Raw genomic sequence first — 112,701 nt, forward strand, 5'->3', positions numbered from 1 at the left:
TCACGCAACTGCCCTACGGCAGGATCGTGCAAGGCCAGGGTGTGGCCGAGGTGATCCGTAACCTGGTCGCCGAATGCCGCGCCGTCGCCGCGGCCGATGGCGTTACGCTGGCTGGCGATGTGGATGCCGCCGTGCGCCTGATTGCCGAGACCATGCCGACGCAATACTCCTCCACCGCGCAGGATTTGGCGCGCGGCAAGAATAGCGAGATTGATCATCTGAATGGTTTTATTGTGCGGCGTGGGCAGGTGTTGGGGATTGCTACGCCGGTTAACCTGACGATGTATGCGCTGGTCAAGTTGGTGGAGCAGAAGAAAGAACCTCGTTAGGTTCATGAGTTCATGAGTTCATGACAAGGCCCTTTCCTTTGGGGCTTTGGAATTGCTTTCTAGGTAATCTGGTTTTGCTACGTGCAGATGTACTGGCTTTAGTCTTTTCTTTCTTCGGTCGACGGGGAGCGCCGGGGGCGGCCCGGCAGCCGCTCACTTTCTTTGGCCCGCCAAAGAAAGTAAGCAAAGAAAACGGCCCCTAAGTGCCAGCCCTCCTGCGGAGGGTTCCCGTTGGAGCGCCATGAAAAATGGGCGAGGCAGAGTCGCTTCGCTCGACTGCCTCGCTGATCCATTTTTCATGGCGCTCCAACGGCTGGCCCACAAGGGGAAATGCTTAAATGCCTCGCCTGCGGCATCGAGATGGGGATCGTGGTTCGCTACCTTTTTGGGATTTGCTGGCGTCTTAACGACGCTGGATCCTGACCTTCGTCAGGATGACGGCGATAGCGAGATAGCGAGCCACCGCATCGATGCCGCAGGCGAGGGAAAGCACAGCAATGCCGAAGGCGAGCCGGACACGAAGTCCGCTTCTGATCAGCCGCTGAGGAGGCAGAAAAAATGGATCAGTGGGGCAGTCGGAGCGAAGCGACTCTGCCACACCCATTTTTTCTGCCTCCTCAGCGAGTACCCCGAAGGGGCTGGGCAGTAGCGGTCGCCTTCTTTTGCTTACTTTTCTTGGCGAGACAAGAAAAGTGAGCGGCTGCCGGGCCGCCCCCGGCGCTCCGCTTCGACCGGAGAAAGATAAGCATTAAGCCAGTACATCTGCACGCAGCAAGACCAGACTACCTGCAACACCACAAAGCAAAAAAAGTAACCCCTACTCAACGCAACATAGCCGACATCGCCGACAGGCTGTTCAATACCCGCACCGCATACTCAGCAGTAGGCGCATCAAACTCCACAGTGACATTGTCCATCCGTTCGAGGATCGGCAACTGGCTGAACAGATCGGCCAGCGCCACGCTCTGCGCCTGCAAACGACAGCGCAGCGGACCGGGTAAGACGAGCGACGGCATGGCCGACGGCTGCGCCAACCACTTCGCCACAGCCTCTTTCGCCCGCACTTCCAGCAATGCACACGATTGCGCAGGCGACAGCGTATCGCCGCTATTGGCGCCGTAAGCCTTCTTGGTTTCGGCGAACACCGCATGCGGAAACAACGGCCGGTTCTCTTCGACAAAAGCATCGTCGCCACTGCCAAAGATCACCGGCACGCCATATCCGCCGGCCAAGGCGCCATATAAACCAGCCTCCCCCATTTCCTGCCCGCCTAGCCAGACACGGGCAAAGGCAAAACTGTTGGTGGTGTGCGCCAGGATGCCGCGCCCCTGGGCGCGCGAATGGTAGCCCACCAGCATCACCGCATCGACCTCCTGGTCGACCCCGCCCATCATGCCCAGCACACGCGGCTTGCCCAGCACCATGCGCGCTTGCGGATGCAGCAGGTCGGGCAGCAGGTTGCGGAAACCGCCGTGCGAGTCGTTGGCCTTGACGGCGGTGGCGCCGGCGGCCAGCGCGCCGCGGATGACGGCGTTGGCTTCCTCGGTCATCCAGCGCCGCGCGCGTTCATACTCGCCGTTGCCGGCGCGGGTCTGCTCAGGATGGAAAACGCCGGCGACGCCTTCGATGTCGACCGAGACCAGGATATTGGCGCGCTGGGCAGTGTTCATGGGTAATCCAAAAATCAGTCAGGAAGGCAGCCGCGCCAGCCGCTCGCGCAGGCATTCGCGCACGCGGCCGTCGCGTCCGCGCACGGTCTGCGCGGCGAACAGCGCGTTGACGATGGCCTGCTCGACACTGTCGGCGGCGGCATGGAACAGCGGATCCAGCAGATGGTCCTGCAGCAGCGCCATGTTCAGGCACGCGCTGCCGGCCTCGATCTGCTGGGCGGTGGAAAAGGCCAGCGCGATATCGCCGCTGCCGTGGCCATAGGCCGAACCGGTGCGGGCCAGGCCGGCGCCGGCGCGCACCGCCAGGCGCTTCAACTGGCGCGCATCGAGCGGCGCGTCGGTGGCGATGACCATGATGATGGAACCCTTCTCCGGCGAGGTGTCGGATACCGCATCGGCCGCCAATGCGCGGCCCACGGGCCGGCCATCCAGGATCAGCTCGGGCAGCTTGCCGAAATTGGCCAGCACCAGCGCGCCCACCGTGAACCGGTTGCCGCCGGCGCCGACCTCGACCTGGCGCGAAGCGCTGCCGATGCCGCCCTTCATCTCGAAACAGGACATGCCGCGCCCCGCCCCCACCGCGCCTTGCGGCACCTCTGTGGACAAGGCATCCAACGCCTGCCGGAAATGACTCTCCTGCACCGCAAAGGCATGCATGTCGTTCAGATAGCCGTCAAAGCATTCCATCACCAGCGGATTGACCGTGGGCAGGCTGCGGCCGATTTCCGGATTGGCCTGCAGCGCGTGGCGCACCTGCGCCGTGACGATGGCCCCGACGGCGAAGGTATTGGTCAGCGCTATCGGCGTCTCCAGCGTGCCGAGTTCTTCGACCTGCACCAGCCCGACGCTCTTGCCGAAACCGTTGATCACGGCAGCCGCGGCCGGCAGCTTGTGCGTGAACAGGTTGCCGCCGTGCGGCGACACCACGGTAACGCCGGTCTGCACCGGTCCGTCGTCCAGCGTGCAATGGCCGACCCGCACGCCCTCGACATCGGTGATGCAGTTGCGCGGCCCGGCGGCGAGCCGGCCGATATGCGGCACGGAAATGGCGGAGGCCCCCATCAGCGCTGGTCGATCTTGGGATCGAGCGCGTCGCGCAAGCCGTCGCCCAGCAGGTTGAAGGCCAGCACGGTCAGGAAGATGGCGATGCTGGGGAACAGCGCGATATGCGGCGACGTGATCATGTCGGCGCGCGCCTCGTTGAGCATCAGGCCCCATTCCGGCGTCGGCGACTGCGCGCCCAGGCCGAGGAAGGACAGGCCGGCGGCGGTGATGATGGAGGTGCCGATGCGCATCGTGAAATACACCACGATGGACGAGATCGTACCGGGGAAGATGTGGCGCCACATGATCGTCATATCGGAAGCGCCGATGCTGCGCGTAGCCTCGATATAGGTCAGGTTCTTCAATTGCAGCGCATTGCCGCGCACCAGCCGGGCGAACGCGGGGATGCTGAACACCGACACCGAAATGATGACATTGAGCATGCCGCCGCCGAGGATGGCGACGATGCCGATGGCCAGCAGGATGCCTGGGAACGCGAACAGCACGTCGCAGATGCGCATCGTGATGCGGTCCCACCAGCCTTCGTAATAGCCGGCCAGCAAGCCGAACACGGTACCGATCACCGCGCCGATGGCCACCGACAGGAAACCCGACGCCAGCGAAATGCGGGTGCCGGCGATGATGCGGCTGAAGATGTCGCGGCCCAGCGAGTCGACGCCGAACCAGTGGGTCCAGGTCGGCGGCGAGTTGAGCGCGTCATAGTCGAAGAAATTCTCGGGATCGAACGGCACGATCCACGGCGCCAGGATGGCGATCGCCACCAGGAACAGCACGAAAGCGCCGGCATACATCGCCAGGTGCTGCTTCTTGAACTTGCGCCAGAACTCGCGCCACGGCGTGCGCACCTTCTGGCCGGAGACGGCGGCAGCCACCGCCGACGGGTCGGGAGGCGGCAGCGGCGCGCCGGATTCCGATACAGGCAGATTGGAAAGCGACACGGTCACCTCACTTGAAACGGATGCTGGGGTTGATCACGGCATACAGCACGTCCACCACCAGGTTGATGAAAATGAATTCCAGCGAGAACAGCAGGATCTCGGCCTGGATCACCGGGTAGTCGCGCATTTCGACGGCATCCACCAGCAGGCGTCCCATGCCCGGCCAGTTGAACACCACCTCGACCAGGATCGAGCCGCCCAGCAGGAAACCGAACTGCAGGCCCATCATGGTCACCACCGGAATGAGCGCATTGCGCAGGCAGTGCTTGATCACCACCACCTGCTCGGACAAGCCCTTCGCGCGCGCGGTGCGCACGAAGTCTTCCTGCAGGATCTCGATGAAGGAGGAACGCGTGAAGCGCGCCATCACCGCCGCCACCGCCGCGCCCAGCGTCAGCGAAGGCAGGATGTAGTGGCGCCAGGTGTCGTCGCCCACGGTCGGCAGCCAGCCCAGTTGCACCGAGAAGACCTGCATCAGCAGGATCCCCAGCGAGAAGGCCGGGAAGGAAATGCCGGAAACCGCCAGCGTCATGCCCAGCCGATCGGGCCACTTATTGCGCCACACCGCCGAAGAGATCCCGATGACCAGGCCGAACAGCACCGCCCAGACCATGGCCACCACCGTCAGCCACAACGTGGGCCAGAAGCGTGCGCCGATCTCCTCCGAAACCGGCCGCTTGGTGCGGATCGATTTACCAAAGTCGCCCTTGGCGGCGTTGATGAAGAAATTGATGAATTGCTCAGGCAGCGGCTTGTCCAGCCCGAGATCGGCGCGCACCAGCGCCACCGTCCTCTCGTCGGCCTCGGGGCCGGCCGCCAGCCGCGCCGGGTCGCCCGGCAGCAGGTGGATGAACAGGAAGACCAATACCGCCACCAGCAGCAGCGTTGGAATCAGGCCTAACAGGCGTTTGAGGACATAGGAAAACATGAAGCTCTCGCTGGTGGATCGAAACCTTGGTTATTGCTCGTTACAGGCGGGAGAGGCATGCGCCCCTCCCTGGCCTGAAGTCTTGGCGCAGAATGACAGCCATCCTGCACCGGTTACCGCATTGGCTTACTGAGGCATTACTTGGCGAATTCGATGTTCTCGAATTCGTAAGCCTGGTCAGGCATCACATAAATGCCCTTCAGGTTCTTGGCGCGTGCGTACAACAGCTTTTCAGTGACCAGGAAGGCCCACGGGGCGTCCTTCCAGATTTCCTGTTGGGCCTCCTTGTACAGCGCTTCCTTCTCCTTGCGGTCGGTCACGGTCAAGGCCTTGGCGATGGCGCTGTCGACCTTGTCGCTCTTGTAATAGGCGGTGTTGAACAGGCGCGGCGGGAAGGATTCGGAAGCCAGCAGCGGACGCAGGCCCCAGTCGGCTTCACCGGTCGAGGAAGACCAGCCGACGTAGAACAGGCGGATAGGAGCAGTAGCCGGATCCTGCCAGCTTTCCACGCGCTCCACGCGCTGGCCGGCTTCCAGGGCCTGGATCTTGGTCTTGATGCCGACCTGGGCCAGTTGCTGCTGCAGGAACTGGATCACCTTCACCGCGGTAGTGTGGGTATAGGCGGACCACAGTTCGGTTTCGAAGCCGTTCGGATAACCGGCTTCAGCCAGCAGCGCCTTGGCCTTCTTCACGTCGTACGGCCAGGCGCCGCTCTTGTAGGCATAGTCCACACCTTGCGGCAGCACGCCTTCCATCGGCACGGCGTAACCATTGAACGCCACCTTGGCCAGCGCCTGCTTGTTGATGGCGTAGTTGATCGCCTCGCGCACCTTGGGGTTGTCGAACGGTTTCTGCTTGACGTTCATCGACATATAGCGCTGGATGATCGACGGACCCGCGACCACGTCCAGGTTGCCCTTGCTCTTGAGCAGGTCGGCCTGTTCATAGGGCAGCGGATAGGTGAACTGGGCTTCGCCGGTCTGCATCATGGCGGCGCGCGAATTGTTGTCGACCACCGGCTTCCACAGGATTTCGTCGATCTTGGGATAGCCCTGCTTCCAGTAGCCGTCGAACTTGGCTACCTTCAGGTAGTCGGTCTGCTTCCACTCGACGAACTTGAACGGGCCGGTGCCGACCGGATGGAAGGCGATGTCCTTGTTGCCGTACTGCTTCAGCGCGGCCGGCGAAATCATCACCGCCGAGGGGTGGGCCAGCACGTTGATGAAGGCCGAGAACGGCTCCTTCAGCGTGACCTTGACCGTGTAGTCGTTCAGGATCTCGGTCTTGGCGATGCGGTTGAACAGGTTATAGCGCTTGAGCTTGTTCTCCGGGTTGGTGACGCGGTCGAACACGGCCTTCACCGCATCGGCCTTGAAGGTGGTGCCGTCATGGAACTTCACACCTTGCTTCAGGCGGAAGGTGTACTCCAGGCCATCCTTGCTGACCAGGTAGCCTTCAGCCAGCACCGGGATCAGCTTCATGTCCTTGTCGAAGCCGAACAGGCCCTGGTAGAAGGACTTGGTCACCGACAGCGACAGCGTGTCGTTGGCGTCATACGGGTCCATCGTGGTGAAGGTCGATGCCACCGCGACGGTCGCGGTCTTGGCGGCGAAAGCGTTGGCCGCGCCGAATTGCATGGCTGCACCCAGGGTGCCCATGGCCAACCATTTGGCAGCGGTCATGGCTTTCATTTTTGCGGTTGCGGACATCTGTCTCTCCTGATCAGTGACTGTGTGGTTGATACTGCCTGTTGCGCTACTTGGATGACTTCATTTACTGCAAACACTCAAACACTACTACCGGCAATCAGAAAGCGCCGGCAATACTATGCGTAGCCACGAAGTGGCCGGGCGCGACCTCCTTCAGGGGCGCCACCTTGGGCTCGTCGCCCACCAGCCGGATCGGGCTGGGAATTTCGTCGGTCATCAGCTTCTTGCCCGGCTGACGCAGGGTCGGATCGGCCACCGGCACCGCCGCCATCAGCTTGCGGGTGTAAGGATGCTGCGGGTTCTCGAAGATGGCGCGGCGCGGGCCGATCTCGACGATCTGCCCCAGGTACATCACCGCCACCCGGTGGCTGATGCGCTCCACCACCGCCATGTCGTGCGAGATGAAGATGAACGAAATACCGAGCTCGGCCTGCAGGTCCAGCATCAGGTTGACGATCTGCGCCTGGATCGACACGTCCAGCGCCGACACCGATTCGTCGGCGATCACGATCTTCGGGTTCAGCGCCAGGGCGCGCGCGATGCAGATGCGCTGGCGCTGGCCGCCGGAGAATTCGTGCGGATAGCGCTGGCCGTGTTCCGGCGTCAGGCCCACGCGCGTGAGCAAGGCATCGACGCGCTCCTGCGCGCCCTCCTTCATGCCATGCACCAGCAGCGGCTCCATGATGGAATAGCCGACCGTCATGCGCGGGTCCAGCGAAGCGAACGGGTCCTGGAAGATGAACTGGATGTCGCGCCGCAGGTGGCGCAGTTCCGAGCGCGGCAGCTGCGCCAGGTCGCGCCCGCCGAACTCGACGCGGCCGCCGGCGATGTCCACCAGCCGCAGCAGCGAACGCCCGGTGGTGGACTTGCCGCAGCCGGATTCGCCGACGATGGCCAGCGTCTCGCCCGCGAACAAATCGAAATTGACCTTCTCCACCGCATGCACGCGCTGCTTCACGCGGCCGAAGATGCCGCTCTTGACGTCGAAGCGGGTGGTCAGGTCGCGCACTTTCAGAATCGGTTCGCGCTGCCCGGCGATTTCCCCCTGGCCCTGCAGCTCGGTGGCGATGGCTTCCGGCTTGGCCTCGGCTTCGGCGGCGATGCCGAAGCGGCGCGGCTTGTCGGTGCCGCGCATCGAACCCAGGCGGGGTACGGCGGCCAGCAACGCTTGGGTATAGGGATGGCTGGGCGCGGCGAAGATGCTTTTGACGTCATTCTCTTCGACCTTCTCGCCGCGGCACATCACCACCACGCGGTCGGCCACTTCGGCCACCACGCCCATGTCGTGGGTGATGAAGACCACGCCCATTTGCATTTCCTCCTGCAGCGAGCGGATCAGTTGCAGGATCTGCGCCTGGATGGTCACATCCAGCGCCGTGGTCGGCTCGTCGGCGATCAGCAGCGACGGCTTGCACGACAAGGCCATTGCGATCATCACGCGCTGGCGCATGCCGCCCGACAGCTGGTGCGGATGGCGGCCCAGTACGCGCTTGGCTTCCGGGATGCGCACCATCTCCAGCATGCGCAGCGCCTCGGCCTGCGCCGCCGCACGGCTTTTTCCCTGGTGCAGGCGGATCGATTCGGCGATCTGCTCGCCCACCGTGAACACCGGGTTGAGCGAGGTCATCGGCTCCTGGAAGATCATCGCTATCTCGGCGCCGCGGATGCTGCGCATGGTGGCGTTGTCGGCCTGCGCCAGGTCCAGCGACTGGCCGTTGCGGCGCAGGAACTGCATGCCGCCCCCGACGATCTTGCCGCCGCCGTGTTCGATCAGGCGCATGATGGCCAAGGACGACACCGACTTGCCGGACCCCGATTCGCCGACGATGGCCAGCGTCTCGCCGCGGCCGACATGGAATGACAGGCCGCGCACCGCATCCACCGTCCGTTCGGAAGTGGAAAAGCGCACGCTCAGGTTGCTGACGTCCAGCACGCGTTGTGGCTGTTGCATTTCTCGTTTCTCCTGCTCGCCTGCTTATTGCTCAGCCTGGTAGATCGCCGTTACCGGCGTCTGCTCTCCGCGCCCATAGGCGCGGTACATGCCTTCGGTGTTGAAGGGCAGCGCCAGGTTGCCCTGCGCATCGAGCGCAATCAGCCCCCCGCGCCCGCCCACCAACGGCAGCAACTGGAACACCACCTTCTCGGCCGCCTGCTGCAAGGTATCGCCAGCGTAGGCCATGCGCGCGGCCACATCATAGCTGGCGGCGGTGCGCATGAACGCCTCGCCGGTGCCGGTGGCCGACACCGCCGCGGTCGAATTGGAAGCGTAGCAGCCGGCCCCGATCAGCGGCGAATCGCCGACGCGGCCGGGCTGCTTGTTGGTGATGCCGCCGGTCGAGGTGGCGGCGGCCAGGTTGCCGAACCTGTCCAGCGCCACGGCGCCGACGGTGCCGAACTTGTTGTCGGGGTCGATCGGCGCCTTTTCGCCTTTCACGGCCTCGTCGCCCTTGTGGGCGAAGGCGAAGGAAGCGGCGTCATGGTCCAGCATGGCCCGGCTCTGGCCGCGCACGCGCAACCATTGCTGATGGCGGGCATCGGTATGGAAATAGCCGGGCTCGGCAGTCGCCACCCCGTTCCTGGCGGCGAAGGCTTCCGCCCCCTGGCCGACCAGCAGCACATGCTCGCTCTTTTCCATCACCGCGCGCGCGGCCAGCACCGGATTGCGGATATTGGTGACGCAGGCCACCGCGCCGGCGGCCAGGTCGACGCCGTTCATCACGCTGGCGTCCAGCTCATGCTTGCCCTCGCTGGTGTACACCGCGCCGTGCCCGGCGTTGAACAGCGGGCAGTCTTCCAGCAGGCGCACCGCCTCGGTCACCGCTTCCAGCGCCGAGCCGCCGGCATTGAGCACGGCCTGGCCGGCGCCGACGATGTCGGCCAGCGCCCGGTGGTAGCGCGCTTCTTCTTCAGCGCTCAGGGAATCGCGGGAAATGGTGCCGGCGCCGCCATGGATGGCGATGACAGGAGTATTCATGCTTTCGTCTTTCCTTTGGATCTGGCGGCAGGCTTGCCCACCGGGGTCGTTCCTGCGCGCTGCTGCTGCGGCAGGTAAAGCCACGGCAACACGAATTCGGTCATTTGCGATGCCGCCTGCACCGACCGGCTGGCGCGATGCGCGACCGCGTCGCACAGCGCCTGGATCAGGATCAGCGCGGCCGCGTCGGAGGTCGGCGAGAGCTTGCGGTCGGTCTGCGCGAAGATCGTCACATCGGCCAGCGGCACCAGCGGCGAGCCGGGCACATCGGTGATGGCGAGGATTTTCGCGCCCTTTTCCACCGCGCGCTGGGTCAGCAGGATGGTGTCGGCGGCATAGCGCGGAAACACCATCGGGATCACCAGGTCGCGGCTATCGAGCTTGAAGAACTGGCGGCCGGCCTGCGACGGGCCGCCCGCCAGCGCCACCGACGACACGGTGCGCACATAGGGCTCCAGCGCGTGCGCCATCAGCCCGGTCAGGTAGGCGGAAGCGCCGAAGCCGGTCACGAAGATGCGCTCGGCGGCCAGGATCATGTCCACCGCCTGCTCGCATTGTTCGGGCAGCAGCATGCGGCGGGTGGCCTCGATGTTGTGGATGTCGTTCTCGAACGCGGCGGCCATGATCTCGGCGCTGGTGGCCGGGCGCTGCACTTCGTTGCGCAGCTTTTCGACCGGCGCCAGCGTAGTCTCGAAATCGGACACCAGCGCGGCGCGCAGCGAAGCGTAGCCGTCGAAGCCCAGCGCATGGGCGAAGCGGTTGGCGGTGGCGACCGAGACGCCGGCCGCTTCCGACAGCTCGTCGATGGTCATGGTGGCGGCGCGGAACGGATTGCCCAGCACGTAGTCGGCCGTCTTGCGGTGCGACTTGGACAACTGCGGATACAGCTTGCCCACGGTCTGCGCCACTGCGCCCGCGCCTTGCAGCATGATGTTTTTCGGCTGTTGCGCCACAGTCCGCCTCGGTCCCATGAAAGTGTTTTTTATCGGTGCCTCGCAGACTTCCTGCCTGCAAGAAAAATGTAAATATATTTACATTTCATTTGCGAGTAAAGAAAAAATACTTTCAAAAACAAAATATCGATATATGCACCAGAAATAACAGCAAAAGGCTTCCAGATGCACCGTTATCGCTGCATTTTTTATCGCACCGCACCAAAATGAGAAGCTGCCGGAGCAGGCTGCAATGGATAAAATACGCTCCTTTGCAGGTATGTGGAATAGTGCGATTTTCATACCTGCGCTCCATCTTCCCACCGCCCCTGCATCATGAACATCCGCTTCCTGGAAACCTTCGTCTGGCTGGCCAAGCTACGCAACTTCCGCCTGACCGCCGAACGCCTGCACACCACGCAAGCGGCCGTCTCCAGCCGCATCGCCTCGCTCGAGCAGGACTTCGGCGTGCGCCTGTTCGACCGCAGCGCGCGCGAGGTAGCGCTGACCGCCGACGGCAGCAAGGCGCTGGTGTATGCGGAACGCATGGTCAAGCTCATGCGCGAGATGAAGGACGACATGTCCGACAAGCAGGTCTACGCCGGCGTGATCCGCATCGGCGTGATCGAGTCCATCGTGCATAGCTGGTTCCCCGATTTCCTCGGCCGCCTGCACAAGGCCTTCCCGCGCCTGCAGATCGAGATCGCCAGCGACACCACCATCCACCTGCACGAGCAATTCAGCAAGGGCAACCTCGACCTGGTGCTGCAGGCCGAGCCGGTGATCGGCCCGCAGGTCAGCAATATCGCGCTGTGCGAATTCCCGATGCGCTGGGTCGGCAGCCCCAAGCTCGATATCGGCAGCGAGACGCTGACGCTGTCCGACCTTGCCGCCTTCCCGGTGGTCAGCTTCGCGCGCAACTCCGGCCCGCATGCGGTAATCGAGCGCATGTTCTCCAGCAGCGAGCGCAACAACCTGCACATCAACTGCATCGCCTCGGTGGCCACCATGATCCGGCTGGTCACCGACGGCTTCGGCATCGCGGCGGTGCCGCCGGCCATCATCCAGCGCGAACTCAATGAAGAGATATTGCACCTGCTGCGGGTCGATACCGAATTCCCGGCGCTGGCCATGGTCGCCTGCTTCCGCTCGGACCATGAGAATCCGCTGACCGAAACCGTGGCCCGCATCGCCCAGGAAACCGCCTCCGATTTCGCACTCAATTGGGGACACGAGATCGCACGCCTGCCCTCTTCCCTGGCTGCAGGCTGAATTCCCGCGCCGCAGCACGGCACCAACATGCGGCGTCGCGCGCCCCGCTTTTGCTCATAAGATTTTTCAATCAATCCTGTTCAGATTTTCTTGTTGGACAGCGTCCCTCCCTCATCCCCATACTGAATTAAGACCGGCATCCGCCTGGCGCCATCGCATGCGCCGGGCAATCACAAGAATCCGACCGGCTCAGCACACTGTCCAGACATCCGCGCGCCGCCGCAAACCGGCTCGGCTCATCAACAATTAGGGAGGTAATGCATGTCTTATTCCACATCCGCCGCGCTCGATCCGGTTTCCGGCGCCGACGGCAACGCATCCGAGATGGATGCCACCTATCGCAAGGTCGCCTGGCGGCTGATCCCGTTCCTGGTCTTCCTGTTCGTGCTGGCCTGGATCGACCGCGTCAACGTCGGCTTCGCCAAGCTGCAGATGCTGCAGGACCTGCAATTCTCGGAAGCCGTCTACGGCCTGGGCGCCGGCATCTTCTTCATCGGCTACTTCCTGTTCGAAGTGCCCAGCAACCTGCTGCTGGAAAAGATCGGCGCGCGCAAGACCCTGGCGCGCATCACCATCCTGTGGGGGCTGGCCTCGATGGCGATGGCCTATGTCACCACGCCAACCACCTTCTACATCCTGCGCTTCCTGCTGGGCGTGTTCGAAGCCGGCTTCTTCCCCGGCGTGGTGCTGTACCTGACCTACTGGTTCCCGGCCCGGCGCCGCGCCCGCGTCAACGGCCTGTTCATGACCTCGTTCGCCATCGCCGGCGCCGTCGGCGGCCCGATCGCCGGCCTCATCATGAGCGGCATGGAAGGTGTCGGCCACCTGGCCAACTGGCAGTGGCTGTTCATTCTCGAAGGCATCCCCTCGCTGCTGGCCGGCTTCGCTGTGCTGGCCTGGCTGCCGGAAAAACCGGCCAACGCCAAGTGGCTGTCCGAGGCCGAAAAGAACGCCTTGACGCAAACCCTGGCCGCTGAAAACAGCGCACCCGGCAAGCACCTCTCGTTCAAGGACGCCTGCGCCAACTACCGCGTGTGGATCTGCGCCGCCGTCTACTTCTGCGTGGTCAGCGGCAACGCCACCATCGCGTTCTGGGCGCCGTCGATCATCAAGGAGATCGGCATCAAGGGCAACCTGCAGATCGGCCTGATCTCGGCCATCCCCTTCATCGCCGGCACGCTGGCCATGGTGTGGAACGGCATCCATTCCGACAAGACCGGCGAGCGCCGCATGCATAGCGCCGTCGCCACGCTGATCGCCTGTATCGGCCTGGTCGCCACCGGCATGACGCTGGGCAACGCCGCCATCGCTCTGTGCTCGCTGACGGTTGCCGCCATCGGCATCCTGGCCGCGTTCCCGGTGTTCTGGTCGATCCCGGCCGCATTCCTGGCCGGCACCGCGGCCGCCGGCGGCATCGCGCTGATCAACTCGATCGGCAACCTGGCCGGCTTCGTGGCGCCGTACATGATCGGCGCCCTGAAGACCAGCACCGGCTCCCTGTCTTCCGGCCTGTACTTCGTGGCCGCGCTCGAATTCCTCGCCAGTTTCCTGGTGGTGGTGTTCGTCAAGAAGCAGTAAGCATTTTCCCGCCGGAGCCACCTTTGGTTCCGGCGTTTGATTCACGCAATCGTTATTGTGAAGTGACCGTCATGAAGCTTTCTTTCTCCCTCCCCGACAACGGCGCCGGCACCATCATTGCCGACATCCATACCCTGGTCATCGCCGGCTGGGCCGGCCGCGACATGGCCGCCATCGAACACCACATCGAAGAGCTGGAAGCGCTGGGCATCTCGCGCCCCAGCGCGGTGCCGCTGTTCTACCGCGTCTCGGCCAACCAGCTCACGCAGGAAAAGGACGTGCAGGTGCTGGGCGGCGAATCCTCCGGCGAAGTCGAAACCTTCGTCTTCAACGCCGGCGGCGAGCTGTATGTCTCGATCGCCTCCGACCACACCGACCGCAAGCTGGAAGCGCACAGCGTGGCCTTCTCCAAGCAAGCCTGCGTCAAGCCGGTCGGCGCCGCCGCCTGGAAACTGGCCGATGTGGTCGATTATTGGGATGAGCTGGTGATCCGCTCCTGGATCGAAGAGAACGGCGCCGCCGTGCTGTACCAGGAAGGCCCGCTGTCCTCGCTGCGCACGCCTTCCGACCTGATCGCACGCTTCACCAACGGCCAGGCCATCCTGCCCGAAGGCTGCGGCATGACCTGCGGCACGGTCGGCGCCATCGGCGGCATCCGTCCGGCGGCCTCCTTCACGATGGAACTGTTCGACCCGCGCCGAGGCCGTTCGCTGCGCCACGGCTATGTGGCGCAGTCGCTGGCCGAAGTTGCCTGAGTCGCCTGCGGCAAGCCGCCTGGTACGCTACACTGCACCCTCCATCGACCGCACAACCATGCCGACCATGTATCCCCGCCTATCCCAACTCGCCGCCGACCTCGACAGCGGCCGCACCACCTCCGTTGCACTGACCGAACAGGCGCTGGCGAAAATCGCCGACGCCAGCGGCGAAGGCGCGCGCGTCTTCACCAGCGTCTACGCCGACCAGGCGCGCGCCGCCGCGCAAGCTGCCGACACGCTGCGCGCGGCCGGCCTGCGCCGCTCGCCCATCGACGGCCTGCCGGTCTCGGTCAAGGACTTGTTCGACGTAGCCGGCGAGGCCACGCTGGCCGGCTCGGTGGTGCTGCGCGGCAAACCGGCCGCCGCCGCCAATGCGGTGGTGGTGCAGAACCTGATCAATGCCGGCGCCGTCGTCATCGGCAAGACCAATATGACCGAGTTCGCTTATTCGGGACTCGGCATCAACCCGCACTACGGCACCCCGCAGAACGCCTGGCAGCGCGGCGTGGACGGCGGCCGCATTCCCGGCGGCTCGTCCTCGGGCGCGGCGGTCTCGGTGACCGACGGCATGGCCTGCGCCGCCATCGGCTCGGATACCGGCGGTTCGGTGCGCATCCCCTCCGCCCTCAACGGCCTGACCGGCTTCAAGCCGACCGCCTCGCGGGTCTCGATGAAGGGCGTGCTGCCGTTGTCGCAATACCTGGATTCGATCGGCCCGCTGGCGGCCTCGGTCGAGTGCTGCGCCATCATGGACGCGGTGCTGTCCGGCGCAGATTACTTCGCCCCGATTGCCCATCCGCTGCGTGGCCTGCGCCTGCTGGCGCCGACCAATGTGGTGCTGGACGGCATGGATGAGCAAGTCGGCGCGGCCTACCAGGCGGCGCTGGGCAAACTGTCGGCCGCCGGCGCGGTGATCGTCGAGCAGCCGGTGCCGGCCTTCGGCGAACTGGCCGCGATCAATGCCAAGGGCGGCTTTACCGCCGCCGAAGCCTACGCCTGGCATCGCGGGCTGATCGCCGAAAACAAGGACGGCTACGACCAGCGCGTGGTTTCGCGCATCCTGCGCGGCAAGGACATGGGCGCGGCCGACCTGCTGGACGTGATCCATGCCCGCCAGCGCTGGATCGCCAACACCGAGGCGCAGCTGGACGGCTTCGACGCGCTGGTGATGCCGACCGTGCCGGTGGTGGCGCCCAGGATCGCCGACCTGCAGGCCAGCGACGACGCCTACTACGCCGCCAACGGCCTGATCCTGCGCAACCCGACGCTGATCAATTTCCTCGACGGCTGCGCCATTTCCCTGCCCTGCCAGCAGCCGGGCGATGCGCCGGTAGGCCTGTCGCTGGCCGCGCCCGGCGGCCAGGACCGCCGTTTGCTGTCGATCGCGCGGGCGGTCGAAGGCCTGCTGGCCGCCTGAAACAGCGCTCACCGTCCCCTCGCGCCGCCGCCCCGACAACGGCGGCGCACCTCCCTTCCGCGGCCGCGTTCCGGCCGCCCAGAGCATCATTTCCCACCAGTAATTTTCTGCTTTGCGCAATTTTCATTAGAATGCGCAGTTGGCAGCGCCCGCAGGGCGCATGAATACTGTCATTTTGGCTACACACCGGCCCTGCCGGCCTACCCGACCAGACCCAATCTCACCTGCATGGCAACCAAGAAAACATCCCCGTCCGACTACAGCGAATCATCCATCCGCGTCCTCAAGGGCCTGGAGCCGGTCAAACAGCGTCCGGGCATGTACACGCGCACCGAGAACCCGCTGCACATCATCCAGGAAGTCATCGACAACGCCTCCGACGAGGCGCTGGGCGGCTACGGCAAGAGCATCGCCGTCACCCTGAACGCCGACGGCAGCATCTCCGTGGAAGACGACGGCCGCGGCATCCCGGTCGGCCTGCACCCGGAAGAAAAGGTGCCGACCGTCGAAATCGTGTTCACCCGCCTGCATGCCGGCGGCAAGTTCGACAAGGGTTCGGGTGGCGCCTACGCGTTCTCGGGCGGCTTGCACGGCGTCGGCGTATCGGTTACCAACGCCTTGGCCACGCGCCTGGAAATCACCGTCTGGCGCAAGGATGAGCAAGGCAACGGCGTGCATACGCTGGCCTTCTCCGGCGGCGACGTGATCGAAAAGCTCAAGTCGCGCCCGGCCGGCCGCGACGACAAGAAATCCGGCACCCGCGTCACCGTCTGGCCGGACGCCAAATACTTCGACTCGCCCGTCATCCCGCTGGGCGAACTGCAGCGCCTGCTGCGCTCCAAGGCGGTGCTGCTGCCGGGCGTGAAGGTCACGCTGACCAATGCCAAGAGCGGCGACACCCAGAGCTGGCAATACGACCAGGGCCTGCGCGGCTACCTGATGGAGCAGCTGGCGCAGACCGGCAACGGCGAAACCCTGATCCCGCTGTTCGAAGGCGAACAGTTCGCCGGCAAGGATGCCGAAGGCTTCGCCGAGGGCGAAGGCGCGTCGTGGGTGGTGGCCTGGACCGAGGAAGGCGCGGTGGTGCGCGAGTCCTACGTCAACCTGATCCCCACCTCCAACGGCGGCACCCACGAATCGGGCCTGCGCGAAGGCTTGTTCTCGGCCGTGAAGAGCTTCGCCGAGATGCACTCGCTGCTGCCCAAGGGCGTCAAGCTGCTGGCCGAGGACGTGTTCGCGCGCGTCTCCTTCGTGCTGTCGGCCAAGGTGCTCGACCCGCAATTCCAGGGCCAGATCAAGGAACGCCTGAATTCGCGCGACGCCGTGCGCCTGGTGGCCGGCTTCTCGCGCCCGGCGCTGGAACTGTGGCTGAACCATCACGTCGACTACGGCAAGAAGCTGGCCGAACTGGTCATCAAGCAGGCGCAAAGCCGCCTGCGCTCGGCGCAGAAGGTCGAGAAGAAGAAGTCCTCCGGCGTGGCCGTGCTGCCCGGCAAGCTGACCGATTGCGAATCCTCGGACGTCTCGCGCAACGAACTGTTCCTGGTCGAGGGCGACTCCGCCGGCGGCTCGGCCAAAATGGGCCGCGACAAGGAATTCCAGGCCATCCTGCCGCTGCGCGGTAAGGTCTTGAACGCCTGGGAAACCGAACGCGATCGCCTCTTCGCCAACAATGAAATCCACGACATCGCGGTGGCCATCGGCGTCGACCCGCACGGCATCAACGACACGCCCGACCTGTCCGGCCTGCGCTACGGCAAGATCTGCATCCTGTCGGATGCGGACGTGGACGGCTCGCACATCCAGGTGCTGCTGCTGACGCTGTTCTTCAAGCACTTCCCCAAGCTGATCGAGAACGGCAACATCTGCGTGGCGCGCCCCCCGCTGTACCGCGTGGACGCTCCCGCGCGCGGCAAGAAACCGGTGCAAAAACTCTATGCGCTGGACGACGGCGAACTGGAAGCGATCGAAGACAAGCTGCGCAAGGACGGCCTCAAGGAAGGCGCCTGGAGCATCTCGCGCTTCAAGGGCCTGGGCGAGATGAACGCCGAGCAATTGTGGGAAACCACGATGAACCCGGACACCCGCCGCCTGCTGCCGATCGGCTTCGGCGAACCGGGCGTGCAGTCTTCGGAAGAACGCTTCAACATGCTGATGGGCAAGGGCGAGGCCGCCTCGCGCCGGGCATGGATCGAAGAGCACGGCAACGAGGCTGAGGCCGATATCTGATCCGCACCAGCCGTACACGCAAAAACAGAACAACAATCATGGTATTTACCGTCGTCAACATGTTGACGATGTACCTGGCCAAAGGAAAGTTTTTCTGACGACGACACTGAACGGCTGCGTTCCTGACAACTCTTAAGCATGATGCGACCACGACCAAGTACCATGACCGAACCAGCCAAGCTGCTTGCCCTGGCGCAAGCTTTCCGGGGCGATACCTGACATGCCGCCCCTGGCGCTACGCCGCACGTCCCGCGCGTTGACTGCCGCCTTGTTGGCGGCAGGCTTCGTGCTGCACGCGCCGCCGGCGATGGCCCAGCGCAGCCTCCAGTACACCGATGCGGACGGCGCGGTCCACACCCATACCGAGACCAACACCAATACCGACAGCAAGAACATCGTCTACCGCTACACCGACGCGCAGGGCATGGTCCACTTCTATGCCGAACGGGTGGACAACCGCGACAGCCTGATCGCCAGCAGCGCCGCCACCCTGAATCACCGGGGCGGCAAGGACGCGGCGACCGAACCCGATCCGCCGTTCGTGAAGACCATGATGATGCATCCGGATGCGCGCAAGTACGATGCCCTGCTGGGCAAGGCGGCCGATGAGTTCGGGCTGGATGCCTCGCTGCTCAAGGCGGTGATGACCGCCGAATCGGGCTTCAACGCGCGCGCGGTCTCGACCAAGGGTGCGGTCGGACTGATGCAGGTGCTGCCGGCCACCGCCGCGCGTTACGGCCTGCAGGGCGACCGTCGCAAGACGCTGCGCAAGACGCTGCACCAGAAGCTGACCGATCCGACGATCAACATCCGCCTGGCGGCGCGCTACCTGCGCGACCTGCTGGCGATGTTCCCGCAGCACGCCGAACTGGCTATTGCGTCCTACAATGCCGGCGAAGGGGCGGTGCAGAAATACGGCAACAAGATTCCGCCCTACCCCGAAACCCAGGGCTATGTTCGGCTGGTGTCGCGCTTCTACCAGCTGTATCGCCCCGCCGGCAACGTCGAGGCCGGCGGCGGGGCGCGCTTGAAGGTCACGCTGCCGCCGCATGCGCCGGGCGAAGCCTTGTCCGAAGCGCCGTCGCCGCAGGCCGTAGCCGGCACGGCCACCTCATTGAACGATCGGCAAGACGACGATCGACACGATTAACCAAGTTCGCAACGAAGACACATGACCGAACAAGCCAACCTGTTTGACCAGACCCCGCCTCCGCCGGACGGCGAATCGCTGACGCTGTCGACCTTCGCCGAGCGCGCCTACCTCGACTATGCGATCTCGGTGGTCAAGGGCCGCGCCCTGCCCGACGTGGCCGATGGCCAGAAGCCGGTGCAGCGCCGCATCCTGTACGCGATGAACGAACTGTCGCTTAATTCCGCCGCCAAGCCGCGCAAGTCGGCCGCGGTGGTCGGCGATGTGCTGGGCAAGCTGCACCCGCACGGCGACCAGTCGGTGTACGACGCGCTGGTGCGCATGGCGCAGGACTTCTCGCTGCGCTACCCGCTGATCGACGGCCACGGCAACTTCGGCTCGCGCGACGGCGACGGCGCGGCGGCGATGCGCTACACCGAAGCGCGCCTGACGCCCATCAGCAAGCTGCTGCTCGACGAGATCGACATGGGCACGGTGGAATTCCAGCCCAACTACGACGGTTCCACCCAGGAGCCCAGCCTGCTGCCGGCGCGCCTGCCCTTCCTGCTGCTCAACGGCGCCTCCGGCATCGCGGTCGGCATGGCGACCGAAATCCCCTCGCACAACCTGGGCGAGGTGGCGCGCGCGGCGGTGGCGATGATCCGCAACCCGAAGATCAGCCACGCCGAACTGATGACCCACATCACCGGCCCCGACTTCCCCGGCGGCGGCCAGATCATCACGCCGCAAGCCACCATCGCCGAGATGTACCAGAGCGGCCGCGGCAGCCTCAAGGTGCGCGCGCGCTGGAAGATCGAAGACCTGGCGCGCGGCCAGTGGCAGGCGGTGATCACCGAACTGCCGCCGGGCGTGTCGTCGCAAAAGGTGCTGGAAGAAATTGAGGAACTGACCAACCCCAAGCTCAAGCTGGGCAAGAAGACCCTCACGCCGGAACAGCAATCGCAAAAAGCCGCCATCCTCGGCCTGCTCGACGCGGTGCGCGACGAATCCGGCCGCGAAGCGCCGGTGCGCCTGGTGTTCGAACCGAAGTCCAAGAACCAGGACCAGACCGAGTTCATGAACACGCTGCTGGCGCAGACTTCGCTGGAAACCAGCGCCTCGCTCAACCTGGTGATGATCGGCGGCGACGGCCGCCCGCGCCAGAAGGGCCTGTCCGATATCCTTGGCGAATGGATCAGCTTCCGCTTCGACACCGTCACCCGCCGCACGCAGTTCCGCATGCAGAAGGTGAACGACCGCATCCACATCCTGGAAGGCCGGGAAGCGGTGCTGCTCAACATCGACAAGGTCATCAGGATCATCCGCGAATCGGACGAGCCGAAGCCGGCGCTGATTGAAGCGTTCAAGCTATCGGACCGCCAGGCCGAAGACATCCTGGAAATCCGCCTGCGCCAGTTGGCGCGTCTGGAAGCGATCAAGATCCAGCAGGAACTGGCCGAGCTGCGCGGCGAGAAGACCACGCTGCAAGACCTGCTCGACAACCCGGCCTCGATGAAGAAGCTGGTGATCAAGGAAATCGAAGGCGACGCCAAGCAATACGGCGACACCCGCCGCACCATCATCGAAGAAGCCGAACGCGCCACCTTCGAGCAGAAGGTGGTGGACGAGCCGGTCACCGTCATCATTTCGCAAAAGGGCTGGGTGCGCGCGCGCACCGGCCACGGCCACGATGCCGCGCAATTCACCTTCAAGGCCGGCGACGGCCTGTACGGCGCCTTCGAATGCCGCACGGTGGACAACCTGCTGGCCTTCGGCTCCAACGGCCGGGTCTACACGATCGCCGTCAACGCCCTGCCCAACGCGCGCGGCGACGGCGTACCCGTCACCACGCTGGTCGAACTGGCCAGCGGCAGCAACATCCTGCACTACTACGCCGGCCCGGCCGACACCACGCTGCTGCTGGCATCCGACGCCGGCGCGGGCTTCGTCGCCAAGGCATCCGACATGTTCGGCCGCGTCAAGGGCGGCAAGGCCTTCTTCACGCTGGATGAAGGCGCCCTGCCGCTGGCCCCGCGCCCGGTGGCGGCCGACGCCGGCGCCGTGGCCTGCCTCTCCGGCAACGGCCGCCTGCTGGTGTTCGGCCTGGACGAAATGAAGACGCTCTCCTCCGGCGGACGCGGTGTGAACCTGATGGAACTGGAGAAGAACGAAAAGCTCCTGGGCGCGCAAGCGATCAGCCAGAAGGGTGTGCTGGTCTACGGCACCGGACGCGGCGGCAAGGAGCAGGAAGTGTCGCTGTCGGCCACCGCGCTGGGCATCCATATCGGCAAGCGGGCGCGCAAGGGCAAGGCGCTGGAGTCGAGGATCAAGGCCGCGGGCTTGCGCGCCGAAACCTGATCGAACGCACCTGAGCCCGGTAATGAAAAACGGCCCCTGAGATTGACTCAGGGGCCGTTTTTCTTTGGCGCCAGCTTCAGTTGCGCCGTGCGCTCGACCACATCACCAGCAAGGACGCCACGCAAGCCAAGGTACCTGCCAGGAACGCCGCCGGATAGCCATACAAGCCGATCACCACGCCGACGATGGGGCCGGTCAGCCCCGAAGCGACGTCGATGAACGCCATGAAGCAAGCCACCGCCATGCCGCGCGAATGCGCCGGCACGCGCGCCATGGCCTGCACGCCCATCGAAGGGAACACCAGCGAGAAGCCGATGCCGGTCAGCACCGAACCAGCTAAAGCAGTCATCGGATCATGCGCCTGCCACAACATCAACTGGCCGCACAACTCGATGGCAACGGAAACTGCGCCGACCTTGGCCCCGCCAATGCGATCCGGCAGATGCGCAAAAAACAGCCGCACGCCGATATACCCCGCCGAAAAACCGAGAATGGCGTAACCCGCGCCCTGCCAACCGTAACTGCCATACAGCAGCACCAAGAAGCTGGTGAGGATGGCAAACGGCATCGCACTGAACGCCAGGGCCAAGCCAAAGCGCCAGATCAGCGCCAGCGCGCCCATGAAGGACAAGCCCTGCAGATGCCCGCGCGAAACCGCCAGCGCCGACAGCATGCGGGCTATGGCAAAGCCCAGCAAGGGCAGCACGATCGTCGTCCAGGCAACGCCCGCAAAGCCGAAGCGCTGCTGGATCGCCACGCCCAGCGGCCCGCCTATGCCCAGCGCGGCGAACATGGCGATGCCCTGCCAGGCCATCACCTTGCCGGTCTTGGCGATGCCGACACGGCCGATGCCCCAGGTCATGGTGCCGGTCAGGAACAGGCTTTCGGCCGGCCCCATCAGCAGGCGCCCCAGCGTCAGCACGGCGATGCTGCCCAGGGGATCGGCGATCCAGGTCGACGCCAAGTACAGCAGCCCGGCGCATGATGCCATCGGCAAGCCAAGCGAAACCGACTGCTTCGGCCCATGCCGGTCGCAATAGGAACCGGCGAACTTGCGCGTCAGGATGGTGGCGAAGGACTGGATACCGACGATCCAGCCCACCACGATGGCGCTGTAGCCCAACGTGCCGTTCACATGCAGCGGCAAGGCCGGCAGCGGAATGCCGATGCACAGGAAACCGGAAAACACGATCGCCACCAGCGGCAGCAGATTGCGCGCAGTCGAGCGCTCTTGCAGGTTTTGTGGGATGTTCATGGACATGTTCAACCTCGCTGTACGGAAAAATCGGCGCGTGCGAAAACGGCAACCGCAGCAGGATCGAATACCGGATGTTGCAGAGGGGATGGGGAGAAGCCGTTTGCCATGCGCAAGCGCGCCGGCCGGGAAAGTCGTTTCAAGTTTTTCACCATAGCGTCTGTGGCATCGCAGGCGGACGTAGTCGCGCTTGGCAGCGATGCCGGATGGACGCGTTGGTTGACGTGAACGCTTACGTATTTCCGGGTTGCTTCGTTACCGGTTCAGGCAACGGCTGGAAATATTTGCAGGGATTATACAGAGAATGCCCGGTGACGATACGCCGGGCACAAAAAAGAAAACCCGCTTACGCGGGTTTTCCATTGCTGCAAAACGACAAATCAAATCAGGCAGCGACACGTTCCAAACGCTGGACGTTGTCTTCCGCCGAACCGATCTCGATCTTGCGCGGCTTGAGCGCTTCCGGAATCTCACGCACCAGTTCGATGTTGAGCAAACCGTTTTCCAGGCTGGCGCCGGTCACCTTGATGTGGTTGGCCAGTTGGAAACGCTGTTCGAAATCGCGGGCGGCGATGCCTCGGTGCAGGAAGTTGGCTTGCGGCTCTTCCTTCTGTTTGCGGCCCACGACTTTCAGGGTTTCATTTTCGGTTTCGATCTCGATTTCGCTGCGTGCAAAACCGGCGACGGCCATCGTGATCCGGTATTTGTCTTCGGCCACCAGTTCGATGTTGTACGGCGGATAGCTGGGCTGGTCGGCGCGCTGGGCGTTGTCGAACATCTGGGCCAGGCGGTCGAAGCCGATTGCAGTGCGGTACAGGGGAGAGAAGTCGAAGTTACGCATAAAAATATCCTTTCAAAGTAAGCGATGTTTTCGTCGCAGACCTCGCGTTTGAGCATCTGCTGGTTCCGATCTAGGGATGCGCTTTTAGCTTTTCAAGGGAAAATTTTTTAAAATCCGGCGCCCATTTCCATCGGTATTTTTTATCGCTCCCGGCTCTTGAAAAGGGCGCCCCCGGCACTATTTCAATACGCTTTCATCATGCCGCCGTCCCGATGGCCTTGCCGAAACGCATCGAACTCGTCAGCAAACCCTGGCGGAAATAGAAGCGCTGCGCCCGCGCATTGGCCATGCCGGTATCCAGCACCAGCCGCGCGCAGCCCGCTTCCGCCGCGACCCCGTCCAATGCCTTCAGCAAGCGCTCACCCCAGCGCTTGCCGCGCGCGTATTCGGCGCTCACCAGATCGTCGACGTAGAGGAACTTGCCGTACACCAGGTTTTCCTGAAAACGGTAGCCGGCCAATGCCGTGACCTTGCCGTCGTCCCAGGCCGCCAGGATGCGATAACTTTCATCGGCGGCGCGGCCGGTGCGTTCCATGAATTCCTCTTCGCTGCGCAGGTGCGGGCGCAGCTCGCGCATGACGGGATAGCAGGCGCGCCGCTCCTCGTCGCTGTCCGCATGGCGCAATGCGGGGTCGGTGATGCGCCATTGCCTGGTCGTCAATTCCAGCAGGCGGTTGCTCATGGTTTCCTCTCGATGGGGTCTGTGATCGCGCCATCTTAATTTCCGGATGGCATAATCGGCAGAGCCAAGAAATGACATTTCTACTAAGCCATGAAATCGACTTCGACGCACGACTTCCTGCAGCTCACCCCGGGCGCCGACGAGCCCTATTACCGCCAGATCTATACCCGGCTGCGTTCAGCCATGGCCGACCAGCTGTTGAAGCCGGGCGACCGCATTCCCTCGGCGCGGGCGCTGGCGGCTGAGCTGGGGCTGGCGCGCGGCACCGTCGAAAGCGCCTATTCGCTGCTGGCGGCGGAAGGCTACATCGAGGCGCGCGGCCAGGCCGGCACCGTGGTCGCCACGGGCCTGAAGGCGATACCGGCCGCCGTCGGCGAGGCGCCGCCCCTGCCCGCCTCTTCCGCGCCCGCCGGGTTCGCGCCGTCCGCAACCTCGCCTGTGCTGCGCCCCTTCCAGATGGGCGTGCCGGCGCTGGACGCATTCCCACGCAAAATCTGGGCACGCCTGGCGGCGCGGGCGGTGCGCGCCACCCAAACGGCCGACATGCTGTACCCGCCGCCGGCCGGCCTGGAAACGCTGCGGACCGAGATCGCGCGCTACCTGCAACTGTCGCGCGGCATCGTCTGCTCGCCGGCACAGGTGTTCGTCACCGCCGGCTACCGCGATTCGCTCGATCTCGCCGCGCGCGCCCTGCTCCAGCCCGGCGACAAGGTGTGGGTGGAAGATCCCGGCTACATCCCCGCCGGCGCCTTGCTGCGCGAAGCCGGCATGAAACTGGTGGGCGTGCCGGTCGACCAGGAGGGATTGCAAGTCGGCGTCGGCGTGCAACTGGCATCGCGCGCGCGAGCCGCGGTGGTGACGCCGGCGCACCACAGCCCGCTGTGCGTGACGCTGTCGCTGCAGCGGCGCGTCGAGCTGCTGGACTGGGCTTCGCGCCACCGGGCCTGGATCGTCGAAGACGACTACGACGGCGAATACCGCTACGCCAGCCGGCCGCTTCCAGCCTTGAAGAGCCTGGACCGCGACGACCGCGTGCTGTATGCGGGTACCTTCAGCAAGGTGCTGTTCCCAGCGATACGATTGGCGTATCTGGTGGTGCCGGCCTCGCAGACGGCGCGATTCGAGGAAACCGCCCGCTGCTTCTCCGGCGGCAGCCCGGCGCTGACGCAAGACATCGTCGCCGCCTTCATGGCCGAGGGGCATTTCGCCCGCCACATCCAGCGCATGCGGCGCCTCTACCGGGAGCGGCGCGAACTGGCGGCGGCCGGGTTGGATGCGGTGCTGGGCAAGTACATGCTGGTCGAGGCCCAGCCCGGCGGCATGCACCTGCTGCTGCGCCTGCGCGGCCGCCGCTCCGACCGGACACTGGCCGAACGCATGCGCGCGGACGGCATGTTCGGCCGCGCATTGTCCGAATGCGTGCTGGAAAGCCGCCCTGACCTGCCGCCGATGCTGATGCTCAGTTTCACCAATATCGAGTCGCATCGGCAGGCGCAGCACCTGGCCAGGCGCATCCTCGCGCTGCTCTGACGATCATATTTCATGGCCCATATCGAATAGTCATTCTTGGCACTTCTCGACTGGTCCATGCCGCCGCATCATGGCAGCTCATCGTTACCCTGAGGAAAAGGCCCCGCCATGAGCAAGCGCATCGACATGTACAAGAATGCCACCGAACTCTACAACCACCTGCTGGCCGTCAACAACGGCCTGAAGCATTGCAGCCTGCCGGCCGAACTGGTCGAGCTGGTATTCCTGCGCGTGTCGCTGATCAACGGCTGCGCCTATTGCATCGACAAGCATTCGCGCGACCTGCTCAAGAGCGGAATGGCTATCGACAAGCTGGTGCTGGTGCCGGTCTGGCATGAAGCCGGCCAGTTGTTCTCGCCGCGCGAACAGGCGGCGCTGGCCTGGGCCGAGGTGGTTACCCATATCGGCGAGACCGCCGCGCCGGACGCCGACTACCAGGCCGCCGCCGCCCATTTCAACGAGCAGGAATTCTCCGAGCTGACCATCGCCATCGCGCTGATGAATGCGCTCAACCGCATGGCCATCTCCGGCCGCATGACGCCGCAGGCGGCCATGGCCTGACGCGGCAATGCGATTACGCCGCCTTCAATGCCGCCACCAGCGTACGCAGCACGCCCTGCGTACGCTTTTCCTTGAGCCGCGAATGCAGCACGACCTGGGCCAGCGGCAACGACGGCAACTTGAGCGCGGCTCCCACTTCGACGACGCCCGCCGGCGCGGTGCGGTACAGCAGCGCTGATACCGCCAGCCCCGCGCTGACTGCCGCCCCCACCGCGTGGATGCCGCCGCCGATGAATACCTCCACCCAGGGAATACCGGCTTCGTCCAGCCGGCGCAACGTCATGTCGCGGATGCGGCAGGTAGTCGAGAACGTCGCCAGCCGCAGCGTTTCGCCGGGATGCCAGCGCCACTGCGGCGCGGCGAACCAGCCGATGCGTTCTTCCATCACCAGCTCGCCGCCGCTGTCCTGCGGCTCGCGGCGCACGATGGCGGCGTCCAGTTCGCCGCGCTCGTACTGCTGCATGACTTCGCGCGAGGGCGCGATCCTCACCTCGATCACCACGCCCGGGTCATAGCCGTTGACCTGCGACAGCACCGCGGCGAAGGCGCTGCCGGCCACGTGGTCGCTGATGCCGACCGAAAAGCGTGCGGCGCCCTGCGCCAGCTTGCCCAAGGCGCGTTCATGCGCGCCCAGCAATTCGCGCGCGGCCGGCAGGAATTCCTGGCCATCTGCGGATAGCCGCACCAGGCGTGGCGTGCGTTCCAGTAGCCGGCGCGCCAGGCGCTGCTCCAGTTTCTTCAGTTTCAGGCTGATTGCCGACTGCGTGCTGTCCAGCGCCTCGGCGGCGCGGGTGAAGCTTTGCAGGTCGGCCACCAGGACGAAGGCCTGTACGGCGTCGAGGTCTAGCGGACGTTCCATGAGGACATTTCCTTCGCCAATGATTAAAAATTTAAATCATTGAAATATTCAATCAGTTATTTTTCGAATTATTCGTGCAGCGTAACATGCATTTCATCGGGCCGCAGCTACCCGAAAAGCTTCGATTCCGCCAACTGACAAAGGAGATTGCCATGCCCCTGGTCCGAGTATCCCTGCTGCGCGGCAAGCCGCGCCCCTACCGCGCCGCCATCCTGGAAAACATCTACCAGGCGATGCGCGAAACCTTCAACGTGCCCGAGAACGACCGTTTCATGGTGCTGACCGAGCATGATCCGGAAGAGCTGGTATTCAGCCGCGACTACATGGGCATAGACCGCTCGGACGATTTCGTGCTGATCCAGCTGACCATCAGCAATACCCGCACGCAGGAACAGAAGAACGCCCTGTTCGCGCGCATCGTGGAAAGGCTGGGGAAGGATCCCGGCGTGCGTCCGGAGGATGTGATGATCAGCCTGGTCGAAGGCGACAAGGGCAACTGGTCGTTCGGCCACGGCCTGGCGCAGTATGTGATGTGAGGTATCGGCCGAATGGCCGTCCCGGAAAAGAAAAAGCCCGCATCACGCATGATGCGGGCTTTTGCCATTACAGAATCGCAGGAAGACTCAGTCGACGATAAACAGCTTGGCGCCAATCTCGGTCGACGACCGATGCGGCTCGGCATTGTCAGCCACCTGGTAGCTCATGCCCGGCTTGAGGACGAAAGTACGGCCGTCCTCCAGCTCGGTGTGCAACTCGCCCTCCAAGCACAACAGCACATGCCCCTTCACGCACCAGTGGTCGGCCAGGTAGCCGGGCGTGTACTCCACCATGCGTACCCGGATGTCGCCGAACTTGCAGGTGCGCCAAAACGCCTTGCCGGTAATGCCGGGATGCTCGGTGGCATCGATCCGGCTCCAGTCGGTGATGCCGAACGGCAGGTTCTCGATCTTCATCGGAGCGGTCGCCGGATTACAGCTTGGAGGCGATCAGCTTGCCCAGGCGTTCCACGCCGGCGCGGATCTGCTCCGGCGGCACGGTGACGAAGGACAGGCGCATGGTGTTCTTCTCCGGGGTGTTGGCGAAGAACGGCGCGCCCGGCACGAAGGCGACCTTCTCTTTTTCGACGGCTTCGTTGAGCAGCGCGCCGGTGTCGATGTGCTTGGGCAGCGTGACCCAGACGAACATGCCGCCTTCCGGCTTGCTCCACGAGCAGCCAGCCGGGAAGTACTGTTGCAGCGCGTCCAGCATGGCCTGGCACTGGTCGCCGTAGAGCTTGCGGATGGTCGGCACGTGCTGGTCGAGGAAGCCGTCCTTGATCGCCTCGTACACCACCATCTGGGTCAGTTGCGCGGTGTGCAGGTCGGTGGCTTGCTTGGCCTGCTCCATCTTCAGGACCAGCGGGCGCGGGGCGACCACGTAGCCGAGGCGGATGCCGGGGGTCAGCACCTTGGAGAAGGAACCCATGTAGATCACGCCCGACGGGTTCATCGACAGCATCTTGGGCAACGGCGCGTTGCGGTAGCTCAGGGCGCCGTACGGATCGTCCTCGATCAGCGGCAGGCCCAGGCGGGCACAGGTCTCGACCAGCTTGATGCGGCGCTCGGTCGGCAGCGTGCGGCCGGTGGGGTTCTGGAAGTTGGGCAGCGAGTACAGCATGCGGGCGCCGCCGGCGATGGCTTCGATCGCATCAGGCTGCAGGCCGTTTTCATCCGACGGAACCGATTCGAACTTGGCGCCGTACAGCGCGAACGCCTGCAGCGCGCCCAGGTAGCTGGGGGTCTCGACCAGCACCTTGCTGCCTTCGTCGATCAGCACCTTGCCCAGCAGGTCCAGGCCTTGCTGCGAGCCGGACACCATCAGCACCTGCTCCGGCAGGATCTGGGCGCCGTCGGTGGAGAGCGAGCCGGCGATCCATTCGCGCAGCGGCAGGTAGCCGTCGGTGGGGCCGTATTGTAGGGCGACCTTGCCTTGTTGCGTCAGCACGCGGTCGAACGCGGCCTTCATCTGTTCCACCGGGAAGGTCAGCGGCGACGGCAGGCCGCCGGCGAAGGAGGTGATGTCGGGACGCATCGTCACCTTCAGGATTTCACGGATGGCCGAGCTTTGCATCTTGGTAGCGCGGTCGGAGAACTGCCATTGCAGCGGTGCGGGATTTTCGAGTTTCATGGTGTTTCTACTGTTCTGCGATGAGATGGTGACGGCGGGCCGTCCGGGTGTTCTAGCTGCGGCGGATTGCTCAGGCAATCTCGGCGATCATTTCGATCTCGACGCAGGCGCCCATGGGCAGTTGCGCCACGCCGAAGGCGGAACGGGCGTGCTTGCCTGCTTCGCCGAAGACTTCGCCGATCAGCTCGGAGGCGCCGTTGGTCACCAGGTGGTGTTCGGTGAATGCGCCGGTCGAGTTGACCAGGCTCATCAGTTTGACAATGCGCTTGACGCGGGTGAGGTCGCCGCCGCAAGCCGCCTGCAGGGTGGCGATCAGGTCGATCGCCACTGCGCGCGCCGCCTGCTTCGCATCTTCGGTGCCGATGTCGTTTCCGAGCTGCCCGACCCATACCTTGCCATCCTTCTTGGCCAGGTGGCCGGAGAGGAAGACGGTATTGCCGGTTTGCGCATACATCACGTAAGCCGCCGCCGGGGTTGCCACGGCCGGCAGTTCGATGTTCAGTGCTTTCAGCTTTTCATAAACGGACATACGGTGCTCCTTGTTTTGCGTCGCATCGCGCCGGCCGGTAGGCCGCACGTGCTCTGCTTGTTAAGAAAAAATACAAGACGACGATTATCTCAAATATCCTGGGTTTTAGCCCGACAATTGCGCATCCCGGCGGCTCGCAATGCACATTTCAGCCAGGCAATGCCCGGCCGCCCCTGCGCGGCGCTATCGACGAACCGCCATGCGCCGCCCGACCGCCACCACGGCGATCACGGCCAGCGCGAACAGCATATTGCTCGCATCCAGCGCCTCGCCGGCGATCACGGCGGCGCCCAGCAGGCTCATGAAGGGTTGCAACAATTGCACTTGTCCGACGCGGGCGATGCCGCCCAGGGCCAGGCCCTTGTACCAGAAGAAAAATCCGATGAACATCGAGAACAGCGAGACATAGGCGAACGCCACCCACGAGGCCGGCGAGGCCGTCACGCCGTATTGCCAGCCCAGCCACAGCGAGACCGGCACCATCACCGGCAGCGAAATCACCAGCGCCCAGGCGATCACCTGCTGCCCGCCCATCGTCTGCGACAGGCGGCCGCCTTCGGCATACCCCATGGCCGCAGTCACCACTGCGGCGAACAGCGCGAAGTCGGCCAGGTGGAAACTGCCCCCGCCCTCGCGCAGCGCAAAGGCGATGACGATGCCGGAACCGGCCAGCGCCGCCAGCCAGAAGCCGGCCGAGGGGCGCTCGCCGAAACGCAGCGCGCCGAACAAGGCGGTGGCCAGCGGCAGCAGCCCCACCACCACGGCGCCATGCGCCGCCGGCACGTAGCGCATCGCGATCGAGGAAAACAAGGGAAAGCCCACCACCACGCCCAGCGCAGTGACGATCAGCCCGCGCACCTGCTGCGCATTCGGGCGCGGCGCCTTCATCCACGCCAGCAGCGCCAGCGAGCACAGGCCCGCCACCACCGCGCGCCCGAAGGCGATGAAGGCCGGATTCAGCTCGGCCACGGCGATGCGCGTGAACGGCAGCGTGAGGCTGAAGATGGCCACGCCGACCAGCCCCAGCCACATGCCCCGGGATTCGTTGCGCGATATCTGCGGCGACGGCGTCACTTCGCCGCCCCGATTGGTCTGTGCTTGCATGCGCTACCGCTCCTTGGGTGAATTCGTCCTGTTCAGAACCAGATCGCCAACGCCGAATACAGCGTCAGCAGCACCATCGTCACGGCAAATACCGTGCGCCACAGCGGCTGGTCGAGATAGCGCCGCAGCACCGCGCCGGCGCCGGCCCATATCGAGACGCACGGCAGGTTGATGGCGCAGAAGATGAAGCAGTAAAGCAGGATTGCCAGCCATGCGGGGCGATCATGCAGTATCGGCATGAAGGCGGAAGCGCCGGTAATGGCCATCACCCAGGCTTTCGGATTGGCGAACTGGAACGCCGCCGCGCCCCAGAACGACATCGGCCTGGCGGCCTCGCCCGCGCCGCCGGCCACGCGCATGTCGCGCAACTGCCAGGCGAGGTAAATCAGGTAGGCCGAGCCCAGCACCTTGAGAATGAAGGTCATCCCGGGCACCGCGATCACCAGCGCGCCTATACCGAATGCGCATAAGGCCAGCAAGACGCCGAAGCCGAACGTGATGCCCAGCATATGCGGCACCGAGCGCTGGAAGCCGAACCAGATGCCTGATGAGGTCAGCATGATGTTGTTGGGCCCCGGCGTGATCGAGGAAACGAAAGCGAACGACATCAGCGGCAAAAACATTTCCATGTCAGCGCCCCTCCCCGTTGCCCGGCAGGGCTGATGCCCGATAGCCGGCAGTGCCGCCCAATGCCGCCGCCAGTCCGCGCACGCCGGCGCAGCACAGGCGCAACCAGGCCTGCGCGGTCTGCATCGCCACCGGCTCGATGCGCAGGTTGGAGAAGCGGTCGGCCTCGATCACCGCCAGCGCGCCCGGCAACAGCACCATGCTGTCGCCGGATTCCAGCCAGAAATCGTCGGTGCGGCCTTCCTGCGTCACCCACACGCGACCGTGGCTGACCGCCAGGGTGCAGACCTGCATCACGCGCGCAGTGCGCACCTGGCGACGTTGCAATGACAATTGACAGGGATTGCGATCGGATTGCGAAGTCATGCCACCCTCCTCTGCGCCAGTTGCAGCACCGGCGCACTGGTTTCCAGATCGAATGCGGTTTCGCGCAGCAGCACACGGGCGAATACATCGTGGTCGACATTGCCGCCCGACAGCGTCACGCCGATCTTGCGCCCCTGCAACCGCGCCCGAATCTGCAGCGCGGCCGCCAGCGCACAGGCGCCGGCGCCTTCGGCCACGTTGTGGGTGGCGATGAAGAACATTTTCATCGCATCCATCACTTCGTCGTCGGTGACGGCGATCACCTCGTCGACTTCGGCGCGCAGCACCGCCAGCGAGGCCTCGTCGGGCACGCGGCAGGCGACGCCGTCGGCGATCCTGGTCGACACCGGCGACTCGACCTTGACGCCCTGTTCGAACGACAGCTTGTAGGCCAGCGCGTGCGCCGACACCACGCCGATCACGCGCGTCTTCAGCCCCAGCGCATTGCGCGCGGCCACCGCACCGCACATGCCCGAACCCTGGCCGATCGGCACCAGCACCGCATCCAAGTCCGGCTGCGCGGCCAGCAGTTCCATCCAGTAGGTCGATACGCCCGCCACCAGGTCGCGGTGGAACGAGGGGATCATGTGCAATTGCTGCTCCTGCGCCAGTTGCTGGGCGTGTTCGCGGCTTTCCTGGAACTCGCTGCCGTATTCCACCAGCGAGACGCCCAGGGCGCGCATGGCGGCGTTCTTTTCGCGGCTATTGCCTTGCGGGACGACGATGGTGGCATGCAGGCCGAAACGGCTGGCCGCCAGGCCGACCGACTGGCCGTGGTTGCCGCGCGTGGCGGAAATCACGCCGCGCACTTGCGGCTGCCGGCGCGCCAACTTGTCGAGGTAGACCATGCCGCCGCGTACCTTGAAGGCGCCGGTCGGCGCATGGTTCTCATGCTTGACCCACACCTGCGCGCCCAGCGCCTGGTTCAGCAGCGGCCAGGACAGTTGCGGCGTCGGCGCCATCGCGCCATAGACCACCTTGGCGGCCTGTTCGATGTCGGTACGGCTGGGCAGCAGTTCGGCGGCGGCGTTGGTCATGGCGTGTCTCCTTGGAATGGCTTGAATTGGATGAGGCGATGGCGTTGCTTTCCATCAGCCTTGCATTGGAAGCCATCCTAATCGACAATACCAGTACAGTACCTATACACTTAATCAAATAACCTCGAACATTGTCACGGCAAAATGACCAATACAGTGAAGCGATCCAGGCTGTTGCACCAGCCCTCTCCGGCCGCCAATGCGGTGAGGACCGAGGGCGCGCCCGTCCAGGGCTGGCCCCTGCTCTCGCGCGAAAGCAAGGACTCGCTGGTGGAACAGATCGTGCGCGGCATCCGCTCGCGCATCGACGACAAGCTGCTGCGCACCGGCGCGCGCATGCCCTCGATCCGCCAGTTCGCGGAAATGCACGAGGTGTCGCGCTTTACCGTGGTGGAAGCCTATGACCGCCTGGTGGCCCAGGGCTTCCTGGAGTCGCGCCGCGGATCGGGCTTCTACGTGAAGGAACGCTCGCCGCTGGGCGTGGCCGCCAGCTATGCCGCCGATGCGCCGGTACGCGACGAAGCCGGGGATGCGCTGGACGTGGTCTGGCTGGTGCGCAACATGTTCCGCCAGATGCCGCCGCAGAAGATGCCCGGCGCCGGCCTGCTGCCGCCGGACTGGCTGGACGGCGAACTGATCTCCAACGCGCTGCGCGCCATCAGCCGCGACAACCCGTCGCTGCTGCTGGGCTATGGCACGCCGCAGGGTTTCATGCCGCTGCGCCACCAATTGCAACTGAAGTTGACCGAACTGGAAATCGCCGCCGGCCCCGAGCAGATCGTGCTGACCACCGGCGTGACGCAGGCGCTGGACACCGTCGCCCGCCATTTCCTGCGCCCCGGCGATGTGATCTTCGTCGACGACCCGGCCTGGTTCCTGATGTTCGGCTCCTTCGCCGCGCTCGGCGCCAAGGTGGTCGGCATCCCGCGCCTGGCCGACGGGCCCGACATCGCCAAGCTGTCTGAGCTGGCGGCGCTGCACAAGCCCAAGCTGTACGTGGTCAATTCGGTGTTGCACAACCCCACCTCGACCTCGATGTCGGCCGCCAAGGCGTTCCAGGTCTTGCGCATCGCCGAGGAAAACGACTTCCTCATCGTCGAGGACGACATCTACTGCGACATGCATCCCGGCTCCACGGTGCAGCCGGCCACCCGCATCGCCGCGCTGGACCAGTTGCACCGGGTGATCTACCTGGGCGGGTTTTCGAAGACGCTGTCGGCCAACCTGCGGGTCGGCTTCATCGCCACCTCGGCCGAACTGGCGCGCCACCTGGCCGACCGCAAGATGCTGTCGACCCTGACCACCGGCGAGATCGGCGAACGCGTGGCCTACAAGGTGCTGTCGGAGGGGCATTACCGCAAGCACGTGGAGCGCCTGCGCACGCGGCTGACCAGCGTGCGCGACAAGGTCGTGCGCCAGCTGGAGAAACTGGGCGTGGACGTGGGCGACCCGCCGCCCTGCGGCATGTTCCTGTGGGTGGACACCCATTGCGACACCAACGTGCTGACCGAAAAGGCCATGGAACAAGGCTTCCTGCTGGCGCCGGGCTGCCTGTTCTCGCCCTCCCAGCTGCCCTCCACCCGCATGCGCATCAACATCGCCAGCATGGCCGATCCGGGGATCTGGCGCTTCCTGGAGCACGAACTGGGGCGCTGACTCCATCCACGGCTGTAAAAAACCATGAAAATGCGGTTGAAAACCGCATTTCCCTCCCTATATCTGGCCCCGTTAAGATTCTCCTTCCCTATCCACCACTTGCTTTAATGACAAGGAAATAAGAAACATGGCATCCGCAAAACAGACCATGGGCTTCCAGGCCGAAGTCAAACAGTTGCTTCAATTGATGATCCACTCGCTGTACTCGAACAAGGAAATCTTCCTGCGCGAGCTGATCTCCAACGCTTCCGACGCCGCCGACAAGCTGCGTTTCGAAGCCATCAACAACGCCGCCCTGTTCGAAAACGATCCCGACCTGAAGATCAAGGTCAGCTTCGACAAGGCCGCCCGCACCATCACGATTTCCGACAACGGCATCGGCATGAACCGCGACGAGGCGATCTCGCACCTGGGCACCATCGCTAAATCCGGCACCAAGGAATTCTTCTCCAAACTCTCCGGCGACCAGCAAAAGGACGCGGCCCTGATCGGCCAGTTCGGCGTCGGCTTCTACTCCGGCTTCATCATCGCCGACCGCATCACGGTCGAGACCCGCCGCGCCGGCACGCCGGCTAGCGAAGGCGTGCGCTGGGAATCCGAAGGCGCGGGCGACTTCTCGATCGAAGCCATCGACAAGCCCAACCGCGGCACCGACATCATCCTGCACCTGCGCGAAGGCGAGGACGAGTTCCTCTCTTCCTGGCAGTTGAAGTCCATCATCCGCAAATATTCCGACCATATCTCGCTGCCCATCCTGATGAACAAGGAAGAATGGGACGACGAGAAGAAGGAAACCGTCGTCAAGGACGAACTGGAAACCGTCAACCAGGCCAGCGCCCTGTGGACGCGCAGCAAGTCCGACATCACGCCCGAACAGTACGAGGAGTTCTACAAGCACATCTCGCATGACTTCGGCGCCCCGCTGGCCTATACCCACAACCGCGTGGAAGGCCGCAGCGAATACACCCAGCTGCTGTACATCCCGGCGCGCGCGCCGTTCGACATGTGGGACCGCAACAAGCGCGGCGGCATCAAGCTGTACGTCAAGCGCGTGTTCATCATGGACGACGCCGAGCAACTGATGCCGGTCTACCTGCGCTTCGTCAAGGGCGTGATCGATTCGGCCGACCTGCCGCTGAACGTCTCGCGCGAAATCCTGCAGGAATCGCGCGACGTGCGCGCCATCCGCGAGGGTTCGACCAAGCGCATCCTGAGCCTGCTGGAAGAACTGGCCAACAGCGACGAACAGGCGCAAAAGGACAAGTACGCCGGTTTCTGGACCGAATTCGGCCAGGTGCTCAAGGAAGGCATCGGCGAAGACGCCGCCAACAAGGAACGCATAGCCAAGCTGCTGCGCTTCGCCTCCACCCACGACGACAGCGAGGTCCAGGGCACCTCCTTCGCCGACTACGTCGGCCGCATGAAGGAAGGCCAGGACAAGATCTACTACGTCACCGCCGAGAACTACCGGGCCGCAAAGAACAGCCCGCACCTGGAAATCTTCCGCAAGAAGGGCGTGGAAGTGCTGCTGCTGACCGACCGCGTGGATGAATGGATGCTGTCCTTCCTGCAGGATTTCGACGGCAAGGAGCTGGCCTCGGTGGCCAAGGGCGGCCTCGACCTCGGCAAGCTGGAAAACGAAGCCGAGAAGAAACAGCATGAAGAAACGCAGGCCGACTACAAGGACCTGGTCGAGAAGATGAAGACCGCCCTGGCCGACAAGGCCAAGGACGTGCGCGTGACCTTCCGCCTGACCGATTCGCCGGCTTGCCTGGTAGCCGACGAGAACGAGCTGTCCGGCAACCTGGTGCGCATGCTCAAGGCGGCCGGCCAGAATGCGCCGGAGTCCAAGCCGATCCTGGAAATCAACCCGGACCACCCGCTGGTGCAGCGCCTGAAGTATGAGGAAGCCAAGTTCGGCGACTGGTCGCACATCCTGTTCGACCAGGCCCTGCTGGCCGAAGGCGGCGCGCTGGGCGACCCGGCCGGGTTCGTCAAGCGCCTGAACGATATGCTGTTGGGAATGGCGTCGAAGTAATTCTCCTCTCATTTCGTCCTGCATCGGTAATGAAAACGGCGGCCCTTGAGCCGCCGTTTTCATTTGCCCGGCGCCTTCCCGCCTGTTTCGCTTCTTTATCCCCCCCTGCTCTTCGTGCGCTTGCGCAGGCTCGGATTCCTCCACCCATTCCCGGTGCAAAATTTACTGAAATGCACCTTATTCGTAATTTTTTGTTAAGATAAAATCCCTATGCAATGGGAATAATTGCAATGGAACAACTACGTATCCGTGCTGAATCGTAAGTTGATAAAAATAGCATTTCGCATAAGAAATAAAACAGGGGTGGGGAAATGCGGCGGGAAACGACATTGGCGGCTGCCAGGTTGCAGCTCCAGGTAATACATCATTTCGAAGAGCTGGCCGCACTCGCCAGCGAATGGGATGCGCTTGAGCAAAAGCTCTACCTGCGCACGCCGTTCACTTCATCGGCCTGGAATCTCCTGTGGTGGCGCCATCACCGCGAATCCAAGATGACGATCCAGGACGAGCTGTATTCCTTCGCCCTGCGCAACGACCGCGGCGAACTGGTCGCGGTCGCACCGATGATGGTCAGCCTGCGGCCGGGCATCAAGGCGCTCGGCATCCGGGTGCTGCAGTTCTTCGGCGCCGATCCCAACATCACCGAAATCCGCGGTCCCATCTGCGATCCGGAATACCGCGAACTGGTCGTGGCCACCCTGCAAAACTACCTGCACACCTGCCGACGCAAATGGGACTGGATCGAATGGCAGGGCTTGTCGCTGCCGCAGGCGCTGATCCTGGCAACGCCCTCCGCCGCACAGCCCATGCCGCGCGTGGTCTGCTACCTGACGCTGCCGCCCACCTGGGAAGAACTCAAGACCAGCCTGTCGCGCAACATGAAGGAAGCGATCCGCAAATGCTTCAATTCGCTCAAGCGCGACCGGCACAGCCATGAAATGCATGTGGTCAGCAAACCCGACGAAGTGCATGCCGCCATGCAAACCTTCTTCGACCTGCACACGCTGCGCGCGACAACCGGCAACACGGTGGAACATCCGAACGTGTTCCGGCACGAGAAGAGCCGCCGCTTCCTGACCGAGTTTGCCCACAAAATGGCGCAGCATGACCGCCTGCGCCTGTTCCAGGTGAAGATCCAGGGCAAGGTGGTCGCCACCCGCATCGGCTTTGTCTGCGGCCGCCACCTGTATCTTTACTACTCGGGCTATGACGTCGAATGGGGCAAGTACAGCATCATGACCACGGTCGTGGTGCACGCGGTGCAATGGGCGATCGCGAACGGCTTCGAATACCTCAACCTGTCGACCGGGCGCGACTATTCGAAAATGCGCTGGCAGCCGAACGAATACCTGCTGCACAACGCGATCCAGATTTCCCCCCGGCTGCGCTCCGCGCCCCTGTTCCACGGCTATCACAAGATCCGCTCGGGCGCCTTTTCGCGCTTCATGGCGCGCCGCGGGTAGGCGCTTCGCCCGGCGCCGCCTCATTGCATTGGATGCGGCGTCGGCAACGATCGGCTACACTGTCGGGCCCTGCATCCCGGCATGCGCGCCGACCGCAACGTTTTCGGCGCCGGCAGGCTGATATCCCCCAACCCGGGCCGGCTGCGCCCGGCAACCGCACCATGGAATTCAACTTCATCAACCCGCGCAAGAACGCCCTGGTCTACCTGGTCAAGATCCTCTCGGGTTGCCTGGTCCTGTGGTACGGACTGCGCGCGGCCGGCATCGAAGAACCCTACTGGGCGATGATCTCGCTGATCGTCGTCACCGAACCCGACATGACGGTGGCCAAGGCCAACTTCCGGGCGCGGCTGATCAACACCCTGTCGGGCTGCGTGGTGTCCTGCATCGCCCTGGTCATCTTCGGCCCCACCTTCCTGGCCATGCTGGTGGCGCTGACCGCCGCCGTGGTAGTGGCGATGCTGTTGCAGAACTACCCCAGCAACTGGCGCCTGGGGCCGGCGACGGTGGTCATCCTGCTGTCGGCCGCCTTCTCCGGCAACGGCCTGAACCAGGAACTGCACCTGGCCTTCATGCGCGTGGGAGAAGTCATCGTCGGCAGCGCCATGGCGCTGCTGCAGACCGTACTCTACATCTGGCTGTTCAAACGCCGGCAACCACATGAACAACGACCTCCCGCCCCCTGATCCGGCGATGCTGCAAGGGGCACGGGTGCTGCTGCGCCCCTGGCGGCCCGAAGACCGCGACCCGTTTGCCGCCATCAACGCCGATCCGCTGGCGATGCGGCATTTCCCCGCCCCGCTCTCCCGGCACGACAGCGATGCGCTGGCCGATCGTATCGAAGCGCATTTCGCCCAGTACGGCTTCGGGCCATGGGCGCTGGAAATTCCCGGCGTCAGCGAATTCGCAGGCTGCGTCGGCTTGCTCAATGTCTCGTTCCAGGCCCACTTCACCCCGGCGGTGGAAATCGCCTGGCGCGTGGCGCCGGCGTTATGGGGAAAGGGCTACGCCACCGAAGCGGCCGCCTGCGCAATACGCCATGGCTTCCGCGCCCTGGCGCTGCCGGAAATCGTTTCGTTCACCGTCCCCGCCAACCTCAGGTCGATCGCCGTCATGCAACGGCTGGGCATGCAGTGCGACATCCGCGAAGACTTCCTGCATCCGAACCTGCCCCCGCAACATCCGCTGCGCCTGCATCGCCTGTACCGGCTCCGGCGCGGGCAATGGCTGGAACAGCAAGGCTCTTGACGGCGCGGCCGGCGAAGATGGACGAAAAAAAAAAGCAGGACCGAAGTCCTGCTTTTGGATAAAGCCAAAGCGAGAAAAACTCAGTGCGTCACGCGGGTAGTGCGGCCATTGGACAGCAGGCGCACGCGCTCGCCGACGCGGAACGGCTCGTCCGCATCCTGGGTGATGGCGCGCAGTTCGCCGTTGTCCAGGCGCACGGTGATTTCCAGGCCGGGCTGGTTGGCCAGACGCGCTTCTGCCTGGTTGCCGAGGATGCCGCCGGCCAGGGCGCCGACGATGCCTGCCGCCAGCGCGCCGTTGCCGCCGCCGATGTTGGAACCGGCCGCGATGCCGCCCAGCGCGCCACCTGCCAGGGTGCCGACGCCGGAGGCGCCCTTGTCGATGGTGACGTTGCGGATCGACTCCACCACGCCCATGCGCACCGTTTGTTCGCCCTGCGCCTGGCGGGTGTTATAGACGCTGGCCGAATTCGGCGTGTAGGCGCAACCCGCCACCAGCGCGCCCAGCGCAACGATTAAAAGCAATTTCTTCATACAGATACTCCGACGGAAAATTCGCCCGGTCCCGGGCCGTTTTGGGCTTGCCGATCGCAGGGCGGCATGACCGCGCCATTTCCCCATCCGGCAAGCAACTGTCCACATATTAATACAAACCAGCTACAGACCGGGTTCCAGCCGCTTCGTTCCCGCCGGCATTCCTCTCCCCTCCCGGCAGCCGCGGGACGCGCAAAAATCGATGGAAACGGGTTAATACCGGATATGCCAGCGCCGGTACAACACCCCCAGCACGAACAGCGGGCCGATCAGCAGGAACCGCAGATCCTCGAAAAAGGAAGGCTTCTTGCCCTCGATCCTGTGGCCGATGAACTGCCCGATCCATGCCGCCACGAAGACCACTACCGACAGCGGCAGCACCGCCGCTGCCGGCAAGCGGGCCAGGATCAGCATCATCACTGCCGACATCGCCAGCATGCCTACCGCGAACGGCGGCGACAGGCTAAGGTAATACGCCAGCGCAACCGCCGCGACCACCAGTGCCACGGCCGGCGATACCGTCCAGCACAGCCCCAGCAGCGACAGCACGATGGCAGGCACGCACACGCAATGGATCAGTTCGTTGACCGGGTTCTGGTGGCTCTCGGCATAACGGGACAGCAACTGGTCGATACGGCGCGGGGTAACTGTATTCATACCTGCCTCCGGCGAAATCAATGTGAAAACAAAGGTGGGATCAGCGCCCTCCCGACACGTCGATAAATGTACCGGTAGCGTAGGACGCTTCATCCGACAGCAGCCACAGGATGGCGTTGGCGACCTCTTCGGCGGTGCCGCCGCGCTTCATCGGCACGGCATCCTTCAGACGGTCGACGCGGCCGGCTTCGCCGCCGCTGGCGTGGATATCAGTATAGATCAGCCCCGGGCGCACGGCGTTGACGCGGATGCCCTCGGCCGCCACTTCCTTGGCCAGGCCGACGGTGAAGGCATCGATCGCGCCCTTGGAGGCTGCATAGTCGACATACTCGCCCGGCCCGCCCAGCTTGGCCGCCATCGACGACAGGTTGACGATGGCGCCGCCTTTGCCGCCATGCTTCGTCGACATGCGCTTGACCGCCTCGCGCGCGCACAACAGGCTGCCGGTGATGTTGGCGACCAGCACGCGGTTAATGCGCTCGGCATCCATGTCATCCAGGCGCGACTGGTGGCCCAGGATGCCGGCGTTGTTTACCAGCGCGGTCACCGGCCCCAGCTCCTTGTCGACGGTGGCGAACAGGCGCACGATATCCTCCTCCCTGGCGACATCGCCCGCCACCGTGATGGCGCGGCCGCCGCCCTTGCGGATCTCGTCGGCCACCGCCTCGGCCGCGTCGCGGTTGGACACATAGTTCACGCATACCGCATAACCCTGCCGCGCCGCCAGTTTGGCCGTCGCCGCGCCGATACCGCGGCTGCCGCCGGTTACTACGATGACTTTTCCTGCCATGTCTTCCTCCGTGGATGTCTGCTTCGAATGGGGGTAATTGCGGCTGCGGCAATTACGCTAAGATCGCTATCTTGCCGCATCATTGTGCCTCGCTGCGCAGCCCGCGAGGCACCGTCAAATTATTTTCATCTCGACCGAAATACCATGCCGACCAGGAAGCCCGTACGCCAGACGCCAGCATTCACCGCCGCCGACCCGCTGCTGGCCAGCTTCCCGCCAGTAGTGGCGCGCGATACGCGTACGCTGATTTTAGGAAGTTTGCCGGGAGTAGCTTCGCTGGCGGCCAGCCAGTATTACGGGCATCCGCGCAATGCGTTCTGGAAGTTGGTAGGTGATTCAATTGGGGTTGAACTCGCTGGATTGGACTACCCAACGCGATTATCACGCTTACTCGAACATCACATTGGATTGTGGGACGTCATTGCCACTGCACGGAGGACTGGCAGTCTTGACAGTGAAATTCGAGAGCATACACAGAACGATCTGCTCGACTTGATCGGTTCTTTGCCTGAATTGAATACGATAGCATTCAATGGTGGTGCGGCGGCCAAGATTGGACTTAAGACTTTGGGAATGAGGGCTAACGACCATCGGATTTTACTTCTGCCGTCGAGCAGTCCTGCGCATGCATCACTGTCTTATGCGCAAAAACTGGTCACCTGGAATCAACTAACGGAATCAGGCATATAACTATCATGGACGTACCATCGAAAAACACATCCAGATCACTGCTTAACCACGACATACTGGACGCCCGTCGAAGTCTATTGGCCGCACCTCATATGATTGAGCTGACTAACTACGTGAAACGGTTAAGGGAAAAATTCGGCGCTCCCTGGGAGTTTCCCGATTTTGATCCTTTAGATGGTGGGCGTGACGCGGAACTCTTGTTCTTGATGGAAAAGCCCGGTCCAATGACCTCGACCAAGGGAGAAAAAGGATCAGGCTTGATCTCCAGAGATAACAACGACCCGACTGCAGAAGCTATTTTCGATTTTATGAATCAAGCGCGGATTCCACGAGAACGGACCGCACTTTGGAACACGATTCCGGGTTGGAACGGCAAGATTAAAATCGGCAAAGGAGAACGGCAACAAGGAATCGAGGAACTCCCCCACTTGATCGCCCTGCTACCTAAAGTCAAAGGCGTCGTTCTGGTAGGTCGGCAAGCTCAGCGAGCGCAATCAGTCATTACTGCTTCGAACTTAATGGTCTTTACTTCCTACCATCCCTCCCCCAAGGTCAGATCAATTAACCCACATTTATGGAACGCTATACCCGATCGTTGGGCTTCTGCATTTCGAGCAATCCAAGCTTAAGGCGGTATGCTGAATTCGCGCCCATAGACTAAGTGTCAAATTAAGCAGGACATCAATTCACTCAAAAGACAGCAACAGCGTTGCATACGAATGACGAACCATTGTCACATGATGTATTTGCCTACTAACTCAATAAAACACTTCACATAAAACATGGATGATTCTGACAGCCTCCGGAATGACGTAACGGCCTTTGAACCAGATCCACGTATGCAGCACCAGTCGCTGCCAAACCGTAGTCAGTTAATCAATTCGTTCGTCCTAACCTCCTCCACCCCGCCGTCGGTTCAGATTCACTTTGAAACTGCAAAGAATCTTTATTTGTATGCTTGGTTTGTGTATCGCTTTCACATGGTTGCCGAGCAATATGTGTTTTCCACTCTTGAGCTGGCATTACGTGAACGCCTAATTGAAATAGGACTAGTCAGTAGCGATAGATTGCCTGGCTTAAGTGGAATGCTTAAGCTTGCACGCTCAAAAGACCTGATCAGCAATGAGCGACTTGTCCATCGTAACGATTGGACAATACGAATGGCCCAAAAACGATATAAAAATGAAGAGATGCGTCGGATGATCGAGGACGGGATTTTCCAGCTCGCGATTGACGAGAGCTTGGCAGTGCCAACAGCAGAGGAATCAAGCTTTGACTGGATTAACCACTTTATCCAGCATGTTCCAGTGCAGCGCAATTCACACGCCCATGGCACAACTTCGCTTTACCCAAATGTTTTATGGACATTTGAGATAGTGGCTGAATTGATTAACCAGCTATTTTCGGCACACAAAGAATAACGCCGCTTGATTGTTGATTTTCTTGTCAAGGCCCAACGCAGATCGACAGGCTTACTATTCCCCAACTAGTCTCCCAAAGTGTCCCTGCCCAAGCCACCTCATCTGGTGCCCCGGAGGTGTCAAATTGACCAAAACATCAATGCGTTTTGGAGGATCGTTGGTAATGTAATTGGTGTTGGATTGGTGAATTTAAGCTACGAGGCACGGTTGCCCGCATTACTGGAACATCGTATAGGGCTATATGATGTCATCGCCAACGCTCGTCGCATTGGTAGCTTAGATAGCAGCATCAGAGATCATACGTACAATGACTTAGTAGCACTGCTTGATACTTTGCGAGAACTAGCGACCATTGTTTTCAATGGTGGGACTACTGCAAAGACCGGTATCAAAGCATTGGGGGGCAGCAAGCACCGAAATATCAAATTCTGCGTTTCCCATCTAGTAGTCCAGCACATGCGACTCTTTACTACGTGCAGAAACTCCAACTATGGCAATAACTTGCCAGAAAAAATCGTGCTGAATGTTGCAACATGCCATGTTAGAGTTCAAAAATCTGTTTCTGATAGTAGTGTGAGCAGCAATAAACTCCCTTAAGCAAATCACCGATGTCAACTAACAAGGATCAAAATGGCGATTTTGACTCTCTACAATCATAAAGGTGGGGTTTCTAAGACCACGACTACCTTCAATCTTGCACATTTACTAGTTGCTCGTGGAAAAAAAGTATTACTGGTAGATGCTGATTCTCAGTGCAATTTAACCGAGCTCTGTCTCGGTAGAGTCATAGAAGAATTAGACGTTGTTGCCGAGAAGACGGGAATTATTCAAGAGTTACCTGGAACAAATATTCTTGATGTTCTCAAGCCTCGTATTGAAGGTGAAGTCCCAACTATCAATATTGATGCGATAGAAACAGTAAACTTAATTCCTGGGCTTGATTTGATCCGCGGAAGCGTTGATCTAAACTCCATTGAAGATGATATTGCTGAAGCACATATCAATCGATTTTCTGCGCGTACAAATCTTATGCGCACATATGTCGCTGTTGGCGACATGCTTGTACGCATCGCGGAAGCACGAAAGTACGACTATATTTTTATTGACTTAGGCCCTAGTGCCGGAGCATTAACACGTTCTTTCTTTCTTGCTTGTGACGCATTCTTTGTTCCCGTTGCTCCTGATCGCTTCAACGTTCAGGCAATTCGGACCTTATCCATGATTTTAAATCGATGGATAGAAGAGCACTCTCAGATCCGCGAAACGTACTCGAGCTACTCTCTTCCAGTGCGTCATGGACTGCCAATTTTCTGCGGCGCAATCTCTCAGTTTTTCAAGGTTTATAAAGGCAAACCCAAAGCAGGATTCGAAGTTTGGATGAAACGGATTCCAGAGCAAATAACCACATTTCTCACCCCAATTCTTCAGAAGCATTCGGATGCGCAAAGAAATCTGTTCCCTTTAGGCTCCGATGATCTTATTGCGGCTCAAATTCCTGATTTCGGTACGCTGGCTCCCTTAATGCAAGAAGTAGGGAAAGCAGTCTTCAACATAACGCAAACAGATACAGCTCTTGTAACAGAATCCGGAATTGCTTGGGCTGGAGGAACGTGGTCAGATGCAGAAAAGCGTATGACTATATACCGAGCATGTTTTGATCAGTTGGCGGATCGCATCGCCGTTGCGGGGTGAAAGGGATGACGCTTCAGCTTTCTAGCCATTTTGTTGCTTTCATTGATATTCTTGGCTTCTCGGAAATGGTACGCGCCGACTGTGAATCTGTACAAGAACCACGATTCTTAGAACTTTTACACAATGCGCACTTACGAGCGACAGCAATTTTCGGTCGAGATTTAGATGCAGGACTTATCCAATTTTCTGACTCAATAGTTTTGAGTCGGCCATTTCAGCTAGATGCGCTTCCACTTTTCATTGAATCAATTGCCACTTGGCAGCGTAGCCTTCTTCTCGACGGTCTAATTTGCCGTGGCGGCGTAACTTTTGGAAAACACTTCGTTAAAGATCGTTTCCTTTTCAGTAAAGGGCTAATCGACGCATATCATCTTGAAAGTACTCAAGCTAAATACCCTCGCATAGTTGTTTCTAAGAATTTGCTTGAGCTCGCAGCCCCCATTGTCGATGTTCAAAACTTGCTATTGATTAAAGAGGAAGATGGCATCACATTCATTGACTACTTGGTTATTGATGGTGATGACGAAAAACGAGACACTCTTTCGACTGCTACCCAGACCGTTATTGAATCAGCACCACATGGAAATGCATCCGTACAAGAAAAAATGCGCTGGCTGGCTCGATACGCAGACCATAAGCTTGGTACAAATTTATCAGGACCAAGATTCGCAATACTATGATTCTCACGTTCGAGGCTTCCTTTTCATTTTAAAAGACATCGGAATGGCTATCTCAAACTTTAGTACTGTCATCGAACAGTAAGGCCTTTTCTTACTCCAAGTACCAGCAACTTGGGGCGCTTAATAAAACTAGCAGTGAAAAAGTACCGGACCAAAGCAATATCTTCTATCTGTCCACTACTTCCGAAAGAACACATAATCAAAGAATTCGCCCGAAAAACCGCCATTGAAAATAAGGTACTGCACCGCCTTGCCAAAGAAGACGATGCCGGCAAAAACAATGGCCAGCCTGAGGCAAAAGAGAAGATATTTGAGCATGGCCGCAGTGTATATGAGCCGCCGCCCACCGGATGAAAAAGAAAATGCCGCCCGCTTGCCAGCCGGACGGCATCGCTCCCCCTTCCCAGTCCCTCCATCCCCCCGGAACAGAGGCCCCTTCCAGGCGAATCAGAACGCCGGCACCAGCGATCCCTTGAATTCGCTTTCGATGAATTTGCGCACTTCCTCCGACTGGTAGGCCTGCACCAGCTTCCTGACCCAGGGCTTGTCCTTGTCTTCGGCGCGCGTGGCGATGATGTTGGCATAGCGGCCGCGCGGGTCTTCCACTGCGATGGTGTCTTTCTGCAATGACAGGCCGGCCTTGAAGGCGTAGTCGTTGTTGATCGAGGCCGCGGCCAGGTCGTCCAGCGAACGCGGCAGTTGCGCGGCGTCGAGTTCGACCAGCTTGAGCTTCTTCGGATTGTCCACCACATCCAGCGGGGTGGCGTTGACGCCGTTTTCACCCACGCCCGGCTTGAGCTTGATCAGGCCGGCCTTCTGCAACAGCAGCAGTGCGCGGTTGCCGTTGGAGGGGTCGTTCTGGATGCCGATCGTGGCGCCGTTGGGCAGTTGGTCGACCGATTTGTATTTCTTCGAGTAGATGCCCAGCGGCGCGGTGATCGTCAGCCCGACCGGCACGATCTTGTAGCCGCGCGCCTTGATCTGGCTGTCCAGATAAGGCACATGCTGGAAGGCGTTGGCGTCCAGGTCGCCGGCGGCCAGCGCGGCGTTGGGTTGCAGGTAGTCGCTGAAGACCACGGTCTGGACTTCCAGCCCGGTGCGGGCGGCGACTTTCTTGACGACTTCGAAGGTACTCTCGGCATTGCCGACCGAGATACCGACCTTGATCTTCGTTTTGTCCTGGGCCGATGCCGTGTGCGGCGCCAGCGCCAAGGCCAGTGCGGCTAATGCGCCGGCCAGTTTTGCGATTGCAGCGAATTGCATGATGTCCCCGATAAGAATGAGGACAGCATGGTCACATATGCCGCGCGGGGGAAAAACGAATGAATCCGCATGTGGATATGCAAAACGCGCAGCAAAAACGCGGCGCGGGCGTGCGGCAAGGTATCATGCCGCATCCCGAGGGGCGGCCGCGCCGCCCAAGACCGCGCTTGCAACCGATACCCACCATGCTGATCAGAAGAAAATCCATCGAAGCCCAGGCCAATACCAAGGCCGGCCCCAATCGCCGCCGGCTCGCGGCCGATGCCGCCAAGCCGCGCAAGCCCAAGTTCGCGCCGGTGACGCTGTCGGAACTGGAAGGCGTGCGCTACCTGCACTTCGGCACCGAGTGGGTGCAGGGCGCCATGCGCATCCGCAAGCCGGACTGGATCGAGCTGGAGTACGCCCAGCAGATGATGGCCTGGATGCTGTTCAATCCGGCGCCGCGCCATATCGTGCAACTGGGGCTGGGCACCGGCGCGCTGACCAAGTTCGCCTACCGGGAATTCCCGCAGGCGCAGGTGACGGCGGTGGAACTGAATCCGGCGGTGGTCGCGATCTGCCACAGCATGTTCAAGCTGCCCGAACCCGACGAACGCCTGATGCTGATCGAAAGCGATGCGATGGATTTCATCGTCCACGCCGCCGCGCACGGCATCATCGATGCGCTGCAGGTCGACCTCTACGATGCCACCGCGCGCGGCCCGGTGCTCGACACGCCGGAGTTCTACCAGGCCTGCTACGACAGCCTGGCTCCGGGCGGCGTCATGACGGTCAACCTGTTCGGCGACCATCCCAGCTATGCCAAGAACCTGAAGGCGATGGAATTCGCTTTCGATACGGTGGTATCGCTGCCGGAAGTCCATGACGGCAACGTCGTCGCGCTCGCCTTCAAGGGTCGACGTGAATTCGACTTCCCTTCCCTGTACGAGCGCGCCGCGCAGATCGAGGCGCAAACCAAGCTGCCGGCGAAGTCCTGGGTCAACGGCATCAAGAGCGGGCTTTAAGCCCCTGCCTTCCGCCACGCATCACTGCGTCAGGCGATACGCCTCGTTGGTCGCCGCCAGCCGGCTGGCCAGCACCCGCACCACGTAGTTGTGCAGTTGCATCGCCGCCGACGGGTCTTCCTGTTCCAGCATGCGCAGGCGCGCCATGCTCAGTTTGTAGGCGCGCGTGCGCCGGTCGGTGACGACGTCGGCGGTGCGCTTCTGGCCGCTGTAGAGCGCCATCTCGCCGACGATGGTGGCGTTGGAGAAAGTGCGCAAGCGCATACGGCCGTTGCCGGTGGCCAGCGAAATGCTGACCTGGCCTTCTTCGATGAAGTACAGGCAGTCGCCGATCTCGCCTTTTTTGAACAGCAGCGTGCCGGCTTCCAGTTCCACTTTCTCGGTACGGGCGAACAGCGCCTTCAGCTCGCGCTCGTCGAAGTATTCGCGCAGGCTCACTTCAAGCTCGCTCTTCGAATGGTCTTGGCCGTTGGCGGCCAGCACGCGGTTTTCCACCCACTCCAGCGCGGCGTCGAGGTCGGGAAACTCCTGCGGAGCCTGCTTGCCGATGAAAGCCCGTTCCACCGGCGCACGCAAGCGGCCGCTGATGCCGGTCAGGATCAGGGTGGTCTTGTGCTGCTCGCACACCTGCGCCAGCTTGGCGAAACTTTGCGAGGTCGATGCGTCCAGCCCCTGCACGTTGCGGAAATCGATGATGATGTATTCGCGCGGCTGTACCAGTTGCTGGCGCACGCGGGCAACCATCTGGTTGGCGCTGCCGAAGAACAGGAAGCCTTGCAGGCTGACGCCGAACATGCAGTCGCCAGATTGCTTGAGCAAGGCGCGCGCCTCCATCGTCCGCTCCAGCTTGGAATGCAGGGCGGCGCCGGTGAATTCCATCTTCACGCAGGATACGCGGCTGTAATCCACCACGAACAACACGCACGCCACCACGATGCCCAGCGCCACGCCGGTGACGAAACCGTAGAACGCGATCACCGCCAGGATCGCCAGGATCAGCGAGTAGTCGCCCCATCCCAGCCGGCTGCGCGCCTTCACCAGCCACTCGTTGAGCAAGCCGCCGCCCAGGCCGACCAGCAGCCCGGCCAGCACCGGCTTGGGCAGGTACGCCACCAGCGGCAGGAAGAACAAGGCGCACACCAGGCAGATCAGCGCCGCCAGGATGGCCGCCTTGCGGTCGCGCGAACCGACCTGATGGCTCAGCAAGGAGCGGCTCAGCGAATGGCAGCCGGACACCCCGCCCAGCGCCCCGGCCACGATGTTGGCCACACCGGCGCTGCGCAGCTCATGGTTGAAGTCGACATCCCGGCGCGTGGCCAGGCCGATGCCGGTGGCGTTGAGCAGGATGGTCAGCGTCATCACCGCCGCCAGCGCCAGGAACTCGTTGTAATGCTCCCAGAGCATGCCCCAGTCGACCAGATGCCACGACAACAATGCCGGCGCATTGAATCCGACCGAAGCCAGCGGCGCGAACAGCCAGCCCTGCCCGCGCGCCTGGGCCACGGAAATGCCGGCGCTCCACATGCCGCCGTAGAAGAACAGGCAGGCTGCGCACAGCGCGATCGGCAGTGCGAAAGGATGGGTGAATTTGCGCCGCGGCAGGCCCAGCATCGCCACCGCCACGATCGCGGCGGCGCCGACGGTAATCCAGTGCAGCTTCCCCAGCGCCGCCAGCGCCCCGGCGCCCAAGGCATGTCCGGTCAACATGCTGAATGCCCCGGCCAGCAGCAGGTAGCCGGTCCCGGCCAGAAAGCCGCCCAGCACCGGGAATGGCACGAACTGCACCAGGCTGCCGCGGCGCGCCGTCCCCAGCCCGGCCATCACCAGCCCCACCGTGACCGTGCTCATCGCCACGGCCGCCAGGGCCGTCATCACCGCCGCCTGCGGATTGCCTTGCGCCGACATGGCGGCCCAGATGCCGCTGACCATCAGCGTCAGGATGCCGGTGCAATTGGAATCGGCCCCCGCCACCACGAACGGCACCGAGCTGGAACAAGCCAGCATCAGCATGACCACGCAGGTGGTGACGAACAGCACCGGCAGGCCGGCTTGCAACAGCACCGCATCGCCGCCGCCGAAGATCATCGCGCCGTAACTGATGGAATAGCTCATCGAAATCACTGCCGCGATGAGTGCGGCCGGGAGACTGCCCAGCCAGGAAGAGATGCGTACCGGAGCCCCCGACAATCCGTCCCCATGAGACGGGATGCCTGCCCCTTCCGTATTTGGCGCTTGCATATTTTTTCTTGGAATTGTTACGTAACTTGATTGATGCGAATCAAATGGCGCGGCGCGACGATATTACGAAAAGGTCAACGCCGATGCCGCCTCTCATGAAGCCAAGACAAACAACCTGCAAGGCAACACCCAAAAGGCTTTGCGGCGTGCCGGACTATCCGGCTGGCCGCCCTGCCGCCCCTTTGCCATGCAGTACTCGTGCCACCAGTGATTTACGCCAAATGAATATTTTTTAGCTTTTTTTGAAAAACAGCTTGCGAAGACAAAAAAGCTCTCCTATAATGCGTCCTCTCTTGCAGTACAGCACAACGTACAGCACGGGGCGTTAGCTCAGTTGGTAGAGCAGCGGACTCTTAATCCGTAGGTCCACAGTTCGAATCTGTGACGCCCCACCAGAATACAAAAGGGTTACAAGCGATTTCGTTTGTGACCCTTTTTCACTTTCCGGGCTGCATGCAACTACCATGCAGCCCGATTTGATCCATATCGATCAACGCATCTCCCCTTCGCTCGCCAGAAAACAGGCTCACTTAGAACCGCCATGTCGCCTTGACCGAGGCCGACTGGTTGATGAAGCCGCTGCGCCCTTCCGCGTCATAGCGCAAGGACACGTCGGTGCCTTGCGCGGTCTTGTGCGTATAGCCAATCCCAGCTTTGATGATCCACGGCGAATGGTCGATGCCGGACGCGGTAAAGCTCTGCCCCGGCGCACCGGCATACGCCGCCACCAGATCGCCGCGGTCGTTGATCGCGTCATAGCCGGCGCCGAGATGGGCGCTGAGTTGCGACTGCGCATCCAGCGCATGCACCAGGCGGCTTTCCACACCCAACACCAGCGCTTCGGTGGTCTTGGCCGCCACATTCAGGTTAAGCGCGCCGGCGCCGGTCTCGGTATAGGACTGGCTTTGCAGCCGGGTGTAATCGAGGCGCAATGCCGGAATCAAGGTAGTGGACTCCGTCAGCGGCACGGCCTTCGACAGGCTGGCGCCGGCATGGGCACTCCAGGTGCCGTAATCGGCGCTGGCGGTCCGGTTCAGTCCGCCGAAATTGAGGTCGCGGTTGCTGCGGCTGCTGTTCCAGCCGGTATCGACCTGGAAGCCCAGCGTCAGGTCGCTGACCGGCACGCTGCCATACAGCGCCAGCACGTTGGAATCGATCTTGGCATGGCTGCCGGCGCCGGACAGGTCGGCGTTGCCGATGACGTTCGTATTGCCATACGCATAGGCCAGGCCCAGACGGAGATTGTCCAGGTCGGCTTCGATGCCGGCGGCCAATCCCCAGGTGTTGGCCGAGAAGCCGGAAGCGCCATCCCGGTCATCCTGGCTGGCGCGGGAGCCGAAAGGCATCAGCCAGACTTGCCGGTTGGTCATCGCATCGCCGGAAGACAGGCCGGTCTGGCCGCTCGAGGCGAAACGGCCGGAGAAGAGACGATTGAGAGAAGACAGCGTGCCGGACAAAGCCGCCGAACCGAAGTTCTGCGGCAGCGTCTGGTCGGCTGCGCGGGCGACGCTGGGCAAATCGGATAAGCGCCCAAGGGCGGTGATCACATTGGCCATGTCGCCAGTCGGCGTGCCGTTGACCTGGGTATCGAGGACGCGGGCCGCGCCAATGGCAGGCTTCAGTCCAGCGGCATTGACGGCGCCGGCAACGCTGGCACTGCTGGAGCTACCGGTGCCAGTGGCGCTGCTGGCGCTGACGATGTTCAGGTCGATGGTGTTGCCGTTGAGGACGGGGGTGAAATTGAAGAGCGCGGAATTGTCGGTGACATTGAAGGTCGAGGCGGTCAGCGTACCGGCAGTAACCACGCCGCGCAGCGTTTGGCCGGCGGCCAGCGAATTGAGGCCGGCCACATTCACGACCAGATTGGCCCCCGGATTGAAGGAGGCTGCGCCAGTGACCGCGAGTTTGCCGTAATTCGTATTGCTTGAGGCCCCGATGGTCAGGGTCTGGCCAGCAGTTTGCGTATAGCTGCCCAATGCCAGGGTACCAGCAGTGACGGTCGTGTTGCCGCTCCAGGCATTGCCGCCAGCCAGCGTTAGTGTCCCGCTGCCTTGTTGGACCAAGCTACCGGTACCGGTGATGCTATTGTTCACCGCCACGTTGCCGGAGCGATTAAACACAAGCGTGCCGTTGTTCAAGACATTGCCGCTACCAAGTGTCCCGTTGGTACCGCCATTGCCGACTTGCAAGGTGCCGCCGCTGATAGTGGTAGCGCCGCTGTAGGTGTTGTTGCCGGTCAGGACGGTCGTGCCGTTGCCGTTCTGGTTGAGGCTGCCGGCCCCGGCAATGTTGGCTGAAAGAGTAAATGCGTCAGTCTGGTTGAAATTGATCGTGCCGTCGTTGGCGAGAGCGCTCAGGCCTGAGACCGTGCCGCCGGTGGTGCCGTTGATGGTGGCATTGCCGATGTTGAAGGTGCCGTTACTGCGGATGGTGAAACTCGCGCCGGTTCCGAAACTCAGGGTGCTGCCGCCGCCGAAATTGAATGTGCCTGCACCGCCTGTTCCGCCTGGACCAGCAAGGGCTGAAGTACTAGTTTTCCCATTGTCACCGCCGATGATCAAAGCGCCGTTGGCACCGATGGCGATGGATGAGCCTACGGTGGTAAGCATGCCTGTACCGCCCTTACCACCAATACCGCCAATGCCCCCGCTACCGCCGGTTCCGGTATTGTAAGAATTTCCACCACCACCGCTGCCACCAACCAGCAAGGTTTCAGTAACAGAGAGAGTGGCATTATTAGTCAAAGTAAGTGTGCCATTCCCCCCCGCGCCACCTAAGCCATGACCGGTCGTTGTATCGCCGCCTCCACCGCCACCTGCACCACCTACGAGGAAAGAGCGGCTTACTGCTAACGTTGCGCCATTGACGGTAAGATCGCCGGCTGTCCCTGCGCCACCAGTACTGCTACCACCACCGCCACCACCGCCACCAATACCGACAAATCCATAGCTTGCATTCGTGACTAGCGTACCGCTAGTGGTAGCATTGCTGGTATTGCTGCCATTACCTGCACCTGTGCCGCCTGTACTGGCGGCCCCACCAGCTCCACCTATGTCAGCGCCAGTGAGGCTGACGACAGCACCGCCACCGCCGCCACTGCCGCCAGCAGCACCGCCACCACCGCCGAGAAGACTTCCAGCGCCATATGCGACTCCATTGCTGGCAGTGATACCACTACCACCATTCAAACCGGCATTACCACCGCTAACCGACGCTGCACCACCACCACCACCACCGATAGCGCCACCTCCGCCACTGTTACCATCAGCGCCACCACCACCAATACCGCCTTGACCTCCGTTACCATTGAGGCCTCCGTTACCACCAATGCCACCACCACCACCAGCGCCGCCACCACTGCTGCGACCGCTGTTTCCTCCGGTAACTCCACCGCCACCGCCGCCATATTGATATCCGCTCCCACCGCCACCACCAATACCGCCGCCGCCGCCATTACTGTCGCCATTTCCTCCTATGCCAACCAGCAGGTTATCCGCCCACACCGACTGAGCTAATACCAGACACACAGCCAGTGCGACACTCTTACCTGATGCTTTTCCTTTCGCCTTGGTCAATTCCGAAGCCGCTTGCCAAATACCCAAGCGATAATTGAAGATGGTCCTGTAGCAGCGATTCATGGCGGCACTTTCGATTCTTGTTGTCATGCGTGAAATACACGCAATAAGTCCTTACCATTCTGCAAAACCGCAAGCGGTTTGTCTCTACTGCATATGTAGTATTTAGAGGTACTTCAGGCGAAGAAAATTATTAAAAACAGAATCTTCATTTCGTGTGGCAGTGAAATAGAAAAGATGGCTGGTTTGGCGGGGATAGCATGTCAATTCAAAGGGGATGCTCACCAAGTATTGACAGGGGGAAATTGGCACTTACATTCGCTCATCCGCAATGAGCCCCCCCTACTCAGCGGCCTGGCAAGTCCACAATCGCCAGCGCGGCCTTGAGCGCCAGCGCCACATCCTCCCACTGCCCCGCCTTCTGCTGCCGGAACAGCTTCGCCGTCGGATACCACGGTGAATCGTGCCGGTTCAGGAACCAGCGCCAGTCAGGGGCGAACGGCAAGGCGATCCAGACCGGCAGGCCCAGTGCGCCGGCCAGGTGGGCGGCGGCGGTGTCGACTGTGATCAGCAAATCCATGCAGGACAAGGCGGCGGCGGTGTCGTTGAAGTTCGCGATCCCTTGCCCCAGCCAGTGCCAGCCTTCCTGCGTGCGCAGCCAGGCGGCGTCCGCTTCGCGCAGGTCCGGCTGGATGGCGAAGAAATCAAGATCCGGGCGCGCCTGCGCCAGCGGGGCGAATTGATGCAGCGGGATGGAACGGCGATAGTCGTTGGTATTGCCGGGGTTGCCGGAGCAAACGACGCCTACGCGAATACGCCCCGGCGTACGCGGCGCCAGGGCATCGGCACGCGCCATCCATGCCTGCTTGCGCGCCTCGTCGGCGCGCAGGTAGGAAGCGGCCGACGGGATTTCGCCGTATTGCGTATTACAGACCAATGGCAGGCTCATCATCGGCAATTGGCAATCCACCTCCGGCAAGCGCTCGCCTATGGCAACCATTTCCAGCGGCGCGGGCGACGGCAGGCTGGCCAGCAACGGCAGCAGGTTGGCGGGCACTTCGAGCACGACGTGCGCGCCGGCCTCGGCGATCAGCGGCGCATAGCGGACGAACTGGATGATGTCGCCGTAGCCCTGCTCCGCCCAGAGCAGGATGCGCTTGCCGCGCAGCGGCGTGGCGCCGTTCCACGCGGGAATCGCCTCGTGGCGGTAGGGGTCGGCGCTGCGCCCCTCCCAGCGCCATTCGTAGAGCGGGAAGGCCTCCTGGAAACGGCCCAGCACCAGCAGCGACAGCGCCAGGTTCAGCCTGGCTTCGGCGTCGTCCGGCTTGAGCCTGAGCGCGCGCTGGTAGCTGTCGATGGCTTCGTCGTATTGCCGCAGGCGCGCCAGGCTGGTGCCGCGGCTGACGTGGACATCGACGTAATCGGGATCGAGGATGAGGGCCTGGTCGTAATACTTGAGCGCCGTTTCGAAATCGCCCAGCGCGTGTTCGGCCATGCCGGCGTCGTGCCAGTAGACGGCGCGCTGGCCGTCCAGCCGCAGCGCTTGCCGCATGCTGGCGCGCACGGCGCTCCAGTCCTTGCCGCGTTCATGCAGCATGGCCTTGCGGTGCCAGGTGTCGGGCGCATCGGCTTGCAGTTGCAGCGCCTCTTCCAGCAGCGCGATGGCCGCCGCGTCGTTCTTGCCCGAGGGCGCCAGGGCTTGCAGCGCTGCCGCCGCGGCGACGAAGAGTTCCGGCATCCGGTGGCCCGCTTCTATCAGCGCCCGGTACAGCAGGAAGGCATCTTCGAAACGGCCCTGCCCGTAGAAGGCCCGGCCCAGCTTGTAGCGGACCGACAAGGACTCGGGGACGTTGTCCGGCAGCAAGCGCAGCGCGCGCTGCAGCACCAGCGCCGCCTCCTCGAAACGCGCCTGGGCCAGCGCCACGCTGCCCAGCAGGTGCAGCGCCTGCACATGGTCCGGTTCGACCTCCAGCAGGCCGAACAGCGCCTGTTCGGCAGCGGCGTAGTGTTCTTGCTCGAAGAGCTGGAAGGCTTGTCTCAGGGTTTCGGTCGGGTTCATGGCGGGACGGACGATACGGAGCGCCGTATTGTCTCATCCCCGCGCATGGACGGCATCAGCGCTTCAGCACCAGGACCGGATCGGCACGATAGATGGCCGGATACATCTTTTGCAGGTTGGCGATCTTGGGCAGGTCGTTGTAGGCGATATACGGCTGGTTGGGATGCAGGGTGGCGTAGTCCTGGTGATAGTCCTCGGCCGGGTAGAAGCCCTGCAGCGGCGCCACCTGGGTCACGATGCGCGAGGAGAACACCTTGGCGGCGTCGATCTGGGCAATATAAGCCTCGGCCGCCTGCTTCTGCTGCTCGCCGGCGGTGAAGATGGCCGAACGGTACTGCGTGCCATGGTCAGGCCCCTGGCGGTTCAGTTGGGTCGGGTCGTGCGCCACCGAAAAATAGATCTGCAGGATCTGGCCGAAGGAAATCTTGCGCGGGTCGTAGGTGACCTGCACCGCTTCCGCATGGCCGGTGCTGCCGCTGCTGACCATCTCGTAGGTCGCCGCTTCCCGCTTGCCGCCGGCGTAGCCGGACACCGCCCGCAACACACCCTGGGTATGCTGGAACACACCCTGCACACCCCAGAAGCAGCCTCCGGCCAGCACCACGGTCTCGCTCGGCGCGGTCGAGACGAGCTGCGCCTTGCCGGCCGCGGCAGGCACCGCGACGGCGGGTTCGGCGGCATTGGCGCATATTGTGCCGGCCAGCGCCAGGCACAGCGCGGCAACGGCGGCGGGTTTCAGGATGGACATGGTTTTCTCCGGAACGGAAATCAGGATGGCGTCAAATCAAAGCGGGTTACCGTCAGGGGCGCGTCGCCGGCAACGTCCCCGATGGCGCAGGGGCCTTCTCTTTCTTCGCCTGGCGCCACAGCAGGCGCAGCGCCAGCATCACGCCGACCAGCACCGCGAACAGCAGCGGCTGGGCGATCAGGTTCTTGCCGGCCTTGTCCCACCAGTAATGCAGCACGCCCAGCGGCACAATCAGGTAGATCAAGCGGTGCAGCGCCTGCCAGCGCTTGCCGCCCAGGCGGCGCACCATGCCGTTGGTGCTGGTCGCGGCCAGCGGGATGGTCAGCAGCAGCGCGCTCGCGCCTACCGTGATGAAGGGCCGCTTGACGATGTCCTTCCAGATTTCGCCGAGGTCGAAGAAATGGTCGAACCAGATGAAGGTGGTGAAGTGCAGGCTCAGGTAGAAAAACGCCATCAGCCCCAGCATGCGGCGCATTTTCAACAGCCAGTTCATGCCTGTGATCTTGCGCAGCGGCGTCACCGCCAGGGTGATGCAGAACAGGTAGAGCGTCCAGTCGCCGGTGCTGTGGGTGATAAATTCCAGCGGGTTGGCGCCCAGCCCGCCGGAAAATCCCAACGCCACCAGCCGCGCCAGCGGCACGCAGGCCAGCGCCAGGAACACCCACCACAACACCTTGACGGTACGCGGCGCGAGATTGCGGAGGATGGCGGGAGCGAGTTGCATGAAGGTGTTTCCGTTCAACCTAGATCCGGCAGTTGAATGCGTTCGCCGGTGCCGTGATCGTCGTGCCAGGCAAGGCGCGACGACGCGGCGCACTGCTGTGCGCAAGGAGGAGCAACGCCGCATGGTGCGTCGAGCGCGGTGCCGGCGAATGCATAGCGCTCTCACCAGCAAGGACAACGGTATTGATACGGCCAATGTGTGTGTTCACTCGGCTCTCCAGGAATAGCAAGCGGTCAACTGCCGGATCTAGGTTTAAAAGTACTTGCGCAGGTCCATGCCAGAGTACAGGCCGGCCACGTCGTTGTAGCCGTTGAACATCAGCGTCTTGCGCTTGGGCGCGAAGAAGCCGTCCTCGCCGATGCGGCGCTCGCTGGCCTGCGACCAGCGCGGGTGGTCGACGTTGGGATTGACGTTGGAATAGAAGCCGTACTCCTGCGGCGCGTACAGGTTCCACGCGGTCTTCGGCTCGTCCTTGACGAAGCGGATCTTGACGATGGACTTGGCCGACTTGAAACCGTACTTCCACGGCACGACGATGCGCACCGGCGCGCCGTTCTGGTTGGGCAGCACCTCGCCGTACATGCCGAAGGCCAGCAGCGCCAGCGGATGGTTGGCCTCGTCCATGCGCAAGCCTTCGCGGTAGGGCCAGTTGAGGATGGGGTCGGAGATGCCGGGCATCTGCTTCTTGTCGGCCAGGGTGACGAATTCGACGTACTTGGCGTTGCCGGTCGGCTCGGCCTTCCTGATCAGCGCCGACAGCGAATAGCCGATCCACGGGATCACCATCGACCAGCCCTCGACGCAGCGCAGGCGGTAGACCCGCTCTTCCAGCGGCGCCAGTTTCATCAGCGCGTCCAGGTCCAGCGTGAAGGGTTTCTTGACCTCGCCTTCGATATCCACCGTCCACGGGCTGGTCTTCAGGGTGCCGGCGTGCTTGGCCGGATCGGCCTTGTCGGTGCCGAATTCGTAGAAGTTGTTGTAGGTGGTGGCGTCCTTGTAGGCGGTCTGCTTGTCCATCACCGCATAGGCGTTATTGAGCTTGGCCGGCAGCTTCCTGCCCTGCTGCGCGAAGGCTTCCGGCAACGCGCCCCAGCCGCCGGCCAGCGCCGCGCCGGCCGCCACCTTGGCCATGAAATTGCGGCGCGACAGGTAAATCTCCCTGGGAGTGATTTCCGAGGAGGTTGGTATCTCGATCTGGTCGGGGCGGATCTTGATCAGCATGATGCTCTCGCTAATGTGGGTTGGTTTCGGGCAATGGCCTTGCGGCTCTTTTCTCGTACAGCCATGCTAAGCGCGGCGCGGTGACATCCGGGTGGCAATTCGATGACAATTTTGTCATGAAGAAAACGCCCGCGGTTGCTAGAATTTGCGGCATTTCCCCGTATTCGACAAGTCCTCCAGCATGGCCATCCTCGTAATCGAAGACGATCCCAAAACCGGCGACTACCTCAGGAAGGGCCTGCGCGAGTCCGGCTACGCGGTCGACCTCGCCCGCAACGGCGCCGACGGCCTGCACATGGCGCTGGAACAGGATTACGACCTGGTGGTGCTGGACGTGATGCTGCCCGGCATCGACGGCTGGCAGGTCATGTCCGCGCTGCGCGCCAAGCGCGACCTGCCGGTGCTGTTCCTGACCGCCCGCGACCATGTCGACGACCGCATCCGCGGCCTGCAGCTGGGCGCCGACGATTACCTGGTCAAACCCTTTTCCTTCACCGAACTGGTGCTGCGCATCCGCACCCTGCTGCGGCGCGGCGTGGTGCGCGAAACCGAGGTTGTCGAGATCGCCGACCTGCAGCTGGATCACGTGCGCCACAAGGTCACGCGCCAGGGCGTCAACATCGCGCTGACCAACAAGGAGTTCATGCTGCTGCACCTGCTGGTCAAGCGCCGCGACGAAGCGCTGTCGCGCAGCGTGATCGCCTCGCAGATCTGGGACATGAATTTCGACAGCGACACCAACGTGGTCGACGTCGCCATCAAGCGCCTGCGCGCCAAGATCGACGCTCCGTTCGAGAAGAAACTGATCCACACCGTGCGCAGCGTGGGCTACATGTTCTCGGAAAACCCATGAACGGCGCATCCATCAGCGCACGCGGCTGGACGCTGACGCTGCGCGTATCGGCCCTGTTCGCGCTGATCGCCTGCCTGGTGGTGGCCGGGCTCGGCTGGTACCTGTACGGCTCGGCGCGCGAAGCGCTGGAGCTGCGCGCCGACCAGGCGCTGATCGGCCGCGTCGAGCATTTCCGCAACCTGATGCACGACCTCTACAACGTCGAGCAGATGGAACAGCGCCCCGCCCTGTTCGAAAGCATGATGGGCAACGAGCAGGATGTGCGCATCTTCCGCCGCCGCGGCGAGCCGCCCTTCATCCAGAGCAACCCCGATCATCTGACGCCGCCGGCGATGAAGCCGGCGCCGGTGGGCACGCCGCTGACGACGGCCGACCTGGTGAGCGCCGTGCGCGCCGATGGCGTGCATATCCGCTGGGTCTCGGCGCTGGCCGAGGTCGGGCGCGGACAAGGCCAGACAGACACGGTCGAGATCGCCGCCGCCTACGTCATGGTGCAGGAAGCCGCCATGCTGCGCAGCTACCGCTGGCGCATCGCCGGCGCCGCCGCCGCCGCGGTGCTGCTGACCGCCCTGCTCGGTTTCCTGCTGCTGCACCGCGGCCTGCGCCCGCTGCTGGAGATGAGCCGGCGCGCCGAACAGATCACGCCCGACCATCTGTCGATGCGGCTGGAACAGGACGGCATGCCGCAAGAACTGCGGCGCGTGGCGCTCTCCTTCAATGCCATGCTGGACCGGCTGGAAGCCGGCTACGAACACCTGTCGCAATTCTCCGGCGACCTGGCGCACGAGATCCGCACCCCGATCAACGTACTGATGGGCCAGAGCCAGGTGGCGCTGGGCCAGCGCCGCGCGCCGGAAGAGTACGAGCAGTTGCTGGAATCGAACCTGGAGGAATTGCAGCGCCTCTCCCGCATCGTCGAGAACATCATGTTCCTGGCGCAGGCCGACCATGCCACGCTGGCGGTCGACTGCGCCGCGCTGGACCTGCGGGAGGAACTGGGCAAGATCGCCGACTACTTCGAAGGCATCGCCGACGAACGCGGCATGCGCTTCGAACTGGATGCGCAAGGCGTATGCCATGCCAACCTGGTCATGTGGCGGCGCGCGGTCAGCAACCTGGCGATCAACGCGGTGCGCTACGGCGAGGCGAACAGCACGGTGCGCATCGTCGCGCATGGCGATGACAATCATGGCAGCCGCATTGTCGTCGAAAACCGCAGTACCGAAACCACGCCGCACACGATGGCGCGCATGTTCGACCGCTTCTACCGCGGTGACTGCTCGCGCAGCGCCTATACCGAATCCAACGGGCTGGGGCTGGCGATCGTCAAGGCCATCATGGCGCTGCACCGGGGGACGGCGACAGTGGAATGCCCGCAGCCGGGATGGATACGCTTTACGCTGACGTTCCCCGGCATATCCCGCCCGTAAGCTGTAGCAGCGCCACATCGAACTCTTGCGCAGGGGTGCCTCGCCTGAGTGCACGCCCACCGGCAGTCATTTCCAAATTGCATAACTGTTATCAGAAAAATCATGGCGCAGCGGCCTTGATGCAAAGCAACAAATGTTTTAAATTTCAGTAATTACTGAAAATTCAAAATATCCAAAATAGTCAAAACGGGCCAAATCATGGAAACCAATACCCTCACTCCGCTGATGCAGCGCTTCATCCTGCACTTCGGCGAGATGGGCAGCCGCTGGGGCATCAACCGCACGGTCGGCCAGATCTATGCGCTGCTCTATGTCAGCGGGCGCGCGCTCAACGCCGACGAGATCGCCGACTACCTCGGTTTTTCGCGCTCCAACGTCAGCATGGGCTTGAAGGAATTGCAATCCTGGCGCCTGGTGAAGCTGCTGCACCGCCCCAACGACCGCCGCGAATATTTCGAACCGCCCGGCGATATCTGGGACATCTTCAAGGCGCTGCTGGAAGAACGCCGCCGCCGCGAGATCGAACCTACCCTTTCGATGCTGCGCGACGCGCTGCTGGAACATCCGACCAATGCCAGCGACAAGCAAGCGCAAAAACGCATGCGCGAGATGTATGATCTGATCGAACTGTCCAGCTCCTGGTTCGACGACGTGCAGCGCCTGCAGCCCGAAACCCTGGTCTCGCTGATGAAGATGGGTGCCAAGGTCAAGAAACTGCTGGACGTGCGCGACAAGTTCCGCTTCAGTGGCAAGGACGCGGAAAAAACCGACAAGATCAACGGGGAATAGCCATGCGCCGATCCACCGCTTCCGCGCCTTCCGCTTCCAAACGGCAGCGCCTGCATCTCCCACGTATCCCACGCCTGACCCGGTTGCCGCTGGGCGTGGAAATCACGCTGCTGCTGGTGGTCAAGATCGCGCTGATCGTCCTGCTGGCCAAGACCTTCTTCGCCCATCCCGAAGCCAAGCACATGCGCATGCCCACCGCCAGCGTCGAGGCGCGCATGCTGGCGCCTGCCCAGATTCCCGCATCCCTTCCAGCAATCTCCACTCCCTCCGAGGTAACACATGGTTCCGATCGATGAAGTCGTTTCGCTGTCGCGGCTGCAATTCGCCGTGACGGCGCTGTATCACTTTCTGTTCGTCCCGCTGACGCTGGGCCTGTCCTGGATCCTGGTGATCATGGAGTCGGTCTACGTGATGACCGGCAGCCCCATCTACAAGGACATGACCCGCTTCTGGGGCAAGCTGTTCGGCATCAACTTCGCCATGGGCGTGGCCACCGGCATCACGCTGGAATTCCAGTTCGGCACCAACTGGTCGTACTACTCGCACTACGTAGGCGACATCTTCGGCACGCCGCTGGCGATCGAAGGCCTGGCCGCGTTCTTCCTGGAGTCGACCTTCGTCGGCCTGTTCTTCTTCGGCTGGGACAAGCTCTCGCGCAAGCAGCACTTGCTGGTGACCTTCCTGGTGGCGCTGGGGTCGAGCCTGTCGGCGCTGTGGATCCTGATCGCCAACGGCTGGATGAACAACCCGGTCGGCGCCGAGTTCAACTACGAGACCATGCGCATGGAACTGGTCAGCATGACCGATGTGATCTTCAATCCGGTGGCGCAGGTCAAGTTCGTGCATACGGTCGCGGCCGGCTACGTGACGGCGTCGATGTTCGTGCTGGGCGTGTCGGCCTGGTACCTGCTCAAGGCGCGCGACACCGCGTTCGCGCTGCGCTCCTTCGCGGTGGCGGCCGGTTTCGGCCTGGCCGCGACGCTGTCGGTGATCGTGCTGGGCGACGAGTCCGGCTACACCGCCGGCGAAGTCAACAAGGTCAAGCTGGCCGCCATCGAAGCGGAATGGGATACCCATCCCGCGCCGGCCGGCCTGACCTTGTTCGGCCTGCCCAACGACCGCGAACAGCGCACCGACTACGCGGTGAAGATCCCCTACGTGCTGGGCCTGATCGCCACCCGCTCGGTCGACCAGCCGGTGGCCGGCATCAAGGACCTGAAGAAGGAACACGAGGTGCGCATCCGCAACGGCATGCTGGCCTACGCGGCGCTGACGCGCCTGAAGTCCGGCGACAAGTCGGATGCCGCGCGCGCCGCCTTCGATGCGCACAAGCATGACCTCGGCTACGGCCTGCTGCTGAAGAAGTACACCGCCAACGTGGTCGACGCCACGCCGGAGCAGATCGCCCTGGCCGTGGACGACACCATCCCCAAGGTGGCGCCGCTGTTCTGGTCGTTCCGCGGCATGGTGGCGATCGGCTTCCTGATGCTGTTCATCTTCTCGGCCTCGGCCTGGTTCCTGGCCAAGAAGCAACTGGCGCCGCAGCGCTGGCTGCTGCGGCTGGCCGTATTCTCCATCCCGCTGCCCTGGATCGCCGCCGAACTGGGCTGGATCGTGGCCGAATACGGCCGCCAGCCGTGGACCATCGCCGGCATCCTGCCCACGCACCTGTCGGCCTCCTCGCTGCAACCCAGCAGCCTGTATTTCAGCCTGGCGGGCTTCATCCTGTTCTACACCTTCCTGCTGGTGGTGGAGATGGCGCTGATGATCAAGTACGCGCGGCTGGGACCGAGCAGCCTGCATACCGGCAAGTACTACTGGGAAACCAAGGGCAGCAACGATGACGATGGCGACGCCGTGCTGCCGCCGCCGCTCAACCCCAATGCCAATTCCGGCAGCGCCGCCTGATGCGCCCTCCGATCGAGAAATGAGGAAAACAAGATGATCTTCGATTACGAAACCTTGAAGCTGATCTGGTGGGCCTTCGTCGGCGTGCTGCTGATCGGCTTCGCGCTGACCGACGGCTTCGACTTCGGCGTGGGCATGATGCTGCCCTTCGCCGGCAAGACCGACGCCGAACGGCGCGTGCTGATCAATGCCATCGGCCCCACCTGGGAAGGCAACCAGACCTGGTTCATCACCGCCGGCGGCGCCACCTTCGCCGCCTGGCCACTGGTCTACGCGACCGCCTTCTCGGGCTTCTACATCGCGCTGATGGTGCTGCTGTTCTCGCTGTTCTTCCGCCCGGTCGGCTTCGACTACCGCAGCAAAGTGGCCGATCCGCGCTGGCGCAACGCCTGGGACTGGGGCCTGTTCGCGGGCGGTCTGGTGCCGCCGCTGATCTGCGGCGTGGCCTTCGGCAACCTGCTCTTGGGTGTGCCCTTCCACTACGACGACACCATGCGGGTCGAATACACCGGCAGCTTCTTCGCCCTGCTCAATCCGTTCGGCCTGCTGGCCGGGCTGCTGTCGGTGGCCATGCTGCTGATGCACGGCGCGACCTTCGCCTTCGTCAAGACCGATGCCGCCGTCGGCGAGCGTGCGCGCAAGACCGCCATCGTGGCGGCCATCGCCACCGTGCTGCTGTTCATCGCCGGCGGTTTCTGGGCGGCGCAGTTGCCGGGCTACCGCATCACCGCCATGCCGGACGCCAACAGCGCCTTCACGCCGCTGGCCAAGACCGTGGAAATCGCCGCCGGCGCCTGGTTCGACAACTATGCGCGCTGGCCGCTGGCCAAACTGATCCCGGTGATCGGCATCGCAGGCGCGGTATTGGCCGCTGTCTTCGCGCTGGCGCGCCGCGCCCGCCTGGCCTTCGTCGCCAGCGGCCTGTCGGTGACCGGCATCATCCTCACCGCGGGCATCTCGCTGTTCCCGTTCATCATGCCGTCCTCGCTGGATCCCAAGAGCAGCCTGACCTTGTGGGATGCGGTGTCGAGCCACAAGACGCTGGGCCTGATGTTCTGGATGGTGCTGATCTTCCTGCCGCTGATCGTCATCTACACCGGCTGGGTCTACCGCGTGCTCAGGGGCAAGGTCACGCTCAAGGACATCCACGACAACGAACATACGGCGTACTGAATCGCCGCTTCAAGCAAGGAGAACACTATGTGGTATTTCGCCTGGATTCTCGGCCTCGGCCTGGCGCTGGCCTTCGGCATCATCAACGTGATGTGGCTGGAAGCCAACTACGCCTTCGGCCGCCGCAAGGCCGAGCAAACCCATGAACGCTTCGCCAGCGCCGCCGACAGCGAGCGGCGCAACAAGGAATAAGGCAAGCACAAGGCCGGGGCATTTGCCGCCGGCTTTTTCCATCCCCCTCATCAGGAGGCAAGATGAACTCAGCACGCACATGCAAGGCCGATGAAATCCCACCTGAAGCGCATCACTGGCAACTGCTGCCGGGCGCCGACTTCGCCGACAGCTATCGCATCCCTCTTGCTGCCGCACTGGCGCAGCAACAGGTCGCCGAGATCGCGGCGCGCATGATGTCGGGCCGACCGGCCTGGGTCGCTGCCCTGCTGGACTTGCGCAATCGTCTAGTCGCCCCGTTCGGGCTCAAGGGCGCCAAGATGGCCGTCGGCGAAGTCCAGCCGGACAGCCGGCTGCCGGGGTTTCCCGTACTCGACGACGATTCTTCGCGCCTGCTGCTGGGCCTGGACGACCATCACCTGGATTTCCGCCTGTGCATAGAAAAGTCGCCAGCCGATAGCACCGGCAAGGAACCGCAATGGCTGACCGCGACCACGGTGGTGCGCACCAAGGGCTGGGCCGGCAAAGCCTATCTGGCCGCCATCATGCCCTTCCATCGTTGCATCGTGCGCACGCTGCTGGAGAGGATGCCGGCCTAAGGCAAGGCATGCCGCTCCATGCAAAAAGCCCCGCGAAGAAATTCGCGGGGCTTTTTGTTGCGTGCTGCTTGAACGGCGGGCGCTTAGACCAGGTTCAGCGTCACGTTGATGTTGCCGCGGGTGGCGTTCGAGTACGGGCACACCTGGTGGGCCTTCTCGACCAGATCTTGCGCCACGGCGCGGTCGATGCCCGGCAGCGAGATGTTCAGTTCTGCTTCGATGCCGAAACCGCCCGGGATCTGGCCGATGCCGACCTTGCCGGTGATGCTGGCGTCGGCGGGAACGGCGACCTTGGCCTGGCCGGCGACGAACTTCAGCGCGCCCAGGAAGCAAGCCGAGTAACCGGCTGCGAACAGTTGCTCGGGGTTGGTGCCCGGGCCGCCGGCGCCGCCCAGTTCCTTCGGGGTCGACAACTTGACGTCCAGCACGCCGTCGGACGACTTGGCGGAACCTTCACGGCCGCCGGTTGCGGTGGCGGTAGCGGTGTACAGGGCTTTTTCGATCTTGTTGGAAGACATTTTCTTTCCTTTCGGTTTTCAGGTTAAGGCCAATCATTGGAGATAAGGGGTGGCGAAAGATTCGCCGGGTTACCGCTGCTTCAATTCCAGGTCCTGCGCTTGCTGCTTAAAAAAACGAATAAATTATTTACAATATAATTGTGAACAATTTAATTTACACAACAAAAAACATCGCTGCATCCATGCCGATGCTCACTCTTCCGCATCCAGCAAATTCTTGCGTACATCCTTGAGTTCGCCAACCAGTTTCTTCACCTCATCCAGCGGCGGCAGCATGCAGCTCATCCGGACCGGCACCGCTTTCGCCTTCTCGCGCAGCGCGCGGCCGGCATCGCTCAGGCTGACCACCACGCGGCGCTCGTCGCCGGCGTCGCGGGCCCGGTTCAGCAGGCCCATGGTTTCCATGCGCTTGAGCAGCGGGGTCAGCGTACCCGAATCCAGATACAGTCGGTTGCCCAGTTCGGACACGGTGATCTGGTCTTTCTCCCACAGCACCATCATCACCAGGTATTGCGGATAGGTGATGTCCAGCGCGCCGAGGAGTTTCTTGTACGCCTTGGTCATCGCAAGCGAGGCCGAATACATGGCGAAACAGAGCTGGTTGTCGAGAAGCAGGGCTTCGTCGATCAGCGCGTCCGGCAGCTTCGGTGTTTTTGCGTTGTCCATGTAGCGCATATTAAGCAGTTCAAAATTAAATTGCAAGCAATTTAAATAAATGTTTTTAAGACTGTTGCGAAATTCGCTTTCGCGGACGGCGCGGTATCATTCGCGCTTTCCGGCCTTTCTCCACCCTGCTTTTCCATGCATCAAGACCTTTCCGCTCCCGCCAATCCGCTCAAGACCCTCGACCTGTTCTGCCGGGTCGTCGACAACTACGGCGACATCGGCATCTGCTGGCGCCTGGCGCGCCAGCTGGCGCATGAGCACGGCATCGCGGTGCGCTTGTGGGTGGACGACCTGAAGAGCTTCCGGCGCATCTGGCCCGAGGTCGATACCGAGGCCGACGTGCAGCAACTGGCCGGCGTCACCGTGCAGCACTGGCGCGGCCAGGACGACGCGTTCACGGCAGCCGACATCCCGGACATCGTGATCGAGTTCTTCGGCTGCGAGATTCCGCCGGCCTATGTCGAGGCGATGGCGCAGCGCGCCGTCAAGCCGGTCTGGTTCAACCTGGAAGGCTTGTCGGCCGAGCAATGGGTGGAAGGCTGCCACACCCTGCCCTCGCCGCACCGCTCGCTGAAACTGACCAAGTATTTCTTCTTCCCCGGCTTCAATGAGCGCACCGGCGGCCTGAGTTTCGAGGCCGACCTGGAAGCCCGGCGGCAAGCCTTCCTGCAGCAAGGCCAGGCCGCCGCCTTCCTGTCCGGCCTGGGCGTGACGCCGCCAGAGCAGGAAAGTCTCAAGCTGTCATTGTTCTGCTACGACTACGCCCCGGTTCCCGAACTGTTTGCCGCCTGGCAAGCCGCATCCGCCCCGGTCGCCTGCCTGGTGCCGGACGGCGTGGCGCGGGAGGCGGTCGAAGCTTTTCTCGGCGCCCCCATGCAGCCGGGCGCGGCCGCCACGCGCGGCGCGCTGACCGTGCGCGTCTTGCCGTTCGTACCGCAGACCGACTACGACAAGCTCCTGTGGAGCTGCGACCTCAACTTCGTGCGCGGCGAGGACTCCATCGTGCGCGCGCAATGGGCCGGCAAGCCCTTCATCTGGAACATCTACAAGCAGGACAAGAACCTGCACCACACCAAACTCAATGCTTTCCTGAAGATCTACGACCCGGCCACGCCGGCGCTGGTTGAAGCCAACCACGCCTGGAACGGCGCCAGCCAAGCCGATGTTGACTGGCAGGCAAGCTGGCAGGCGCTGCGGGCGGATTTGCCGGCCCTGACGCAGGGAGCTGAGCAGTGGCTGCACAAGATGTTGGCAAATGGCGACTTCATGGCGAATTTGCTGACGTTCGCCCGCCGGCTGGTGGTGGAAGCCCCTTGAAAATAGGGTAAAATAACGGGCTTAGTTTTTTAACGCTGTTTGGAATTCAATCGTACGTGGGCTTGCGGTGCAGTTTTGCCAGTAGGCTACTGACAGTTTGAAGAAACCTACTTTTCACGATACTCCGCTATGAAATTTGCAAAAGAAATCCGCGTCGGCAACATCATCATGGTCGACGGCAAGCCTATGATCGTCCTGCGTTCCGACGTCAACGGTTCTTCCCGTACCGGCTTCACCTACAAGTGGAAGATGAAGAACCTGCTGACCAACAGCCCGCAGGAAAGCGTGTTCCGCGGCGACGACAAGTTCGACGTCGTGGTGCTGGACAAGAAGCCGGTCACCTACTCGTACTTCGCCGACCCGCTGTTCGTCTTCATGGACGAAGAGTACAACCAGTACGAAATCGAAGGCGAGAACATGGGCGACGCCATCGGCTACCTGAAGGACGGCATGCAGTGCGAAGCCGTGTTCTACGACGGCAAGGCGATCTCGGTTGAAATGCCGACCACCATCGTGCGCAAGGTTGCCTACTCGGAGCCGGCGGTCAAGGGCAACACTTCGGGCAACGTCCTGAAGGAAGCCAAGATCGAAAACGCGATCGAAGCCAACCAGATCGTCGTGATGGTCCCGCTGTTCGTCAGCCAGGACGACGACATCGAAATCGACACCCGTACCAACGAGTACAAGAAGGTTGTCCGCGGTTAATCCTCCGCCGATGCAATAAAAAAACGCTGCCTTGCGCAGCGTTTTTTTTCGTCCATTCAAAACAGGTTATTAATCCTTCGCCTTGACCTGCCGCGCCAGGTCCCGCGCCGCGGCCCGGCCGGCCGCACTGGCCCAGAACTCGCGGTCGGCCGCCTGGATGCGCTGCGCCGAATTCTCCATATGCTGCAAGGCGGCCGCGCGCGCCGCCGCCGGGTCGCCGTCGGCGATGGCCTGGGCGATGGCCGCATGCTCGCTGCGCACCTGCTGGCTGAAGTCGCTGCGGCGCGCCTCATTCATGCGCGCGACCCGGATGGCGGCGTGCAGGAACTGGCTCAGGAACTGCACCAGCGAGGTATAGAGCGGATTGTGGGCGGCGTTGGAGATCGCGGCATGGAAGGCGAAGTCTTCCTGCACGCCATCCCTGCCCTCTTGCGCGGCCCGGTCGATGTCCTTCAATGCCTGCTGGATCGCCAGGCTCTGCGCGCCGGTGCGGCGTTGCGCCGCCAATGCCGCCATCTCGCCTTCCACCCCGCGCCGCAGTTCGATCACCCGCAGCACCGCCCGGATCGAATCGCCCACGTCTTCGCCCGGCATGTCGAGCCTGAACGGCGTGGCCTGGTTGGCGCCCAGCACCACCGTGCCGCTGCCCCGGCGCGAACCGACCAAACCTTCCGACTTCAGGCGCGAGATCGCCTCCCGGATCACCGTGCGGCTGACCGCGAAGCGCGCGGTCAGCTCCATCTCCGACGGCAGCCGCGTATCGGGCGCGAACTCGCCCTCGCGGATCTGCTGCGCCAGCACGCTGGTCACGTGGTCGGCCAGCGTGCCCTTGCCACGTTTGGAAACGGCGGCGGCCCTGGCTGTGGAGGTCTTGGCATCGGGATTCTTCATGGCGCGCAATGATACCGCTTTTGGCCGCATGGCCTCAAAAAGTTGTATGACAACTTTCTGCTATAATCGCTGCCGATGCCCGCCATCCGACGACGGCTCGGCACAGGTTTCCAGACCGGGATATCCCACTACCAGACCAACGAGGAGAACACATGCATATCGTCATCACCGGCGGCGCCGGCTTTTTGGGCAGCCGCCTGGCGCGCCAGCTCCTGCAGCGCGGCACCCTGACCGGCCGCGACGGCAAGCAGCAGGAAATCAAGCGCATCACCCTGCTCGACGTGGTGCCAGCGCAAGGCTTCAACGACCCGCGCATCGAAGCCGTGACCGGCGACATCGCCGACGCCGCCGTGATCGAGCGCGTGATCACCGCCGATACGCAATCGATCTTCCACCTGGCCGCCATCGTCAGCGGCCATGCCGAAGCCGACTTCGAACTGGGCATGAAGATCAACTTCGACGCCACCCGCGTCATCCTGGAACGCGCCCGCCTGCTCGGCAGCAAGCCGCGCGTGGTGTTCACCAGCTCGGTGGCGGTGTTCGGCGGCGAGCTGCCGGCGGTGGTGCCGGACAACACCCTGCTGATGCCGCAAAGCTCCTACGGCGCGCAAAAGGTGATGGGCGAACTGCTGGTCAACGACTACAGCCGCAAGGGCTTCATCGACGGCCGCGCGCTGCGCATGCCGACCATCTCGGTGCGTCCCGGCGCGCCCAACAAGGCCGCCTCCAGCTTCGCCTCGGGCATCATCCGCGAACCGCTCAACGGCCAGCCCTCGGTCTGCCCGGTCGCGCCTGAGACCCGCATGTGGCTGATGTCGCCGCGCCAGGCCATCGCCAACCTGATCCACGGCCATGAGATCAACGGCGCCGACCTGGGCCTGGCCCGCTTCCTGTCGATCGACGGCCTGTGCGTGACCGTCAGGGAAATGGTCGACGCGCTGGAGCAGGTCGCCGGCAAGGAAGTGGTCAAGCTGATCGAATGGAAGGAAGACGAGGCCATCAAGCGCATCGTCAACTCCTGGCCGGGCGCTTTCGAAGCCAAGCGCGCCAAGGCGCTGGGCTTTACCGCCGATGCCAATTTCGCCGACATCGTGCGCGCCCACATCGAGGATGAAGTCAAGAAGTAAGCGCTTCACGCTTTGCTTCTGACGGCAACGGCGCCCCTCGGGGCGCCGTTTTCTTTGGCGGCGCATAATGCAGTCTCCAATAACGACACGCCAAGAGACCCGCATGGACCGATCCACCCTCGCCGCCTATGACGGCAATGCCGCCGGCTTCGCGCAAGACTGGCACGACCAGCCGGCGCCGGAAGACCTGCACGCCATCGTGCGCCAGTACTTCGCCCCCGGCGCCTGCGCCGACATCGGCTGCGGCAGCGGCCGCGAGGTCGGCTGGCTGGATGCCTGCGGCTTTGCCGCGCACGGCTACGACGCCTCGGAAGGCTTGCTGGCCGAAGCCCGCCGGCGCTATCCGCAATCCCTCTTCACGCACGCCGCCCTGCCCGCGCTGGCCGGCATCGCCGACGCCAGCTTCGACAACGTGCTGTGCGAGACGGTGATCATGCACCTGCCTGCCGGGGATATCGCGCCGTCGGTGGCGCGCATGGTCGCCATCCTCAAACCCGGCGGCACGCTCTATCTCAGCTGGCGCGTCACCAAGGACGGCGACCAGCGCGACAAGCATGCGCGGCTGTATGCCTCGTTCGACGCCGGCCTGGTGCGCGGCGCATTGCAGGGTTGCGCGCTGTTGCTGGACGAAGAGGCGGCCAGCGCGTCCTCCGGCAAGGTGATCCATCGCCTGGTCGCCAGGAAGGCGGCCTGACGTCGGCCATTACCGACGAAAAAAAAGCGCGGCCACGGCCGCGCTCAAAATCACTACTCCTCGGAGATCAAACAAACTTCGTGGACATCCCTGCCCTTACTTCGCCTTCCCCAGCAAATTGTAGATGCTGGAAAAATCCAGCTTGCCCGCACCGTTCTTGCTGTGGATGTCGTACAGGTTGCGCGCTGCCGCGCCCAGCGGGATCGAACTGCCGGTGGCCAATGCATTTTCTTCCGCCAGCCCCAGATCCTTCAGCATCAGGTCGACGCCGAATCCGCCGGCATAGTCCTTCGATGCCGGCGCGGTCTCCATCACGCCCGGGCAGGGGTTGTAGACTTCCAGCGTCCAGTTGCGGCCCGAGCTCTTGGACATGATCTCGGACAGCACCTTGGGATCCATGCCATTGGCCACGCCCAGGCGGATCGCCTCGGAAGTGCCGATCATCAGGATGCCCAGCAGCATGTTGTTGCAGACCTTGACGGTCTGGCCGCTGCCGCTGTCGCCTGCGTGGTAGATCGCCTTTCCCATCTTTTGCAAATAAGGCTGGGCCGCGTCGAAGGCCTGCTTGCTGCCGCCGACCATGAAGGTCAGCGTGCCGGCCGTGGCGCCGTTGGTGCCGCCGGAGACCGGCGCATCCAGCATGTCGAAGCCTTTGGCCTTGGCCGCGGCGGCCACCTTGCGCGCTGCTTCCGGTGCGATGGTGGAGCAATCGATCAGCAAGGCGCCGGGCTTGGCGCTGGCCAGCACGCCCTTGTCTCCCAGATACAGCGACTCGACGTGCTTGCTGGCCGGCAGCATGGTGATGACGACGTCGGCCTTGGCCACCGCCGCCATCGAGTCGGCTTCGGTCTTGCCGCCGGCTTCCACCAGCTTGTCGACGCTGGCCTTGACCAGGTCGTGCCCGCTGACCAAGAAGCCGGCCTTGACCAGGTTCTGCGCCATCGGCAAACCCATGTTGCCCAGGCCGATGAATACAACGTTGGCGCTCATGATGCCCTCCTTACTTCAGCGAAATGGTGGTGTTGACCTCGCCGGCCGCGTCTTCCGGCGCATACCAGCGTGCGGTGACGGTCTTGGTCTGGGTCCAGAAGGTCACCGCCTGCTTGCCGTTGGGTCCGAGATCGCCCAGCTTGGAGGCGCGCGAACCGGTGAAGCTGAAGTAGGCCACCGGCACCGGGATCGGCACGTTGATGCCGACCTGGCCGACGTCGATCTCATTCTGGAACTTGCGCGCGGCATAGCCCGAGCTGGTGAAGATCGAGGTGCCGTTGCCGTTGGGGTTGGCGTTGATGAAGGCGATCGCCTCGTCCAGCGTCTCGACTTCGACGATGCACATCGCCGGGCCGAAGATTTCCTGGGTGTAGATGTCCATGCTGGGCTTGACGCCGGTGAACACGGTCGGGCCGACGAAGTTGCCGTTCTCGCTGCCGGCCACCTTGAAGTTGCGGCCGTCCAGCAGCAGCTTGGCGCCCTGCTCGACGCCGCTGCCGATCAGGTGCTCGACGCGCTGCTTGGCCGCCGGCGACACCAGCGGGCCGACATCGGCCTTGCGGTCGCTGCCGGGGCCGACCTTCAGGGCCTTGGAGCGCTCGACGATCTCGGGGATCCATTCGCGGCTCTTGCCCACCAGCACCACCACCGAGTTGGCCATGCAACGCTGGCCGGCGGCGCCGAAGGCGGCACCCAGCAGGTTGTTGATGGCGTGGTCCTTGGGCGCGTCGGGCAGCACGATGCAGTGGTTCTTGGCGCCCATCATGCATTGCGCGCGCTTGCCGGCTTCGCTGGCGCGGCGGTAGACGTGGGTGCCGACATGGGTCGACCCGATGAAGGAGACCGCCTTGATGTCGGGATGGTCGCAGATCATGTTGGCCACGTCGGGGCCGCCATGCACCACGTTCAGCACGCCCGGCGGCAGGCCTGCCTGGTTGGCCAGCTCAACCAGGAACAGCGAGGAAGTCGGGTCTTGCTCTGAGGGCTTGAGCACGAAGGTGTTGCCGCAGGCCACCGCGATCGGGAACATGAAGCAAGGCAGCATCACCGGGAAGTTGAAGGCGGTGATGCCGGCCCCCACGCCCAGCGGCTGGTAGAGGGTGTAGACGTCGACGCCGCCGGCCACGTTCTCGGCCATCTCGCCCAGTTGCAGCGAGGTGATCGAGCAGGCATGCTCCACCACTTCCAGGCCGCGCATGACTTCGCCTTCGGCGTCGGGCAAGGTCTTGCCGTGTTCGCGGGTGATCATTTCGGCCAACGGAGCGATGTTGTCGCGCAGCAGTTGCTGGAATTTCAGCATGATGCGCATGCGCTGCGCCAGCGAGGTATTGCGCCAGGTCTTGAAGGTTTCCTTGGCGTTGGCGACGGCGCGGTCGACCTCTTCCCTGGTGGCGAACGGCACGCGCGCCACCACTTCCTGGGTCGCGGGATTGAGCACGTCGCGCCATTCCTTGGAAGTCGACTGCACCTTCTCGCCGTTGATGTAGAGGGGAACGTTGGGGATATTGGCTTGGCTCATGATGCGTTTTCCATAAGTGAGAAAGAAAGGCCGGAGCGATGCGAGACTGAAGGGAGCGCCGCTCCGGCAAAAAACATTACTGCTTGACCAGCGGGCAAGCCGCGTCCATCGGGCGGAACGCCTGCTGGGCCGGGATCACCGACAGCAGCTTCAGGTAATCCCACGGCGCCTTGGATTCGGCCGGCGACTTCACCTGGTACAGGTACATGTCGTGGATCACGCGGCCATCGGGGCGGATCGAAGCGTTGCGCATGACCACGTCGGAGATCGGGATCTCGCGCATCTTCTGCGACACCACTTTCCAGTCCGATGTCTTGGCGGCGGCGCGCGCCTTCAGGAAATGGTAGACGCTGGAATACACGCCGGCCTGCACCATGGTCGGCTTGTTGTTCTTGAACAGGGCTTCGAAGCGCTTGGAGAAGCCGCGGGTCTGCTCGTCGTAGTCCCAGTAGAAACCGTCGGTATAGACCAGGCCCTGGGCCGCATCCAGGCCCAGCGCGTGGACGTCGGACAGGAACACCAGCAGCGCCACCAGGCGCTGGTCCTTGCCGCCCACCGCGAACGAGCGCGCCTGCTTGATGGCGTTGACAACGTCGGTGCCGCCGTCGGCCAGGCCGATCACCTGCGCCTTGGAAGCCTGCGCCTGCAGCAGGAAGGAAGAGAAATCGGAAGCATTGAGCGGATGGCGCACCGAACCCACCACGGTGCCGCCGTTGGCCTTGACCACGTCGGAGGCATCCTTCTCCAGCGAATGGCCGAAGGCGTAGTCCACTGTCACGAAGTACCAGGACTTGTTGCCCAGCTTGGTCAGCGCAGCCGCTGCGCCGGCCGCCTGCGAATAGGTATCGAACATCCAGTGGAAGCCGTTGGTCGCGCATTCGGCGGTAGTCAGGGCGCCGGTGGCCGGGCCGCTGTACATGGCGATGCCGCCCTTTTCCTTGATCAGCTTTTGCACCGCCAGCGCCACCGAGGAGTTGGTCAGGTCGGCGATGGCCTCGACCTTGTCGCGGTCCAGCCATTCGCGGGCGCGGGTCACGCCCACGTCCGGCTTGTTCTGGTTGTCGGCCGACAGGATGTCGATCTTCATGCCCTTGCATTCGGCCTTGAGGCAGTCTTCCACCGCCATCTTGGCGGCCACCACCGAGCCCTGGCCGCCCATCGCGGAATACGGGCCGGACATGTCGGTCAGGATGCCGATCTTGACGGTGTTGGGATCTTGCGCGGCAGCCGGGGCGGCTGCGCCAAAGAGGGAAACCGCACAGGCAACTGCCGCTGCCATGACGGAACGGCCGAATACGTTCTTACGCATTTTGTCTCCTTGATATTGTCGTTTTTGTCGGTTGCGCCTGGCGTTGCATCGACGCCGGGTCGCACCGCATGATCTCCTGCCGCGGGAAGCACGCTTCCTCTGCAGCAAGTGTATTTTGCATGTGCGTTAATATCGATACAATAACCATAAATTCAAAAGGCTTTTGCATCTATGCAAAACATCCGGCATATCAACAGGAGAGCGCACGTTGGACTGGGACAACCTGAGGATCTTCCTCGAACTCACCCGCAGCCAGGGGCTGGTGGATGCCGCCAAGAAGCTGGGCATCGACCACTCCACCGTATCGCGCCGGATGAAGCGTTTCGAGGAGCAGGTCGGCAGCCAGCTGTTCGACCGTAACAACCACGGCTACAAGCTGACCGCCGACGGCTACCGGCTGGTGGAATACGCCGAGAAGATAGAAAGCACCGTCTACGCCGCCGCCGAGGAGCTGGGCGGACACAACAGCAAGCTCTCCGGCCAGGTGCGGCTGGGCGCCACCGAAGGCTTCGGCACCTTTGTGCTGGCGCCGCACATCGCCCACTTCTGCGCGCGCAACCCGCACATCACGGTGGACATGCTGCCGATGCCGCGCTTCGTCAACCTGTCCAAGCACGAGGCCGACATCAGCGTGTCGATCGAGCGCCCGCTGTCCGGTAATTACGTGGTCACAAAACTGTCGGACTATGTCCTGAAGCTGTACGCCACCCGCGACTACCTGGTCAGCCACGCTCCCATCGACAGCCTGGCCGACCTGGAGCGGCACAACTTCATCGGTTACATTGACGACCTGGTGTTCAGCGAGGAATTGCGCTACAAGGATACGGTCGCCCCCGATGCCTTCCGCGCCTTTCGCAGCACCAGCGTGGTGGCGCAATACACCGCCGCCTGCAGCGGTAATGCATTGGCCATCCTGCCCTGCTTCCTGGCCCAGCAGTCGGAACAGCTGGTGCCGGTGCTGGAGCGGGACATCGCCATCACCCGCACCTTCTGGCTGGTGGCGTCCAGCGAACAGCGACATGTGGCGCGCGTATCGGCCCTGTGGCGCTACCTGCGCGAATGCGTGGAGATGAACCGCGATTACCTGATGGGCAATTCGCGCCAGATGCAGTGGCTGCCCTGACAGTAGTCGGCCTTTTTTCACACCGGCCCTGAAAGCCGGCCCTTAGAACCTGTTTACGATCTCGCCGGGAGTCGGCCAAATGGAATTTCAGGATGGGATGCAAGGCGCAAAACGTAGACGGGCCGGTGGCCCGGCGAGGCTTTGCAACGCGGCAGACCGCCTGAAAGGCCATTTGGACGGCCCCGGTGAGATCGTAAACAGGTTCTTACCCCTCCAAGGAGACGAAGATGGCAGCGAAGAAGATTCTGTTGTTGACCGGCGATTTCGCCGAGGACTACGAAACCATGGTGCCGTTCCAGGCGCTGCAGATGGTCGGCCACACGGTGCACGCGGTCTGCCCCGGCAAGAAAGCCGGCGACAAGGTCAAGACCGCGATCCACGATTTCGAGGGCGACCAGACCTATTCCGAGAAGCCGGGCCACAACTTCGCCCTCAACGCCAGCTTCGACGAGGTCAGCGCGACCGGCTACGATGCCCTGGTGGTGGCCGGCGGCCGCGCCCCGGAATACCTGCGCCTGAACCCGAAGGTGATCGAGCTGGTGCAGGCCTTCGCCAAGGCCGACAAGCCGATCGCCGCGGTCTGCCACGGCCCGCAGGTGCTGGCCGCGGCCGGCGTGCTGGAAGGCAAGAAGGTGTCCGCCTATCCGGCCTGCGCGCCGGAAGTAAAGCTGGCCGGCGGCCAGTACGCAGATATCGCGGTGGACGCTGCGGTGACCGACGGCAAGCTGGTGACCGCGCCCGCCTGGCCGGCGCATCCCACGTGGCTGGCGCAGTTCCTGAAGGTGCTGGGCACCAGGATCGAACCCTGATCCGATTGCCGCAAGCCTGAAAAGCGCATCTGCCCGGATGCGCTTTTTTATTCATGGCGAGAAAAAACCGCGCCGTCCCACAATATTCCCGCCGCCTGCCCGTCTTCCCGGCATGCAGTCGATTTCCAACCACCATGCGATGAGCGACAAAGACAGCGAGATCACCGCCACCGTACTGCGCGAGCGCACGCGGCTGGGCGGCTTCATCCGCCGTCGGGTCGCCGACGCCGGCGAAGCCGAGGACATCCTCCAGGATGTATTCCATGAGTTCGTCCAGGCCTATCGCTTGCCCGAGCCGATCGAGCAGGTCAGCGCATGGCTGTTCCGGGTAGCGCGCAACCGCATCATCGACCGCTTCCGCAAGAAGAAGGAAGAGCCGCTGCCCGATCCCGGCGATGCGGAGGACTTCGAGGCAGCCGAGGGCGCGTGGCAGTTGAACCTGGCGCTGCCGGCCGGCAGCGACGGCCCGGAAGCGGCCTATGTCCGCTCGGTGCTGCTGGAAACGCTGCAGCAGGCGCTCGACGAGTTGCCTGACAATCAACGCGAGGTGTTCGTCGCGCACGAGCTCGACGGCATCAGTTTCAAGGAGATGGCGGCCGCCAGCGGCACCAGCCTCAACACCCTGCTGGCGCGCAAGCGCTATGCGGTCTTGCATCTGCGCGAGCGGCTGCAGGCGATTTACGACGAATTGGAGATGTGATGGACGAGATCAGGCCCCCGCGCCGTTTCAGGATGCATTGGCTGGGCAAGCTGTGCTGCGCGGCGCTGTGCGTTGCCGTATTGGGCGGCGCCGTGATGCTGCTGTGGAACTGGGTGATGCCGCCCATCTTCCCGGGCGCCGCCGAGATCGGTTTCTGGCGCGCGCTGGGCTTGCTGGTGCTGTGCCGCATCCTGTTCGGCGGCTTTCGCGGCCACCGCGGCTGGCATGAAAAGAAACGCCGCATGCGCGCACGCTGGCAGGCCATGACGCCGGAAGAGCGCGAGCGCATGGAATCGCGCTTCTGCATGTTCGGCCGCAGCCGTAACAACGGCGAATGAATACCGGCCTGTTTTTCTCCCCTCCCCTGACAGGAGAAACCCATGCATAGCTTCAAGCCGCGCGCCGCGCACGCGTCGTCGTCGCCGGCGCCAACAGCCCGACCGGGCGCCTGCTGCTGTTGCTGCTGCGCGATTCGGGCGTCCACGCCACCGCGCTGGTGCGCTCGCCGGCTACGCTGGTGGCCGATGAAGTGGTTGCCGACTGGACCGATAATCCGCGCAGCGCCGAAGCCATCGCCGCCGCCGATGCGGTAGTGCTGCTGACCGGGGTGTTCGGCGCCGGCGACTGGAGCGCCTATGAACGCGGCATGGTCGACACGGCGCGGCATATCGCCAGGGCGGTTGGCGTGCGCGACACGCGGGTGGTGTATTTTTCCTCACTGCTGGCCGATGCCGCTTCCGACAACTGGTACCTGAAGGCCAAAGGCATGGCCGAGCAGCTATTGAAGCCGTTGCCAGGCAGCGTGATCTTCCGCCTGGGCCCGGTGGTGCGCGGCAGCCCGCAGCCGCTGCCTTTCGAACAGGCCCTGCTGCAGCCGGCGCCGGATGCGCCGGTGGTGCTGTACGGCGATGAAAAGCGCACCAGCCGCCCGATCAACCTGGGCGACGTCGCCACCATCGCGGAGGCGGCGGCGCTGGGCGCGGGCAAACCCGGCATCTATGAGTTGAGCGGCCCGGAAGAACACAGCCTCGGGCAATTGGCAAAACTGGCCAACGGCGCCGAAGTGGCGATCCGCACCGCGCCCTTGCAGGCGCTGGCTTGCCCCGCCTTGCAGCACACGGTGCGCGACCTGCTGGCGCGCATCGCCGCCCCGCGCGATGCGCAGGCGACGGCCGCCACCGCCGCCGAATTCGGCCTGCGGCTCACGCCGTTGTCGCTGGCCTGGCCGCTGGATGCGGTCGAGGCCTGATCAGTTTTTATTGATCCAGGCTGGAGAACTCTTTTCAAGGAAGGCACGCAAGCCTTCCTTGCCCTCGTCCGAGGCGCGCAGGTCGGCAATCACGCCGGCCGTATATTCCGCCAGTTCCGGCGTGACCTTCAACGGATTGGCCACCTGCGCCAACTGCTTGGCCGCGCGCATGGCTTGCGGGCCGTTGGCCAGCAGGATATCGAGCGTCTGTCCGACCTTGGCATCGAGTTCGGCGGCCGGCACTATTTCATGCACCAGGCCTATGTCGGCCGCGCGGGCGGCGGTGAAGCGCTCGCCCGAGACGAAGTAGCGGCGCGCCTGCGATACCCCCATCTTGGCGACCACATACGGGCTGATGGCCGCCGGCGCCAAACCCAGCTTGACTTCGGACAAGGCGAAGAACGCCGCTTCCGAGGCAACCACGATGTCGCAGCACGACACCAGCCCTACCCCGCCTCCCATTACCGCGCCCTGCACCTTGGCCACCGTAGGGGCCGGGAAGCTGTTGAGGGTTTCCATCAACAACGCCAGGTTGCGCGCATCGCGCAGGTTGTCCTCGCGCGAGGCGTCGGCCATGCGCCGCATCCATGCCAGGTCGGCGCCGGCGGAGAAGGATTTGCCGGTCGAGGCCAGCAGCAGCACGCGGGTGCGAGGATCTTCTTTTGCTTGCTTGATCAGGTTGATCAGGTGGGTGATCAGCTTGTCATCGAAGGCATTATGGACGTCGGGGCGATTCAGCGTGATGGTGGCGATGCCGCGGTTGTCGATATCGAGATTGGCTGCTGCTGTCATTTGCGCTCCTGTCTTTTGTTGCGCCGCTTGTTGGCGGGCTTGGGGTGTTGTGCAGGATAACGCAAAAATTACGGAGGGAATGTTGGGCGGGCGACAGTGAGTGCAGGAGTGTCGAGACAAAAAAATAGCCCGCTATGCGGGCTTATCTTGTCTTGGCGTCCCCACGGGGATTCGAACCCCGGTACTCACCGTGAAAGGGTGATGTCCTAGGCCTCTAGACGATAGGGACATTCCGGTACTGCTGATTTCTACTTCCAAGTTTCGCTTGGAAAATCACCGCAAAACTGCTGCGGGTCGCTGGTGGAGGTAAGCGGGATCGAACCGCTGACCTCTTGCATGCCATGCAAGCGCTCTCCCAGCTGAGCTATACCCCCGGCGAAGTAAAAAGCCCGCGCTCTCGCGGGCTTTCGACAACCTGGCGTCCCCACGGGGATTCGAACCCCGGTACTCACCGTGAAAGGGTGATGTCCTAGGCCTCTAGACGATAGGGACATGTACTGCTTTATCTGCGCTGCCCTGAGTTACTGCGATTGCAACGCCGATTGAAATCTGGCGTCCCCACGGGGATTCGAACCCCGGTACTCACCGTGAAAGGGTGATGTCCTAGGCCTCTAGACGATAGGGACATTCAGGTACTGCTAATTTCTACTTCCAAGTTTCGCTTGGAATATCACCGTATTGAAACTGCGGTGTCGCTGGTGGAGGTAAGCGGGATCGAACCGCTGACCTCTTGCATGCCATGCAAGCGCTCTCCCAGCTGAGCTATACCCCCTTGCGAAGAAGCGAGATTATGCAATACCTGTTTTCAAAAGACAATATCTTTTTGAAAAAATAAACTAGAGTTTATCTTTCAGGCCGCAAAAAAGCCCTTCAGGCGTGCCAGCACCGTTTCCCGGCCAAACAGCTGCAACACGGCGTCGATGGCCGGCGTCTGCAACTGCCCTGCCACGATCAGGCGCAGCGGCATGGCCAGTTGCGGCATCTTCAGTTGGTGCGCGGCCAGGACTTCCTTGATCATCGGCGCGATCGCTTCCTTGGTCCATTCGACCGCGGCGCAGCGCTGGGCGAATTCGGCCAGCGCCGGCTTGATGGCGTCGGTGATGTGCTGCTCGACCAGCGCCGCTTCCGGCGCCGGCTGGCGGTAGAACATCAGGGCCGCGGCGGCGATCTCGTTGACGGTGTTGGCGCGGTCTTTCAACAGCGCGATCACCGCTTCCAGGTCGGGCGCGCCGTCGAAGGAGGCGCCGTCCTTTTCCAGCAGCGGACGCACCAGCGTCGCCAGGCGGGCGTTGTCGGCCAGCTTGATGTAGTGGTTGTTGAGCCAGTTCAGCTTTTCCGGATTGAACTGCGCCGCCGAGCTGGTCAGGTGGTCGAGGTCGAACCATTCGCAGAATTGCTGCATCGAGAAGATCTCGTCGTCGCCATGGCTCCAACCCAGGCGCGCCAGGTAGTTCAGCATGGCTTCGGGCAGGTAGCCCTGGGCCGGGTAATCCATCACGGACACCGCGCCGTGGCGCTTGGACAGCTTCTCGCCGTCGGCGCCCAGGATCATCGGCACGTGGCCGTACTCGGGCAGCTTGCCGCCCAGCGCCTTGAGGATGTTGATCTGGCGCGGGGTGTTGTTGACGTGGTCGTCGCCGCGGATGACGTGGGTGATCTTCATGTCCCAGTCGTCCACCACCACGCAGAAGTTGTAGGTCGGCGTGCCGTCCGGGCGGGCAATCACCAGGTCGTCCAGTTCACGGTTGGAAATCGTGATCGGGCCCTTGACCACGTCGTTCCAGGTGACGTCGCCGTCGATCGGGTTCTTGAAGCGCACCACCGGCTTGCGGCCTTCGGGAATGGGCGGCAGGGTCTTGCCCGGTTCCGGGCGCCAGGTGCCGTCGTAGCGCGGCTTGTCGCCGGCGGCGCGCTGGCGCTCGCGCATGGCTTCGACTTCTTCCGGCGAGCAATAGCAGTAGTAGGCGGTGCCCTGCTCCAGCATCTGCGCCACCACCTCGCGGTAGCGGTCCATGCGCTTCATCTGGTAGAACGGGCCTTCGTCATGGTTCAGGCCCAGCCATTGCATGCCTTCGATGATGGCCTGCACCGCTTCCGGGGTCGAACGCTCCAGGTCGGTGTCTTCGATGCGCAGCACGAAGATGCCGCCGAAGCGGCGGGCATAGGCCCAGGAGAACAGCGCGGTGCGGGCGCCGCCCAGATGCAGGTAGCCGGTGGGACTGGGAGCGAAGCGGGTACGAACGGTAGATGCGGTCATGATCGAAAAATAAAAACCAAAACGGCCTTGGCATGCCAAAGCCGTTGGACGGTGATGATGGTCAATCGGAAAGGCGGTATTTTACCGCCTTTGGGAAGCTGCCCAAAGTCACTTCACCGTGACATGGATGGTCTTGGACAGGGCCGGCCCGTAGGACTGGTGCGCGCCATTGGCGAACTGGGCGGTCAGCTCATACTTGCCGGGCGGCAGTGTAACGTCGGCCTCGGTCTGGCCCTTGCCGTAGTGCAAGTGGTTGGCATCCATCGGAATGGCCTCCCCCTCCTTGATCGGCCCCTGGTTGATCAGCAGGTGATGGTGGCCGGTGCCCTCGATGATTTCATTGGCCGGATGCACGGTCATGCCGGTCACCCCGAATTTCACCTTGAACGGGCTGGAAACGGTGGCGCCATCCTTGGGTTCAAGGATGGAAACCGATTTGTCGGCAGCATGGGCGGCCGACGACAGCAGGCCGGTGGCAAGCAGCGACACCGCGAACACGTTCTTGAACAAGTGCGAATGACGACGGGTAATCATGGGCAATCTCCTTCTTGACGAGTAGGTAGATGAAACAGGTCAGTCGTTCTGGACCACGATGCTGGGGAACTTGCTGGTCATGTCGCGGGCCTTCTCCGCCACCTTGACCGCGACCCGGCGCGCGATGCCCTTGTAGATGTCCGCCACCTTGCCGTCCGGGTCGGCCACCACGGTCGGCTTGCCGGAATCGGTCTGCTCGCGGATTTCCATGGTCAGCGGCAAGGCGCCCAGGAAGTCGACGCCGAAGTCGGCGCACATCTTCTCGCCGCCGCCCACGCCGAAGATCGGCTCGGCATGGCCGCAGTTGGAGCACACGTGCATGCTCATGTTCTCGACGATGCCCAGGATCGGAATGCCAACCTTCTCGAACATGCGCAAGCCCTTGCGCGCATCCAGCAGTGCGATGTCCTGCGGCGTGGTGACGATCACCGCGCCGGTCACCGGCACCTTCTGCGACAGGGTCAGCTGCACGTCGCCGGTGCCGGGCGGCATGTCGACGACCAGGTAGTCCAGGTCGCGCCAGTTGGTCTGGTCCAGCAACTGCTGCAGCGCCTGGGTGACGATCGGGCCGCGCCACACCATCGGTTCGTCGGGATCGATCATGAAACCGATCGAGGACACCTGCAGGCCGTGGTTCTCCAACGGCTCCATGGTCTTGCCGTCCTTGGTCTCCGGCTGGCCGGAAATGCCCATCATCATCGGCTGCGAAGGGCCGTAGATATCGGCGTCCAGGATGCCGACCTGCGCGCCTTCGGCCGCCAGCGCCAGCGCCAGGTTGACGGCGGTGGTGGATTTGCCCACGCCGCCCTTGCCGGACGCCACGGCGATGATGTTCTTGACGTTGCTCTTCAACTTGATGCCGCGCTGCACCGCATGCGCGACGATCTTGAAATAGACGTTGGCCTCGACGCCGGACACGCCCGGCAGCTTGCCCAGCGCATCGGCCACCAGTTGGCGGATCGGCTCGACCTGGCTCTTGGCCGGATAGCCCAGCTCCACGTCCAGCAGCACGCGGCCACCCTCGACGCGGATGTTCTTGGCTTCCTTGCCGCTGATGAGGTCCCGGCCGGTATTGGGATCGATCACCTGCAGCAGGGCTGCCTTGACTTGTTCCACTGTGATGCTCAATTGACTCTCCTTCATGAATCCCGCCAGTCTAAACCAATCGGCCTCTGGCCGCCTTGCCCCCACCCTGCGCAACCGGCGATTTTCCTTTCCCTCAAGGCAACTTCTGCGCTCTTCCCGCTACGGCTGATAAAATGGCCGTTTTTCCCTTTCACCACCGTAGAGCCCGCATTGCCAATGAGCACCTCCGCCCCCCGCCAACTCTTCGTCACGACCGCACTCCCCTACGCCAACGGCGCGTTCCACATCGGCCACATCATGGAGTACATCCAGGCCGACATCTGGGTCCGGTTCCAGCGAATGCAGGGCAACGAGGTGCACTTCGTCGGCGCCGACGACGCCCATGGCGCGCCGATCATGATCGCGGCTGAAAAGGCCGGCATCACGCCGCAGCAGTTCGTGGCCAACATCGCCGCCGGCCGCAAGCAGTACCTGGACGGCTTCCACATCGCCTTCGACAACTGGAGCTCGACCGACAGCGAGGAAAACCACGCCCTGTCGCAAGAGATCTACCGCGCCCTGCGCGACGAGGCCAAGCTGATCTCGACCAAGACCATCGACCAGTTCTACGACCCGGTCAAGAACATGTTCCTGCCGGACCGCTACATCAAGGGCGAATGCCCCAAGTGCGGCACCAAGGACCAGTACGGCGACTCCTGTGAGAACTGCAGCGCGGTGTACTCGCCGACCGACCTGAAGAACCCGTACTCGACCCTGTCGGGCGCGACGCCGGTGATGAAGTCCTCCGAGCACTTCTTCTTCAAGCTGTCGGATCCGAAATGCGTGGAATTCCTGCGCGAATGGGCGCTGGACAACAACCGCCTGCAGCCGGAAGTGGCCAACAAGTGCCGCGAATGGCTGGACGGCGAAGGCGGCTTGGGCGACTGGGACATCTCGCGCGACGCGCCCTACTTCGGCATCGAGATCCCGGATGCGCCGGGCAAGTACTTCTACGTCTGGCTGGACGCGCCGATCGGCTACCTGGCCTCGCTGAAGAACTATTTCAGCAAGACCGGCCGCGACTTCGACGCCTTCATGGCCGACGACAAGACCGAGCAGTACCACTTCATCGGCAAGGACATCACCTACTTCCACACGCTGTTCTGGCCCGCCATGCTCAAGTTCGCCGGCCGCAAGACGCCGACCAACGTGTTCGCCCACGGCTTCATCACCGTCTCCGGCGAGAAGATGTCGAAGTCGCGCGGCACCGGCATCTCGCCGCTGCGCTACCTCGACATCGGCATGAACCCGGAATGGCTGCGCTACTACATCGCCGCCAAGCTCAACGCCAAGGTGGAAGACGTCGACTTCAACCCGGACGACTTCGTGGCGCGCGTCAACGCCGACCTGATCGGCAAGTACGTCAACATCGCCAGCCGCGCGGCCGGCTTCATCGCCAAGCGCTTCGAAGGCAAGGTCTCCACCAAGTGGGCCACCGCCGACGACGCCTTCCTCGCCAAGCTGCGCGGCGTGGCCGCTGAAATCCGCACGCTGTACGAGCAGCGCGAATACGGCAAGGCCCTGCGCCTGGTGATGGAACAGGCCGACGCCATCAACGCCTACGTCGACGCCAACAAGCCCTGGGAACTGGCCAAGGATGCCGCCAAGGATGCGCAACTGCATGAAGTCTGCAGCCGCCTGCTGGAAGCCTTCCGCATCCTCACCGTCTACCTCAAGCCGGTGCTGCCGCAACTGGCGGCGCAAGTGGAAGCCTTCTTCAACGTGCAGCCCTTCCAGTGGAGCGACGTCGATGCGCCGCTGGCCGACGGCCATGTGATCAACGCCTACTCGCACCTGATGCAGCGCGTCGACCCGAAGATGCTGGATGCCTTGTTTGAAGCGCCGGAAGCTGCTCCTGCCGCGCCTGTCGCGGAAGAAAGCGCCATCGAGGAACTGGCCCCGGAAATCTCCATCGACGACTTCGCCAAGATCGACCTGCGCATCGCCAGGATCGTCAACTGCGAAGCGGTGGAAGGCTCGACCAAGCTGCTGCGGCTGACGCTGGACGCCGGCGAAGGCAAGACACGCAACGTATTCTCCGGCATCGCCTCGGCCTACAAGCCGGAAGAGCTGCTCGGCAAGCTGACCGTGATGGTGGCCAACCTGGCGCCGCGCAAGATGAAGTTCGGCATTTCCGAAGGCATGGTGCTGGCCGCTTCCGCCAAGGATGAGAAGGCCAATCCGGGCATCTACGTGCTCAACCCGTGGCCGGGCGCCGAACCGGGCATGCGCGTACGCTGACCGGCGCCTGCAATACGGGAAGACCGGACCACGCCATGGAACTTCTGATACGCGAAGCCACCTCCGAAGACGCCCCGCTGATTGCGGAACTGACCCGCGCCAGCTGGGCCAACAAGGTGGCCCCGAGCTCGTCCGGCCACCGCGAGGAGCCGGACCACGTCATCGAAGACCTGCAGCATGGCGGCGCCTTCATCCTGCTGCGCGACGAAGTCCCCGCCGGTTCGGTACGCTGGCTGCCGCTGGATACCGAACGGGACGTCTGGGAAATCCGCCGCATGGGCATCTCGCCCGCCTTCCGCGGCGAACGCCTCTCGCAGCACCTGATGGAAGCGCTGGTCCACCGCGCCCAGGCCGCCGATGTGCGCGAACTGCGGCTGGCGGTGCGCACCGACCAGGCGCAGCTGGTCGACCTGTACGCCGCCTTCGGCTTCGAAATCGCGCCGGAACTGGAATACACCCGCGCCAATCCGGACGAGCCCCTGCCCATTGTGATGCGGCGGGTGATGCGCTACTGAACAACTCCCCCCCTCTTTCCCCGCACTGCAAAAAGCGACGCCAGGCGTCGCTTTTTTATGGCCATTCCATGGCCCGGCCCCATCCCACCTATCTCGAACATCCGTTCATCAAGCCGTAACAAAAGCTCAATATCATCCCCGACATGCTGCAGGGCCGCATTGATAAGCCTTTACTTATCAAATTAATTTGATTATTGTTACAAACGTTCAAATCAAATGATCATTCGTTCAAACGAGAAAAATGGCTAACGGGGACCGCCAGGAAACGGCGTACATGGCCGTGCGCGTAGCGCGCCTGTACTACTTCCAGAACATGACCACCGCCGCGATCGCCGAGGAAATCGGCACTTCGCGCGCCACCGTTTCGCGCCTGCTGTCCTATGCCCTGGACCGTGGCCTGGTGGAAATCCGCGTGCACGATCCGCAGGAAGTCTCCGGCAACCTGGAAACCGCCATCGCTGAACGCTACAAGCTGCGCTCGATCCAGGTGGTGCCGGTATCGGCCGCCGCCACCGAGAAGGAAACCCTGCAGCGCGTGGCCGGCCACGCCGCCGCCTACGTCAGTTCGCTGGTGGCGCCCTCCACCGTGATCGGCCTGGCCTGGGGCACCACCGTGGCCGAGATCGCCGACAAGCTGCTGCCCAAGCACGTGCACGACGTCGACGTGGTGCAGTTGAACGGCTCCGGCACCGGCCTGGACTTCGTCAACACCATCGGCGAATCGATCGTCTCGCGCTTCGCCCAGAACTATGGCGCGCGCGCCCACCATTTCCCGGTGCCGGCCTTTTTCGACTACGCCGACACCCGCACCGCGCTGTGGCGCGAACGCAGCATCAAATCCATCCGAGCGCTGCAGGACCGCGCCTCCATCCTGCTGTTCTCGATCGGCGCCGAAGCCACCGGCAGCCATGTCCATACCGGCGGCTACCTGTCCGACGACGAGCGCAGGATGATCCGGGAAGAAGGCCTGGTGGGCGATATCGCCACCGTGTTCTTCCGCGAAGACGGCAGCTGGCGCGACGTCGCCCTCAACGCCCGCAGCAGCGGCCCCGACATGGACTGTTTCCAGCGCGCCGCGCATTCGATCTGCGTGGTATCCGGCCGCGGCAAGATCCCCGGCCTGCGCGCGGCGCTGCAAGGCGGCTTCATCAACGAGCTGGTGATCGACGAACCGAGCGCGCGCCTGCTGGTGGAACAGATAGACACAACCAACGGCAAGGAAACCACGGCATGAGCACCAACGGCCTCTACGACATCCTGGTCATCGGCGGCGGCATCAACGGCGCCGGCGTGGCGCGCGATGCCGCCGGGCGCGGCCTGTCGGTCGCCCTGTGCGAACAGGGCGACTTCGCCGGCGCGACCTCCTCGGCCAGCACCAAGCTGATCCACGGCGGCCTGCGCTATCTCGAGTACTACGAATTCCGGCTGGTGGCCGAAGCCCTGTCCGAGCGCGAACACCTGCTCGACATCGCCCCGCATATCGCCTGGCCGCTGCGCTTCGTCATGCCGCATGTGGCCGGCCTGCGCCCGCGCTGGATGATCCGCCTCGGCCTGTGGCTGTACGACCATATCGGCGGCCACATCAGCCTGCCCAAATCGAAGGGCGTGCAACTGGACCGCATGGCGCATGCCAGCGGCCTGAAGCAAGAGATTACACGCGGCTTCGCCTACTCCGACGCCTGGGTCGACGACGCCCGGCTGGTCATCTTCAACCTGCTCAGCGCGCAGGAGCACGGCGCCGACATCATGGCGCGCACCCGCCTGGTCGACGCCCGGCGCGTCCCGGCCGCCGATGGCGGCGACGGCCGCTGGACCTGCACGCTGGAAAACACCCGCAGCGGCGAACGCCGCACCGTGCAGGCGCGCGCCATCGTCAATACCGCCGGCCCCTGGGTGGCGAAGATGGACCACCTGCTCAACGCGGGCGCCGGCGACGGCGGCAAGCATGCCGCCGTCAAGCTGGTGCGCGGCAGCCATATCGTGGTGCCGCGCCTGTTCGACGGCGAACACGCCTACATCCTGCAGAACGACGACAAGCGCATCGTCTTCATGATCCCTTATGAAGAGCGCTACACCCTGATCGGCACCACCGACGTGCCGCAGGAAAACATGGACCGCGGCGCGCAGATCAGCGCCGAGGAAGAAGCCTACCTGCTGCGCGCGGTCAACCAGTACCTGGAACGCCCGATCGGCGCGCAGGACATCGCCTGGCGCTACGCCGGCGTGCGTCCGCTGTTCGACGACGAGTCCGACAACCCCTCGGCCGTCACCCGCGACTACACGCTGGTGCTGCAGGCCGACCACGAACTGCCCTGCGTCTCGGTGTACGGCGGCAAGATCACCACCTACCGCCGCCTGGCCGAATCGGTCATGGACAAGCTAGCGCCTTGGATGCAAGGCCGCGCGCGCCGCGCCTCCTGGACCGCGACCGAAGCCCTGCCCGGCGCCCGCTTCAAGCGCGCCGACCGCGCCGCCGAAGTGGCGCGGCTGCAAAAGAAGTATGCGCAGCTCGATCCCGCCTACCTGGCGCGCCTGTTTTCGCGCCATGGCTTGAACAGCTACAGCGTCCTGCGCGAAGCGCAAACCCCGGACGAACTGGGACGCGATTTCGGCGGCGGGCTGCGGCAGCGCGAAGTGGAATATCTGGCCGTGCACGAATGGGCCTGCGAAGCCGATGACGTGCTGTGGCGCCGCACCAAGTGCGGCCTGCACATGAGCGAACAACAGCGGCAGGAGTTCAAGGACTGGTTCGCTGAGTTCGGCGCCAGCGGCTTTTGCGCCGGCCGCATGCAAGCCAAGGCCGGATGAGCGGGATTTCACGCCGCGCGTGAAAACGATTACAGCCGTTCATTGCGCCGCATCGACGATGAACGCTTCACCGGGGACGCGAGGCAATGGCCGGCGCTCCCCATCCAGAGATTGACCGAATCACAAGGGAACCGCGGAATGGCATCAATTTCGTTGCAAGGCATCACCAAGAGCTGGGGCGAGGCACAGGCCGTCAAGGGCATCGACTTCGAAGTGAAGGCGGGCGACTTCACCGTCCTGCTGGGGCCCTCCGGCTGCGGCAAGTCGACCACGCTACGCCTCATCGCCGGGCTCGACATCCCCTCCACCGGCACCATCCGCATCGGCGAGCGCGACGTCACCAACCTGCCGCCGGCGCAGCGCAAGATCGCCATGGTGTTCCAGTCGTATGCGCTGTTCCCGCACCTGAACGTGCGCGACAACATCCTGTTCGGCGTGCGCGTGCGCAAGGAGCCGAAGCAGAACTTCGAGGCGCGCCTGAAGCGCGTGGCCGACATCCTCGGCCTGTCGCACCTGCTGGACCGCCGCCCCGGCCAGCTCTCCGGCGGACAGCAGCAGCGCGTGGCACTGGGCCGGGCGATCATCGCCGACGCCCCGGTGTGCCTGATGGACGAGCCGCTGTCGAATCTCGACGCCCAGTTGCGGCAAGAGATGCGGCGCGAAATCCGCGCCCTGCAGCAGCAACTGAACATGACCATGATCTACGTCACCCACGACCAGACCGAGGCGATGAGCATGGCCGACCAAGTGATCCTGCTGCGCGACGGCAAGATCGAGCAGAACGCGCCGCCGGCCGAACTGTACGCGCAGCCGGCCACGGTCTTCGCCGCGCGCTTCATCGGCACGCCGCCGATGAACATCCTGCCGCTGGCGCAAGGCGCCGGCGGCCTCGTCATCGAAGGCAGCAGCGGCCCGGCGGTGGCCGCCGGCAGCGGCGGCGAACAATGGCAGCTCGGCCTGCGCCCGGAACATATCCGCCTGGCGGAAACCGGCGTGGCCGCGCTGGTGGAGACGGTGGAATATTTCGGCGCCGACACCATCGTCGGCGCCAGGGTCGGCGACGCCGCGCTGCTGGTGCGCGCGCCGGGCCAACTGTCGCTGCGCGCGGGCGACCACGTCCGGCTCGACTGGGACGCAAAGGATCAGTACTTCTTCGACAGGCAGACCGGGATGCGACGTCATCCCAATTGAACCGGCACACGCCGGCAGAGCGAGACCCAACAATAGCAACCGCCAAGTTGCAGCCAACCTTTCAACCTTATGGGAGAGACGCAATCATGCGCAGAGCAATCCTGAAATCCGTGGCCGCCCTGGCCGTCAGCGCCGCATTCGGCGCCAGCGCCTTCGCCGCCAACCCGGTCGAAATCAGTTTCTACTACCCCGTCGCCGTCGGCGGCGCCGTCACCAAGACCATCGACAGCATGGTGGCCGACTTCGAAAAAGCCAACCCGGACATCAAGGTCAAGGCGGTCTATGCCGGCACCTACCAGGAAAGCATCGTCAAGGCGCTGACCGCGTTCAAGAGCGGCACCCCGCCGACCCTGGCGGTGCTGCTGTCGACCGACCTGTTCACCCTGATCGATGAAAACGCCATCGTGCCCATCGACGGCCTGGCCAACGACAAGGCCTGGATCGACGGCTTCTACAAGGGCTTTATGGAGAATAGCCAGACCGGCGGCAAGACCTGGGGCGTGCCGTTCCAGCGTTCGACCATCGTCATGTACTACAACAAGAACCTGTTCAAGGAAGCCGGCCTGAACCCGGACAAGGCGCCCGCCACCTGGACCGAGATGGTCGAGGCCGCCAAGAAGCTGACCAAGCGCGATGCCGCCGGAAACGTCAGCCAATGGGGCGTGAAGATCCCCTCGACCGGCTTCGGCTACTGGATGTTCCAGGCGATGGCCGCCTCCAACGACACCATCCTGATGAACAATGCCGGCACCAAGACCTACTTCGACAAGCCGGGCGCCGTGCAGGCCTTGCAGCACTGGGTCGACCTGGCCGCCAAGGACAAGGTGATGCCGTCCGGCTCGATCGAATGGGGCACCACGCCCAAGGACTTCCTGGAGCAAAAGGCCGCCATGGTCTGGACCACCACCGGCAACCTGACCAACATCCGCACCAACGCCACCTTCCCGTTCGGCGTGGCCATGCTGCCGGGCAACAAGCACCCGGGCAGCCCGACCGGCGGCGGCAACTTCTACGTCTTCAACAAGACCTCGCCGGAGCAGCAAAAGGCGGCGCTGAAGTTCATCCGCTTCGCCACCGAGCCGGCGCGCGCGGCGCAATGGTCGATCGCCACCGGCTACGTGGCCCCGCGCCAGGATGCCTGGGATACCCCGGAAATGAAGAAGTACCTGCAGGAAGTCCCGGCCGCCGGCGTGGCGCGCGAGCAGATGAAGTACGGCGTGGCCGAACTGTCGACGCATGACAACCAGCGTGTGACCAAGGCCCTGAACGACAACCTGCAGGCCGCCCTGGCCGGCACCAAGGCGCCGGAAGCCGCGCTGAAGGATGCCCAGCGCGAGTCGGACCGCATCCTGCGCTCCTACGGCCGCTAAGCGTTCGCCGGCATCGCAGTAAAACCGGCCCGCCGCCGTCCCCGCCATGATGGCCGGGCGGCCGGCGGGCCGGGGTTGCAAACTTGAATTCCGCGGCGCGCGCCGCCGCGCCCTTGCCGCTGGCACAGGCATAAAGGTCACCGATGAACCGTCACCACTCTTCCGTCACACCCTGGCTGCTGCTGTTGCCGGCCATGGTGCTGCTGGTCGCCTTCACCCACTATCCGGCCGTGGCCACCATCTGGCACAGCTTCTTCTCCACGCCCAAGGGCGCCAACCCGTCGGTATTCGTCGGCCTGGAGAATTATGCGCTGATGGCCGACGATCCGGTGTTCTGGCGCGCCTTCTTCAACAACCTGTGGTTCGCGCTGGGCACCATCCCGGTCTCGATCGCGCTGGCCATCATGATGGCGCTGTGGGTCAACGACCGCCTGCTGGGCCGCGGCCTGCTGCGCCTGGCCTACTTCACGCCGACGGTGCTGCCGATGATCGCGGTGGCCAACATCTGGCTGTTCTTCTATACGCCGCAATACGGCCTGCTGGAACAGATCACCGGCGCGCTCGGCCTGCCTTCGCACAACTGGCTGGGCAATCCGGATACCGTGCTGGGCGCCATGATGGTGGTGGCGATCTGGAAGGAAGCCGGCTTCTTCATGATCTTCTACCTGGCCGCGCTGCAGCAGATCTCGCCGGTGCTGGCCGAGGCCGCCGGCCTGGAAGGCGCGACCCGCTGGCAGTATTTCTGGAAGGTGCAGTTCCCGCTGCTGATGCCGACCACGCTGTTCGTGCTGATCAACGCGCTGATCAATTCCTTCCGCCTGGTCGACCACATCGTGGTGATGACCAAGGGCGGGCCGGACAACGCCAGCTCGCTGCTGCTGTACTACATCTACGAAGTCGGCTTCGCCTTCTGGGACTCCTCCTATGCCGCCGCGCTGACGGTAGTGCTGCTGGCCATGCTGGGCGCGATCGCCTTCGTCAAATTCCGCATCCTCGACCGCAGGACCCACTACCAATGATCTCGCAGACCTCCAATCCCTTCGGCGAGCGCAACCGGGCGCTGGAAACGATTTCGGCCTGGGTGCTCGGCCTGCTGTGGCTGCTGCCGCTGCTGTACGCGGTGTGGACCGCCTTCCACCCCGCCGAATTCGCCACGCGCTTTTCGCCGACGGCCCCGCTGACGCTGAAAAACTTCGCCAACGCCTGGGATGCCGCGCCGTTCCCGCGCTACTTCCTCAACACCTTCCTGCTGGTGACCATGATCCTGGCGGCGCAGATGCTGCTGGCCACGCTGGCGGCCTATGCCTTCGCCCGCTTCGCGTTCCGCGGCAGCAATGTGATGTTCATGCTGGTGCTGCTGCAGTTGATGGTGATGCCCGACATCCTGATCGTCGAGAACTACAACACCATGAACCTGCTGGGCCTGCGCGACACCATCCTGTCCATCGGCCTGCCCTATTTCGCCTCGGCCTTCGGCATCTTCCTGCTGCGCCAGACCTTCAAGACCGTGCCGCGCGAACTGGACGAGGCCGCCACCGTGGAAGGCGCCTCGGCGCTGCAGGTGCTGATGCAGGTCTACGTGCCGCTGGCCAAGCCGATCTACATCGCCTTCGGGCTGGTATCGATCAGCACCCACTGGAACAACTTCCTGTGGCCGCTGATCGTCACCAACTCGGTCGAATCGCGCCCGCTCACCGTCGGCCTGCAGGTGTTTTCCTCGACCGACCAGGGCGTCGACTGGTCCATCATCACCGCCGCCACGCTGATGACCTCGGCGCCGCTGCTGCTGGCTTTCCTGCTGTTCCAGCGCCAGTTCGTGCAGTCCTTCATGCGGGCCGGCATCCGCTGAACAAGGACAAAGAACCAAGGACGGGCCCGCAGAGGCCCGCTTCGCAGGACCATAACAAGCACCATGACATCGCGCGACATCGCAACACCGTTGTTTGCAACAGAGCAAGGAAGACCAATGAAACTCATCAGCTGGAACATCCAGTGGGCCCGCGGCATCGACGGCCGCGTGGACCCGGCGCGCATCGTGCGCGACGCGCGCGCCATGGGCGACTTCGACGTGCTGTGCCTGCAGGAAGTGGGCGCCAATTACCCGGCACCCGGCCTGGCCGGCAGCGCCGGCGAAAACCAGTTCGAACAATTCGCGCAACTACTACCGGACTTCACCCCGGTGCCCATCGCCGGCGTCGACGTGATCGCCCCCGACGGCACGCGCCGCTGCTTCGGCAACATGGTGCTGTCGCGCTATCCGGTGCAGCGCGTGCTGCGCCACCAGTTGCCGTGGCCGGTCGACCCGAACGTGATCAGCATGCCGCGCACGCTGCTGGAGGTGACGCTGGACACGCCGCTGGGCCCGGTGCGGGTGATGAATACCCACCTCGAATATTATTCCGCGCTGCAGCGCCGCGCACAGGTGGAAGCCATCCGTCGCTGCCACGAGGAAACCTGCGGCCGCGCCGCCGGCGAGATGGCGGCCGACCGCCGCGGTTCGCCCTATCACGCGTTCCCGCACGCCACCAGGACGATCCTTGTCGGCGACTTCAATTTCCGTCCGGAAGACCCGTTGCACGCCCGCCTGCAGGAGCCGTTCGCCGGCCGCGGCGGCAATGCGTCGCAGCATGTGCCGCGCCTGGTCGATGCCTGGCAGCACCTGCACGGGAACCAAGCGCATCCGATCAATGTCGGTCAATATGACCGTGAACAATGGCCCGAAGCATTCACCTGCGACTTCATTTTCGCCAGCGAAGACCTGCTGCCGCATGTGCATGCCTTCGAAGTCGACGGCCATACGCAGTCTTCCGACCATCAGCCGCAATTGCTGGTGCTGCGATGAGGCCGCTGGAACAGATGCCGCACGCGCGGGTCGCTACCATCTTCACCGATATCGACGATACGCTGACCACCGGCGGAAAATTGAGCGCCGAGGCCTATGAAGCCCTGGAGGCTTTGCAGCAGGCGGGATTGCGGGTCATCCCGGTGACCGGGCGCCCGGCCGGATGGTGCGACCAGATCGCACGCTTATGGCCGGTCGATGGCATCATCGGAGAAAACGGAGCGCTCTACATGTGGCACGATACCCAAACCGGCAAACTGCAGACCCGCCACCTGCTCGATGAAGCCAGCCGCGCCGGCAACGCCGCGCGCCTGGCGGGAGTGTGCGAACGCATCCTGCGCGAAGTGCCCGGATGCGCGGTGGCGTCCGACCAGTTCTGCCGCCAGTACGACCTGGCGATCGATTTCTGCGAGGACGTGCCGCCGCTGCCGCGCGATGCGGTCGACCGCATCGTCCGGATCATGGAGGAATCGGGCATGACCGCGAAGATCAGTTCCATCCACGTCAACGGCTGGTTCGGCGACTACGACAAGCTGAGCATGGCGCGCCTGATGATGCGCGAACGCTATGGCGTGGACCTGGCCGACGAGGCCGAACGCAGCCGCTGCGTGTTCGCCGGCGACTCGCCCAACGACGCGCCGATGTTCGCCTACTTCCCGTTGTCGGTAGGCGTGGCCAACGTGCTCGAATTCGCCGACCGCCTGGCGCACGCGCCGCACTTCATCACCCGCCAGCCTTGCGGCGCGGGCTTTGCGGAACTGACCCGGCACCTGCTGGCGCGGCCATGACTACCCTGCTGCACCTGATGTCGGCGCTGGCCCTGCTGGTATGGGGCACGCACATCGTGCGCACGGACGTGCTGCGGGTCTATGGCGCGCAGCTGCGCCGCATCCTCTCCACCAGCATCACCCGCCGCTGGATGGCCTTCGCCGCCGGCCTGGGCGTGACCAGCCTGGTCCAGAGCAGCAACGCCACCGCCGTCATCGTGTGTTCCTTCGTGGCGCAGGGCCTGGTGGGTCTCACGCCCGCGCTGGCCATCATGCTGGGCGCCGACGTCGGCACCGCGCTGATGACCGGTGTGCTCAGCTTCGACCTCTCGTGGGTGTCGCCTCTACTGATCTTCGGCGGCGTGCTGGTCTACCTGTCGCGCCGCCACACTTCCATCGGCCGCCTCGGCCGCGCCGTGATCGGGCTGGGCCTGATCCTGCTGGCGCTGGAACTGATCGGCGCGGCCACGCGGCCGATGATGCACACGGCCGGCATCAAGGTGCTGTTCTCCACGCTGACCGGCGACGTGCTGCTGGATGCGCTGATCGGCGCGCTGTTCGCCATGCTGACCTACTCCAGCCTGGCGGCGGTGCTGCTGGCGGCGACCCTGGCCACCTCCGGCATCATCTCGCTGAAGGTGGCGCTGTGCCTGGTGATCGGCGCCAATCTCGGCAGCGGCGTCACCGCCCTGCTGTCGGCCGCCAGCCAGAACGTGGCCGGGCGCCGCGTGGCGCTGGGCAGCATGCTGTTCCGCCTGTCGGGCGCCATCGTGGTGCTGCCCTTCATCAACCAGCTCGAACTGGTGATCGCCCAGTTCAGCCACGACCTGCGCTTCGGCGTGGTGGCCTTCCACGTGCTCTACAACAGCGTGCGCTGCGGCCTGCTGCTGCCGCTGGTGGAACCAATGGCGCAACTGTGCGTGCGCCTGCTGCCCGAGAACCCGCTGGACGACGACGCCATCCACTCGCGCCACCTCGACCCGGGCGCCATCGACACCCCCACGCTGGCGCTGGCCAACGCCTCGCGCGAGGTGCTGCGCATCGGCGACCTGATCGAGAAGATGCTGCATTGCCTTTTGCCGGTCATCCGTGAAAACGATACCATCCGCGCCCAGCAAATCCGCCGGATCGACGACGACGTCGACAAGCTCTATACCGAGGTGAAGATGTACCTGGCGCGCGTCTCGCGCGAAGAGCTCTCGGCGCGCGAAGTGCGGCGCTGGACCGACGTCATCACGCTGACCATCAACCTGGAACAGGCCGGCGACATCATCGTGCGCATCGTCAAGGGACTGGAGAATAAGAAGATCGCGCCGCAACGCACCTTCTCCGAGGCCGGCATGCAAGAGGTCTGCGAGATGCACGCGCGCCTGCTGGCCAGCCTGCAGCTCGGCCTGTCGGTGTTCCTCGAAGGCGACCTGCGCAGCGCCCGGAAGCTGCTGGCGGAAAAGGAATCCTTCCGCGACCTCGAACGCGCCTACGCCAAGACCCACCTGATCCGCCTGGCCGGCCAGACCCAGGAAAGCATCGAAACCAGTTCGCTGCACCTGGACCTGATCAGCGACATGAAGCGCATGCATTCGCTGTTCTGCTCGACCGCCTATTCGGTGCTGGACGAAGCCGGGATGCTGCGCCACAGCCGGATGGAAACCGTCCATGAAGATGAAGAGCGGCGCCGCATGATGGAGCGGCAGGAAGGCGATTACTCGCAACCGCCCTGAGAAGGGAACCCGCAAACGACAAGGCCGGCTTCCAAACCGGCCTTTTTCATGCGCGCACGCCATGCGGCGCGCTCAATGCCCGCCGAAGATCTCCGAGATCGAGGTGCGCACCACCTTCTTGGTGCCGATGTCGAAATGCACGTTGAACAGCCGGTCCTCGTGCACATAGCGGTACTTCCAGTCCCACACCTCTTCGTTCTTGCGGGCGAACTGCACCACGCTGCGCGGCCGGCCCAGCATGCGCCGCACCTCGTCGCTGGACATGCCGGGGCGGATGGTGTCGAAGTTCTCCTGGGTCAGGACCTGCTTGTAGTCGATCAGCGTGCCGGAGGCGCCGATGGCGAACATCCAGGTACGGATGCCTTGCGGCCCCTTGGGATATTCCAGGGTGCGGGCGCCGTTGCCGTCGTCCCAGACGGTGTCGGGCTGGCCCATCACGCCGCGCACGTCGGCTTCGGTGGAGATGCCCTTTTGCAGCTTGTCCAGGCCGAACTCCTCGATCGGATTGCCGTTGCGGTCGCAACCGAACATTGCCACGGCGGCAACAAAAGCGCCCACGGTGGCGACGCAACGGCGGGCAAATTCAAAAACTCGCATACTCATTCCTTGCTCATCCTTTTGATTATCCCTGATCAAGACAAGGTAAAATAAAGCCTCTGTGTTTCATTTTGCTTGAAAATATCATGCTCTTCGGAAAAAAAACCGCCTACGTATCTGAAATCACCCAGTTCATCGACGAACTGAAGCAGAAGAATCCGAAGCTGGAAGAGTCGCAGCGCGCCGGCCGCGCCCTGCTGTGGGACAAGGAACCCATCGACCTGGACAAGGTCGCCCGCGACAAGGCTTCGCGCGTGGACCAGCAACCCTACGTCTACCAATCGCACTGATTCAGGCAGCATGACGGCAAACGCAGGCGGCGGCGATCCGTCCGGCAACGCCGGCGAACAGCAGCGCAACGCCGACGCCCTGGAAATCACTCCCGCAGGACAACCCGACACCACGCCCGATGTGATCGACGGCGTGGCGTTGGCGCGCCTGTACGGCGAACCGCTGTTCCAGCTGCCCAATGACCTGTACATCCCGCCGGATGCGCTGGAAGTCTTCCTGGAAGCCTTCCAGGGGCCGCTGGACCTGTTGCTGTACCTGATCCGCAAGCAGAACTTCAACATCCTTGACATCCCGCTGGCCCAGGTCACCGCCCAGTACCTGGAATACGTCGACCAGATCCGCAAGCAGAACCTGGAGCTGGCCGCCGAATACCTGCTGATGGCCGCCATGCTGATCGAGATCAAGTCGCGCATGCTGCTGCCGGCCAAGAAGGCCGATACCGGCGAGGAGCCGGAAGACCCGCGCGCCGAGCTGGTGCGGCGCCTGTTGGAATACGAACAGATCAAGCTGGCCGCGCAGGAGCTAGACGCGCTGCCGCAGGTCGGCCGCGACTACGTGCGCACCCAGGTCTACATCGAGCAGACCGTGGTCACGCGCTGGCCTGAAGTCGACATGGACGACCTCAAGGCGGTCTGGGCCGACATCCTCAAGCGCGCCAAGCTGACCGCGCACCACCACATCAGCCGCGAGGAACTGTCGGTGCGCGAGCACATGACGGGCATCCTGCGCCGGCTGCAGTCGGCGCGTTTCGTCGAGTTCTCCGACCTGTTCGATCCCTCGCGCGGGGTGCCGGTGGTGGTGGTGAACTTCATCGCCCTGCTGGAGCTGGCCAAGGAAACCCTGATCGAAATCACCCAGGCCGAAGCCTTCGCCCCCATCTATGTCAGACTGTCGTACTCGCCGAGCTGAGCCGGCGGCGACGCCAGGCCGGCCGCCCTTCACCCGAGATACCGCATGAAAATCATTTCCTCCATCGAAGAACTCCGCGACCACCTGCGCGGCCAGCTGCGCACCGCCTTCGTCGCCACCATGGGCAACCTGCACGAGGGGCACCTGTCGCTGATGCGCCTGGCGCGCACCCACGGCGACCCGGTGGTGGCCTCGATCTTCGTCAACCGCCTGCAGTTCGGCCCCAACGAAGACTTCGACAAATACCCGCGCACCTTCCAGGCCGACGTCGAGAAGCTGGAGAAGGAAGGCGTCTACGTACTGTTCGCGCCAACCGAGAAGGATATGTACCCCGAGCCGCAGGAATACCGCGTGCAGCCGCCCAACGACCTGGGCAACATCCTGGAGGGCGAATTCCGCCCCGGCTTCTTCACCGGCGTCTCGACCGTGGTGATGAAGCTGTTCTCCTGTGTGCAGCCGCGCGTGGCGGTGTTCGGCAAGAAGGATTACCAGCAGCTGATGATCGTGCGCAACATGGCGCGCCAGTTCGCGCTGCCCACCGAAATCATCGGCGCCGAGACCTACCGCGCCGAAGACGGCCTGGCCCTGTCTTCGCGCAACGGCTACCTGTCGGCCGAAGAACGCGCCGAAGCGCCGCTGCTGTACAAGGTGCTCAACGATGTCGCCAATGAAGTGCGCGGCGGCCAGCTCAATACCTCGGAAGTCGAGAAGAAGGCCATGTCCGTCCTGGCCGAACGCGGCTGGAATCCCGACTACGTCGCCGTGCGCAAGCGCATCGACCTGCAGCCGCCCTCGGCCGGCGACATGGCGCAAGGCGCGCCGCTGGTGGTGCTGGCCGCCGCCAAGCTGGGTTCCACGCGCCTGATCGACAATCTGGAAATCTGAACATGGGCAGCGGCGCGCCGGCGGCCTGTGCCGCCGCCCTGCTCCTGATGGCGCCATCGCTGCATGCCGAGGTCACCGTCAAGGACGACCTCGGTCATCCGGTCACGCTGGCGCAGCCCGCCCGGCGCATCGTCAGCCTGGCGCCGCACATCACCGAACTGCTGTACGCGGCCGGCGCCGGCGACAAGCTGGTCGGCGCCACCAGCTTCAGCGACTATCCCGCCGCCGCCCGCGCGCTCCCGTCTGTGGGCGGCTTCGCCCTGCTCGACCTGGAGCGCCTGCTGGCCCTCAAACCAGACCTGGTGGTCGCCTGGCCGGGCGGCAACAAGCCCTCGCAACTGGCGCGCTTGCGCGAGTTCGGCATCCCCGTCTATGAAAGCCAGCCGGAAGATTTCGGCATGATCGCCGATGCGCTGGAAAAACTGGCGCGCCTGGCCGGCAGCGACAGCATCGGCAATGCCGCCGCCAGCGATTTCCGCGCGCGCTGGCAGGCGCTGCAAACCCGCTATCGCGGCCGCGCCGAAGTCAGCGTGTTCTACCAGATCTGGAGCCAGCCGCTGATGACGCTCAACGGCCGCCACATGGTGTCTTCGGTACTGAAGCTGTGCGGGGGCCGCAACATCTTCGCCGGCCTGCAGCAGTTGGCGCCCACCGTCGATGCCGAGACCGTCATCGCGGCCGATCCGCAAGTCATCCTCAGCCCCAGCGACGTCAGCGGCCAGCCGCTGGACCGCTGGCACCAGTACGGGCGCATGCAGGCGGTGCGCAACCGGCACCTCTACACGGTCAACGCCGATTGGCTCAACCGCCCCGGGCCGCGGGTGCTGGATGCGGCGGAGCAGGTGTGCGGATTGCTGGACAACGCGCGCGCAAAATAAGGGCGGGCCTCTCAACCCGCAAACATGGGAACAAACAGCCTGCGCCCATCCACCGTGACTTCCCGCAAACGGCAAGCGAAGGCATGTTCCAGGTAATCCAGCCGCAAGACCTCATCGCACGGGCCGGCCCGATAACCGTCCCCGGACAGGATCAGCACATGGGTAGCGAAGCCGGAGGCCAGGTTGATGTCGTGGCAGCTCGCCACCACCGCCTTGGCCTGCGACAGCGCGAGTCGGCGCAGCAAGGCCATGATGGATTGCTGTGCCGGAATGTCCTGGTGCGAAGTCGGCTCGTCCAGCAGGCATAGCGGCGGATCCTGTACCAGCAGGGTCGCCAGCGCCACACGCTGGCGCTCGCCGCCGGACAGGCGGGTAATGTCGTCATGCAGGTGGCCCGCCATGCCGGCCTGCTCCAGCGCCTGCAGGGTGCGCGCCTGGAGCTCGCCGTCATCGGCCCGCAGGAAGCCGGCGCCATAGGGGAAGCGGCCGCTGGCCACCGTTTCCATCACCGAACTGGAAAAGGCATCGAACTGGTGCTGCGTCAGCAAGCCCCGCAAACGCGCCAGCGCCGCCGGCGCGTATTCTCGGTGCGGCCGCAGGTCATTGCCGCCGCCGATTTCCAGCAGCCCGTCATCCGGCGCGCGCAACCCGGCCAGCGTATGCAGCAAGGTGCTCTTGCCGATGCCGTTGCGGCCGAGGATGCACCAGAACTCGCCAGCACGGATATCCAGGTCCAGGCGACCCAGCAACGCACGGTCGCCGGCCTTGAGCGCCAGGCCGCGAATGCGCAGCAACGCTTGGGGAAAAGCGCTCATGCCCGGCTCCGCGCCAACAACCACAAGAACACCGGCACCCCGACCAGCGCCGTGATGACCCCCACCGGCAACTGCGCCGGCGCGGCCACGGTGCGCGCCGCCAGGTCGGCCAGCGCCAGCGCCGCGCCGCCGCCCAGCACCGAAGCCGGCAACAGCAGGCGCTGGTCGTTGCCGACCAGCAGGCGCAAGGTATGCGGCACCACCAGGCCGACGAAGCCGATGGTGCCGGCCATGGCGACCGCCGCCGCCGTGGCCGCCGATGCCGCGCACAGCGTCATCACGCGCAGGCGCAGGACCGGCACCCCCAGCAATTGGGCGAAACTGTCGCCGCGCGCCAGCAGGTTCAGCGCCGGCGCATGGCGCACCGCCCACAGCAGCGCCAGCAGCAGCACGCCCGCGGCCAATGGCAACAGGCGCGCGTCATCGAGGTCGCCGATCAGCCAGAACACCATGCCGCGCAACTGCGAATCGGGCGCGATCGACAAGGAAAGGGAAATGACGGCGCCGAAACCCGCGGCCAGCATCACGCCGGTCAGCAGCAGGCGCTGGCTCGACAGCAGCGGCGACAAGGCCAGGTGCCGCAGCGACTGGCGCACCAGCCCGAACAGCAGCAGCACCGCCAGCGCCGCCCCCAGCAAGGCGCCGGGCGCGGTGACCAGATGCGGCGACAAGCCGAAGTACAACGCCGCCAGCATGGACAGCAAGGCGCCGGCCGCCGCCCCGCCCGACAAGCCCAACACATAGGGATCGGCCAGAGGATTGCGCAGCAGCACCTGCATCAGCGCGCCGGCCAGTGCCAGCAAGGCGCCTACGGCGAACGCCGTCAGCGCGCGCGGCACGCGCAAGGACAGCATCAGGGAAACGGTATCGGCCGATGCCGATGGACGCAGGCAACCGCTGCTGCCGCACAATGCGGCCGCCGCCAGTGCGAACACGGACAGCAGCAGCAAGGCGGACAACAGCCAGAAGTAACGTCGCATCGGTATAGCGGCCAGGGGTCAGGAAAGCATCGTCAGAAATCGTAGCGGGCGGTGAATTTTACCGCCCGGCCGTTTTCCGGGTAGATGCCGCCCTGGCAGGCAAAGGCTTGCGAGAAATAATTGCGATCGGTCAGGTTGGTGCCGGTCAGGGCGAACTCCCATGCATTCACGCGCACGGCATAGCGAGCATCCAATGTCGTGTAAGACGGCATGCGTGCCGCGCAGGTGTTGGCGAAGTCGGAACCATAGCGCTGGCTATCGACCCAGCGCACCCCGGCGTCGGCACTCTGGTTGCCCGATTTCCAGTTGACCCGGGCGGAAAACATATTCTTCGGCACCAGAGCCAGTTCCTTGCCGTTGTTGACGCCCTCGGTGAACTTGGCCTCGACATGCTGGTAGGTCGCGCTGGCGGTGACGGTGTCAGTCACACGTACCTTGCCCTCCAATTCAATCCCCTGGTGCTTGGTGGGATCGAGGTTGGTGTTGGCGCCAAAGAAACCAACTGTCGGATCGTAGTAAATCTCGTCTCGCACGCGGTGGCGGAACCACTTGGCCGTCAACTGGCGATCGGCCGAGCCCCAGGTCGCTCCGAATTCCAGGTCATGCGAGACCTGGGGCTTGAGGATCTGGCCGGTCGGCAAGCCGTTGGCATTGTTTTCATCGACAGTCGCCAGGCGGTAACTCTGTCCGGTCTTGACGAAGATACGCAGCGACGGCACCAGCGCATAGCTGGCTTGCAGGTCCCAGGCATTGACGCCGGTGCTCATGCCATAACCCGCGGATGTGCTGCTTTGCGTGAAGATCTCGCGGCGCACACCGGCGGCGATGCGGGCGTTCTTGGCGAATTCGACTTCATCGCGCAGGTAGAAGGCCTTGGAGCGCTGGCTGGCGTCGGAGCTGCTAGGGAAGCCGGCAAAGGACGAATTGCCATTCAAGTTCCATTCCGACAGATCGACCCCGGCGATCAACTCGTTCTTTACCCCGCCGCTCTCCAGCACATGGCGAATGCGCGGCGAGAATTGGGTATTACGTACATTGGTGTTGGATTGGAAAGTGCTCGATACAAAGTTTGCGCGCGCCACCTTTTCCCGATGCGACAATTCAGCCGCAACGTCGAAAGCACCGAAGCGGCGTTCCAGGAAGGCCGTGATGCTGTTGTTGTCATACGAACCATAGTCGAACGGTGTTTTGGTCTGACGCGGATTGGCATTGAACTGCGCCAGCGAAAGCGCGCCGGCCAAGCCATAATCGGCTTGCGCGATATTGGCGCGCAAGCCGAAGCGCCAGTCGCTGGCGAACCATTGCACCGTGGTGCTGAAATTTTCCTGGTTGGAGTGGGTATTATCGCGCCAGCCGTCGCTACGCGCCTTGGCGTAGCTGGCATCAATCGACATGTTCTCCCAACCGCGCGAAACAAAGGCGCGGCCAGCACGCTGGCCGTCGGTGCCGACTTCGCCGACGATGGAACCGTAACCGGCATTGGCCTGCGGGCGCTTGGTGATGATCTGGATAGTGCCGCCGGTAGCGCCGCTGCCGTACAGCACGCTACTGCCGCCGCGCACGATTTCGATGCGCTCGACGGTCTCGATGGGAATCGAGGACAGCAGCGGCGTGGTCAATTCATTTTCCGAAATGCGCACACCATCCACCAGCACCACCATGTTCTGGTCGCCATTGGTGCCGAAGCCCCGCAAATCCAGCGGGAAGTCATTCGGGCCGGCTAAACTCTGGCGACCATAGACGCCGCCCAGCTTGCGGATCGCCTCGTTGGCGTTGTCGATGCCGGCCTCACGGATCTGCTCGGCGGTAATCACGGTAGCAGCGACCGGCGGAAACGCCGGATCATTCGGAAAACGCGAGGCCGAAACCACCACCGGCGCCAGGGTGCCGTTGGCGGCGGCATTACCGCTGGTCTGGGCCTGCGCCGGGGTGTAGCTCCATGCTGCCAACGCGGACAAAGTGAGCGAAACGGCGGCGCGCAGGGCGGCCGGCTTGCCGGCCTTGCGGCGCGGCTGGAATTGGGATTGCTTCATTGTGGGTATAAAAATGTGAGTTCTCCGGCCTGCCTCCCCGCAAGCCGGATTCCACGGAAACCGTTAAGTCCCCTCCTGTCTTGGCCGGTATCCGGGCTTCAGGCGGCACCATCGGCCTTCCCATGCCGCGGCTTGCGCCGAAAGCACAGTGGCTTGGAGATGGATGGCCGGCCTCCTGACTGGATGCGAAAGCATCCGGGGGCCGGCGCCTGATTACCGTTGCGGGGGCAGCACACGTTACTTTTTGACAATGCGGATGCGGCATCCGGCATGCGCCAGTTCGTGTTTCCCGTTTAACTGCGGGCGCGGACGCGCCTGCGGGCACCAAAACCGCGCAATTGTAAGCGCGACGAAGGCAACGCAACAAGGCCGGCGTGGCGTCTGAGGCACATCAAGGAAATGCGTCCCAAAGATTGCTTTTCGGAAAAAGCTCGCTAAAATTTGCCGCGGCGTCGCAAAAGAATGGAAAATCGCCACAAGCGGGGTCGGATCGAGGGGATCCGGGCCACGGGGAAATGGGAACAAATGGGGGGATTTCACTCGCTATTTGGCCGATGGCTCGGCCGATACGCGCCCTATACTCAGCCAACCGGTAACTTGGGCCGGTCTGGCGCCAGCCGGAACCGCCCGATCGCTGTCGCGGCCTGACGGCCTTCAGACTCCGACCACTTGTGCCGATAAGCATTGGATACCCCTGCCACCCGGGCCAGGCGTTTCAAGCGTCAAACGCAGCTTCAAGAGACGCCCGTTGGGCCTGCCGGAACGGGCAACATGGAAGTGCACCAAATTTGTAGGGAGAACCTGAGATCATGAGCGACGACGTTGATTTGGAAGCATTGTTTGACGAGATTTCCGCGCAGACGCTGCCGGCGATGACCGCCGAAGCGGCGCCTGCCGCCGCCGCGCAGCCGGCCGTCGCCGAAGACCAGTCGGACAAGCCGATGTACGAACGCCTGGGCGGCATCGTGCGCCTGCTGCACGATTCGATGCGCGAACTGGGCTACGACCGCTCCCTGACCGACGTCGCCGCCCAGATCGGCGATGCGCAAGGCCGCCTGGAACACGTCGCCACCCTGACCGAGCAGGCCGCCAACAAGGTGCTCAACGCGCTGGATTCGGGCATGCCCGCCCAGGATCGCCTGCAAGAGCACGCCAAGGACATCAACGAGCGCTGGGCCAGGCTGTATGCCGGCCAGATGAGCATCGACGAATTCAAGCAATTGGCCGGCGACTCGCAGAAATTCTCCAGCGCGGTGCTGGAATCGACCGAAGCGGAAAAGGCCCGCATGCTGGAAATCATGATGGCCCAGGACTTCCAGGACATCACCGGCCAGCTGATCAAGAAGATCGTCGGCATCACCGCCGTCGCCGAACGCGAACTGGCGCAACTGCTGCGCGACAACGCGCCGCCGGAAGTGCGCGCGCAGATCGAAGCGGAAAAGCCGGTTTCCCTGCTCAACGGCCCTGCCGCTCCCGGCACCGCCATGGGCCAGAATGACGTGGACGACTTACTCGATAGCCTGGGGTTCTAATGGATGACGAAATGCTCAAGGATTTTGTCGTGGAAGCGTTGGAGCTGGCCTCCAACGTGGAAGAGCATCTGCTGACGCTCGAACGGCATCCTGACGATCTGGAAATCCTCAATGCGGTGTTCCGCGCGTTCCATACCATCAAGGGCGGCGCCGGCTTCGTCAACCTGCCGGCCATGGTATCGGCCTGCCACCTGACGGAAAACCTGTTCGACGCGCTGCGCACCGGCAAGGCGCCGGTCACGCCGCTGGCGATCGAAGCCGCGCTGCAAGCCAGCGGTTTCGTGGCCGACCAGTTGAACGAACTCTCCAACGGCGCCGCGCCCGACAGCCTGGCCTCGATGCCGCCGACCCTGGAAGGCATCCTGACCCAGGCCATCGAAGGCAAGAGCGGCACCCCCGCCGCGGCGGCAGCTCCAGCGGCAGCGCCTGCATCCGCACCGGCGGCTCCCGCGGGCCAAGCCGCGCCCAACGGCGCCAGCGTCATGAAGGACGGCCAGCTGGATTGGGAATCGATGTACCAGGCCGTGACCGGCGCCTCGGCCGGTACGCCGGCCACCGGCGTCAGCGCGCCTGTTGCCGCCGCGGTGGAAGCCGCGCCCGCCCCGGCTGCCGCCTCCGCGGCAGAAGCCGGCGGCGACGCCAAGCCGGCCGCCGGCGCCCCGCAGCATAACCGCCGCGCCTCGGACAGCGCCAAGGAAGAAAGCATCCGTATCGACGCCGGCAAGCTCGACGCCCTGCTGGAAGTGGCCGGCGAATCGGTGCAAGCCGCCAACCAGGCCGCCGTGCTGCTGGAAAAGCTGCAGCAATTCAAGTTCGAAGGCACCGCCGCGGCGCTGATGTCGACGCTGGCCGAAACGCTGGGCCGCGCCTCGCGCTATTCCAGCGAACTGCAGCGCGCCACGCTGTCGACCCGCATGCAGCCGGTCGGCCGCCTGTTCCAGAAATTCCCGCGCCTGGTGCGCGAACTGGCCAAGGATCTCGGCAAGGATGTCGACCTGGTCATCACCGGCGCCGAAACCGAAGTCGACCGCGTGGTGGTGGACAGCCTCTACGACCCGCTGGTGCACATGCTGCGCAACTCGCTGGACCACGGCATCGAAGTCGACCGCGCCGCCGCCGGCAAACCGAACAAGGCCACCATCTCGCTGCACGCATGGCAGGCCGGCAGCAGCGTCATGATCGAAGTGTTCGACGACGGCAAGGGCATGGATCCCGAGATGCTGCGCAACAAGGCGCTGGCCAAGGGCCTGATCACCGAGCACCAGGCGCTGACCGCCGATGAGGCGCTGCAACTGGTGTTCCTGCCCGGCTTCTCGACCAAGGAAGTGGCTTCCAGCGTGTCCGGCCGCGGCGTCGGCATGGACGTGGTCAAGACCGCGGTGGAAAAGCACCGCGGCACCATCCGCATCGACTCGACCATCGGCAAGGGCACCAAGTTCTCGATCCGCCTGCCGATCGAACTGTCGATCATCCCGACCATGCTGGTGCGCTGCGCCGGCGCGCCGCTGGCGCTGCCGATGGCGGTGGTGGAACGCGTGGTCGAACTGCCGGAAACCTTCGACGAAGTCGGCGGCGCGCCGGTGCTGCGCGACCAGGGCCGCCCGCTGCCGGTGCATTCGCTGGCCGGGGTCCTGGGCTACGAACCGGGCAACGAACGCGTGGGCGTGGTGATGGCGGTGCCGCATCCCTACATCCTCGGCGTGCAATCGGTGGAAGGCACGGCCGACCTGGTGATCAAGCCGCTCACGGCGATCCATACCAACGGCATCACCGGCACGGCCCGTTCGGCCGAAGGCGAACTGGTGCTGGTAGTGGGCCTGTCCTTCCTGCTGGACGGCTGCAACGACACCGAACGTTCGGCGGTGGCGCAAGTCTGACGGCGCAAGCGCAAAACGTCCGAGTCAAAAAAACGGCCGGGTCTGCTCAGACCCGGCCGTTTTTCATTGTGCTGCCTGTCACATGCCGTCGAACAAGTCACCCTGGCGATAAATCTTCCTGGCGCTCTTGGCAGGCTGCGGCGCTGCCTTTGCGACAAGCTCATCGAAAGCCGCAGCCGATGAAACAGGCTGGGCCGCCGGCTGCGCCGCTTTGGCCTGCTGCCGCTTGCGCGCCGGCTTCGGTTTGCGGGGCGATGCCTGCGCCTTCTTGTTAGCGGGCGGCTCCGCAGCGCCGATATCCGGCGTTTGCGGCTGGCTCGCATCCGCCTCCTTCGCCTCCGGCTTCAAAGCCTGTGCCACAGAATCGGGAATGGCTTCCTTCGGAGAAACCTGCTCGTCCGCTTCGCTGTGCCGTCCGGATGAAACCGGATCTGCTGGCGGCGTCGCCGGCGCCGGAGGCGACGCATAGCGTTCCGACAGCGCCTCATACAACGGCGGCGCGAAAAAGCGCGAGACGCGGCTGGCCAGCAAGGCGGTCGCCATCAGGGAGATCACCAGCGCATGGCCGTCGATCATTTCCATCACGATCACGAAAGCGGTAATCGGCGACTGCGTCACCGCCGCCAGGTATCCCACCATGGCCAGGGCGATCAGCACCGGCAGCGAGATGTCTCCGAACAGCATGTGCAGCAGGTTGCCGAAACCGGCGCCGATGGACAGCGACGGCGCGAAAATGCCGCCCGGGATGCCCGGCAGGTAGGAGCCCACCATCGACGCCATCTTGGCCAGCGGGTAGATGCCCTCCAGCTCCTGCTGCCCGGTAAGCAAGCCTTTGGCCTCGACATAGCCGCTGCCGAAGGTGGCGCCGCCGGCAGCCACGCCGATGGCCGCCACCAGCAGGCCGCACAGCGCGCCGAACAGCACCGGGCGCCCGGTGCGCAGCCGCAGCAGCGGCGCCGGGATCCACTTCGGCATATTCAGCAGCAGCCAGCAGAAGCAACCGCCGGCCCCGCCCATCAGCAAGCCGCACAGGATCACCGCCACGATCACCTCGCGCGCGCTGTCGGCGCTGGCGGCGATGGTGCCGAAATACGTATAGTTGCCAGTCAGGCCCAGGGCCACCACGCCGGCGAAGACGATGGCGGTGATGACCACACCGCTGGCGCGCTGCTCGAAACTGCGCGAGAGTTCCTCGATGGCGAACACGATCCCCGCCAGCGGAGTATTGAAGGCGGCCGCCAGGCCGGCGGCGGCGCCGGCCAGGACCAGGCGCTTTTCCAGGATAACGCTGGGACGCGGGTAAAAGCGCCGCATGTTGTACATCAGCGCCGCGCCCACCTGTACCGTCGGGCCTTCGCGGCCGATGGTGAAGCCGGAGCAGATGCCCAGGAAGGAAAGGCCGATCTTGCCCAGCACGATGCGCACGGTCAGCAGCTTTTGCGCCAGTTTGGAAGTGTGCTCGCCCTGCTCGGCCAGGGACGCGATCACCTGCGGGATGCCGCTACCCTCCGAGCCGGGGAAATACCGGCGCGTGAGCCAGACGCACAGCGCCCCCATGGCCGGCGTGAGCAGCAGCGGCAGCCAGTGGTGCCGGCTTTGCATGCCCTGGAACAGCCCGAAGCCGAAATCGATCAGGCGCGCATACAGCACCGCCACCAGGCCGGCGATGACCGCGCCCGTCCACAAGATCCCGTATTGCAGCCACAGGCGGCGCAAATGGCGCTGCGGCTGCGATGCCGCGGCCCATACTTTCCTCATTGCTGGATTTCCCTTATAGCTCGTACATGTCCTTCTCGCCGTCCATCACCTGCGCCACCAGCTTGCGGTTCAGCGTAGGCGCCAGCAATTCGATGAAGGTGTAGACATAGCCGCGCAGGTAAGCCCCCTGCTTCAGGGCCACGCGCGAGACGTTGGTGCCGAACAGGTGGCCGGCCGGGATCGAGCGCAGGCCGCGGTCGCGGTCGGCGTCGAAGGCGATGCCGGCGATGATGCCCACCCCCATGCCCAGCTCGACATAGGTCTTGATGACGTCGGCATCGATGGCTTCCAGCACCACGTCGGGCTTGAGGTGGCGCAGCGAGAACGCATGGTCGATCTTGCTGCGGCCGCTGAAGGCCGAGTCGTAGGTGATCAGCGGGTAGGCCGCGATCTCTTCCAGCGTCAGGCTCTTGGATTGCAGCAGCGGATGCTCGGGCGGCACCACCACCACGTGCTCCCACTGGTAGCACGGCAGCGACACCAGGCCCTCGCCCGAGGCCAGCGCCTCGGTGGCGATGGCGATGTCGGCCTGGTCGTTGCGGACCATTTCGGTGATCTGCTTGGGATTGCCCTGCAGCAACGACAGGTGCACCTTGGGATATTTCTGGGTAAAGGCCTGCACCACCTTGGGCAGCGCATAGCGTGCCTGGGTGTGGGTGGTGGCGATGGTGAAGCTGCCGCTGTCGTGGGCGGCGAATTCCTTGCCGATGCGCTTCAAGCCGTCCACTTCCTGCATGATCAGCTCCACCGAGCGCAGCACCGCCCGGCCGGGTTCGGTCAGGCCGCGGATACGCTTGCCATGGCGGGTGAAGATGTCGACCCCCAGCTCCTCCTCGAGTTCGATGATGGCCTTGGAAACGCCAGGCTGCGAGGTATACAGGGCCTTGGCCGCTTCGGTCAGGTTGAAATTCTGGCGCACCGCTTCGCGCACGAAACGGAATTGATGAAGATTCATGGAAAGCCCTCGCTGACTACCCGGCGGCCTTGGCCGCTTATTTGCCGGGCGGCGCGCTCATGCGCTCAGCCGCCTCATTTGCATATGCCAAAGGCGTATATAAGCAAATAAATACTATGTAGTTTGGTTTGAAACATAAGTTTATTACGATTCGCAGACTAATGGGCGAGGTGTTATGACTGTTTCTTATGTAGTGAGCGGATTTGCTGTGGGACTGCTGGTCGGCCTGACCGGGGTCGGCGGTGGCTCGCTCATGACGCCGCTCCTGACCCTGCTGTTCGGCATCCACCCTAGCGTGGCGGTCGGCACCGACCTGGCGTTCGCCTCGGCCACCAAGAGCGCCGGCACCCTGGCCCACCGCAGCAAGGGCACGGTGCGCTGGGACATCGTGCGCCGCCTGTCCTACGGCGCCCTACCCGCCGCGCTGGCGGCCACGCTGCTGCTGAAGCATTTCGGCGCCGTCAGCGATGGCATCAGCCTGCTCATCCGCTATTCGATCGCCATCTCGGTGCTGCTCACCGTGAGCGCGCTGTTGCTCAAAAGCAAATTGCAAGTGTGGCTCAATGCCCACCCCGAGCGCCAGCTGCAGGGAACCGCCTTGCGCAATGCCACCATCCTCGCCGGCGCCGTGCTCGGCACGCTGGTGACGATTTCCTCGATCGGCGCCGGCGCGGTCGGCGCCACCCTGCTGGTGCTGCTGTATCCGCGCCTGTCGCCGGCGGAAGTCGCTGGCACCGACATCGCCTATGCGGTGCCGCTGACCGCCATTGCCGCCTTCGGCCACTGGTGGCTGGGTTCGATCAACTGGGAACTGCTGGCGACCCTGCTGCTGGGTTCGCTGCCGGGCATCACACTCGGCTCGCTCGCGGCGCGGGCGGTGCCGGAAAAGATATTGCGTGGCCTGCTGGCGATTACGCTGACGAGCGTCGCCGTGAAGCTGATTTGGTAGGCCGGTTTTTCAATGCGGGGCGGAGCCGGACGTGAAGGCCCAGCCTCATTAAGACGTTAACAGGGACTTATACAAGATGTACCGCTATGACCAATACGATCACCAGATCGTCAAAGAGCGAGTTGCACAATATCGAGACCAGGTGCGCCGCCGCCTGTCGGACGAGCTGATCGAGGACGAGTTCCGTATCCTGCGCCTGCAGAACGGCCTCTACCTGCAGCGCCATGCCTACATGCTGCGCATCGCCATTCCCTACGGCATGCTGGCGTCCCGCCAACTGCGCAAGTTCGCCGAAATCGCCGTCAAGTACGACCGCGGCTTCGGCCACTTCACCACCCGCCAGAACATCCAGTTCAACTGGATCAAGCTGGAAGAATCGCCCGACATCCTGGCCGAACTGGCCAGCGTCGAGATGCACGCCATCCAGACTTCCGGCAACTGCATCCGCAACACCACCTCGGACGAGCTGGCCGGCGTGGCCGCCGACGAGATCGTCGATCCGCGCCCCTATGCCGAGCTGATCCGCGAGTGGAGTACCTTCCACCCCGAGTTCGCCTACCTGCCGCGTAAGTTCAAGATCGCCATCAGCGGCGCCAAGGAAGACCGCGCCGCCACCGCCGTGCATGACATCGGCCTGCACGTGGTCAAGAACGAGGCCGGTGAAGTCGGTTTCCGCGTGCTGGTCGGCGGCGGCATGGGCCGCACCCCGATCCTGGGCAGCGTGATCCGGGAGTTCCTGCCCTGGCAGCACGCGATGTCCTACCTGGAAGCCATCCTGCGCGTGTACAACCAGTACGGCCGCCGCGACAACATCTACAAGGCCCGCATCAAGATCCTGGTCAAGGCCATCGGCCCCGAGGAATTCGCACGCCAGGTCGAAGAGGAATGGGCGCAGATCAAGGACGGCCCCTCCACCCTGACCGAGGAAGAACTGCAGCGCGTGGCGCAATACTTCGTGCCGCCCGCCTATGAAACCCTGCCGGCCGTGGATGCCGA

At 63.5% G+C, this 112,701-nt stretch carries 105 protein-coding genes, 6 tRNA genes, 2 pseudogenes and 1 riboswitch (2 of these 114 cut by a window edge); of the genes and pseudogenes, 60 read left to right on the plus strand and 53 right to left on the minus strand.

The features are described 5' to 3' along the window. Nucleotides 1-329: the end of a 2-dehydropantoate 2-reductase gene (locus tag J7548_RS05220; RefSeq protein WP_290971266.1), read on the plus strand. The gene continues 571 nt to the left of window position 1, outside the view; 329 of the gene's 900 nt are visible here — the last part of the coding sequence; the start codon falls outside the window, past its left edge; its stop codon occupies nucleotides 327-329. 821 nt (nucleotides 330-1,150) lie between these two features. Here J7548_RS05220 and J7548_RS05225 read toward each other — a convergent pair. The 9 genes from J7548_RS05225 to J7548_RS05265 all read right to left on the minus strand — a co-directional run bounded on the left by J7548_RS05225 (nucleotide 1,151) and on the right by J7548_RS05265 (nucleotide 10,848). Further along, on the minus strand, nucleotides 1,151-1,999 hold the full coding sequence (locus J7548_RS05225; RefSeq protein ID WP_290971269.1) for a M55 family metallopeptidase: 849 nt from the start codon (nucleotides 1,997-1,999) through the stop codon (nucleotides 1,151-1,153). An 18-nt stretch (nucleotides 2,000-2,017) separates the two neighbouring features. After that, nucleotides 2,018-3,061 (minus strand): P1 family peptidase, encoded by a 1,044-nt coding sequence (locus tag J7548_RS05230; protein WP_290971271.1) that lies wholly within the window; start codon nucleotides 3,059-3,061, stop codon nucleotides 2,018-2,020. Next, a complete protein-coding gene (gene gsiD, locus J7548_RS05235) occupies nucleotides 3,061-3,960 on the minus strand; it encodes a glutathione ABC transporter permease GsiD (RefSeq protein WP_290971632.1) in 900 nt (299 codons plus the stop codon). The genes J7548_RS05230 and gsiD overlap by 1 nt, the downstream gene beginning before the upstream one ends. Nucleotides 3,961-4,009: 49 nt before the next feature. After that, entirely contained in the window at nucleotides 4,010-4,930 is a 921-nt protein-coding gene (gsiC, locus tag J7548_RS05240) for a glutathione ABC transporter permease GsiC (RefSeq protein WP_290971273.1), read from the minus strand. Between the two features lie 137 nt (nucleotides 4,931-5,067). Then, a complete protein-coding gene (gsiB, locus tag J7548_RS05245; protein WP_290971276.1) occupies nucleotides 5,068-6,639 on the minus strand; it encodes a glutathione ABC transporter substrate-binding protein GsiB in 1,572 nt (523 codons plus the stop codon). A gap of 97 nt (nucleotides 6,640-6,736) precedes the next feature. After that, the gene (locus tag J7548_RS05250) at nucleotides 6,737-8,590 is read right to left on the minus strand and encodes a dipeptide ABC transporter ATP-binding protein (RefSeq protein WP_290971279.1); all 1,854 of its coding nucleotides are present in this window, start codon (nucleotides 8,588-8,590) and stop codon (nucleotides 6,737-6,739) included. A 24-nt stretch (nucleotides 8,591-8,614) separates the two neighbouring features. Further along, complete coding sequence (locus J7548_RS05255) at nucleotides 8,615-9,613, minus strand: isoaspartyl peptidase/L-asparaginase (protein ID WP_290971282.1); 999 nt, start codon at nucleotides 9,611-9,613, stop codon at nucleotides 8,615-8,617. Beyond that, nucleotides 9,610-10,542, minus strand: a complete 933-nt coding sequence (locus J7548_RS05260) for a MurR/RpiR family transcriptional regulator (protein WP_290971285.1) — start codon at nucleotides 10,540-10,542, stop codon at nucleotides 9,610-9,612. Before J7548_RS05260 ends, J7548_RS05255 begins: the two co-directional genes overlap by 4 nt. A gap of 102 nt (nucleotides 10,543-10,644) precedes the next feature. Continuing rightward, nucleotides 10,645-10,848, minus strand: coding sequence for a hypothetical protein (locus J7548_RS05265; RefSeq protein WP_290971288.1), 204 nt, complete (start codon nucleotides 10,846-10,848; stop codon nucleotides 10,645-10,647). Nucleotides 10,849-10,881: 33 nt separating this feature from the next. On the opposite strand from J7548_RS05265, the gene J7548_RS05270 reads away from it, so the two are divergent. The 7 genes from J7548_RS05270 to parC all read left to right on the plus strand — a co-directional run bounded on the left by J7548_RS05270 (nucleotide 10,882) and on the right by parC (nucleotide 21,286). Continuing rightward, on the plus strand, nucleotides 10,882-11,817 hold the full coding sequence (locus J7548_RS05270; RefSeq protein ID WP_290971291.1) for a LysR family transcriptional regulator: 936 nt from the start codon (nucleotides 10,882-10,884) through the stop codon (nucleotides 11,815-11,817). Between the two features lie 261 nt (nucleotides 11,818-12,078). After that, nucleotides 12,079-13,395, plus strand: coding sequence for an MFS transporter (locus J7548_RS05275; protein ID WP_290971294.1), 1,317 nt, complete (start codon nucleotides 12,079-12,081; stop codon nucleotides 13,393-13,395). A gap of 71 nt (nucleotides 13,396-13,466) precedes the next feature. Next, nucleotides 13,467-14,150: a DUF2848 domain-containing protein gene (locus J7548_RS05280; protein ID WP_290971297.1), complete on the plus strand. Its 684-nt coding sequence runs from the start codon at nucleotides 13,467-13,469 to the stop codon at nucleotides 14,148-14,150. A 67-nt stretch (nucleotides 14,151-14,217) separates the two neighbouring features. Then, nucleotides 14,218-15,570, plus strand: coding sequence for an amidase (locus J7548_RS05285; protein WP_290971301.1), 1,353 nt, complete (start codon nucleotides 14,218-14,220; stop codon nucleotides 15,568-15,570). 228 nt (nucleotides 15,571-15,798) lie between these two features. After that, a complete protein-coding gene (locus tag J7548_RS05290) occupies nucleotides 15,799-17,799 on the plus strand; it encodes a DNA topoisomerase IV subunit B (protein ID WP_290971304.1) in 2,001 nt (666 codons plus the stop codon). Between the two features lie 220 nt (nucleotides 17,800-18,019). Beyond that, a complete protein-coding gene (locus tag J7548_RS05295; protein ID WP_290971306.1) occupies nucleotides 18,020-18,949 on the plus strand; it encodes a lytic transglycosylase domain-containing protein in 930 nt (309 codons plus the stop codon). Nucleotides 18,950-18,970: 21 nt separating this feature from the next. Then, complete coding sequence (gene parC / locus J7548_RS05300) at nucleotides 18,971-21,286, plus strand: DNA topoisomerase IV subunit A (RefSeq protein ID WP_290971309.1); 2,316 nt, start codon at nucleotides 18,971-18,973, stop codon at nucleotides 21,284-21,286. Nucleotides 21,287-21,362: 76 nt separating this feature from the next. Here parC and J7548_RS05305 read toward each other — a convergent pair whose 3' ends face one another. The 3 genes from J7548_RS05305 to J7548_RS05315 all read right to left on the minus strand — a co-directional run bounded on the left by J7548_RS05305 (nucleotide 21,363) and on the right by J7548_RS05315 (nucleotide 24,064). Next, entirely contained in the window at nucleotides 21,363-22,541 is a 1,179-nt protein-coding gene (locus J7548_RS05305) for an MFS transporter (protein ID WP_290971311.1), read from the minus strand. A 385-nt stretch (nucleotides 22,542-22,926) separates the two neighbouring features. Continuing rightward, nucleotides 22,927-23,382: an Hsp20 family protein gene (locus J7548_RS05310; protein WP_290971314.1), complete on the minus strand. Its 456-nt coding sequence runs from the start codon at nucleotides 23,380-23,382 to the stop codon at nucleotides 22,927-22,929. A gap of 196 nt (nucleotides 23,383-23,578) precedes the next feature. Next, entirely contained in the window at nucleotides 23,579-24,064 is a 486-nt protein-coding gene (locus tag J7548_RS05315; protein WP_290971316.1) for a GNAT family N-acetyltransferase, read from the minus strand. Between the two features lie 90 nt (nucleotides 24,065-24,154). Between J7548_RS05315 and J7548_RS05320 the strand changes: the two genes are divergently transcribed. Then, nucleotides 24,155-25,594: a PLP-dependent aminotransferase family protein gene (locus tag J7548_RS05320; protein WP_290971319.1), complete on the plus strand. Its 1,440-nt coding sequence runs from the start codon at nucleotides 24,155-24,157 to the stop codon at nucleotides 25,592-25,594. Nucleotides 25,595-25,702: 108 nt separating this feature from the next. After that, nucleotides 25,703-26,155 (plus strand): carboxymuconolactone decarboxylase family protein, encoded by a 453-nt coding sequence (locus J7548_RS05325; RefSeq protein ID WP_290971321.1) that lies wholly within the window; start codon nucleotides 25,703-25,705, stop codon nucleotides 26,153-26,155. Nucleotides 26,156-26,168: 13 nt separating this feature from the next. Here J7548_RS05325 and J7548_RS05330 read toward each other — a convergent pair whose 3' ends face one another. After that, nucleotides 26,169-27,014 carry a LysR substrate-binding domain-containing protein gene (locus tag J7548_RS05330; RefSeq protein WP_290971324.1) on the minus strand — a complete coding sequence of 282 codons (846 nt, stop codon included), beginning with the start codon at nucleotides 27,012-27,014 and terminating at the stop codon, nucleotides 26,169-26,171. A 152-nt stretch (nucleotides 27,015-27,166) separates the two neighbouring features. On the opposite strand from J7548_RS05330, the gene J7548_RS05335 reads away from it, so the two are divergent. Beyond that, nucleotides 27,167-27,550 (plus strand): tautomerase family protein, encoded by a 384-nt coding sequence (locus tag J7548_RS05335; protein WP_290971327.1) that lies wholly within the window; start codon nucleotides 27,167-27,169, stop codon nucleotides 27,548-27,550. A gap of 87 nt (nucleotides 27,551-27,637) precedes the next feature. Here J7548_RS05335 and J7548_RS05340 read toward each other — a convergent pair whose 3' ends face one another. From J7548_RS05340 to J7548_RS05370, 7 genes are all read right to left on the minus strand, one after another. After that, a complete protein-coding gene (locus J7548_RS05340) occupies nucleotides 27,638-27,967 on the minus strand; it encodes a DHCW motif cupin fold protein (RefSeq protein ID WP_290971329.1) in 330 nt (109 codons plus the stop codon). 16 nt (nucleotides 27,968-27,983) lie between these two features. Further along, nucleotides 27,984-29,180: a PLP-dependent aminotransferase family protein gene (locus J7548_RS05345; RefSeq protein ID WP_290971331.1), complete on the minus strand. Its 1,197-nt coding sequence runs from the start codon at nucleotides 29,178-29,180 to the stop codon at nucleotides 27,984-27,986. Nucleotides 29,181-29,250: 70 nt separating this feature from the next. Continuing rightward, nucleotides 29,251-29,709 carry a RidA family protein gene (locus J7548_RS05350; RefSeq protein WP_290971333.1) on the minus strand — a complete coding sequence of 153 codons (459 nt, stop codon included), beginning with the start codon at nucleotides 29,707-29,709 and terminating at the stop codon, nucleotides 29,251-29,253. A 183-nt stretch (nucleotides 29,710-29,892) separates the two neighbouring features. Then, a complete protein-coding gene (locus J7548_RS05355) occupies nucleotides 29,893-30,813 on the minus strand; it encodes a DMT family transporter (protein WP_290971335.1) in 921 nt (306 codons plus the stop codon). Between the two features lie 32 nt (nucleotides 30,814-30,845). Beyond that, nucleotides 30,846-31,442, minus strand: a complete 597-nt coding sequence (locus tag J7548_RS05360) for a LysE family translocator (RefSeq protein WP_290971337.1) — start codon at nucleotides 31,440-31,442, stop codon at nucleotides 30,846-30,848. A 1-nt stretch (nucleotide 31,443) separates the two neighbouring features. Continuing rightward, nucleotides 31,444-31,806 carry a DUF2917 domain-containing protein gene (locus J7548_RS05365; protein ID WP_290971340.1) on the minus strand — a complete coding sequence of 121 codons (363 nt, stop codon included), beginning with the start codon at nucleotides 31,804-31,806 and terminating at the stop codon, nucleotides 31,444-31,446. After that, nucleotides 31,803-32,843 (minus strand): threonine dehydratase, encoded by a 1,041-nt coding sequence (locus J7548_RS05370; protein WP_290971343.1) that lies wholly within the window; start codon nucleotides 32,841-32,843, stop codon nucleotides 31,803-31,805. Before J7548_RS05370 ends, J7548_RS05365 begins: the two co-directional genes overlap by 4 nt. Before the next feature lie 144 nt (nucleotides 32,844-32,987). Here J7548_RS05370 and J7548_RS05375 point away from each other — a divergent pair, with 144 nt between their 5' ends. From J7548_RS05375 to J7548_RS05395, 5 genes are all read left to right on the plus strand, one after another. Further along, the gene (locus J7548_RS05375) at nucleotides 32,988-34,499 is read left to right on the plus strand and encodes a PLP-dependent aminotransferase family protein (RefSeq protein WP_290971346.1); all 1,512 of its coding nucleotides are present in this window, start codon (nucleotides 32,988-32,990) and stop codon (nucleotides 34,497-34,499) included. Between the two features lie 127 nt (nucleotides 34,500-34,626). Further along, nucleotides 34,627-36,537: a molecular chaperone HtpG gene (gene htpG / locus J7548_RS05380; protein WP_290971349.1), complete on the plus strand. Its 1,911-nt coding sequence runs from the start codon at nucleotides 34,627-34,629 to the stop codon at nucleotides 36,535-36,537. Between the two features lie 329 nt (nucleotides 36,538-36,866). Continuing rightward, on the plus strand, nucleotides 36,867-38,000 hold the full coding sequence (locus tag J7548_RS05385; protein ID WP_290971352.1) for a GNAT family N-acetyltransferase: 1,134 nt from the start codon (nucleotides 36,867-36,869) through the stop codon (nucleotides 37,998-38,000). Nucleotides 38,001-38,161: 161 nt separating this feature from the next. Further along, the gene (locus tag J7548_RS05390; protein WP_290971355.1) at nucleotides 38,162-38,686 is read left to right on the plus strand and encodes an FUSC family protein; all 525 of its coding nucleotides are present in this window, start codon (nucleotides 38,162-38,164) and stop codon (nucleotides 38,684-38,686) included. Further along, nucleotides 38,661-39,248: a GNAT family N-acetyltransferase gene (locus J7548_RS05395; RefSeq protein WP_290971358.1), complete on the plus strand. Its 588-nt coding sequence runs from the start codon at nucleotides 38,661-38,663 to the stop codon at nucleotides 39,246-39,248. The genes J7548_RS05390 and J7548_RS05395 overlap by 26 nt, the downstream gene beginning before the upstream one ends. Before the next feature lie 80 nt (nucleotides 39,249-39,328). Here the strand turns inward: J7548_RS05395 and J7548_RS05400 are convergent, their stop codons facing one another. The 3 genes from J7548_RS05400 to J7548_RS05410 all read right to left on the minus strand — a co-directional run bounded on the left by J7548_RS05400 (nucleotide 39,329) and on the right by J7548_RS05410 (nucleotide 41,228). Continuing rightward, nucleotides 39,329-39,781 (minus strand): hypothetical protein, encoded by a 453-nt coding sequence (locus J7548_RS05400; RefSeq protein ID WP_290971361.1) that lies wholly within the window; start codon nucleotides 39,779-39,781, stop codon nucleotides 39,329-39,331. 213 nt (nucleotides 39,782-39,994) lie between these two features. Then, complete coding sequence (locus J7548_RS05405) at nucleotides 39,995-40,438, minus strand: Mpo1-like protein (RefSeq protein ID WP_290971364.1); 444 nt, start codon at nucleotides 40,436-40,438, stop codon at nucleotides 39,995-39,997. Between the two features lie 40 nt (nucleotides 40,439-40,478). Further along, nucleotides 40,479-41,228, minus strand: coding sequence for an SDR family oxidoreductase (locus J7548_RS05410; protein ID WP_290971367.1), 750 nt, complete (start codon nucleotides 41,226-41,228; stop codon nucleotides 40,479-40,481). A 144-nt stretch (nucleotides 41,229-41,372) separates the two neighbouring features. Between J7548_RS05410 and J7548_RS05415 the strand changes: the two genes are divergently transcribed. The 6 genes from J7548_RS05415 (at nucleotide 41,373) to J7548_RS05440 (ending at nucleotide 46,065) form a co-directional block, all read left to right on the plus strand. Beyond that, nucleotides 41,373-41,918 carry a DNA-deoxyinosine glycosylase gene (locus tag J7548_RS05415; protein ID WP_290971370.1) on the plus strand — a complete coding sequence of 182 codons (546 nt, stop codon included), beginning with the start codon at nucleotides 41,373-41,375 and terminating at the stop codon, nucleotides 41,916-41,918. 92 nt (nucleotides 41,919-42,010) lie between these two features. After that, nucleotides 42,011-42,547 (plus strand): uracil-DNA glycosylase, encoded by a 537-nt coding sequence (locus tag J7548_RS05420; RefSeq protein WP_290971372.1) that lies wholly within the window; start codon nucleotides 42,011-42,013, stop codon nucleotides 42,545-42,547. A 153-nt stretch (nucleotides 42,548-42,700) separates the two neighbouring features. Continuing rightward, on the plus strand, nucleotides 42,701-43,339 hold the full coding sequence (locus J7548_RS05425; protein WP_290971375.1) for a hypothetical protein: 639 nt from the start codon (nucleotides 42,701-42,703) through the stop codon (nucleotides 43,337-43,339). A 630-nt stretch (nucleotides 43,340-43,969) separates the two neighbouring features. Further along, the gene (locus tag J7548_RS05430; RefSeq protein ID WP_290971378.1) at nucleotides 43,970-45,031 is read left to right on the plus strand and encodes a ParA family protein; all 1,062 of its coding nucleotides are present in this window, start codon (nucleotides 43,970-43,972) and stop codon (nucleotides 45,029-45,031) included. Between the two features lie 5 nt (nucleotides 45,032-45,036). Then, entirely contained in the window at nucleotides 45,037-45,711 is a 675-nt protein-coding gene (locus tag J7548_RS05435) for a hypothetical protein (RefSeq protein ID WP_290971381.1), read from the plus strand. Between the two features lie 135 nt (nucleotides 45,712-45,846). Further along, the gene (locus J7548_RS05440) at nucleotides 45,847-46,065 is read left to right on the plus strand and encodes a hypothetical protein (protein ID WP_290971383.1); all 219 of its coding nucleotides are present in this window, start codon (nucleotides 45,847-45,849) and stop codon (nucleotides 46,063-46,065) included. A 93-nt stretch (nucleotides 46,066-46,158) separates the two neighbouring features. On the opposite strand, the gene J7548_RS05445 is transcribed toward J7548_RS05440, so the two are convergent. Next, nucleotides 46,159-46,974 (minus strand): MetQ/NlpA family ABC transporter substrate-binding protein, encoded by an 816-nt coding sequence (locus J7548_RS05445; protein ID WP_290971385.1) that lies wholly within the window; start codon nucleotides 46,972-46,974, stop codon nucleotides 46,159-46,161. A 185-nt stretch (nucleotides 46,975-47,159) separates the two neighbouring features. Here J7548_RS05445 and J7548_RS05450 point away from each other — a divergent pair, with 185 nt between their 5' ends. After that, the gene (locus tag J7548_RS05450) at nucleotides 47,160-47,978 is read left to right on the plus strand and encodes a spermidine synthase (RefSeq protein ID WP_290971387.1); all 819 of its coding nucleotides are present in this window, start codon (nucleotides 47,160-47,162) and stop codon (nucleotides 47,976-47,978) included. 21 nt (nucleotides 47,979-47,999) lie between these two features. Here J7548_RS05450 and J7548_RS05455 read toward each other — a convergent pair whose 3' ends face one another. Further along, entirely contained in the window at nucleotides 48,000-50,216 is a 2,217-nt protein-coding gene (locus J7548_RS05455) for a SulP family inorganic anion transporter (RefSeq protein WP_290971389.1), read from the minus strand. A 319-nt stretch (nucleotides 50,217-50,535) separates the two neighbouring features. Here J7548_RS05455 and J7548_RS05460 point away from each other — a divergent pair. Further along, nucleotides 50,536-50,611, plus strand: a tRNA-Lys gene (locus J7548_RS05460). A 135-nt stretch (nucleotides 50,612-50,746) separates the two neighbouring features. Here J7548_RS05460 and J7548_RS05465 read toward each other — a convergent pair. The 7 genes and pseudogenes from J7548_RS05465 to msrP all read right to left on the minus strand — a co-directional run bounded on the left by J7548_RS05465 (nucleotide 50,747) and on the right by msrP (nucleotide 58,543). Beyond that, nucleotides 50,747-52,960 carry an autotransporter outer membrane beta-barrel domain-containing protein gene (locus tag J7548_RS05465; protein WP_290971391.1) on the minus strand — a complete coding sequence of 738 codons (2,214 nt, stop codon included), beginning with the start codon at nucleotides 52,958-52,960 and terminating at the stop codon, nucleotides 50,747-50,749. A 440-nt stretch (nucleotides 52,961-53,400) separates the two neighbouring features. Then, on the minus strand, nucleotides 53,401-53,682 hold the full coding sequence (locus J7548_RS05470) for a hypothetical protein (protein WP_290971392.1): 282 nt from the start codon (nucleotides 53,680-53,682) through the stop codon (nucleotides 53,401-53,403). 52 nt (nucleotides 53,683-53,734) lie between these two features. Next, a pseudogene (locus J7548_RS20085) lies at nucleotides 53,735-53,881 on the minus strand (ESPR domain-containing protein); the annotation flags it as partial. 256 nt (nucleotides 53,882-54,137) lie between these two features. Beyond that, on the minus strand, nucleotides 54,138-55,850 hold the full coding sequence (locus tag J7548_RS05475; protein WP_290971394.1) for a tetratricopeptide repeat protein: 1,713 nt from the start codon (nucleotides 55,848-55,850) through the stop codon (nucleotides 54,138-54,140). A gap of 55 nt (nucleotides 55,851-55,905) precedes the next feature. Continuing rightward, a complete protein-coding gene (msrA, locus tag J7548_RS05480; RefSeq protein WP_290971396.1) occupies nucleotides 55,906-56,598 on the minus strand; it encodes a peptide-methionine (S)-S-oxide reductase MsrA in 693 nt (230 codons plus the stop codon). A gap of 52 nt (nucleotides 56,599-56,650) precedes the next feature. After that, entirely contained in the window at nucleotides 56,651-57,322 is a 672-nt protein-coding gene (locus J7548_RS05485; RefSeq protein WP_290971397.1) for a protein-methionine-sulfoxide reductase heme-binding subunit MsrQ, read from the minus strand. Nucleotides 57,323-57,574: 252 nt separating this feature from the next. Continuing rightward, nucleotides 57,575-58,543: a protein-methionine-sulfoxide reductase catalytic subunit MsrP gene (gene msrP, locus J7548_RS05490; RefSeq protein ID WP_290971399.1), complete on the minus strand. Its 969-nt coding sequence runs from the start codon at nucleotides 58,541-58,543 to the stop codon at nucleotides 57,575-57,577. Between the two features lie 181 nt (nucleotides 58,544-58,724). Between msrP and J7548_RS05495 the strand changes: the two genes are divergently transcribed. From J7548_RS05495 to J7548_RS05530, 8 genes are all read left to right on the plus strand, one after another. Then, nucleotides 58,725-59,396, plus strand: a complete 672-nt coding sequence (locus tag J7548_RS05495) for a heavy metal response regulator transcription factor (protein ID WP_290971401.1) — start codon at nucleotides 58,725-58,727, stop codon at nucleotides 59,394-59,396. Next, nucleotides 59,393-60,826: a heavy metal sensor histidine kinase gene (locus tag J7548_RS05500; RefSeq protein WP_290971403.1), complete on the plus strand. Its 1,434-nt coding sequence runs from the start codon at nucleotides 59,393-59,395 to the stop codon at nucleotides 60,824-60,826. The genes J7548_RS05495 and J7548_RS05500 overlap by 4 nt, the downstream gene beginning before the upstream one ends. 198 nt (nucleotides 60,827-61,024) lie before the next feature. Further along, the gene (locus tag J7548_RS05505) at nucleotides 61,025-61,615 is read left to right on the plus strand and encodes a GbsR/MarR family transcriptional regulator (protein ID WP_290971405.1); all 591 of its coding nucleotides are present in this window, start codon (nucleotides 61,025-61,027) and stop codon (nucleotides 61,613-61,615) included. Nucleotides 61,616-61,617: 2 nt separating this feature from the next. Then, nucleotides 61,618-61,911, plus strand: a complete 294-nt coding sequence (gene cydP / locus J7548_RS05510) for a cytochrome oxidase putative small subunit CydP (protein WP_290971407.1) — start codon at nucleotides 61,618-61,620, stop codon at nucleotides 61,909-61,911. After that, nucleotides 61,895-63,523: a cytochrome ubiquinol oxidase subunit I gene (locus J7548_RS05515; protein WP_290971409.1), complete on the plus strand. Its 1,629-nt coding sequence runs from the start codon at nucleotides 61,895-61,897 to the stop codon at nucleotides 63,521-63,523. The genes cydP and J7548_RS05515 overlap by 17 nt, the downstream gene beginning before the upstream one ends. Before the next feature lie 33 nt (nucleotides 63,524-63,556). After that, on the plus strand, nucleotides 63,557-64,696 hold the full coding sequence (gene cydB / locus J7548_RS05520; RefSeq protein WP_290971410.1) for a cytochrome d ubiquinol oxidase subunit II: 1,140 nt from the start codon (nucleotides 63,557-63,559) through the stop codon (nucleotides 64,694-64,696). A 27-nt stretch (nucleotides 64,697-64,723) separates the two neighbouring features. Then, nucleotides 64,724-64,888: a cytochrome bd-I oxidase subunit CydX gene (cydX, locus tag J7548_RS05525; RefSeq protein ID WP_290971413.1), complete on the plus strand. Its 165-nt coding sequence runs from the start codon at nucleotides 64,724-64,726 to the stop codon at nucleotides 64,886-64,888. 62 nt (nucleotides 64,889-64,950) lie between these two features. Continuing rightward, nucleotides 64,951-65,466 (plus strand): DUF2867 domain-containing protein, encoded by a 516-nt coding sequence (locus tag J7548_RS05530; protein ID WP_290971415.1) that lies wholly within the window; start codon nucleotides 64,951-64,953, stop codon nucleotides 65,464-65,466. Between the two features lie 83 nt (nucleotides 65,467-65,549). Here J7548_RS05530 and J7548_RS05535 read toward each other — a convergent pair whose 3' ends face one another. Both J7548_RS05535 and J7548_RS05540 read right to left on the minus strand, forming a co-directional pair. Further along, entirely contained in the window at nucleotides 65,550-65,984 is a 435-nt protein-coding gene (locus J7548_RS05535) for an organic hydroperoxide resistance protein (RefSeq protein ID WP_290971417.1), read from the minus strand. 192 nt (nucleotides 65,985-66,176) lie between these two features. After that, nucleotides 66,177-66,650: a MarR family transcriptional regulator gene (locus J7548_RS05540; protein ID WP_290971418.1), complete on the minus strand. Its 474-nt coding sequence runs from the start codon at nucleotides 66,648-66,650 to the stop codon at nucleotides 66,177-66,179. A 135-nt stretch (nucleotides 66,651-66,785) separates the two neighbouring features. Between J7548_RS05540 and earP the strand changes: the two genes are divergently transcribed. Beyond that, nucleotides 66,786-67,967 (plus strand): elongation factor P maturation arginine rhamnosyltransferase EarP, encoded by a 1,182-nt coding sequence (earP, locus tag J7548_RS05545; RefSeq protein ID WP_290971420.1) that lies wholly within the window; start codon nucleotides 66,786-66,788, stop codon nucleotides 67,965-67,967. 129 nt (nucleotides 67,968-68,096) lie between these two features. After that, nucleotides 68,097-68,672, plus strand: coding sequence for an elongation factor P (locus J7548_RS05550; RefSeq protein ID WP_290971422.1), 576 nt, complete (start codon nucleotides 68,097-68,099; stop codon nucleotides 68,670-68,672). Nucleotides 68,673-68,741: 69 nt separating this feature from the next. On the opposite strand, the gene J7548_RS05555 is transcribed toward J7548_RS05550, so the two are convergent. Further along, complete coding sequence (locus J7548_RS05555; RefSeq protein ID WP_290971424.1) at nucleotides 68,742-69,563, minus strand: FadR/GntR family transcriptional regulator; 822 nt, start codon at nucleotides 69,561-69,563, stop codon at nucleotides 68,742-68,744. Between the two features lie 152 nt (nucleotides 69,564-69,715). Between J7548_RS05555 and denD the strand changes: the two genes are divergently transcribed. Together denD and J7548_RS05565 are read left to right on the plus strand one after the other, a co-directional pair. Then, nucleotides 69,716-70,690, plus strand: coding sequence for a D-erythronate dehydrogenase (gene denD, locus J7548_RS05560; RefSeq protein WP_290971426.1), 975 nt, complete (start codon nucleotides 69,716-69,718; stop codon nucleotides 70,688-70,690). Nucleotides 70,691-70,793: 103 nt separating this feature from the next. Then, entirely contained in the window at nucleotides 70,794-71,384 is a 591-nt protein-coding gene (locus J7548_RS05565) for a class I SAM-dependent methyltransferase (RefSeq protein ID WP_290971428.1), read from the plus strand. 96 nt (nucleotides 71,385-71,480) lie between these two features. Here the strand turns inward: J7548_RS05565 and mmsB are convergent, their stop codons facing one another. The 3 genes from mmsB to J7548_RS05580 form a co-directional block, all read right to left on the minus strand. Continuing rightward, complete coding sequence (gene mmsB, locus J7548_RS05570) at nucleotides 71,481-72,374, minus strand: 3-hydroxyisobutyrate dehydrogenase (RefSeq protein ID WP_290971430.1); 894 nt, start codon at nucleotides 72,372-72,374, stop codon at nucleotides 71,481-71,483. 10 nt (nucleotides 72,375-72,384) lie between these two features. Next, entirely contained in the window at nucleotides 72,385-73,893 is a 1,509-nt protein-coding gene (locus J7548_RS05575; RefSeq protein ID WP_290971433.1) for a CoA-acylating methylmalonate-semialdehyde dehydrogenase, read from the minus strand. A gap of 76 nt (nucleotides 73,894-73,969) precedes the next feature. Next, entirely contained in the window at nucleotides 73,970-75,202 is a 1,233-nt protein-coding gene (locus tag J7548_RS05580) for an ABC transporter substrate-binding protein (RefSeq protein WP_290971434.1), read from the minus strand. Between the two features lie 208 nt (nucleotides 75,203-75,410). Between J7548_RS05580 and J7548_RS05585 the strand changes: the two genes are divergently transcribed. From J7548_RS05585 to J7548_RS05605, 5 genes and pseudogenes are all read left to right on the plus strand, one after another. Beyond that, nucleotides 75,411-76,325, plus strand: a complete 915-nt coding sequence (locus J7548_RS05585) for a LysR family transcriptional regulator (RefSeq protein ID WP_290971437.1) — start codon at nucleotides 75,411-75,413, stop codon at nucleotides 76,323-76,325. Between the two features lie 227 nt (nucleotides 76,326-76,552). Then, nucleotides 76,553-77,134: a DJ-1/PfpI family protein gene (locus tag J7548_RS05590; RefSeq protein ID WP_290971441.1), complete on the plus strand. Its 582-nt coding sequence runs from the start codon at nucleotides 76,553-76,555 to the stop codon at nucleotides 77,132-77,134. Between the two features lie 139 nt (nucleotides 77,135-77,273). Next, nucleotides 77,274-77,834, plus strand: a complete 561-nt coding sequence (locus J7548_RS05595; RefSeq protein ID WP_290971444.1) for a sigma-70 family RNA polymerase sigma factor — start codon at nucleotides 77,274-77,276, stop codon at nucleotides 77,832-77,834. Between the two features lie 32 nt (nucleotides 77,835-77,866). Further along, nucleotides 77,867-78,172 carry a hypothetical protein gene (locus J7548_RS05600; RefSeq protein WP_290971634.1) on the plus strand — a complete coding sequence of 102 codons (306 nt, stop codon included), beginning with the start codon at nucleotides 77,867-77,869 and terminating at the stop codon, nucleotides 78,170-78,172. Nucleotides 78,173-78,270: 98 nt separating this feature from the next. Continuing rightward, nucleotides 78,271-79,083, plus strand: a pseudogene (locus tag J7548_RS05605) (NAD(P)H-binding protein); the annotation flags it as partial. On the opposite strand, the gene J7548_RS05610 reads toward J7548_RS05605, so the two are convergent. From J7548_RS05610 to apbC, 9 genes are all read right to left on the minus strand, one after another. Further along, complete coding sequence (locus tag J7548_RS05610; RefSeq protein ID WP_290971446.1) at nucleotides 79,084-79,875, minus strand: enoyl-CoA hydratase-related protein; 792 nt, start codon at nucleotides 79,873-79,875, stop codon at nucleotides 79,084-79,086. A 153-nt stretch (nucleotides 79,876-80,028) separates the two neighbouring features. Beyond that, nucleotides 80,029-80,104: transfer RNA gene (locus J7548_RS05615), tRNA-Glu, on the minus strand. Nucleotides 80,105-80,173: 69 nt separating this feature from the next. Further along, nucleotides 80,174-80,249: transfer RNA gene (locus tag J7548_RS05620), tRNA-Ala, on the minus strand. Nucleotides 80,250-80,291: 42 nt separating this feature from the next. Further along, a tRNA-Glu gene (locus J7548_RS05625) sits at nucleotides 80,292-80,367 on the minus strand. Nucleotides 80,368-80,425: 58 nt separating this feature from the next. Then, nucleotides 80,426-80,501: transfer RNA gene (locus J7548_RS05630), tRNA-Glu, on the minus strand. 70 nt (nucleotides 80,502-80,571) lie between these two features. Next, nucleotides 80,572-80,647 (minus strand) — tRNA-Ala (locus tag J7548_RS05635). 78 nt (nucleotides 80,648-80,725) lie between these two features. Then, nucleotides 80,726-82,132 (minus strand): glutamate--tRNA ligase, encoded by a 1,407-nt coding sequence (gene gltX / locus J7548_RS05640; RefSeq protein ID WP_290971448.1) that lies wholly within the window; start codon nucleotides 82,130-82,132, stop codon nucleotides 80,726-80,728. A gap of 108 nt (nucleotides 82,133-82,240) precedes the next feature. Continuing rightward, entirely contained in the window at nucleotides 82,241-82,666 is a 426-nt protein-coding gene (locus J7548_RS05645; protein ID WP_290971451.1) for a DUF4399 domain-containing protein, read from the minus strand. A 39-nt stretch (nucleotides 82,667-82,705) separates the two neighbouring features. Next, nucleotides 82,706-83,794 (minus strand): iron-sulfur cluster carrier protein ApbC, encoded by a 1,089-nt coding sequence (gene apbC, locus J7548_RS05650; RefSeq protein WP_290971454.1) that lies wholly within the window; start codon nucleotides 83,792-83,794, stop codon nucleotides 82,706-82,708. A 174-nt stretch (nucleotides 83,795-83,968) separates the two neighbouring features. Between apbC and metG the strand changes: the two genes are divergently transcribed. The 11 genes from metG (at nucleotide 83,969) to J7548_RS05705 (ending at nucleotide 97,246) form a co-directional block, all read left to right on the plus strand. Then, nucleotides 83,969-86,032 carry a methionine--tRNA ligase gene (gene metG / locus J7548_RS05655; RefSeq protein ID WP_290971457.1) on the plus strand — a complete coding sequence of 688 codons (2,064 nt, stop codon included), beginning with the start codon at nucleotides 83,969-83,971 and terminating at the stop codon, nucleotides 86,030-86,032. Between the two features lie 35 nt (nucleotides 86,033-86,067). Further along, nucleotides 86,068-86,547 (plus strand): GNAT family N-acetyltransferase, encoded by a 480-nt coding sequence (locus tag J7548_RS05660; RefSeq protein ID WP_290971460.1) that lies wholly within the window; start codon nucleotides 86,068-86,070, stop codon nucleotides 86,545-86,547. A 241-nt stretch (nucleotides 86,548-86,788) separates the two neighbouring features. Continuing rightward, nucleotides 86,789-87,781: a sugar-binding transcriptional regulator gene (locus J7548_RS05665; RefSeq protein WP_290971463.1), complete on the plus strand. Its 993-nt coding sequence runs from the start codon at nucleotides 86,789-86,791 to the stop codon at nucleotides 87,779-87,781. After that, entirely contained in the window at nucleotides 87,778-89,355 is a 1,578-nt protein-coding gene (gene glpD, locus J7548_RS05670; protein WP_290971466.1) for a glycerol-3-phosphate dehydrogenase, read from the plus strand. Before J7548_RS05665 ends, glpD begins: the two co-directional genes overlap by 4 nt. Nucleotides 89,356-89,493: 138 nt before the next feature. After that, nucleotides 89,494-90,546 carry an ABC transporter ATP-binding protein gene (locus tag J7548_RS05675; protein WP_290971469.1) on the plus strand — a complete coding sequence of 351 codons (1,053 nt, stop codon included), beginning with the start codon at nucleotides 89,494-89,496 and terminating at the stop codon, nucleotides 90,544-90,546. Between the two features lie 86 nt (nucleotides 90,547-90,632). After that, a complete protein-coding gene (locus tag J7548_RS05680; RefSeq protein ID WP_290971471.1) occupies nucleotides 90,633-91,916 on the plus strand; it encodes an ABC transporter substrate-binding protein in 1,284 nt (427 codons plus the stop codon). Nucleotides 91,917-92,059: 143 nt separating this feature from the next. Continuing rightward, the gene (locus J7548_RS05685; RefSeq protein ID WP_290971473.1) at nucleotides 92,060-92,935 is read left to right on the plus strand and encodes a sugar ABC transporter permease; all 876 of its coding nucleotides are present in this window, start codon (nucleotides 92,060-92,062) and stop codon (nucleotides 92,933-92,935) included. Next, nucleotides 92,932-93,765, plus strand: a complete 834-nt coding sequence (locus J7548_RS05690) for a carbohydrate ABC transporter permease (protein ID WP_290971476.1) — start codon at nucleotides 92,932-92,934, stop codon at nucleotides 93,763-93,765. Before J7548_RS05685 ends, J7548_RS05690 begins: the two co-directional genes overlap by 4 nt. Before the next feature lie 117 nt (nucleotides 93,766-93,882). After that, nucleotides 93,883-94,758, plus strand: a complete 876-nt coding sequence (locus J7548_RS05695; RefSeq protein ID WP_290971478.1) for an endonuclease/exonuclease/phosphatase family protein — start codon at nucleotides 93,883-93,885, stop codon at nucleotides 94,756-94,758. After that, entirely contained in the window at nucleotides 94,755-95,546 is a 792-nt protein-coding gene (locus J7548_RS05700) for an HAD-IIB family hydrolase (RefSeq protein WP_290971480.1), read from the plus strand. The genes J7548_RS05695 and J7548_RS05700 overlap by 4 nt, the downstream gene beginning before the upstream one ends. Beyond that, nucleotides 95,543-97,246: a Na/Pi cotransporter family protein gene (locus J7548_RS05705; protein WP_290971482.1), complete on the plus strand. Its 1,704-nt coding sequence runs from the start codon at nucleotides 95,543-95,545 to the stop codon at nucleotides 97,244-97,246. Before J7548_RS05700 ends, J7548_RS05705 begins: the two co-directional genes overlap by 4 nt. A 72-nt stretch (nucleotides 97,247-97,318) precedes the next feature. Here the strand turns inward: J7548_RS05705 and bamE are convergent, their stop codons facing one another. Then, nucleotides 97,319-97,843: an outer membrane protein assembly factor BamE gene (gene bamE, locus J7548_RS05710; protein ID WP_290971483.1), complete on the minus strand. Its 525-nt coding sequence runs from the start codon at nucleotides 97,841-97,843 to the stop codon at nucleotides 97,319-97,321. 86 nt (nucleotides 97,844-97,929) lie between these two features. On the opposite strand from bamE, the gene J7548_RS05715 reads away from it, so the two are divergent. Genes J7548_RS05715 through J7548_RS05730 form a run of 4 tightly spaced genes read left to right on the plus strand, consistent with a single transcriptional unit; the run spans nucleotide 97,930 to nucleotide 100,806 of the window. Further along, on the plus strand, nucleotides 97,930-98,133 hold the full coding sequence (locus J7548_RS05715) for a DUF3460 family protein (protein WP_290971485.1): 204 nt from the start codon (nucleotides 97,930-97,932) through the stop codon (nucleotides 98,131-98,133). Between the two features lie 10 nt (nucleotides 98,134-98,143). Beyond that, nucleotides 98,144-99,043: a ScpA family protein gene (locus J7548_RS05720; RefSeq protein ID WP_290971486.1), complete on the plus strand. Its 900-nt coding sequence runs from the start codon at nucleotides 98,144-98,146 to the stop codon at nucleotides 99,041-99,043. 45 nt (nucleotides 99,044-99,088) lie between these two features. After that, nucleotides 99,089-99,928 carry a pantoate--beta-alanine ligase gene (gene panC / locus J7548_RS05725; protein ID WP_290971487.1) on the plus strand — a complete coding sequence of 280 codons (840 nt, stop codon included), beginning with the start codon at nucleotides 99,089-99,091 and terminating at the stop codon, nucleotides 99,926-99,928. Between the two features lie 2 nt (nucleotides 99,929-99,930). After that, nucleotides 99,931-100,806, plus strand: a complete 876-nt coding sequence (locus J7548_RS05730; RefSeq protein WP_290971489.1) for a cobalamin-binding protein — start codon at nucleotides 99,931-99,933, stop codon at nucleotides 100,804-100,806. 11 nt (nucleotides 100,807-100,817) lie between these two features. Here J7548_RS05730 and J7548_RS05735 read toward each other — a convergent pair whose 3' ends face one another. The 3 genes from J7548_RS05735 to J7548_RS05745 are packed head-to-tail and all read right to left on the minus strand — an operon-like array spanning nucleotide 100,818 to nucleotide 104,634. Then, entirely contained in the window at nucleotides 100,818-101,621 is an 804-nt protein-coding gene (locus J7548_RS05735; RefSeq protein ID WP_290971492.1) for an ABC transporter ATP-binding protein, read from the minus strand. Beyond that, complete coding sequence (locus J7548_RS05740; RefSeq protein ID WP_290971494.1) at nucleotides 101,618-102,601, minus strand: iron ABC transporter permease; 984 nt, start codon at nucleotides 102,599-102,601, stop codon at nucleotides 101,618-101,620. Before J7548_RS05740 ends, J7548_RS05735 begins: the two co-directional genes overlap by 4 nt. Nucleotides 102,602-102,633: 32 nt before the next feature. Then, the gene (locus J7548_RS05745) at nucleotides 102,634-104,634 is read right to left on the minus strand and encodes a TonB-dependent receptor (protein WP_290971496.1); all 2,001 of its coding nucleotides are present in this window, start codon (nucleotides 104,632-104,634) and stop codon (nucleotides 102,634-102,636) included. Nucleotides 104,635-104,698: 64 nt separating this feature from the next. After that, nucleotides 104,699-104,978: riboswitch (cobalamin riboswitch) on the minus strand. A gap of 465 nt (nucleotides 104,979-105,443) precedes the next feature. On the opposite strand from J7548_RS05745, the gene J7548_RS05750 reads away from it, so the two are divergent. Together J7548_RS05750 and J7548_RS05755 are read left to right on the plus strand one after the other, a co-directional pair. Continuing rightward, a complete protein-coding gene (locus J7548_RS05750; protein ID WP_290971498.1) occupies nucleotides 105,444-106,166 on the plus strand; it encodes a protein phosphatase CheZ in 723 nt (240 codons plus the stop codon). Continuing rightward, the gene (locus tag J7548_RS05755) at nucleotides 106,166-108,043 is read left to right on the plus strand and encodes a chemotaxis protein CheA (RefSeq protein WP_290971500.1); all 1,878 of its coding nucleotides are present in this window, start codon (nucleotides 106,166-106,168) and stop codon (nucleotides 108,041-108,043) included. Before J7548_RS05750 ends, J7548_RS05755 begins: the two co-directional genes overlap by 1 nt. Nucleotides 108,044-108,121: 78 nt before the next feature. Here the strand turns inward: J7548_RS05755 and J7548_RS05760 are convergent, their stop codons facing one another. After that, nucleotides 108,122-109,801 (minus strand): chloride channel protein, encoded by a 1,680-nt coding sequence (locus J7548_RS05760; protein WP_290971501.1) that lies wholly within the window; start codon nucleotides 109,799-109,801, stop codon nucleotides 108,122-108,124. A 13-nt stretch (nucleotides 109,802-109,814) separates the two neighbouring features. After that, entirely contained in the window at nucleotides 109,815-110,756 is a 942-nt protein-coding gene (locus tag J7548_RS05765) for a CysB family HTH-type transcriptional regulator (protein WP_290971503.1), read from the minus strand. Between the two features lie 175 nt (nucleotides 110,757-110,931). Between J7548_RS05765 and J7548_RS05770 the strand changes: the two genes are divergently transcribed. Then, nucleotides 110,932-111,705, plus strand: coding sequence for a sulfite exporter TauE/SafE family protein (locus J7548_RS05770; protein WP_290971505.1), 774 nt, complete (start codon nucleotides 110,932-110,934; stop codon nucleotides 111,703-111,705). Nucleotides 111,706-111,781: 76 nt separating this feature from the next. Beyond that, nucleotides 111,782-112,701, plus strand: the 5' portion of a protein-coding gene (locus J7548_RS05775; RefSeq protein ID WP_290971506.1) for a nitrite/sulfite reductase. The gene runs 781 nt beyond the window's last position; the window shows 920 of its 1,701 coding nt (coding positions 1-920); the start codon lies at nucleotides 111,782-111,784; its stop codon lies off the right edge, out of view.

Origin of the sequence: Herbaspirillum sp. (assembly GCF_017744395.1) — a bacterium.
Lineage (GTDB): Bacteria > Pseudomonadota > Gammaproteobacteria > Burkholderiales > Burkholderiaceae_D > Herbaspirillum.

Bases quoted from the DNA above. Each gene is read 5' to 3' on its own strand.
- J7548_RS05225 (WP_290971269.1), bottom strand. From the start codon at position 1,999: ATGAACACTGCCCAGCGCGCCAATATCCTGGTCTCGGTCGACATCGAA.
- J7548_RS05230 (WP_290971271.1), bottom strand. From the start codon at position 3,061: ATGGGGGCCTCCGCCATTTCCGTGCCGCATATCGGCCGGCTCGCCGCC.
- gsiC (WP_290971273.1), bottom strand. From the start codon at position 4,930: ATGTTTTCCTATGTCCTCAAACGCCTGTTAGGCCTGATTCCAACGCTG.
- gsiB (WP_290971276.1), bottom strand. From the start codon at position 6,639: ATGTCCGCAACCGCAAAAATGAAAGCCATGACCGCTGCCAAATGGTTG.
- J7548_RS05250 (WP_290971279.1), bottom strand. From the start codon at position 8,590: ATGCAACAGCCACAACGCGTGCTGGACGTCAGCAACCTGAGCGTGCGC.
- J7548_RS05255 (WP_290971282.1), bottom strand. From the start codon at position 9,613: ATGAATACTCCTGTCATCGCCATCCATGGCGGCGCCGGCACCATTTCC.
- J7548_RS05260 (WP_290971285.1), bottom strand. From the start codon at position 10,542: ATGCTGCAAGGCGCGGGCGCAGTGGCGCAGACCGTGGGCAAGCTGTAT.
- J7548_RS05265 (WP_290971288.1), bottom strand. From the start codon at position 10,848: ATGAAAATCGCACTATTCCACATACCTGCAAAGGAGCGTATTTTATCC.
- J7548_RS05270 (WP_290971291.1), top strand. From the start codon at position 10,882: ATGAACATCCGCTTCCTGGAAACCTTCGTCTGGCTGGCCAAGCTACGC.
- J7548_RS05275 (WP_290971294.1), top strand. From the start codon at position 12,079: ATGTCTTATTCCACATCCGCCGCGCTCGATCCGGTTTCCGGCGCCGAC.
- J7548_RS05280 (WP_290971297.1), top strand. From the start codon at position 13,467: ATGAAGCTTTCTTTCTCCCTCCCCGACAACGGCGCCGGCACCATCATT.
- J7548_RS05285 (WP_290971301.1), top strand. From the start codon at position 14,218: ATGTATCCCCGCCTATCCCAACTCGCCGCCGACCTCGACAGCGGCCGC.
- J7548_RS05290 (WP_290971304.1), top strand. From the start codon at position 15,799: ATGGCAACCAAGAAAACATCCCCGTCCGACTACAGCGAATCATCCATC.
- J7548_RS05295 (WP_290971306.1), top strand. From the start codon at position 18,020: ATGCCGCCCCTGGCGCTACGCCGCACGTCCCGCGCGTTGACTGCCGCC.
- parC (WP_290971309.1), top strand. From the start codon at position 18,971: ATGACCGAACAAGCCAACCTGTTTGACCAGACCCCGCCTCCGCCGGAC.
- J7548_RS05305 (WP_290971311.1), bottom strand. From the start codon at position 22,541: ATGAACATCCCACAAAACCTGCAAGAGCGCTCGACTGCGCGCAATCTG.
- J7548_RS05310 (WP_290971314.1), bottom strand. From the start codon at position 23,382: ATGCGTAACTTCGACTTCTCTCCCCTGTACCGCACTGCAATCGGCTTC.
- J7548_RS05315 (WP_290971316.1), bottom strand. From the start codon at position 24,064: ATGAGCAACCGCCTGCTGGAATTGACGACCAGGCAATGGCGCATCACC.
- J7548_RS05320 (WP_290971319.1), top strand. From the start codon at position 24,155: ATGAAATCGACTTCGACGCACGACTTCCTGCAGCTCACCCCGGGCGCC.
- J7548_RS05325 (WP_290971321.1), top strand. From the start codon at position 25,703: ATGAGCAAGCGCATCGACATGTACAAGAATGCCACCGAACTCTACAAC.
- J7548_RS05330 (WP_290971324.1), bottom strand. From the start codon at position 27,014: ATGGAACGTCCGCTAGACCTCGACGCCGTACAGGCCTTCGTCCTGGTG.
- J7548_RS05335 (WP_290971327.1), top strand. From the start codon at position 27,167: ATGCCCCTGGTCCGAGTATCCCTGCTGCGCGGCAAGCCGCGCCCCTAC.
- J7548_RS05340 (WP_290971329.1), bottom strand. From the start codon at position 27,967: ATGAAGATCGAGAACCTGCCGTTCGGCATCACCGACTGGAGCCGGATC.
- J7548_RS05345 (WP_290971331.1), bottom strand. From the start codon at position 29,180: ATGAAACTCGAAAATCCCGCACCGCTGCAATGGCAGTTCTCCGACCGC.
- J7548_RS05350 (WP_290971333.1), bottom strand. From the start codon at position 29,709: ATGTCCGTTTATGAAAAGCTGAAAGCACTGAACATCGAACTGCCGGCC.
- J7548_RS05355 (WP_290971335.1), bottom strand. From the start codon at position 30,813: ATGCAAGCACAGACCAATCGGGGCGGCGAAGTGACGCCGTCGCCGCAG.
- J7548_RS05360 (WP_290971337.1), bottom strand. From the start codon at position 31,442: ATGGAAATGTTTTTGCCGCTGATGTCGTTCGCTTTCGTTTCCTCGATC.
- J7548_RS05365 (WP_290971340.1), bottom strand. From the start codon at position 31,806: ATGACTTCGCAATCCGATCGCAATCCCTGTCAATTGTCATTGCAACGT.
- J7548_RS05370 (WP_290971343.1), bottom strand. From the start codon at position 32,843: ATGACCAACGCCGCCGCCGAACTGCTGCCCAGCCGTACCGACATCGAA.
- J7548_RS05375 (WP_290971346.1), top strand. From the start codon at position 32,988: ATGACCAATACAGTGAAGCGATCCAGGCTGTTGCACCAGCCCTCTCCG.
- htpG (WP_290971349.1), top strand. From the start codon at position 34,627: ATGGCATCCGCAAAACAGACCATGGGCTTCCAGGCCGAAGTCAAACAG.
- J7548_RS05390 (WP_290971355.1), top strand. From the start codon at position 38,162: ATGGAATTCAACTTCATCAACCCGCGCAAGAACGCCCTGGTCTACCTG.
- J7548_RS05395 (WP_290971358.1), top strand. From the start codon at position 38,661: ATGAACAACGACCTCCCGCCCCCTGATCCGGCGATGCTGCAAGGGGCA.
- J7548_RS05400 (WP_290971361.1), bottom strand. From the start codon at position 39,781: ATGAAGAAATTGCTTTTAATCGTTGCGCTGGGCGCGCTGGTGGCGGGT.
- J7548_RS05405 (WP_290971364.1), bottom strand. From the start codon at position 40,438: ATGAATACAGTTACCCCGCGCCGTATCGACCAGTTGCTGTCCCGTTAT.
- J7548_RS05410 (WP_290971367.1), bottom strand. From the start codon at position 41,228: ATGGCAGGAAAAGTCATCGTAGTAACCGGCGGCAGCCGCGGTATCGGC.
- J7548_RS05415 (WP_290971370.1), top strand. From the start codon at position 41,373: ATGCCGACCAGGAAGCCCGTACGCCAGACGCCAGCATTCACCGCCGCC.
- J7548_RS05420 (WP_290971372.1), top strand. From the start codon at position 42,011: ATGATTGAGCTGACTAACTACGTGAAACGGTTAAGGGAAAAATTCGGC.
- J7548_RS05425 (WP_290971375.1), top strand. From the start codon at position 42,701: ATGGATGATTCTGACAGCCTCCGGAATGACGTAACGGCCTTTGAACCA.
- J7548_RS05430 (WP_290971378.1), top strand. From the start codon at position 43,970: ATGGCGATTTTGACTCTCTACAATCATAAAGGTGGGGTTTCTAAGACC.
- J7548_RS05435 (WP_290971381.1), top strand. From the start codon at position 45,037: ATGACGCTTCAGCTTTCTAGCCATTTTGTTGCTTTCATTGATATTCTT.
- J7548_RS05445 (WP_290971385.1), bottom strand. From the start codon at position 46,974: ATGCAATTCGCTGCAATCGCAAAACTGGCCGGCGCATTAGCCGCACTG.
- J7548_RS05450 (WP_290971387.1), top strand. From the start codon at position 47,160: ATGCTGATCAGAAGAAAATCCATCGAAGCCCAGGCCAATACCAAGGCC.
- J7548_RS05455 (WP_290971389.1), bottom strand. From the start codon at position 50,216: ATGCAAGCGCCAAATACGGAAGGGGCAGGCATCCCGTCTCATGGGGAC.
- J7548_RS05470 (WP_290971392.1), bottom strand. From the start codon at position 53,682: ATGGCGACAGTAATGGCGGCGGCGGCGGTATTGGTGGTGGCGGTGGGA.
- J7548_RS05475 (WP_290971394.1), bottom strand. From the start codon at position 55,850: ATGAACCCGACCGAAACCCTGAGACAAGCCTTCCAGCTCTTCGAGCAA.
- msrA (WP_290971396.1), bottom strand. From the start codon at position 56,598: ATGTCCATCCTGAAACCCGCCGCCGTTGCCGCGCTGTGCCTGGCGCTG.
- J7548_RS05485 (WP_290971397.1), bottom strand. From the start codon at position 57,322: ATGCAACTCGCTCCCGCCATCCTCCGCAATCTCGCGCCGCGTACCGTC.
- msrP (WP_290971399.1), bottom strand. From the start codon at position 58,543: ATGCTGATCAAGATCCGCCCCGACCAGATCGAGATACCAACCTCCTCG.
- J7548_RS05495 (WP_290971401.1), top strand. From the start codon at position 58,725: ATGGCCATCCTCGTAATCGAAGACGATCCCAAAACCGGCGACTACCTC.
- J7548_RS05500 (WP_290971403.1), top strand. From the start codon at position 59,393: ATGAACGGCGCATCCATCAGCGCACGCGGCTGGACGCTGACGCTGCGC.
- J7548_RS05505 (WP_290971405.1), top strand. From the start codon at position 61,025: ATGGAAACCAATACCCTCACTCCGCTGATGCAGCGCTTCATCCTGCAC.
- cydP (WP_290971407.1), top strand. From the start codon at position 61,618: ATGCGCCGATCCACCGCTTCCGCGCCTTCCGCTTCCAAACGGCAGCGC.
- J7548_RS05515 (WP_290971409.1), top strand. From the start codon at position 61,895: ATGGTTCCGATCGATGAAGTCGTTTCGCTGTCGCGGCTGCAATTCGCC.
- cydB (WP_290971410.1), top strand. From the start codon at position 63,557: ATGATCTTCGATTACGAAACCTTGAAGCTGATCTGGTGGGCCTTCGTC.
- cydX (WP_290971413.1), top strand. From the start codon at position 64,724: ATGTGGTATTTCGCCTGGATTCTCGGCCTCGGCCTGGCGCTGGCCTTC.
- J7548_RS05530 (WP_290971415.1), top strand. From the start codon at position 64,951: ATGAACTCAGCACGCACATGCAAGGCCGATGAAATCCCACCTGAAGCG.
- J7548_RS05535 (WP_290971417.1), bottom strand. From the start codon at position 65,984: ATGTCTTCCAACAAGATCGAAAAAGCCCTGTACACCGCTACCGCCACC.
- J7548_RS05540 (WP_290971418.1), bottom strand. From the start codon at position 66,650: ATGGACAACGCAAAAACACCGAAGCTGCCGGACGCGCTGATCGACGAA.
- earP (WP_290971420.1), top strand. From the start codon at position 66,786: ATGCATCAAGACCTTTCCGCTCCCGCCAATCCGCTCAAGACCCTCGAC.
- J7548_RS05550 (WP_290971422.1), top strand. From the start codon at position 68,097: ATGAAATTTGCAAAAGAAATCCGCGTCGGCAACATCATCATGGTCGAC.
- J7548_RS05555 (WP_290971424.1), bottom strand. From the start codon at position 69,563: ATGAAGAATCCCGATGCCAAGACCTCCACAGCCAGGGCCGCCGCCGTT.
- denD (WP_290971426.1), top strand. From the start codon at position 69,716: ATGCATATCGTCATCACCGGCGGCGCCGGCTTTTTGGGCAGCCGCCTG.
- J7548_RS05565 (WP_290971428.1), top strand. From the start codon at position 70,794: ATGGACCGATCCACCCTCGCCGCCTATGACGGCAATGCCGCCGGCTTC.
- mmsB (WP_290971430.1), bottom strand. From the start codon at position 72,374: ATGAGCGCCAACGTTGTATTCATCGGCCTGGGCAACATGGGTTTGCCG.
- J7548_RS05575 (WP_290971433.1), bottom strand. From the start codon at position 73,893: ATGAGCCAAGCCAATATCCCCAACGTTCCCCTCTACATCAACGGCGAG.
- J7548_RS05580 (WP_290971434.1), bottom strand. From the start codon at position 75,202: ATGCGTAAGAACGTATTCGGCCGTTCCGTCATGGCAGCGGCAGTTGCC.
- J7548_RS05590 (WP_290971441.1), top strand. From the start codon at position 76,553: ATGGCAGCGAAGAAGATTCTGTTGTTGACCGGCGATTTCGCCGAGGAC.
- J7548_RS05595 (WP_290971444.1), top strand. From the start codon at position 77,274: ATGAGCGACAAAGACAGCGAGATCACCGCCACCGTACTGCGCGAGCGC.
- J7548_RS05600 (WP_290971634.1), top strand. From the start codon at position 77,867: ATGCATTGGCTGGGCAAGCTGTGCTGCGCGGCGCTGTGCGTTGCCGTA.
- J7548_RS05610 (WP_290971446.1), bottom strand. From the start codon at position 79,875: ATGACAGCAGCAGCCAATCTCGATATCGACAACCGCGGCATCGCCACC.
- gltX (WP_290971448.1), bottom strand. From the start codon at position 82,132: ATGACCGCATCTACCGTTCGTACCCGCTTCGCTCCCAGTCCCACCGGC.
- J7548_RS05645 (WP_290971451.1), bottom strand. From the start codon at position 82,666: ATGATTACCCGTCGTCATTCGCACTTGTTCAAGAACGTGTTCGCGGTG.
- metG (WP_290971457.1), top strand. From the start codon at position 83,969: ATGAGCACCTCCGCCCCCCGCCAACTCTTCGTCACGACCGCACTCCCC.
- J7548_RS05660 (WP_290971460.1), top strand. From the start codon at position 86,068: ATGGAACTTCTGATACGCGAAGCCACCTCCGAAGACGCCCCGCTGATT.
- J7548_RS05665 (WP_290971463.1), top strand. From the start codon at position 86,789: ATGGCTAACGGGGACCGCCAGGAAACGGCGTACATGGCCGTGCGCGTA.
- glpD (WP_290971466.1), top strand. From the start codon at position 87,778: ATGAGCACCAACGGCCTCTACGACATCCTGGTCATCGGCGGCGGCATC.
- J7548_RS05675 (WP_290971469.1), top strand. From the start codon at position 89,494: ATGGCATCAATTTCGTTGCAAGGCATCACCAAGAGCTGGGGCGAGGCA.
- J7548_RS05680 (WP_290971471.1), top strand. From the start codon at position 90,633: ATGCGCAGAGCAATCCTGAAATCCGTGGCCGCCCTGGCCGTCAGCGCC.
- J7548_RS05685 (WP_290971473.1), top strand. From the start codon at position 92,060: ATGAACCGTCACCACTCTTCCGTCACACCCTGGCTGCTGCTGTTGCCG.
- J7548_RS05690 (WP_290971476.1), top strand. From the start codon at position 92,932: ATGATCTCGCAGACCTCCAATCCCTTCGGCGAGCGCAACCGGGCGCTG.
- J7548_RS05695 (WP_290971478.1), top strand. From the start codon at position 93,883: ATGAAACTCATCAGCTGGAACATCCAGTGGGCCCGCGGCATCGACGGC.
- J7548_RS05700 (WP_290971480.1), top strand. From the start codon at position 94,755: ATGAGGCCGCTGGAACAGATGCCGCACGCGCGGGTCGCTACCATCTTC.
- J7548_RS05705 (WP_290971482.1), top strand. From the start codon at position 95,543: ATGACTACCCTGCTGCACCTGATGTCGGCGCTGGCCCTGCTGGTATGG.
- bamE (WP_290971483.1), bottom strand. From the start codon at position 97,843: ATGCGAGTTTTTGAATTTGCCCGCCGTTGCGTCGCCACCGTGGGCGCT.
- J7548_RS05715 (WP_290971485.1), top strand. From the start codon at position 97,930: ATGCTCTTCGGAAAAAAAACCGCCTACGTATCTGAAATCACCCAGTTC.
- J7548_RS05720 (WP_290971486.1), top strand. From the start codon at position 98,144: ATGACGGCAAACGCAGGCGGCGGCGATCCGTCCGGCAACGCCGGCGAA.
- panC (WP_290971487.1), top strand. From the start codon at position 99,089: ATGAAAATCATTTCCTCCATCGAAGAACTCCGCGACCACCTGCGCGGC.
- J7548_RS05730 (WP_290971489.1), top strand. From the start codon at position 99,931: ATGGGCAGCGGCGCGCCGGCGGCCTGTGCCGCCGCCCTGCTCCTGATG.
- J7548_RS05735 (WP_290971492.1), bottom strand. From the start codon at position 101,621: ATGAGCGCTTTTCCCCAAGCGTTGCTGCGCATTCGCGGCCTGGCGCTC.
- J7548_RS05740 (WP_290971494.1), bottom strand. From the start codon at position 102,601: ATGCGACGTTACTTCTGGCTGTTGTCCGCCTTGCTGCTGCTGTCCGTG.
- J7548_RS05745 (WP_290971496.1), bottom strand. From the start codon at position 104,634: ATGAAGCAATCCCAATTCCAGCCGCGCCGCAAGGCCGGCAAGCCGGCC.
- J7548_RS05750 (WP_290971498.1), top strand. From the start codon at position 105,444: ATGAGCGACGACGTTGATTTGGAAGCATTGTTTGACGAGATTTCCGCG.
- J7548_RS05755 (WP_290971500.1), top strand. From the start codon at position 106,166: ATGGATGACGAAATGCTCAAGGATTTTGTCGTGGAAGCGTTGGAGCTG.
- J7548_RS05760 (WP_290971501.1), bottom strand. From the start codon at position 109,801: ATGAGGAAAGTATGGGCCGCGGCATCGCAGCCGCAGCGCCATTTGCGC.
- J7548_RS05765 (WP_290971503.1), bottom strand. From the start codon at position 110,756: ATGAATCTTCATCAATTCCGTTTCGTGCGCGAAGCGGTGCGCCAGAAT.
- J7548_RS05770 (WP_290971505.1), top strand. From the start codon at position 110,932: ATGACTGTTTCTTATGTAGTGAGCGGATTTGCTGTGGGACTGCTGGTC.